Source organism: Pontibacter indicus (assembly GCF_900156345.1).
In the GTDB taxonomy this organism is placed as follows: domain Bacteria; phylum Bacteroidota; class Bacteroidia; order Cytophagales; family Hymenobacteraceae; genus Pontibacter; species Pontibacter indicus.
Genome location: NZ_FTPP01000001.1, coordinates 1,787,684 through 1,903,026, shown reverse-complemented (window position 1 = coordinate 1,903,026; position 115,343 = coordinate 1,787,684). Strand labels below are relative to the sequence as shown.

The window sequence follows — 115,343 nt, the reverse complement described above, 5'->3', positions numbered from 1 at the left end:
CGGTATAGTCTGAACGAAGGCGAGGGCCATGTGCAACAGGTTGAGATACAGGGATACAGCTTCTGTTTTGACGTGGAAACACCCTTCGGTAACATAGCCCGTCTGAAGCTGGCTTTGCCCGGATATCACAATGTGGAGAACGCACTGGCTGCGCTGATAGCGGGGCAGATCATGGGTGTGTCGGAAGACAAACTGCGTGAGGCATTGGCAAGTTACCGCGGTGTGAAACGACGCTTCGAAATGGTGTACGAAGGGCAGGGCAAGGTATACATCGACGACTACGCACACCACCCGAAAGAGATCGACGCATTGATGAACTCGTTGCGTGCCATTTACCCGGATAAAAAACTGACAGTGGTATTTCAACCGCATTTGTTCAGCCGTACGCGTGACTTCGCAACCGAATTTGCACAAAGCCTGAGCGCTGCCGACGAACTGATGCTGCTGGATATCTATCCAGCACGGGAAAAGCCAATTGAAGGCGTAACGTCAGAAATGATTTTGGGGCTGGTAAACGGTCCAAAAAAACGTCTCCTGCATAAAGAAGATGTGGTGACGTATTTGGCAGAAAACGTTGATTTTGAGGTGCTGGCAACTGTTGGTGCCGGGGATATCGATACGTTAGTGAAGCCTATAAAAAATATTTTAGAAAATAACTGAAATGGGCTTGAATAGTAAAATAAAATCTTTAATTTTTGCATGTTGTAGCGTGGTTACCATCGCCGCACTTGCAGGATTTGCATCTTCTCGCCAAAATGAAAAAAAGTGTGAGAAAGTGTCAATAAATATTGATAATGAGTACAACAATTACTTTATTGGGGAAGAGGAAGTAAGAGACCTTCTAACCCGCGAAGGTGAACGAAAATTGGAGGGTTTACCGAATCAGCAAATTGACCTGAAAAACCTGGAGAAGCGCATCGAAGCGCATAGCTTTGTGAAGGAAGCCGAGGTGTTTAAGGGACTGGATGGAAACATACAAGTAAGCATAAAACAAAACAGGCCTATAGCTAGAATTATACGACCAGATCAGGATGTCTACATCGACGCAGAGGGGAATATGCTGCCCCTTTCCGACCGATACACCGCTCGTGTCATACCTATTACGAAGACCCAGTCCGGCAGACCGTTCAGCCGGGATTTCTTCCAGGACTCTACAGGTCAGGCTTACCTTTCGCTGCTGCGTTTCATCGAAAACGACCAGTTTTGGAAAGCCCAATTAGCCCAGATGCATATCGATGAAAAGGGCAAAGTAACTTTCCTGCCGCAGGTAGGGGAGCACACCATTGAGTTCGGGAAACCGGGCGAAGCGGAACAGAAATTTAAGAAGTTGATGGTCTTTTATAAAGAAGTACTGCCCGTGATGGGCTGGGATAAATATAAGAGAGTCAACGTGGAGTACGAAGATCAGATTATTTGTGAATAACATATACAGCATATGCAGAACGACAAAATTGTAGTAGGCTTGGACATCGGCACAACCAAAGTTTGCGCACTTGTTGGTCGGAAGAATGAGTATGGAAAGCTGGAAATTCTAGGGATGGGCAAAGCCATCTCGGAAGGAGTGGTACGCGGTATTGTCAGCAATATCGACAAAACCGTTGAGGCGATCAGGAAAGCAGTTCAGCAGGCCGAAGATCAGGCGAGCATCAACATCAAGGTAGTGAACGTAGGCATTGCCGGGCAGCACATCAAGAGCCTGCAGCACAACGGCAGCATCACGCGCCAGATGACAGACGACGAAATCACAGTGGACGATGTGAATCGTCTGACAAACGATATGTACCGCCTGGTGACGCCTCCTGGAAGTGAGATCATCCATGTGATGCCGCAGGAGTACAAAGTAGATTACGAAGAAGGCATCATTGATCCGGTAGGTATGTCGGGTGTGCGTCTGGAGGGCAACTTCCACATCATCACCGCGCAGTCAAACGCGATCAGCAATATCAATAAATGCATTGCCCGTGCCGGACTGGAGATCGACAACCTGATCCTGGAGCCGCTTGCATCCAGCATGTCGGTGCTCAGCGATGAGGAGAAGGAAGCAGGGGTGGCGCTGGTTGACATTGGCGGCGGCACAACCGATCTTGCCATTTTCAAAGACAATATTATCCGTCATACGGCAGTTCTTCCTTTTGGCGGCAATATCATCACGTCCGACATCAAGCAGGGCTGCATGGTGATGCAGAACCAGGCCGAGCAGCTTAAAGTGAAGTTTGGAAAGGCGATTGCTGACGAAGCCTCTGAAAATGAGATCGTTTCGATCCCAGGTCTCCGCGACCGTACGCCGAAAGAGATCTCACTGAAGAACCTGGCCTATATTATTGAGGCAAGAATGGAGGAGATTGTGGAACTGATCTACTCTGAGATTGTTCGTTCAGGGTATAGCAACAGCCTGGCGGCCGGTATTGTGATCACGGGCGGAGGCGCTCAGTTGCAGAATCTGGTGCAGTTGGTGGAGTACATCACCGGCATGGATACCCGCATTGGTTATCCGAACGAGCACCTGGGCAAGTCGAAGATCGACGCGGTGAAGAGCCCGATGCACGCAACGGGTGTTGGCCTGGTGCTGGCCGGCTATCAGTCGCTTGACCAGCGCGAGGAGAAGCATGTGGAAGTGCAGCAGCAGGAGGTATACAACAAAGTAGTAACCAAGCCAGCCAGCAAAGAAAACAGCGGTGGCGGCAAAGGATTTCTGGACAGAATCAAAGGACTTCTGTCGGATGATATCGATTAGTAAGAAGCTTAATTATTAGAAACCCATAATAGCAGGAGATTTTAGCATGACATCAATGTACAGTTTTGACCTGCCGGCAAGCGGCAAGTCCATCATTAAGGTGATTGGCGTCGGAGGTGGAGGCAGCAACGCGGTAAACTTCATGTATGGCCAGGGCATCAAGGACGTAGAGTTCGTGATTTGCAACACGGACATGCAGGCCTTGAAAAGCAGCAGCGTACCCAACAAACTTCAGATTGGCCTGAACCTGACCGAAGGTCTGGGAGCCGGTGCCAACCCGGAGAAAGGAAAGCACGCCGCCCTCGAAAGCAAAGAAGAGATACGCGAGCTACTGAGCAACGACACCAAAATGGTTTTCATCACCGCTGGTATGGGAGGTGGTACCGGTACAGGTGCTGCACCTGTCATTGCTAAAGTCGCCAAAGAATTGGGCATACTGACGGTGGGTATCGTAACAGCGCCTTTCGCATTCGAAGGACGTAAGAAAAAGCTTGCCGCCGAAAATGGTATCAAAGAGCTGAGCGAGAACTGCGACACGATCCTGGTGATCCTCAATGACAAGCTGCGCGAGATGTTTGGGAACCTGGCCATCCGTGAGGCTTTCGCGAAGGCGGATAACGTGCTGACCACAGCCGCTAAATCTATTGCTGAAATCATTACCGTTACAGCCGAAATCAACGTTGACTTTGAAGACGTGAAGACGGTTATGAAAGATTCTGGCGCTGCAGTGATGGGTTCTGCAACGACAGAAGGCGAGGGCCGTGCGCTCCGTGCCGCTGAAGAAGCGCTTTCTTCTCCATTGCTGAACAACACTGACATCCACGGTGCTCAGAAAATCCTTCTTTCGATCATGTCTGGTGACCAGGCAGAGCTGGAGATGGACGAACTGACTGAGATCACAGAATACATCCAGGACAAAGCCGGCCAGGAGGCAGAGGTTATCTTCGGCCATGGTATCGACTCGTCACTGGGTCAGAGCATCCGTGTAACTGTTATCGCCACTGGTTTCGCGAGCACAGCTGAGGCGATCATCGAGCCAAAAAAAACAGTATTTGACTTAGAGAGCCAAAAAAAAATTGAAGTAGCAGAGCCGGCCAAGCCGGAGCAGCCTAAGATGGTGAACTTCGTGCCTGAGCCAGTGGTAGCGCCTGTGGCTACACCTCAGCCGCCGCAGCCAGTGCAGCAACAGTTCGAGATCCGTCGTCCGATGGTAGAGCAGCCGCAACAACAGCCAGTTCAGCCGCAGCAACAGCAGTACCAGCAGCCACAGGCACCACAGCCTCAGCAGCCTGTACAGCAACAGCCGCAGCGCCGTGTGTTTAACCTCGAAGGCTCTACTACACAAGAGTTCGGCAACGGTTTCGGTGCACCACAGCAGGAAGACTATGCCACTCGTGAAGCAAAACGCCTGGAAGCAGAGCGAGAGCTGATGCGCCAGAAAGCGATCGAGCGTCGCGAACGCCTGAAAATGCTGAGCACCGACATGACGACGAGCGAGGCGATGAAAGAGAAGATGGATGTGCCTGCATACCTGCGCCGCAACGTGGCCCTTGATTCAGTAGCACATTCTTCTGAGCGCAACATATCTCGTTTCAACCTGAACGACGACAACGAGATACTCGGCGACAACCGCTTTCTGCACGACAATGTAGACTAATCAACTTATCCTGTTTTCTAATAATGCAAAGAGCCCGCCTTCACCGCGGGCTCTTTTGTTTTAGGCCTTTTTGCTTATTATACCTGTTCCGCTTACACCTTTCCATTCTATTCCTTCTACCTACAACCTATACTTGGGCTATACCTATACCTGAGGTGGCGACGTTTACAATGCAGGAGATTCTCCCCTTCAGGCAGGGTCGTTTCATTCTATTCTTTTGTCATCCTAAAAGGATCTTGTGAGCAAGTTGCGAAGGCTTAAACTCTCGTGGGGAGGGACCCTCTATTTCCACCTATATACCATCCTGTTGCAAGGTATAGCTCGTGCGGCAAGTACTTATAGGATAACCTGCTGGTTTACCATCGGAAAATGTTGGTATAGCCTGATGACTAAAAGTGAATAAACTGATCGATCTGCTGATTCAGCAACTCCAGGTATAGCTCGTTTGTGATAGCGGTGCCATCAAAGTTTTTCTCTATTTGAGCGAGCCGAGGCTTCAGGGCGAGCACATGCATGCCCAGGTAGTTAAAGATGTCCGTCAGGTGACTCATGGCCAAGCCGCTGCCTTGTACGCCGGAGGAAAGACCTACCAAAGCGGCCTTCTTGTGGCGGAAAGTGTTGGGGTAGGAAAGACCATCAATAAAAGCCTTGAGCACGCCAGGGAAGGAGCCGTTGTACTCTGGCACAATGAACACGAACTTCTCGGATGTGCCTATACCTGCGCTCAGCTCATTGAAGACCTCGTTTGTGCCGATGTTATCGTACAGTGCGGTGGCGGTAAAGTCGGCTGGCAGGTCGGCCAGGTCCAGTATCTGGTTCTCGATGTGCCGCTCGTCCAGCAGCCGGGCGTATAGGTTGGCTACAGCGCGAGAGTTAGAGGAAGGTCGGTTGGTGCCTGTTATGATGGTGATCATAGAATTTGTATTGTCATTCTGTAAACAGCGAGTAAGCTCTACGGTTTGCAGAAAGGTATGGCTAGCAAAATAATTTGTGCGAATATAAAAGCAAAAGGCGAGAACAGTTGCCTGTCTCGCCTTTTAAGCTTATTTAAGTCAGGAAGACTATACGTTCTCGGAGCTTGCTTTCGCTCCCAGATACTCACGGTTCATCATCGCAATGTTGTCCAGTGATATACCTACCGGGCACTCAGCCGCGCAGGCACCTGTGTTAGAGCAGGCACCAAAGCCTTCCACGTCCATCTGAGCCACCATGTTCTCCACGCGTGTCTTAGCTTCTACCTTACCTTGTGGCAACATAGCCAGCTGCGAAACCTTCGCGCTCACGAACAGCATGGCAGAGGCATTCTTACAGGCCGCTACGCAGGCGCCGCAACCGATACAGGTAGCCGCATCAAACGCTTTGTCCGCGATGGTCTTCGGAATCGGAATTTCGTTTGCATCGGGCACACCACCTGTGTTCACCGATACATAACCACCCGCCTGCTGGATGCGATCGAAGGCAGAACGGTCTACAATCAGGTCTTTGTGCACAGGGAAAGCAGCTGCTCTCCAAGGCTCAATCGTGATCGTATCTCCGTGGTTGAAGTGACGCATGTGCAGCTGGCAAGTGGTTGTGCCGCGCTCTGGACCGTGTGCACGGCCGTTGATGAACAAGCTACACATACCGCAGATACCTTCGCGGCAATCGTGGTCGAAGGCAACAGGCTCTTCGCCTTTTACCAGTAATTCTTCGTTGAGCACGTCGAGCATTTCCAGGAAAGACATATCCGGAGATATACCGTTCAAGGGGTAGGTTACCAGCTGACCTGCAGAGTTTTTATCTTTTTGGCGCCAAATCTTCAATGTGAGATCCATTGGTTTAGCATTTGGATTACTTCCAGCCATTTCTCTTTTTAATTACGAATTAAAAATTATGAATTACGAATGAGTTGATAATCATTAATCATTCATAATTATTCATTATCAATTATTTGTAGCTACGCTGCGTTAGCTTCACGTTCTCGAACTTCAGCTCCTCTTTGTGCAGGATCGGCTGGTTGCCAGGACCTGTATACTCCCAAGCTGCCACGTAGGCATAGTTCTCGTCGTCACGCAGGGCCTCGTTTTCCGGAGTCTGGTATTCCTCACGGAAGTGACCACCACACGATTCGTTTCTGTTCAAGGCGTCGTCAACCATCAGCTCACCCAGTTCCAGGAAGTCAGCTACGCGGTGCGCTTTCTCTAGTGTCTGGTTCAGCTCCTCGTTCACACCAGTTACTTTCACGTTCTGCCAGAACTCGTCGCGCAACTTGCGGATTTCCTGCTTGGCAAACTGAAGACCTTCGGCGTTACGGGCCATACCGCAGTAATCCCACATGATCTGGCCAAGGGCCTTGTGGAAATCGTCTACAGTGCGGTTACCTTTGATAGAAAGCAGACGGTCTGTAATTGATTTCACGTTTTGCTCGGCTTCCTTAAATGCAGGGTGATCTGTGCTCACTTTCGCGTAAGGCGTTTGTGCCAGGTAGTCACCGATGGTGTAAGGGATCACGAAATAACCGTCGGCCAGACCCTGCATCAGGGCTGAAGCACCGAGGCGGTTCGCGCCGTGGTCAGAGAAGTTACACTCGCCAGTAGCATACAGACCCGGGATGTTAGTCATCAGGTTGTAGTCAACCCAAAGGCCACCCATGGTGTAGTGCACCGCAGGGTAAATGCGCATCGGGCTTTCGTACGGGTTCTCGTCCGTGATCTTGGCATACATCTCGAAGAGGTTACCATACTTGGCAGCGATCGCCGGCTGACCTTCGCGCTTGATCGCGTCGGCAAAGTCAAGGAACACGGCCAGGCCAGAGGCACCAACGCCGCGACCTTCGTCGCATACCAGTTTGGCGTTGCGGGAAGCAACGTCGCGTGGCACGAGGTTACCGAAGGCAGGGTATTTGCGCTCCAGGTAGTAATCGCGGTCTTCTTCTTTGATATCGTTTATTCTGATCTCACCCTTGCGCAGGCGCTGGGCAAGTTCTACTGTCTTCGGTACCCAAACACGACCGTCGTTACGCAGCGATTCCGACATCAGCGTCAGCTTCGACTGGTAGTCGCCGGATACCGGGATACAGGTTGGGTGAATCTGAGTAAAGCAAGGGTTGGCGAACAAAGCACCTTTCTTGTGCGCTCTCCAGGCTGCCGTTGCGTTGGAGCCCATCGCGTTGGTAGAAAGGAAGAACACGTTGCCGTAGCCACCTGTTGCCAATACCACCGCATGCGCGCTGTGCGATTCGATCTTACCTGTGATGAGGTTACGCACCACTATACCGCGGGCTTTGCCGTCTACCATTACCAGGTCCAGCATCTCGGTGCGTGGGTACATCTTCACTTTGCCGTAAGCCACTTGGCGGTTCAGGGCAGAGTAGGCACCCAGTAACAGCTGCTGTCCGGTCTGGCCGCGGGCGTAGAACGTACGCGATACCTGCGCTCCACCGAATGAACGGTTAGCCAGCAGACCGCCGTACTCACGCGCGAAAGGCACACCCTGTGCCACGCACTGGTCAATGATGTCAACCGATACCTGGGCCAGGCGGTATACGTTGGCCTCGCGGGCACGGTAGTCACCCCCTTTGATGGTGTCGTAGAACAGACGGAAAATAGAGTCACCGTCGTTCTGGTAGTTTTTGGCGGCGTTGATACCACCCTGTGCGGCAATGGAGTGCGCACGGCGTGGGGAGTCCTGGAAGCAGAACGCTTTCACGTTATAGCCCAGTTCGCCAAGTGTGGCAGCGGCAGAAGCACCGGCAAGACCGGTACCCACTACAATGATGTCGTATTTACGTTTGTTGGCCGGGTTTACCAGCTTCACATTGAATTTATGCTTATCCCACTTTTCAGCTAACGCGCCTTCCGGGATTTTAGAATCTAATATCATAGCAAGTATATTAGCTTAATTACAAGTTAACGAAGAAAAAGAAGTAAAGCGGAATAAGCGCAAAACCCAGGCTGATCAACACAGAGAACGCCACACCGAATGTCTTGATAAACGGCGTGTACTTCTTGTGCGTGAGGCCAAGTGACTGGAAGGCGCTCTGGAAACCGTGGATCAGGTGATAAGCCAGGGCGATCATCGAGATCACATAAAGGCCCACGTAGATTGGGTTTTTGAAAGCTTTTACTACTTCAGCGTACAGGTTTGTGTACTCTGCGTTCGGAACTCCCTCCAGCTCTCCGAAGCGGGCCGGAACGAAGAAGTTCCACAGGTGCACCAGCAGGAACACCAGAATGATCGTGCCCAGCAGTCCCATGTTACGCGAAGACCAGGTAGAGTTTTCCTGCGGATGATTTTCGGCATAGCCAACCGGGCGGGCAGCTTTATTGCGGCGCGTCAACACAAGCGCATCGTAAATGTGGAACAGGAATCCGAGTACCAGCACGATCTCCATCGTACGGATAACAGGGTTGTTAGCCATAAAATGGGAGTAGATGTTGAATGCCTCGCCGCCATCTTGGTAGAACAGCGTAAGGTTACCTACCAGGTGCACCACCAGGAAGGAGCACAGGAAAAGACCTGTTACCGACATGATGATCTTACGTCCGATTGTACTGGAAAACGTTTTAGTAAACCAATTCATCTGTATTTGTTAGAAGGTTAAGTAATGAATGCTTTTTAATGCCCAAAGGTACATGCGGAGGCTGTATAAAACAATAAAATAGCATATTTTGAATCAATCTAAATTGCAATGCGTAGGACTGAAAACCATATATTATAAACCCACTTTTCTCGCTTTTGTTGATAATAAAAAGGTAAAAATTCAGTTTTCATTTTACCTTTGTTCAGCGCCAAATCTAACTCTACGCTTATGCCAAATAGTTTACGCTTGAGCTGTTGCTTGCCTGGCCGCATAGTGCTGTTGGTATTGATGTTGTTGTTGGGGTATGCAAACGTGGCGCAAGCGACACACATCCGTGCCGGAGACATCACCGCTGTCCGGGATACCGGACCAAACCCAAACCCCCGGAAGTTCTTTTTCACCATGGTGATGTACACCAAAACCTCCTCCACGGCCGATGATCCCCGCGTGTTCATTTCTATGGGTGGTGAAATTGTGACGGTAGAACGCCTGTCTGTTACGAATATCAAACCGGATGTGGACCGCGAAGAATTTAAGTGGGAGTACATCTTTCCTGCCAACGGTACCTATACCGTAACGTGGGTAGGAGAGAACCGAAACAACGGTATCCTGAACATGGCCGCTCCAACTGACCAGCTGACCTTTTCTATTTCAACTACGGTATCAATAAACCCGCTGCGTGGCCTGAACAGTACGCCCTTGCTGCAGGTAGCGCCAATCGATGAAGCGACTGCCGGTGAGCGCTGGGTGCACAACCCGGGCGCGATCGATGCTGATGGCGACAGCCTGGCCTTTCGCCTGATTCAGCCACAGTACCGCAATCCGCAGACTGGCCTGATCACCAATGTGCCCGGCTACCGCGACCCGCATACGGTTGACAATTGCCGCAACTCCACTAACACCGGACCTTCGACCTTTAATCTCGACCCCATCACCGGTCAGCTCACCTGGGATGCCCCCTGCCGTCTGGGCGAATACAACGTCGCCTTTGTGGTAGAGGAGTGGCGCACAACAGGAGGTGCTCCCGTGCTCATTAGTACCGTTGTGCGCGACATGCAGATCCTGGTGGTGGATGCTCGTAACAAGCCGCCGGTGCTTGTGCCGCGCGACACCTGTATCGTAGCTGGCGAAACGCTGCGCACCACCATCACCGCCACCGATCCGGATGGCCACCTGATTAGCCTGACCGTGCCGGGTACAGGCGGTATACTGCCTCCGGCTACTTTTAGAGGCACCGTCAACCAGCCGGGTCGCGCTGCCGGGCAATTGGTTTGGAATACCTCCTGCAGCGACGTGCGCGCCAATCCGTACCAGCTTATTTTCAGAGCAGAGGACAACCCACCGTCACCTGCCCGACAACTGGCCGACCTGCAGCCTTACCGCATTACCGTTATTGGTCCGCCGCCGCAAAACCTGCTGGCTACTGGCGAGGATCGCACCGTGCGCCTGACCTGGGACAAATACATTTGCCAGAATGCCTCCACCATCCGCATTTACAGACGCGAAGGGCCTTCGGGCTGGCGACCAGGACCGTGTGAAACCGGTGTGCCGGCCAGCGCTGGTTATACCTTGATTGGCGAAGTGGGCAAGGACGCGACTGAATTTTTAGACAACAACAACGGACAAGGTTTGGCCGCCGGGGCAGAGTACTGCTACGTAATTTACGCGGAGTTCCCTAGACCGGGTGGCGGACAGAGTATTGCCTCACTGGAAGCCTGCGTAGTACTTGAGCGCGACATTCCTTACATCACAAATGTAACAGTAGACCGCACCGAGGCCACCAATGGACAGATCACCGTTCGCTGGACACAGCCTGGCCCAGGTATAGAGCGCCTGAACGCTCCTTTCGAATACAGGCTGTACCGCAAGGTAGGGCAGGCGCCAGGTGGCGCTTATCAGCAGGTGTTCAGCTCTCGCAGACTGAACGACACGGTGTTTGTGAACAGTGGACTGAACACGGAGGCAAACGCCTATCGCTATAAGCTGGAATTCTATAGCACCCGTACAGCAGGCGGCCCGACCCCGAACGTGCTGCGCGACTCCACCTCAGCCTCCAGCGTGCGACTGGCAGCTGAAGTGCAGGGCACTCCTGAGCAAATTGCGGTGGCTCTGAACTGGACTTACAATGTGCCCTGGAAAAACGAGGTGCTCGAGCACCAGATCTTTAGGGTGGTAAATGGTGAGTTGGTGCAGATCGGAAGCGTGACGGCTTCGGCCACCGGTGGCACCTTTGTGGACAATGGCACTGCTGCCGCGCCGCTGGAGCGTGGCCAGACTTACTGTTACGTTGTACGCACGCAGGGTACCTACCAGATCGATGGCCTGCCGGAGCCGCTGCAGAACCTGAGCCAAGAAGTGTGCGTGGAAACCCCGCTCCTGATCTGTCCGCCTGAGCTGACGCTGGATGTGCTGGACTGCGAGGCGTTCTTTGCCAATCCAACCCGACCTCCTTACCAGAATGTGCTCAACTGGGTGCCGAAGATCGGAAACGGATGCACCGATGAGATCGACTTCTATACCGTATATTTCAGAGGGCCTGGCGAAACGGAATATCGTGCGATTGCTACGACTAAAGAGACCACCTATACCCATACCGGGTTGGAGTCTTTTGCTGCCTGCTACTATGTGACAGCCACCAGTTTGGCGGGAGAGGAGAGCGAGCCAAGCAACGAGGAGTGTAAGGATAATTGCTTCTTCTTCCAACTGCCGAACATCATCACACCGAACGACGACGGTAAAAACGATGTGTTCAGGCCGGACCCGAGAGCGGCGTTCATACGCTCCACCACCTTTAAGGTGTTCAACCGCTGGGGCGTGAAGGTATACGAAAGTGCCGAAGATCCGTATATCAACTGGCCAGGCACCGACAACGATGGTAAGCGCCTCACAGACGGGGTTTACTACTACGAGGCCGAGGTTGAATTTATATCCATTGACCCTGAACGCAGCCGCAGTAAATACAAAGGCTGGGTAGAAATAGTACGCTAATGACAAGAGAGGAACTGGACCGGCTGCAGGATTTGCCCATCGTGTTTTACGATGGCACCTGCGGCTTTTGCCAGGCCAGCATCCAAATTGCCTTGAAATATAACAAGCGGCAGAACCTGCATTTTGCCGCCTTGCAGTCCGGATTGGCAGAGCAGCTCGTGCCGCAGCAGCTTATACCTGATCCACTGCCCGATTCCATTCTTTTTTTTGAAAACGGCCAGCTCTATACCGAGTCGGAAGCTGCTCTCCGCATTGCCAGACATCTCAATTTTCCGTGGTCGGTCCTTTACTATTTTAGGTTTATTCCCTTATCTTTCCGCAATTTTGTGTACCGCTTCATCGCAAAACACCGCTACCGCATAGCAGGACGCAACGAAGCCTGCATGCTGCCCAGTCCCGAAGAACGGGCTCGGTTTGTGGCATACTAAACTGGATTAATTGTTAAATTGTTGATGGTTAACTGGTTGTTGGGTCTTTGTTTGGCCGAACAGCTGTTGGCATTATTCCCCCTTTTTGTACCTTGATTAGAGGTATAAGCGCTTTCAGGTATAGACGATAAAAATGTGCCTATACCTGTAGGACCAAACATACAGGGAGGTATAATGCAGGTATAGCCAGATCTCAGGAATAGGTCTGACGTTTATGTAAGAACACTTAATTTCTTAACCGTTTAACAGTTCAACCATTCAACAATTTAACCATCAACAACTGACAATAAACAATCAACAATAAGGATTAACATGAAAAAGGCATACGTTTTCCCGGGACAGGGTTCGCAGTTTGTGGGTATGGGCAAGGACCTGTATGAGCAGCACGAGACTGCTCGTCAGTTATTTGACAGAGCAAACGAGATCCTGGGTTTCAACATCACAGAAATCATGTTCAACGGCACGGAAGAAGAGCTGAAGCAGACCCGAGTAACACAGCCCGCTATCTTTCTGCACTCAGTAGCGCAAGCCGCCGTTGCCACGGATTTTAACCCCGACATGGTAACTGGTCATTCGTTGGGTGAGTTCTCGGCGCTGGTTGCCAGCAAAGTGCTGAGCTTTGAGGACGGCCTGAGACTGGTGTACAAAAGAGCGATGGCGATGCAGGCGGCTTGCGAGGCAAACCCATCGACGATGGCAGCTATCCTGGGGCTGGACGATGCAAAAGTAGAAGAGGTATGTGCTTCTGTGGAAGGCGAAGTGGTCGTGGCGGCTAATTACAACTGCCCGGGTCAGCTGGTAATCTCCGGCTCAAACACAGGCATAGAGATTGCCTGTGAGAAAATGAAAGAAGCCGGTGCCAAGCGTGCGTTGCCACTGCCGGTAGGGGGCGCTTTCCACTCACCACTGATGAAGCCAGCTGAAGTAGAACTGGCCAAAGCCATTAACGAAACCACGTTTAGCCAAGGCATCTGCCCGATCTACCAGAACGTAGATGCCATGCCGCACACCGATCCGGAAGAGATCAAGCAAAACCTGATCAGCCAATTGACTGCGCCCGTTCGCTGGACGCAGTCGGTGCAGCAGATGGTAGCGGACGGCGCCACACACTTTGTAGAGTGCGGACCTGGCAAAGTATTGCAGGGACTTGTAAAAAAGATTGAGCGCACAGCCGAGGTAAGTTCGGTAGTCTAGTGCTCAAAACACATAAAAAAAGACCATTGCGGCATCTGTCGCGATGGTCTTTTTTTATGTAGTGAAATTAACAGCTGGTAGCCAGGTATAGCTTAGTTACCTTCCACGGTCATGGGCACTACACCCAGCCTGCTTAGCTCCTCCGATAGCCTAAGAAGTTCATTTTTAATGACGTCACTTTGCTGCAGTTCATCTTCCGACAGGATGATTATGCGGGATAAGTATAGGTTCTCTTTCAACTGCAGTTCGTGCAGCAGCCTGTCCAGCAAATCCTGGTTCTGACCTACATGGATGAGCGGCGAGAGTTCAATCTGGACATTGTCGTGCTTCGGGTTTACGATGTTCACTCTAAAAAAATAATCACCCACTTTGCCAAACAGGTAAGTGGAGATCTCTTTTACGATGGCATTGTACCCTTCAACAGCTCCGTTGAATCGGAGAGAAGTAAAAGCAGGGGAATCATACAGACGCTTTTTCCGCAGGAGCTTTTCGTAGTTGTTGAGCAAGAGTAGGACGATGATGCCGACTGCAATGAATGCCGCAACCAGGACTTTTTCTGGGATCAACTGACTGAACGATTCGGATGGCGCTTGCTGCCTGAAAAGGGCAGGTAGAAATGTAAAGGGGAACACCAGGACGAACACAACGAGGAAGCCCCGCAAAAGGCTCTTTTTTTCGTTGGTGATGATGGTGAGCAGGTCGTTCATATGCTATTCAGAAAGACATGCAAATGGCACATCAGATCACTTTTACTTTGCAGGTATAGTTACCCCACAATATATAGAAAAATTTGTTTCATTAGTTGCGTCAAACTATAAAGTAAGACATTCACGGTATAAATAACAGCCTGCTGACAGGCTATTAGTCAGTGGCCGGAACAAAGGGGTGAACGGGAAGTTCATCTGGGCAAGCCTGTAGAAGCTGTGTTACCTGCTGGTGCAGCACAGGGTGTTGCAGTTGTGGTGCGATTTCGCTCAGCGGCAGAAGCGTGAACCGACGCAGGTGCAATTGCGGGTGTGGAATGGTCAGGCGTTGCGTCTGCAGCACCAGCTGGTCGTAGAAGAGGATGTCGATGTCGATGACGCGGGCTCCCCAATGCTCGTGCCGGATGCGGCCCAGTTCCTGCTCGATCCCGTTTATACCTTGCAGCACCAGTTCGGGGCTAAGTTCGGTTTGCACTTCCAGCACCTGGTTGAGGAAAGCGGGCTGGTCAGTTTTGCCCCAGGCGGCGGTTTCGTAGAGGGAGGAGCTTTGCACGATGGGCCCAACTTGTGCCGCAATGCGTTCGTGGGCTTGCGCCAGGTATAGCGGACGGTCACCGAGGTTGCCGCCCAGCAGCAGGTATAGCTTAGGCATGTTGGTTGAAAAAGGAGATGCTCAGGTCAGCGGCGGCTTTGGCGGCTGTAGGTAACTCTTCTTGCTCGTATGGGTGCTGGCCCCCAAAAGAATGGTCGGCGCCCGGCAACAGGTGCAGCTCGGCGTCTGGCTTCCAGGTATGCAGGTCGTGGGCCATCTGCACGGGCAGGGTCTCGTCTTCCTCGCCATGCAATATGAGCAAGGGCTGCTGCATTTTCTGGATCACTTTCGGAATTTCCAGTCGCTCCACGTTGGCCAGGTAATCCTCCACAATCTGGTAGTATAGCGGCATGCGTATACCTGTGCGGGCATTGGTCACCCACTGCACACCTTCTTTTTTCCAGGATTCTTTTTCTAATTCGTCCCAGCGCTGGTCAAAATTATTGACGGCAGCCCAGGTGGCGACTGCGCGCACACGGGTGTCCTCGGCGGCTTTGAGTATAACCGATCCGCCACCGCGGCTATGGCCAATCAGGTAAATGCGGTTCAGGTCCAGTTCGTTCTGCGGCAGCGGTCCCTCTTCGTCGTGCACCAGGTCTATGAGCGATTTCAAGTCCTCGAGCTCAATGCTGAAGTTGTTGCGCCCGAAGGCTTCCATGTCGTGCAGGTCCGAATCGTTGTCGATGCTGGTGCCGTTGTGCGAGAAGTTGAACTTGATGAACACAAAGCCTTGGCTGGCAAAATAATCGGCCAACAGGTTGAAGTGTCCCCAGTCTTTGAAGCCTTTGAAACCATGGGTATAGAGCACAACCGGTTTGTGGTTGCCGTTTTGGGTATAGATGGCGTCGGCGGTAAACGGACGCTCGTGCTCCGGGTATACTACAAAGTCTACTTTGAGTGTGTCTGCCATGGTAAGATACGCTGTGTTAAGAGAAGGCAATATAGTTAATTTAAGCAAGCGGCAAATCTGCACCGGGCTGTGCTGTTGGTAAAGTATACCAGTGCGCTAAACTTAGATGATTTAAACGCTGATATTGCTATACTTGTTTGGAAACGACCCCCGCACCTAGTAATATTGCGGAATATCACATGAGCATTAGCCTAAAGGAAATACAAGCGCCCATTGCCCAGGAGATGGAGCTGTTCGAGAAGAAGTTCAGGACTTCGATGAAGTCTAAGGTACTGCTGCTCGACAAGATCATGAGCTACATCGTCAAGCGCAAAGGCAAGCAGATGCGGCCGATGTTTGTGTTCTTCATGGCCAAGCTCTTCCGCGGCGATGCTATTGGTGATGCCACCTACCGTGGGGCCGCCCTCATTGAGCTCTTGCACACGGCCACCCTCGTGCACGACGATGTGGTGGACGAGGCCAATTACCGCCGCGGTTTCTTCTCAGTGAACGCCCTCTGGAAAAACAAGATTGCCGTGCTGGTGGGCGACTACCTACTCTCCAAAGGCCTGCTGCTCTCGCTGCAAAACGATGATTACGAACTGCTTAAGATCGTATCGAACGCCGTGCGCGAGATGAGCGAAGGGGAGTTGCTGCAAATTGAAAAAGCCCGCCGCCTGGACATCGACGAAGCCGTTTATTTCGATATCATCCGCCAGAAAACGGCTTCGCTCATCGCGTCCTGCTGTGCTGTAGGCGCTGCCTCGGCCGGTGCTTCGAAAGAAGAGATCGAGAAAGCCCGTTTGTTTGGCGAGAAGGTCGGCATCGCCTTCCAGATCAAAGACGACCTCTTCGACTACGGCACGGCCGAGATAGGCAAACCGGTAGGCATCGACATCAAGGAAAAGAAGATGACCCTGCCGCTGATTCATGCCCTGCGCGAAGCCGACTGGATGACGCGCCGCCGCGTGATCTACAACGTGAAAAATAACAACGGCGACAACAAGCGCGTGCAGCAGGTGATCGACTACGTGAAGAACTCGGGCGGCATACAGTATACCATCGAGGTCATGAACCAGTACCACGCCGAGGCGCTGGCCATCCTCCATACCTTCCCGGCCTCCCCATCCCGCAACTCACTCGAGCAACTCATCGCTTACACGATAGAGCGGGAGAAATAAATTGTTAAATTGTTGATGGCTAAATTGTTTTTTGACCTCACGGTGTTGACAAGACCTCATGGCGTGCTCAGCTCCCGCCAGCGTTTAACACAAACGCCGTAGCTATACCTACGCGTATCCCTAAGCTATACCTATTCCTGTCTGGCAAAGGCCAATCTGCTCCTCATATCCGTGTCATTTCGAACCGGTGTAGGTGCCCTCTATTAGGGAGAAATCCGAAATAGTAACTAGACGCTACAATAATTCAGATCTCTCCATACTGTCGAGATAACAAGATAGAAGCAGGCGTTTCTACTCGCTATGCTTATACCTGAAACAGAAATATCTGTAAAATCCTCTGTAAAATTTGTAAGCTTAAATGGAAGCCGCGTAGGTAATTTTGAGCCGTACGAAATAACCTATGAAAAATGAGTCTCAACACCAATACCTGGAACCGGCTGCGCTATACCTTCTACCTACCCGTTTACGATCTCATCGCTGATCGGGCTTTCCGCAAATACCGCCAACGTTCCATCAAACTATTACAAGCCCAACCAGACGACAACATCCTGATCGTCGGAGCCGGTACCGGGCTGGACCTGCCATACCTGCGGGGCTATACCCGCATCACCGCCAACGACATCACGCCCGGCATGATCACCAAGCTGAAAGCCCGCGCCGAACAACTGGCTATACCTGTGGAGGCACACGTCATGGACGGCCAGCAACTTGCCTACCCCGACAATAGTTTTGATGCCGTGCTGCTGCACCTGATCATTGCGGTTATACCTGACCCGATAGCCTGCATCAGAGAAGTGGAGCAGGTGCTCAAGCCGGGCGGCGCGGTCATGGTCTTCGACAAGTTTCTGCCCGACGGACAGAAGCCCTCTCTGCTGCGTCGCCTTTTCAATCAGGTTGCCAGCACATTGTTTTCTGATGTGAACCGCAGCATCGGTAGCATCGTCAGCCATACCTCTTTGCAGATGGAACTGAACGAGCCGGCTGCTTTCGGGGGAACGTTCAGGGTTGTGCGCTTACGCAAACCCTTTTAAAACACACAGGCCGCTACTTCACGAGTAGCGGCCTGTGCTATACCTGCTGATTATCAAACAATCAGCCATTAACAATCAACAATTAAATCTTTTCCGCCAGCAGTTCGTCCATGGTTTTGTTAAAGTCCGCCACCCACTCTTCGTAGTACTTGCCGGTACCGGGACCGGAGAATCCGGTGTGGATCTTGCGCACTTTGCCCTGGCGGTCGATGTAGATGGTGGTCGGGAAGGAGAGGACGTGGTTGAGGGCCGGAAGTGCCTGTGCGGCAGCCTCTTTATCGGCCGAGCCAGCGTATAGTAGGTCATACTCGATGTCGAAGCGCTCCTTCATTTTATTTAGCCTTGGCACGGCTTGTTCATAACCTTTGGTCCGCTCAAAACCCAGGCCGATGATCTCCAGTCCGCGGTCTTTGTTCTTGGCATAGTAAGGGGCCAGGAACTGGGTCTCGTCCATACAGTTCGGGCACCACGAGCCCAGCAACTGCACCAGCACCACTTTGCCCTTATACTTCTCATCCGAAAGCGATACCTGCTTGCCTTCCAGGTCCTGGAACGTGAACTCCAGCGACTCGTAGCCCGGCTTCAGGAAAGTCAGTTCGTTCGCGTTGGCCAATTCCGCGTTCTCGTTGCGTTTGGCCACCCATGTTTCATGGTGCGAAGGGCCGGAGTAGAAATGGCCGCTCAGGTTGTCGCCTTCCGTTGGCTTTGCCGTGAATAGGTAGGCATGGTTGCCGTCAAACGTCGATACCTTCAGTTCGTCGCCTTCCACCTGTCCTTCAAGGTAGCGGTAGTCGCCCGTCTCGGTCAGGAACGTGCCGGTCACGCGATTGTCTTTCTGCTCGAACACACCGATGGCAGGGTACTGCTTTCCGTCCGGATCGGTAAAGGTTACCTCCCATTTGCCGGTGTAGGTATAGCTGGCCGGTTCGGGCTTGGCTTCAAAGCGGGCGGCATTGCCATGCTCAGCCGTAAACGGAACAGAGTAGCGGTAGTCGAGGTCGTTGCGGGTGAAGCGGCCAGCCATTTTATCGCCGTCAACTTTGGCAATCAGGTCCGCGTCGAAAATGTGCAGCCTGATCCGGAGCGAGTCACCTTCCTGGTGAAACTCATCCACCAGAATGCGTTCGTCGGCATTGATCAGGTATAGCACGGTTTTGCCGTTTTGCTCTTCGGCTTCCATGATAAAGGGAATCTCCTGTCCCTGCGCCTGCAACGCAACGCGCCATGGACCGGGCTTGATGGTGTTATCAGTAGATGTCATAGAGCCACAGGAGGTTAAAAGCTGCGTGGTGGCCAGTGCCAACAACAAAATCAGCCTCATTGGGGTATTAAAACAAGTAAGTTTCATACCGCGAAATTACTAGATGAATTCGTGAAAAGCGAAACATACGGCAATTAGCTTGCCCGGATGCGGAAATGTTATATTCATCGCGGCTAATGTTGTGCTAAAACAGGCATATTTCGTACATTTGTAAACTTCACAACGAAGCATTAAAACATATAACAATAGCAAAACTATGGCATTTGATTTAGGAATGATCAAGGCAGTATATGCCGGGATGGCCGAGCGTGTGAATGCTGCCCGTAACGCAGTAGGCAGACCGCTTACCCTGACAGAGAAAATCTTGTACGCGCACCTCTACGACGGTAACGCGACACAGTCTTTTGAGCGTGGCAAGACCTACGTGGACTTTGCCCCGGACAGGGTGGCCATGCAGGACGCGACGGCACAAATGGCCTTGCTTCAGTTCATGCAGGCTGGTAAGCCATCGGTTGCCGTGCCTTCTACCGTGCATTGCGATCACCTGATCCAGGCCCGTGTAGGTGCTGACCAGGACTTGCAGGACGCTTACAGCGAGAACAAAGAGGTATACGATTTCCTGGCCTCAGTTTCAAATAAATACGGTATCGGTTTCTGGAAACCAGGTGCCGGCATCATTCACCAGGTGGTGTTGGAGAACTACGCCTTCCCAGGCGGTATGATGATCGGTACGGACTCTCACACGCCAAATGCCGGCGGTCTGGGTATGATCGCAATTGGTGTAGGCGGTGCTGATGCCGTGGACGTAATGGCCGGTATGGCCTGGGAGCTGAAATTCCCGAAAGTGATCGGTGTGAAACTGACCGGCAAAATGAATGGTTGGACTTCACCAAAAGACGTGATCCTGAAAGTGGCTGGTATCCTGACTGTAAAAGGCGGAACGGGCGCTATCGTGGAATACTTCGGCGAAGGTGCTGAGTCCATGTCTTGTACTGGTAAGGGCACGATCTGTAACATGGGTGCTGAGATCGGTGCGACTACTTCAGTATTCTCTTACGACGACAGCATGCGTGCGTACCTGCGCGCTACGGACCGTGACGAAGTAGTACAAATGGCCGACGAGGTAGCAGCCTACCTGCGTGCTGATGACGAGGTATACGCAGATCCGGCTTCGTTCTACGACCAGCTGATCGAGATCGACCTTTCTACTCTGGAGCCGCACGTAAACGGCCCGTTCACGCCGGATGCGGCCTGGCCAATTTCTCAGTTCGCCGCTGTGGTGAAAGAGCACGGCTGGCCAGCTAAACTGGAAGTAGGTCTGATCGGTTCCTGCACCAACTCTTCTTACGAAGACCTGACCCGCGCTGCTTCCATAGCAGAGCAGGCAATCACCAAAAAACTTGCCGCTCAGGCGGAGTTCACCATCACACCAGGTTCTGAAATGGTGCGCTATACCACAGCCCGCGATGGTCTTCTTGACACGTTCGCGCAGATGGGCGGTGTGGTGCTGGCCAACGCCTGCGGACCGTGCATCGGCCAGTGGGCCCGTCATACCGACGACCCAACCCGTAAGAACTCGATCATTACTTCGTTCAACCGTAACTTCGCCAAGCGTAACGACGGTAACCCAAACACGCACGCGTTTGTGGCTTCGCCTGAGATCGTAACAGCTTTGGCCATTGCCGGTGACCTGACGTTCAACCCACTTACTGACAAGCTGGTAAACGCCGATGGCCAGGAAGTAATGCTGGACGAGCCACGCGGCATCGAACTGCCAACACAAGGCTTTGCCGTGGAAGATGCTGGCTATGTAGCTCCGGCGGAAGACGGCAGCAGCGTAGAAGTGGTAGTAGATCCAAAGTCTGACCGTTTGCAACTGCTCGAAGGCTTTAAGCCATGGGAAGGCACTGACCTGAAAGGTATGAAGCTGCTCATCAAAGCGCAAGGCAAGTGTACGACTGACCACATCTCCATGGCTGGTCCTTGGTTGAAGTACCGTGGTCACCTCGACAACATCTCCAACAACATGTTGATCGGTGCCATTAACGCATTCAACGGCGATGCCAACAGCGTATACAATGATATGACCCGCGGCTACGACACTGTACCTGCTACAGCCCGTACCTACAAGGCGGCCGGCATCGGCACAGTAGTAGTGGGTGACGAGAACTACGGCGAAGGTTCATCCCGTGAGCACGCTGCCATGGAGCCACGCTTCCTGGGTGTTCGTGCCGTGATCGTGAAGTCATTCGCGCGTATCCACGAAACCAACCTGAAAAAGCAGGGTATGCTGGCGCTTACGTTTGCTAACAAAGCTGACTACGACCTGATCGAGGAGCGCGACACGATCGACATCCTGGGTCTGGAGAACTTCACGCCAGGTCAGCCGCTTAAAGTGTTGCTGACGCACAAAGACGGTTCGCAGGATTCGTTCATGGTAAACCATACCTACAACGAAGGTCAGATTGAGTGGTTCAAGGCTGGTTCAGCGCTTAACCTGATCCGTCTGCAGAGCCAGCGATCGGCTAACGCCTAGTGAACGGTTTTTGCCAATAACAGAAACGCCCCGCTCGAAAGAGCGGGGCGTTTTGCTTTTAACAGGTATAGCTCCCGTTAAGGTATTTGTCTCTTTTCTTATGGCCTGATGATGAGCAGGCGTTTGGTGATGGTGTTATCCTCGTAAGTAAGCTGTACGATGTAGAGACCTCCTGCCAGTTCACTCAGGTCAAAGATGGCATCGTGCGGCAACCGGCTGCGTAGTTTCGGGCTGACCCGACGGCCCATGGCATCTGTCATCAAGAGGGTGAGCCCTGCGTCGGCTTTCGGCAGGGACACATGCAGGTCGTGCACAGCCGGATTGGGGTATACCTGAAACTGGGATGGGGCGATCACAATGTTTTGTTGCCTGATCTCAACGCGCCGCGTGAGGGTGTCTTCGTTACAGTTAAAGGCATTTGCGACGATCAGGGTCACGTTGTAGCTACCGGGCAGTTCGTAGGTATAACTGGGGTGCTGTTCCGTGGAAGTGCTGCCGTTCCCGAAATCCCATCGCCAGCTGTCGCCATACTCACTCTCGTTACGGAAGTCTATGTTCTTGCCCGGTTCCAGCGTCTCCGCTTGCTGCACAATGCTGAAATTGGCTAAAGGGGAATTGGCGACAAAAAGCTCAAAAGGCACCAGCGGACTATCAAACAGGGAGTCGGCATTGCAGACGTACAGCACCGTGCTGGTGTCAAGAGCGGCGATTTTGAAGTCTTTGCCCGTGCCCAATAGTTTTGTTTTGGCTTCATCAGCATAGAACTTGAACTGTTTGCCACCCACCGGCGCCAGGCTGATGGAAGAACCGACGCACACCGTATCGCGGATAGCCAGTGGGGCTGGTCCGGCTTTCATTACCTGGTATTTGGTGAGCGCTGCTTTGGCATTCAGTCGTAGTTGTTCCAGGTCATCGCCGGCTACAATGGCAAAGGAGACCAGTTGGCTCTGTCCCGGTGCCAGGTTACTGGCTGTGGTGCCCACCACGTGAGCCACATCATTGCCATAACCGCTGCCCCAGGCTTTTTTCCGGGCCACACCACCCGACAAGGATCTGTATTTCTCCTGCGTGCTAAAGCCATCGGCAATCGCGAAAGTAGAGGAGCCCCCGGACAAGTTATCAATGGCGTAGTACGAAGGCGGCGTTACGGAGAGCAGGCTGATACCGGCATAAGGCGATGCCTGTCCCATGTTATACACGTAGCCCATCTGCAGCGTTTCGTCCCAGTCGGCCACGTTCATGTAGGCGTCTGTGATGTTCCAATCAGCGAACAGGCCGGCATGCAGGGTCTTGATCGTGTCGGGGGTGGTGTTGCGGATGCGGTACTCGAGTATAATATAGTCTGCGTCCGGCGAATCGCTCCAGGCCATGCCTTTGTAGCTTACCTGCACGCCCGCCTGGGCCGGAGCCGGAAACTTGTCGCGCATCACGCCGCGTATCTCCTGGTCGGCCTCACCAGTGTTGTGGCGCAGCCTGGCCGCATTAACCGATACGAAGTCATTGTCCGTTTGCCAACTGGCATTGCGCACATTGTCCGATATACGGTCCGGGGCAGCGGCAACGAGTAACCCGCCTTCAAAAATCATGGACGTGCTGCCCTTGTACGTAATACCAATGCCCTGCCCGAAATTATACCCGTTATACCCGAGGTTGCCTTTGCTGTTCAAAGTCACATGCAGGTTGTTGGCGGTCAGGGTCAGATAGTCGGGGTTGACGGGTAGCTGGAAGTACTGAAAGTCCTGGTAAGTGCCGTCTGAAAAGCCGAGCCTGAAGGTGGCCTGGGCATTATGAGGCGCATCGGGGAGCACCACAAACCGAAAGGGCTTGCTGTGATTGTTGCTTGTCGCCAGCGTGCCCATAGCCCCGATGCTGAGTTCGCTATCCTCCACTACCTTGATGAAAGGGGAGGTGGAGGTAAGTTTTAGCGTTAGGGCAGTTGTTGGGTCGAGGTAGTTCATCACGCTGAGGTGAATCTCCAGCGTGTCGCCAACCTGTGCTACTTTGTTACCGACAACGCTGAAAGAGGTGCAGCGCACCGCCTTTGCCCGTGTATCCCGCAGGGCTCTTTTCACATTCAGACGCCCTTTGCCAAGCAGTTCGTGGTAGGCGGCGTTGCCCGGCTGCTGGTAAATGTCGTCGGAGGTAGCGCGCAGCCGCTGAATGACCTGCAGGGCATTGAGGTACGGCATATGGGAACGCAGCAGCGCAGCGGCCCCGGCCACCATCGGCGAGGCAAGCGAAGTGCCGGTATCGGAGCCATAGGAATTGTCGCGGCTGTAAGTGGTGGAGTAGACGCTCTGGCTTGGGGCCGTCAGACCTATCCTGTAGTTCCAGGTATGGCCGTTCGTTTTCACATCGTTATGGGTACCGCCCACTGACAGTACATTGTCGTAGGCCGCCGGGTAGATGTTGACAAAAGCATTGGTGTTTCCGGCCGCTGCTACGATCACCACATCCTTCTCCAGCACCGCATAGTTGATGATGTCCTGCTCGAACTTAGAAGATCCCATGCCGCCCCAGGACAGGTTGATGATGCTGCAGCCTTTATCAGCCGCGTACACAATGGCCTCGTAGCCGCCGAAGCTGCCGTAGGATGTGGACGGGAAAACCTTGATCGGCATGAACTTGGCGTTGAAACCCACGCCGGCTATACCTACGCCGTTGTTGGCTTCGCCGATGGCAGCGCCGGCCACCTTCGTACCGTGCCCTCTGTAAGGGGAGTCATCTGTTAAAATGTTGTCCCCATCACCAAAATCCCAGCCGTAGAAATTATCGATCAGTCCGTCGCCGTCATTGTCGATCCCATCGATGGGATCATCGTAATTATACTTGATCTTGTTTTTGATGTCTTCGTGGCTGAAGCGGAAGCCCGAGTCCAGCACACCGATGATGATGTTGGTGTCACCTTTCTGCACTGCCCAGGCACCATAGGCCTGTATGTTTTTCAGGTAGGCCTGCGTTGTTTTAGTGGAGTCGGAGGCGGGGTCGTTGGGTTGAAAGAGCGGGACACGTTCGTAGAGGGGTTCTACATACTCTACCATGCCGGTTGCCAACAAGGCCTGCTGCACAGCTTCGAGATTATGGGAAGGGTCGTATTTTAATTCGTAAATAAGCGAGAGGTCTACACGAGCTTTGCGGGCGAGGGGAGAGGGCGCCTTACCAGGGAACTTTTGCTCCACCGTTTTGGCTCCTACCTTTTGCAAGGCTTTTTGCATGGGGTTTCCACTTGCCATGCGCAGCTGGCTGCCGGACTGTGGCTTCAGCTTGTAGACAACGGTATGCGGTTTAGTCGTGGTGCCTATACCTGCTGGAGCGGGCAGCTGTTGCGCAGCCAGCGAAGAAAGGCTCAGGACTATAAACAGGAAAGGTAGTATGCAGCGGTAAACCACTGACCCTGGGGTAAACATTTAAATCATATTAAACTATTAGGTGAATAAGCCCCCTGCTGAGCAGGCAGAGGTATAGATCAAAGCGCATAGAGCACGGCGAAATTTAAAGATGCATCCCCGGCTTAATAAAAAAATACGTAACTTTCCAACAATTGATTCTAATATATGTGTTTAATTATATAAAATAAATACTATGACCTCGGATTTGAAAAATAAAAATCTTTCCATTCTTGAAAACGCCGTGAAAGCCCTGCACGAGCGTCGTTTTTTTGCTCAATACCCTGAAAACCCGATGCCTGACATCTATGGCGAAAACGCTGATAAAGAAGGCCGGGAGCGCTATAAGCAGCATCTTAACAACAAGTTTATGGAATTGGTGCACGATGGCGCTGAAAATTGGGCAGGTCAGGAAGAATCGCCTTACGAGCAGCGATCGTTGGGTATCAAGTACCCTTATTTTAGTGCAGAAACACTGGTGGCGCGTGCCGACGAGGCTTTCCATCAGTGGCGCAAGGTAAAGCCAGTGGACCGCGCCGCCATTCTGGTGGAATCGCTGGAGCGCCTGAAGACCAGGTTCTTCGAAATCGCCTACGCCACAATGCACACCACAGGCCAGGCCTACATGATGTCGTTTCAGGCGTCGGGACCGCATGCGGCGGACCGTGCGCTGGAGGCGATAGCGGCAGGCTACGAAGAGCAGACCCGTTTTCCAGAGCACATGGAGTGGGAGAAGCCGATGGGCAAGTATAACCTCAAGCTGAACAAGAGCTGGCGCGCCGTGCCGAAAGGTATAGGCCTGGTGATCGGCTGCTCTACCTTCCCAACCTGGAACACAGTACCGGGCATGTATGCTAGCCTCGTGACAGGCAACCCAGTTATCGTGAAACCGCACCCAAAAGCCGTATTGCCTATCGCTATTGTGGTGGCGGAGGTGCAGAAGGTGCTGGCGGAAAACGGCCTGAGCCCCTACATTTGCCAACTGGGCGTGGATGCGGATGACCGCCTGATCACAAAAGAGCTGGCCGAGAACCCGAAAGTGAAACTGATCGACTACACAGGCGGTACGGAGTTCGGCAACTACGTGGAAAGCCTGCCGGGCAAAGTGACTTTCACGGAGAAAACGGGTGTGAACTCGATCATTCTGGACTCGGTGCAGGACATCGACAAAGTGGCCCAGAACCTGGCGTTCTCGCTTAGCCTGTACTCCGGGCAGATGTGTACCGCTCCGCAGAACTTCTTCGTGCCGGAAACCGGCGTGAAAGTGGGCGGAGAACTGATGCCGTACGAAGAAGTAGTGCAGAAACTGGCTGATGCCGTAACTGGGCTGGTGAACAACCCGAAAGCCGGTCCGCACATTTTGGGCGCCATCCAGAACCCGGCTACAGCCGAACGTGTGAAGGAGGCAGCCAGCGTGAAAGGCAGAGAAGTGCTGAGCACCTGCGACATCAGCAACCCGATGTTCGAAAACGCCCGTACCTGCTCTCCAGTGATCTACGAAGTCGATGCGACAGAGAAAGAGAGTTTCAGCCGCGAACTGTTTGGCCCGATCGCGCTCGTTATCAAAACCAAAAACACCGACCAGTCGATCGAACTGGCGAAAGAGATGGCCATGAACTACGGCGCGATCTCCTGCGGTGCCTATACCACGGATGAAGTGACGAAAGAGAAGATCATGGATGAGATGAGTCTGGCGGGCACGCCGGTGAGCTTTAACCTGACGGGCGGTATCTATGTGAACCAGAATGCAGCTTTCTCTGACTTCCACGTAACAGGCGGCAACCCGGCCGGAAACGCCTCTTTCACGAACCCCGAGTTTGTAATCAAGCGCTTTACCTGGGTAGGCTTCCGCGAGCCAGTGGCTGGCTAATCTGCAGGAAGAGTAAATAAACAGAAAGCCCCGATGCTATACCTAGCGCCGGGGCTTTCTGTTTTTATTTGAACAGGTTGTCCATGTCCTTTTTCAGGTTGTCGAGACCGTCTTTCAGTCCCTGCCACTTGCTCTGGCTGTCTTCCTGGTCGCCCAACTTGTTGGCAATCAGCTCGCGTTTGGCTTCCAGCGCGGCAATGTGTTCGTGGTAGGTATGGTTGGAGTCTGCAGCAGTGGCGTTGGCACGGGCCTTCAGCGTTTTGATTTTGCTGTCAAGCTCCTCCAGGCTTTTCTCAATCTCGTCGCGCGACAGGTTCTTGGGCGCACGCATGTGCTCGGGTTTCAGGTTGTATGTATCCATATCTCTTGGTTGTGGTTCAAAATAAGTGATACTGCCTTGTACCTGCAGTTACCACTCTAGATACTCATAAAGGCCTGAAAAGGATGTACTGAAGCAGGTGCTGGCTCAGTATAGCTGGTGTTTTATATTTATTTAGAAATAATCTAAATAACTCTTTCCTCTTATCGGTTCGATCTTTACATTTGTGCCACTTTTTAGAATTAATCTAATTAAAGCTACATGCAGCGCACACTCACCTTATTTTTTATTCTTGTACTTCTGACGCAACAGGCGTTTGCACAATCTACAGGCCGCATCGAGGGCCGCATCCAATCCGAAAGAGGTGAAGGCATAGCCGGGATCAGCGTAGGGCTGGAGGGCACCTCTTACGGCTCTACCACCGACGACGAAGGCAAATTCCTGATCAGAAACATTCCGGCCGGCAGCTATACCTTAGTTGCTTCCGGTATAGGCTATACCTTGCAAAAGCAGTCGCTGGAAGTTACCGGAGGCAAAGCCGCCTTCGTGAATGTGGACCTGGCCACGTCGGCGCATTCGCTGGGCGAGATACAGGTAACCGCCCACCGCAGCGGCGATTACCTGCAGCGTACCGCTACCACTGCCACCAAAATGGAAGCGCCTATCAAATCGGTGCCACAGTCGGTGCAGGTGGTGTCGCGCCGCGCCCTGGACCAGTTGCAGGTGCTACGCCTCGAAGATGCGATGCGCAATGTGAGCGGGGTAAGCATGGAGACGGGCTTTGGCGGTCGCTCCGACATTTTCCAGATCCGTGGCTTCCGCACCGACATGCAGAGCGTGTTCAAAAACGGCTTCCGTAACACCGTGCGCACCTACCGTGAGAGTGCCAACATCCAGCAGATCGAGGTGATGAAAGGCCCTGCCTCGGTACTGTACGGCGTAAGCGACCCCGGCGGCATGGTGAACATCTCCACCAAAAAGCCGACAGCCCATACCTTCCAGGACATTCAGTTCACGACCAACAACTTCGGTCTGGTACGTCCTGCCATTGACCTGGGCGGTGCTTTTAACGAGAGAAAAACACTCAAATACAGACTGAACGCCGCCTACGAGCGTGCCGACAGCTACCGCGATTTTGTGAAGACCAAGCGCTTTTTCGTGGCCCCAGCCCTCACATATGATTTCTCTGACAGAACTTCCTTAACGGTGGAGACCGAGTTCCTGAACCACGAACAGCCATCTGATCGTGGCATCTTCTCGGTAAATGGCCAGATCGCGCCCGTATCAAGGAGCCGTGTGGTGATTGAGCCGAGCAATACAGGTGAGTTTAAAAACCGACTGGCGCAGTACAACCTGCAGCACAAGTTCTCAGAGGCTTTGAGCTTCCGTCATGCGTTCAACTACAACTACGCCACCGAAACCCGTGATGTGGTGGAGCAGACCACCGTTCTGAAAGACGGCTCATTCCGCATCAACCGCCAGCACCAGGACCAGGACACCTACGACCGCAACATCGCCACCCAGAACGAGCTGTACGCCAATTTCAACACCGGTGCATTGGTTGAGCACAAGGCTGTGGGAGGTATAGAAGTTTCCCGCTCTGTGTTTGACATTTGGGTGAAGCGCGCTCCTTACGATGTGTTCGACATCCTGAACCCGCAGTACAACACGAAGCCAAAGGACTATTCGCTGCTCAAATACGCACAGGACTACCAAGACCGTGTGGACGTGCTGGGCTTCTACCTGCAGGACTTCATTACGATCAACCAGCGCCTGAAAGTGCTGCTGGGTGGCCGCTACGACTTCTGGAAACAGGAGAAGGAGGACCGACTGAAAAACGAAACCACTGAGCAGAATAACAAAGCCTTCAACCCAAGGCTGGGCGTGCTTTACGAGGTATACGGTCCGGTTTCGGTATACGCCAACTTCTCCAAGGGCTTCCAGCCAGGTATAGGACAGACGCTGGAAGGGGAAGCCTTCAAACCAATCACTTCCGTGCAATATGAGGGTGGTACGAAAATCGGCCTGCTGAACGACCGCGTGAACCTGACGGCCGCTTACTTCGACATCACCCGCCAGAATGTGGTGGTGCCTCACCCCACACAGAGCGGCGCCAGCGTGCAGTTGGGCGAAGTGCAGAGCAAAGGTATAGAAACGGACATCACAGGCGAGGTGCTGCCTGGCCTGAACGTGATCGCCACCTATACCTATACCGATGCCCGCGTAACGAAGGACGCGCTGAGCGGAGACGACCCGAAACGCACAGTAGGCCGTCGCTTCCGGGGAGTAGGGTATAATAACAGCAGCCTTTGGACAACCTACGAGCTGCAGAATGGCTTTTTGAAGGGCCTGGGCATTGGCGGTGGTTTTACCTATGTGGAAGATCGTCCGGTGGATGATGCCAACAGCTTTATGCTGCCGGGATACACTCGCTACGACGCCACCATGTTCTATAATAACAAGCGCTTCCATGCGGCCCTGAACGTGAAGAACCTCACCAACGTGAAATACTACGAAGGCTCACAGTCGGTGACCGTAATCATGCCGGGTGCGCCTACTACGGTGCAGGGTACTGTAGGAGTTAGATTTTAAGAACTCAAACCAGAGGATAAATAGCATCGGCGGCATCGACCTGATATGGGCGGTGCCGCCGGTTTTAAGTTTAGGTATATGCGCAAACTACTCCTTCAGTTGCATCTTTGGGTTGGCCTGACAGCGGGCGCCGTGCTAGCCGTGATGGGCTTAACGGGCTCGCTTTACGTGTTTCAGCCCGAGCTGACGGTGGCGCTATACCCGGAGCACTACAAAAGCTCCAATCCGGAGGCTACCCCGGTGGACGTTCGCCTGGTGGTTCGGAATGCCGAGGAGCAATTTGGCAGCCAGGTGACCAGCATCTTTTTCCCGGTGCGCGAGCTGGAGAACTACATCGTGAAGGTAAAGGGCAACAAGCAGTTTCTGTTTTTTGACGCCGCTACGGGTAACTATGTGGGGCAGCTTGAGAAGCGCCGCGGTGTGATGGATGAAGTGCTCGACCTGCACCGCCACCTGACCGTGGGGGACACCGGCGCCCTGATCACAGGGACGAGCGCACTCCTGCTGGCCTTCGTACTGCTCACGACAGGGCTATACCTGTGGATGCCCCGCCGGATGCGAAACCTGAAAGACGGTTTGCGACTCAAAGCCAACGCCTCGTTCAAGCGCCGGAATTTCGATCTGCACAAGGTGTTCGGATTCTACCTGAGCCTACCGTTGTTTCTGGCTGCCATTACCGGATCATATTTTGGCTTTCAGGAGCAGATTCAAAACGCGGTGGATAAGCTGACACTTGCCAAGGAACCGACCCCATACGTCAAAGCACTGCGATCCTCCTACCAGGAAGAAACGGCTCCGCTCACCGTATACCAGGCGCTCGACCGGATGGACGCCCTATACCCCGGCTACGTCCGGCGAACGCTTGTCATGGCGCCAGATAGTGCGGCAACGCTCAACCTGACCTACCTGGCCTCAGCCGAGCTGGAGGCTGGCCCCCAGTATCGCCCGATGGTATACCTGGACCAGTACACCGGCGCTGTTGTGTATGACTACAATCCGCACACGGCTCCGATTGGCAGAAAGCTTACCCGCAACTGGTTTGTGCCGATACATTTCGGGGAAATAGGAGGCTGGCTGACACGCGTGCTCTGGTTCTTTCTGGGCCTGACGCCGGCCATGCTGTGGGTGACGGGCATTGTGATGTGGCAGGGCAGATCCAAAAAGAAAGAAAAAAGCTCCGTGAAGGTTAGGAGAGGTATAGTTGCCCGAAAAATATAAATGTGGTAACAGCGGGATTAGCTTTAATTTTTGCGATCTAAAATGTATTTTTGCGGAACTGAGGCAAAGCATATGCGGTGTCGCTTTTATAAGATTACAATATAGTACATAATGAGCCGTCATATTGAACATTACTTGTTCTCGATACGTTAGGGACTCAACCGGGAAAAGGGGATTTGGAGTGTGCCTTGTGCCGTACTGTTGATTTAAGCGAGAAAATAACTGACTATGAAGGAAGCATCTGAAATGCTTGACCTGGTGCTGTTGGTAGACGACGACGATACTACCAATTATCTAAATAAGCGCCTGCTCACCGATATGAAGGTGGCAAAAGAGATTAAGGTGTTGAAAAACGGAAAGGAGGCACTCGATTACCTGAGCGAAGCTTGTGGTGATAAGCCTGATAGCACGCTAAAATGCCCTGATCTGATTTTCCTGGACATCAAGATGCCCATGATGGACGGCTTTGAGTTTCTGGAAGAATACCAGCGCAAGGGCCTCGATGCCGGCGACCATGTGATCATCCTGATGCTCACTTCTTCGGCGAGCTTCTATGACCTGGAGCGTATCAAAAACTTCAAGAAAGTGAAGAAGCACTACTCCAAGGCGCTGACCAACCACGATGTGAAAGAGATACTGGCTGAGTTTTTCCAGAACCGCAAAAACTAAGGGAAGCCACGCTATAACACGACAAAGCCTGTATGCCGCAAGGTATACAGGCTTTGTCCTTTATTCTACCTCTTCCGTGTCAGCAACCACCTCACTGGCCGGCCACGAAAACACAAAGCGGGTGCCGCGCCCGTTCGACTCTACCCACACATCACTCTGCTTTTCCTCGAGTATGCGTTTCACAATGGCCAGGCCCAGGCCCGAACTGTCGGGGCGCGTCAGGTTGTGGCCCAGCGCTTCGTATTTGCTGAAAATCTGCTCCTGGTCTTCAGGGGCTATACCGGGGCCATTGTCCTGCACGACGAAGAAGATAAAATCACGCTGCAGGCTGTACTCTACTTCAATCACAGCCTCTTCGGGCCTATCGTGGTATTTTACCGCATTGCCGAGCAGGTTACTGAAAATCTGGTAAAAGTAAATCTCCTGGGTATAGAGCGTGGGCATGTCGTCCGGGAGGATGATTTTGAACGGTGCCGGTATGTAGAGCGACTCCAGCACTTTTTGCAGCACAGCCCGAACAGGTACGATCTGGCGGTGCAGGCTGTGGTGACCGGCGAGCGAGTAGGCCAGTATACCTGTTATCAGCTTGTCCATTTTGCTGGCCTGTTCCCGCAGCATCGGCAGGAGGGAAGCAGCGTCTTCGGCGTTCCCGTTCTGCAGGCTGTTTTCCAGAAAATTGAGGATGCCCCCAATGTTTTGCAGCGGAGAGCGCAGATCGTGCGAAACGGTATGAGCAAAGGCATCCAAGTCGGCATTCGCTTTCTGGAGCTCCAGGTTCCGGCGCTCCCGCTCTTCCGACAGGGTCTGTATCTCAAAGTTAGACTGCTGCAACTGCAGGTTCAGCCTCCTGATTTCCTGGAGCTGCTGCTCAGCCTCCAGGTTGCGCAACCGCAGTTTCTCGAGCAGTTCGAGCTGCTGCATGTTCTGCTTTTTGATCTCGGCATAGGGCGAAATGCCTTCCTCGTCGTTAAACTCCTGCAGCCATACCTCTTTCAGGCTTTTGGTGACGATGGGAGACTGCGAAGGTATGCGCTTGCGCAGTGTAACAGTAGTTCCCTGCTCATACTCGGATTTGACCTCAAAAAAATCGACGAGCTTGCGGGAGTTGGCTATGCCCATGCCGCGCGCAGTGGGATTACTGGCAAACGTGGCCCGTTCGTATATCTGATCGAGGTTTCCTATACCTCGTCCGCGGTCCGAAACCTTGGCCTCCAGGTAGTTGTGACCACCTGCTTCCATAATACTGAACTGGATAGTGCCGTTGCCCACATGCTCCACCACGTTGCGGCAGATCTCCGACACAGCCGTGGCGAACTTGGTCTGGCCGGCCTGCGCCATACCTGTTTTTTCAGACAGCTGCATGGCCCTCCGGTAGGCCAGCACCACATCCAGTTCGTTGGTGATATTTATTTTAAGCAGGTTATTTGCCATGGGCCACTATTTAGCTTTACATACCAATACGAGCGTATCGTCCGTCTGGCGGCTGTGGTCTTTGTAGAGCACAGCCGCGATCGTGGTGGGCAGGTGGCGGTGCAGGTTCGGGTAACGGCTCAGGTCCCAGCGCGATTTCAGGCCGTCGCTGTGCACCACGAGTATCTTGTTGCGGTTCCAGTCCAGGCTCTGCGTGTTGAAAGTACCCGGAACATTGTGCCCGAGGATGCCATTGTAAGAGATCACATTCTTATACGTCAACTTGCTCAGCGGGCTGTCCATGGAGAAGAGCTTGCCGGCAATGTTGCCAATGCCACAGTAGCTGAGTTTGTTCTGGGTGATGTCGATGTTGGCTGCCAGGCCAACTGCGCCACGGGTGCGGCGGATGCCGGTGTGGATGGCTCGCAGCGCCGAGGCCGGGTCAGGTATAGGGTCCTCGCAATAGATTTTTACGGCTGTTGTCGCGGCCTCCTGGGCGTGTGTGCCGTGGCCGAGCCCGTCAAGTGCCAGCAGGTATACGCCCCGCTCGTGGTGAATGACGGCATACCCATCGCCACAGTCCACCTCTTTCGGTTTGGGCACCATCACGTTGCCGATCTCATAGCGCCGCGCCACAGGCATAGACTTGGTTGATTTGTATACCTGGGCCACGATCACCGTGCCTACCTGCGCTTGTGAGTATAGATCGAACACATCCGACTGCCGCTTGATCGCGCCCAGGCCCTCGCCCGCGGAACCGTAAGTGGAGACACCATCCTGCAGCATCAGGTTGGGGTCGGCCATACCGGGGCCGTTGTCCAGGCAGATGATCTCGATTCCTTTGATGGGTTTGCCGATGGCCTTCACAAGCAGCTCGCCGCCCTGTGTCGTGTGCTTTTCCAGGTTGGTGAGCATCTCCGACACAATAATGTTGACCCTCCCTACTGCTCCTTCCGAGAGGGCAAAGCTTTCGGCAAGACGCGTGATGTCCTTTTTGGTGAGACTGGCGTAGCTCCGGTCCGGAACTGTGAAGCGGTAATGTTGGTTAACGTCCATGTTTCCAGTGGATGACGGTGACGGTTGTGCCTTCTCCCGGGGTGCTCTTGAGGTCGAATTCGTTGACAAGCCGTTTGGCGCCGGGCAGGCCGAGGCCGAGGCTTCTGCCGGTAGAAAAGCCGTCGCGCATGGCCTGAGCGATGTCCGGTATACCTGGCCCCTGGTCGCTGAAGGTCAGTCTGATACCGGTTTTGGCATTGTGGCTGATAACTTCAAGTATCACCTTGCCTCCGTTGGCATACTTGAGCATGTTACGCACCAATTCGCTGGCCGCCGTGATCAGCTTGGTCTGGTTTACCAGGCTCATGCCGATGCGGGTGCCAAATTCGCGAACACGGTTGCGGAAAGGCACTACGTCCTGTTCGCGCACGATGTCCATCGTGTCTTTAGTCATTACGATCATCCTGGTCTTCCTCCTCTTCGTCGTCTGGTTCCAGGTTATCGCCTAGCTTATTGTTTAATAATTCCATGCCCTTTTCCACGTTCAGGGCGGTGTGTACCCCCTGCAGTGTCAGGCCGAGTTCTACAAGCGTAATGGCCACAGCGGGCTGCATGCCTACTACCACGGTTTCGGCATCCATAATACGCGACATAGAGGCGATGTTGCCCAAAATGCGGCCCATAAAAGAGTCCACGATGCTTACTGCCGATATGTCTATCAAAACGCCCCGCGCCCCGGTTTGGCTCACCATGTTGATCAGGTCGTTCTCCAGTGTCAGGGCCAGCCTGTCGTAGAGGTCGATCTGAATGGTTACCAGCAGGAAAGGGCCCATTTTTAAAATCGGAATCCTTTCCATGTTATTAGCGCAGTAGTTTGTTGGTTTTGTTTCGGTCTATGCGGCGCACTTCCAGGTTCGTCATACTGAAGGCAAGCTGCAGCGCGCTGGCCAGGGTGGCCTTGGTTTTGATGTTGGACAGGTCGATGCCCAGGTGCACGATGGTTTGCGCAATTTCGGCCCGGATGCCGCTGATGATACACTCGGCACCCATCAGGCGGGTGGCGCTAACGGTTTTGATCAGGTGTTGCGCTACCAGCGAGTCCACGGCAGGCACGCCGGAGATGTCGAGGATGGCGATGTTGCTACCGGTGTTCACGATCTCCTGCAGCAGGTTTTCCATCACGATCTGGGTGCGGGCGCTGTCCAGCGTTCCGATAATCGGCAGGGCCAGGATGCCGTCCCAAACCCGGATCACGGGCGTAGATATTTCGCTGATCTCGTCAGTCTGACGCAGGATCACCTCTTCGCGGCCTTTGATGAAGGTCTCGAACGTGACGATGCTCAGGTTGTCGAGCATGGTGTTGAGCAGCATAATCTCTTGGTAGAGTGTGCTCGTGTCATTCTGTCTTTGTTCAACCAGCACCTCAATCAGCGCCTGCTTCAAGCTGAGCACGAATGAGCCGGTTTCGCGTGGGCTAAATCCCTGTCTTGCTCTGGTAATGGAAATGTCGCGGAGCGTGTCGGTCACCTGCTCAAACTCCGTTTCATAAATATTGTCGTAGTTTCCTTTTGAGATGGCGCGTAACAGACCATCCAGCATTTCTTTTGATTGATGCTGTAACTCATCGTTCGTCATCAGGTCTTCACGCAGCGAGGGATCGGCCATCTGATTCTGCATCCATTTCTCGAGGATACGATCTTTGTTTTTCTCTAGTACTTGTGCTGTTGTGTTCATGGTAGGGCAAAACGTAGCTTATGGATGTATGGTTTAAGCAATGTTACCGTTTTACATCGCGGAACGTTGTAGTAGGGCAGGTGCTAAGTTAGGTATAATAATTGCAATCAAAGCACATAACCCGAATTACCGCTTACGTATATCCAATTTATTTTATGTAAAGACCTGAAGACATTCGGAATATGAGAAACCTGTTGTCGAGAACTGCTTGGCTATTGCTTTTGCTCCTGTGGGGCTGCAGCCCCGCCACCAGCATCCAGTCTGAGCCTGCCCCCTGTTTTACGCTGGCAACCTATCGTCAGTTCGCCTTTGTTGAGGTGGATACTGAGGTAGAGGAGGCAGGCCCTGCATATGAGGGCTATGTGCATTTTCTGAAACAGGAGCTTGCCCTCCAATTGGAGCAGCGCGGCCTGAAGCAGGCCCCTTCTGCCGACCAGGCTGATCTGCTGATCAACCTGGGCATTGTGGTGGACAGGCAGGTGCAAACGAGGGAGACCAATATCATAACGGACCCGCCCCGCTACATCGGGCAGCGCCGCTATACCTGGCAAAGCAAAGAAGTGGAGGTGGGTAGGTATAGCGTGGGCACGGTGTCGGTGCACCTGGTGGATCCGGTGCAGAACGAAATGGTATGGCAGGGCACAGCAGAACGTATTATTTCCGACAAGCCTGAAAAGCTGCGCGAGCAAATTGAGAAAGGTATAGCGCAGCTGGTGGCCAGCATACCAAGCTAAGGTATGGCTGACTGAAGCCAGCTCGCTATACCTATACCTTTGGCCGGGGGCTATACCTCATCTTTAGGTCATATTTGTTTTCATCGGGGTGAACTGCCTGGTGCACAAGCTACAGGGCAGCTGGCTATACCTGGTGGCCAAACTCTCCGGCGTCTAATCCAGAACGATTGCCCGCTCAATGTTTATCTCCTGCAAAAAATACTGATCGTGGGAGATAACGAGAAGCGTTCCCTGGTATTCGTTTATGGCAGCGGTCAGAATTTCGATGTTTTGGATATCGAGGTTGTTGGTGGGCTCGTCTAAAATGATGACGTCAGGGGCCTGACTGCTGATGGTGAGGCAGCAGAGCATGAGCCGCATTTTCTCGCCCCCGCTAAGGGCACCGCACGCCTTGTCCCAATCGTCTTTTGTGAACAGAAACCGGTTGAGGCGGATCTTTATCTCGTGCTCCTGCAGAGCCGATGCATTAAACTGCTGTGCCTGCTCGTATACCTTCAGTTCGTTGTTGATGAGGGAATATTCCTGATCAATGTAGACTGCTTTGACTTCTGCCCGCTGCACCATGCCCTGAGAAGGGGAGAGCTCGCCCAGTAGCATGCGAACCAGGGTTGTCTTGCCCGCACCGTTGGGGCCTTGCAAAGCCACCCTTTCGCCGCTTACTATTTGAAAGTGCAAAGGCTCTTTCCAAAGAAATGGCTGGCTGTTGTACTGTTGGTTTAGGTTCTGGCCTGCAAACATGACCTTTCCTTTGTGAAGCCGCGAATGGTCAAAACCAAACTTCATTTTGTCTATGTCGGGTAATTCTTTGCGCAGCTCGTTAAGCTCCTGTGAAATAGAGCCCACTTTCTCGGCATGCACGCCTTTCATGCGCGAGGTGCTTTTTTCAGCATTGTTGCGTAGCGTGTTCATCATAATGGTGGGCACGCCTGCTTTCTCCTGTTTCTTTTTGCCGCGCGCATCCAGTTTTTGCTGTCTCTCCAGCGCATCCCTCTCCGTTTCCCTGGCCTTCCGCAGCGCTTTTTCTTTGCTCTTCACATCTTCGCTTAAAGCGTGGCTTTCCAGTTGCTTTTGTTCCTGGTAAAAGTCGTAGTTGCCGCCATAGGTTACTATACCCCGTTTGCTCAGTTCATGCACCGTATCCAGCAGGTTGAGCAGCGTCCGGTCGTGGCTCACGACAAGCAGAGTGGCTGAACTGGACTTGATAAATTCATACAATAAGGTGCGGCTTGCCAGGTCAAGGTGGTTGCTCGGCTCATCGAGTAAGATTGCCTCAGGCTTGTGGATGGAGATTCCGGCCAAAAATACTTTTGTCTTTTGCCCGCCGCTCAGGGTTGCAATCGGTTGGTTGAGGTCCAGGTTGTCCAGCTTCCAGTAGGCCAGGGCGCTGTGGCAGCGCTCTTCAATTGTCCAGTCATCCTGGAGCAGGGCGAGGTTTTCTTCCGTCACATTGCCTTCCAGAATTTCCTGTAACGACTTCAGTTTTTCGTCAATCCGGAGTGCCTGTGCCACGGTCAGGTGGTTGAACTGTCCAAAGATTTGAGGAACATAGTAAGGCACGCTGTCACGTTTGAGCAGACCGCCTGAAGGCTGCAGAACACCTGCCATGATTTGGAGCAGCGTAGACTTGCCTGCGCCGTTGTTGCCCACCAAAGCAGCTTTTTGGAAACGGTTCAGGCTCAGATGCAGGTTGCTGAACAATGCATCCTTGTTCGGATGTGTATAGGAAATGTTTTGTAGGGTAAGCATACTTTCTTTCTTAAAACATGGAAAATAGCAGACAACCCTCTTGGGGTGCGCCGACTGTTTCTGCCAAAAGAAAGTATGTATTACATGGAAATGCGTTTTGTATAGGTCTGCTAATTTACGGATTTTCCTTGGAAAGGTATAGCCCGCTGCATAATCGTAGCTACCTTCCTATTGTGAGTGTGGTCAGTCTTTAATGTCAAACTATAATTTACTAACGGAGATTTAAGGCCTTTTTTACAGCTTCATATTGCGCGTCACGCATATATCTGTCATTGGCATCTTTCTCATTGTCGTATTCGCTCTTCGGCTTACACCAGAAGACAAGGGCAGGTATACCAATGTTGGCTGTTAGCTATTATTTTTTTCGCTTATAATGCAGTTGTGTTAATCCTGTTTCAAATGTTTTTGCTGTGATAAATTCAAGCGTTTGCTCAGGTCTACCGTCTTTAAAAAGTCTTGTTCCGTTTCCTAACAGGATTGGAATAATCGAAATAATAAACTCATCTATTAAATCGTGCTTCAATAGTTCATTTATCACTTCTGCGCCACCATCACAATAGATGTTTTTTCCTTGTTCGGACTTTAACCGTTCAACTAATTTGGTCAGGTCCCCTGTATAGAAAGTCGTTCTGCCTACTGACACTCTTTCATTTCTGGTTATGACATAAACATCTCGACTTCCGTTGTCATAATGATATGGCCCGATTTCTTTTAATACATAATCATAGGTTTTTCTACCAATAATTACTGTGTCGATTGTGTCTGTAAATTTCGCGTAACCATAATCCTCGCCTTCCTTTTCGACGATTTTTAAGAAGCTAAGGTCATCATTGGGTTTTGCAATGTAACCGTCTAAACTTGCAGCAATGAAGAGTGAAATTTTTCGCATTTGTTTTGAGCTTTAGTGTTTATGCAAAGCTACTATCGTACAACCGCATGCACTTTGTAAAAATGCGACATACTAAAGCTGTGACGGTGAAAGTCCCGTGTTTCGCTTGAGATCGTTGGTGAGATGAGAATGGTCGTAATAGCCACATTCAAAAGCAATATCCAAGAGACTACGATCTCCGCCAGAATTTTTGATGAGGGTCAGAGCGTTTTGAAAGCGAATAATGTTCGAATATGCTTTCGGTGATAAACCAACGTGCTTCCTGAAGTTCCGCTCCAAATGCCTTACGCTTGTGCAGTTACGTTTAGCTAGCTCGTGGATGCTGATTTGCCCTTTTGTTACATGTATGTCACGGATAGCAGATTGTAACGGGTGACGTTGGTCTTTTCTTCTGTCGATAAAATATCGGTTGAGATAATCGAAGGGGTTATTGAGAATCTTATCAATACTAAACGAGTCGTGCTTCTCAAATTCAACTGTAGTATTAATCAATTCATTTTGGGGAGCATAGTTGTAGAAAGTAGCAAACGCTGCAGGTTTGAGGCAAACGCCTAATAGATGTGTTTCGCTGTCAATATAGCTGTCCTTAAACGAGGTCATTGCACCAACTACATAGGTCTTCCCAAATCCCATGTAAACTGAGCCATTGTCTGTCAGGCAAGTTGTACCCAAATTCATTACTAATCCTGCACAACCATCAGGAAAAATCCGCTCCCATTGTCCATCAAATTTATCTCCTTTCATCTCCCAATAAGAGTGAATAAAGGGGGCTACTTCTTGGCAGGGTTTGATTTCTCTATACTCCATTTATTTTGGGTGTCGTTTTACAATCACCGTCAACTTGAGAATGGTAGGTGAATCTACTGCTTCTATCTGCATTGTATACGGAGTGTGAATGTCTCTTACTTTAAGAGATTGAATATAGTAAGAAACAGTTGAAAAAGGAGAGGCTTACTGAGGGATTCTACTGGAGTGGGTGGTTAAAAGCATCACTTTTGCATCAACAAAAAAGGGTCTCTACCTAAAGTAGAGACCTTTTCGTCGGAGTGGCGGGATTCGAACGTAAATACCACCAATTCATGCTATGTAAAAATGCCTCAGAAGAGCTGGTTAAATGTTGGTTTCTGTTGAAATTTCAATGTTTTTGGCTCCTGCTGACGCAAAAGTGACGCCAACTGACGCAGGAAGTGACGCAAGGTGATTTTTAACGTAAGGGTATTCACGAGCAAAAGGTGTAAGTTTAACAACAAAATTAACCACGACTTAAATTGAAATAGCGATTTCTAGTAAAGTAAGTTAATGAACCGCTACAAATTTAAAACCTGAAGTTTTTTGTTCTAAAGGGGCAGTTCCTTCAGTAGTTCCTCTGATTCCTGCAATACTTTGTGATAGTAATTTCTTACCCATTTTGAATAGAATAACAGGAAGATATAGCCCAGAGGGATTGATAAAATCCAATAATACTTGTTGCTAAATATGTCTTTGTCACTAAACAGTCCAGAGACTAGCACAATCATAATAATCAATAACAGATAGCTCAACGTGACATTTATCTTCTGTAACCTAATGAACTTGATCTTTTCATTGGCAAAGACTTTTAATGTGTCAGCATAAGGCTTTTCAAAGTCGCCTACCTTACTCAACTGCCGGGTACTGAATAAGCTGATTAGTGGTAGCGCCAGCAAGAGCAAAATGGATAAAACACCTGCTCCCAGCAATAAAGGGGTATCCAGTTTGTCAAAGTTGGCTGCTATAAACATAGCAGACGCCAGGCAAACCACACTTCCCACTATTTCAGATAAGGTAATCTTTCTGAGTTTTAGACGGTACTTGTCTTTCATTTTTTCCATCATTTCAATGTTTATGCTTGAGTTGCTTTGTACTTGGCTTTTTGATTCCTGCCAGGTACGCTTAAGGTCATCTAGTTCCATTATGATACTTGTTTAGAGATTTGTTGTCGCAGTTTTTCTTTGATGCGGGATAGTTTTGTTCCAACGTTACTGGAGGAGATGCCAATGATTTCGGCAATCTCTTCATAGCTTCTGTCTTCCAGGTACAGAATTACGATACCCTTGTCCAATAAATTCAACTGATCAATGGAGTGTCTCAGTAGGTGCCACCGTGCCTCTTGGTCGGCGTGTTCCACCTCGTTGAGGTTCAACACCTGGTCATCAATGGTAACCGTTTGGACCTTTCTTTTTGCTGTTTTAAGATGATAAATGGCGACATTCATAGCCACCCTGTATATCCAGGTGGTGATGCTGGATTTATGGCTGAAGGTGTCAAAGGATTTCCAAAGCTGATAGATGATTTCCTGAACCAAATCATTTCTGTCCTCTGCATCACTGGTATAAACTGACGCGATCTTATAGATCGAAGCTTCATTCGCTTTGAGCGCGGTTATAAATTTCTCTTTCTTGTCCACAAAGAAGGGTGAAGTCTTATTGTACTCATATTAGTGTCGCGCACTTAACTAAAATCACAGTCGCTAAAAAATATATTTGGAGGTTTGTTGTTTTATCAACTAATGCTGGGTGCTTCACTTCCTGCAGCAATACCTACTCCTGTTGGCAACGAAGTATAGGAAGGCCCTCTGTTTTAGTCTGAGAAATGAATATATGCAGAAATATAATAGCAGAAGGAGGTAGCGCTTAGTGATACCACAGGAGTGGTGGGGTAATGAGCTCCACTTTTAGTGCAAAGGGAGATGTAAAAAGCGGCTTGCAGTTCCCGTAAAGGCTGATTTTGCCTAACATCCTGCGTCAGTTGACGTCACTTTTGCGTCAGTAAAAAGGGCCTCTACATGCTGTAAAGGCCCTTTTTTCGTCGGAGTGACGGGATTCGAACGCAAATACCACCAATTAATGCTTTGTAAAATTGCCTCAGAAGCGCTGGTTAAATGTTGGTTTCTGTTGAAATTTCAATGTTTTTGGCTCCTGCTGACGCAATAGTGACGCCAACTGAAGCAGGAAGTGACGCAAGTTCATTTTGACTGACTTGGCAATAAGCTGGCAAAGTAGCTTTACTGTCGTGATCGTAGAAGTTTTCTACAGTTGACTTATAATTTATTAACGGAGATTTAAGGCCTTTTTTACCGCCTTATACTGTGCGTCAATTACTGCTTGGTTATGCCCGTGTGCAGCACCCGGCACAAGCACGAACTCTTTCTTAGGAGCTTTCAATTTATCAAAATACGCTTTGGTAAGCTCTGGTGCGGTTAAGATATCTTCCTCACCCTGAATAAAGTGTACCGGGATTTTATAGCGCAGCCCATCTTTACTGAAATTCACCGCTACCTCCATGGATTTAATTCCCATTCCCTCATGGCCAGCAAAGTATAAAAAGGAATAATCATCCCCGTTATACCTGTCATTGGTGTCTTTCTCATTGTCGTATTCGCTCGTCACCTTCCACCAGGATGGTGGGGCAGGTGTTGAGTTCTCCCGCTCATACTTTTTGATAATGCGCATGAGCTGGCCTGATTTTCTGGCATCGCCATAGGGAGGAGGGCCTAAGGCCTCCAACTTATCTAAAGAATCCTGATCATTGGCGGTCTGAGCTAGTTTAGACACTTTATTGAAGGCATGACGGAATCCTTCTTCCCCATTGACTATTTGTGAATGGCCTATGTAGGCAGTAAAAAGATCCGGGCGCTTCAAGGCCATGCTGGCTCCCAGCACCGATCCCCAGGAAGTTCCCACAAGCGTTATTTTTCGCTTACCGAGGTGTTTGATCAGGTACTCTGACAGCTCAATGCCGTCAGCAGTCATGCGCTCTACGGTAAGTGGGTTTTCGATCCAGTAATCCTCCGTTATGGTCTCAGGTGCATTACGGCCAAAGGTTCTTCCTGCTCCACGCTGGTCCCAATACACCAGCACAAAGTCCTTTTTCCAGTATCCGTAGATGGCATCATCGTACTGACTCATGGTGCTGCCCGGCCCACCATGCAGAAACAGAATGACAGGTTTGTCCCTGTCATCCCCGCTGATTGTTACCCACTGCTCTATACCGCCGATTGATATAAAACTTGCCTCGTGGATGGGCTTCGTTTGAGCAGCTAGTCCGCCTGTTATAAAACAAAGAAATAAAATCAGTAGCAATGTATGCTTCATATTTTGTTAAGCTTCAAACACCCTATAAATGATTATGGACTTGGGTAATGCTTTATATAAGTTGGCAGCAACCATTGTAGAAGTTGAATGACTGTTCCTGCTAGCTGCACAATATATAGATCAACCTTGTAATATAGAAAGAAAGATCAATAATTGGAGAATCTTGCTAGGAAATTCTATAGGAGTGGTGGGGCAAAAAGTGCTACTATAAATGTCTAGAGATGGGAAAAATTATCTTTTAATGCTCGCAGGAGCTGTTTTGTATAAAATCCTGAGTCAATTTGCATCACTTTTGCATCAACAAAAAGGGCCTCCACTTGCTGTGAAGGCCCTTTCTCGTCGGAGTGGCGGGATTCGAACCCACGACCTCCAGCACCCCATGCTGGCGCGATACCAGGCTACGCTACACCCCGAAAATTTTACGCAACATAGCAAAATCACTGCATTGCTGCAAGACTAACGCAGGTACTATACCTGAAATTATTTACGAATATAAAACCCTATCCGGTTAAGTAACTCATCGAAAATCAATTGCTGTATACCTTCTGAAACAGGAACCGCAGCGCAAAACCAATTACCAGCAGGCCAAGCCCTGATAGGATTACCTGAAGCGGCAACGATACAGACATGGCCAGGCAGCCGACAAGGCCCAGCACAGGTATAGCCTTGCCATAGAGTTGCTCCGAATTCGATTGCTTTAAAGCTGCTATGTTGGTGATGCTGTAATAAAGCAGAATAGTAAAGGAAGCGGATCGGAGGATGAACTCGAAGGAACCGGCTAGCGTCAGAAGCAGAATGATCGAACCCGTGAGGAGGATGCCCACGTGCGGCACCCGGAACCAGGGATGCACGCGCTCAAACACCGGAGGCAGATCGTGGCGGCGTCCCATGGCCAGCATCATGCGGCTGATCCCCAGAATCTGACTCAGAAGCACTCCAAGCATGGCAGTAGACGCGCCAATCGTGATCACAGTCTGTATAGCGGGCGTATGCAACGCGTCTGCTACTACCTGCAACGGCGATTTGCTTATGGCCATACGTTCCGTGCCAATCACACCAACCGCCACCAACGAGACGGCCGCATAGAGTACAATGGCCGAAACGATGGTGATGATGACCGCTCGTGGAATTGTTTTGTGAGGTTCGCGAACTTCTTCGGCCAGGGTGGCAATGCGGGCATACCCGGTGAAAGCAAAAAACAGCAAAGCCGCTGCCTCCGCTATACCTGCCATACCGAAAGGCGCGAATGGCTGAAAATTCTCTTGTCGGACAGCAGGTATACCACTGAATACCAGGTATAGCAGCGAAATAAGCGTTACCGAAACGATAAAAAGATTGAGCATGCCGGCTTTTTTAATGCCGAAGTAGTTGGCTAACGTCAGCACCAGAACGGCTAGCACAGAAAGAGTCAATGGAGGAAAAACAGGTATGAGTTGGTAAAAGTAACTGCCAAAACCGATCGCGACAACACCTGCAGCCGAAAGCTTACTGATCAAAAACATCCAGCCTGCGGAGAAACCGAGCGTAGGGCTTAGGAGCCGGTAACCATACTCGTAAGTACCTCCGGAGTTCGGGTATACAGCAGCCAGTTGAGCAGACGACAGTGCGTTGAAGCCCGCGATTATACCTGCAAAGAGCAAGCCGACCAGAAAAGCCGGTCCGGCCAAACCAGCCGCTACGCCCGTCACAACAAATATACCTGCCCCAATGATGGCGCCCAGACCCACACCCACCGCATCTTTTAAAGTAAGGACACGGAGCAGGTCATGATGTTTACTTACAGGATTCTCTTGCATAAACCGATAATGCTGGCATTTTGCCAAACTGTAACAACACAAACAGGCGCCCGGAAAGGTAGGGATTAGTTGACCTTTTTATAACTTTGTCTCAAGACCAAGCCCTGATCGTTTTGGCCGCGATGGAATAAAATTACACTTAAAATTGTTAAAAGCACTCCTCTACATACTGATCATTACAAGCCTTGTATATTTTCTGTTTTATCCATTTTTCAAGCGAATCATCAACAGGAAATCGCTTTTTAAGTGGCTGGTTCTGATCTATGTGATCGCACTCGCTATCTCTTCAATCAATAGTTTTTTTCTGTAGGCAGTCTTAGATTACCGTCAAATAAAAAAGCGCCAGCCACTTGTACAGTAGCTGGCGCTTGAAATTGTAATGTGCACCCGAGAGGATTCGAACCCCTAACCCTCGGAGCCGAAATCCGATATTCTATCCAATTGAACTACGGGTGCTTACCGTGTTGCAAAAATAGGAACATTGCGCTAAAAAGGAAATTTTAGCGGCAATAATTATAATCCGGAAGAGCCTAACGGACAGGTATAGCCAAGTAGCGCCATCTTAATCGCTTCACTCCTAAAACAATAAGGAGATTCTGGGAGTTAATAAATAATATTTCAAATCAAGCAAACGAAATAAGGAAACTATGGAAACAGTGTACACGGCAGAGGTAACTGCCACAGGAGGCCGAAGAGGTCATATTGTATCGTCGGATGGCGTGCTGGATATGAAACTATCATTACCAGAAGGACTGGGAGGGGAGAAGGGGAAAACAAACCCCGAGCAGCTGTTTGCGGCTGGGTACGCCGCCTGCTTCCAGAGTGCGCTACTGCTGGTGGCCGGTAAGCAGCACATCCGCATCAACCCGGAGTCTACCGTAAAGGCGCACGTGGACCTGCTCAAGGCAGATGACGGAAAGTACGGACTCGGAGTAAAGCTGGAGGTGCACCTGCAGGGAATCGAAAAGGAAAAAGCCGAACAGCTGGTGAACGAAGCGCATGAGGTCTGTCCTTACTCCATCGGCACGCGTGGTAACATCAACGTGGAATTAGAAGTGGTGTAAGTTTAGGAGTTAGGGAGTTGAAGAGTTTGGAAGTTAAGAAAAGCTTTTCAACAGTCCGAAACTCTTAAAATCCTAAGCTATATAAAACAGAAAGGGGCTGCCAGTACTGGCAGCCCCTTTCTGTTTTATTCATTTAAAGCTGATTAAGCTCCTACTTCAGCCAGAACCTGCTTCACTTTCTCAGCAGCTTCTTTCAGCGCTACGGCAGAGTAAACTTTCAGGCCAGACTCGTCGATGATGCGGGCACCTTCTTCGGCGTTTGTTCCCTGCAGACGAACGATGATCGGCACGTTGATGTCACCGATGTTTTTGTAAGCCTCTACCACACCATTGGCAACACGGTCGCAACGAACGATACCGCCGAAGATGTTGATCAGGATAGCCTTCACGTTCGGGTCTTTCAGGATGATGCGGAAACCAGCCTCAACCGTCTGTGCGTTTGCTCCACCCCCTACGTCGAGGAAGTTGGCAGGCTCACCGCCGGAAAGCTTGATGATGTCCATGGTGGCCATGGCAAGACCGGCGCCGTTTACCATACAGCCTACGTTGCCGTCCAGCTTCACGTAGTTCAGGTTCGATGCACTTGCCTCTACTTCCAACGGATCTTCTTCTGTGATATCGCGCAGGGCAGCCAGGTCTTTGTGACGGAACAGGGCGTTGTCGTCCAGATCCACTTTGGCGTCTACGGCCAGAATTTTATTGTCAGATGTCTTCAACACAGGGTTGATCTCGAACATAGAAGAGTCAGTCTCTACATACGCTCTATACAGGCTGGTGATGAATTTCACCATCTCCTTGAACGCCTCGCCTTGCAGACCGAAAGCGAAAGCAATTTTGTTCGCCTGGAACGGACGCAGCCCTACAGCCGGGTCGATCCACTCTTTGATGATTTTTTCAGGAGTTTTCTCCGCTACTTCCTCAATGTCCATACCACCTTCGGTAGATGCCATGATCACGTTGCGACCTTTGGCGCGGTCCAGCAGGATGCTCAGGTAGAACTCCTTCGGATCAGATTCGCCCGGGTAGTATACGTCCTGCGCTACGAGTACTTTCTGTACCAGTTTGCCTTCAGGGCCAGTCTGGTGCGTTACCAGGGTCATGCCCAGGATGTCGTTTGCGATCTGCTTCACCTGATCCAGGTTTTTAGCCAGCTTCACACCACCGCCTTTACCACGGCCACCCGCATGAATTTGCGCTTTGATCACGTGCCAGCCTGTGCCGGTTTCTTCGGTCAGTTTCATAGCCGCTTTCACAGCCTGCTCTGGCGTTTCCGCCACGATGCCTTCCTGTATGCGAACGCCGTAGCTCTTTAGAATCTCTTTAGCCTGATATTCGTGTATGTTCATGCTTTCAGTTTTATTGGACGCACGAAAGTAAGCCTTTATCGGCTTAAATTCAAGAAATAGGTTTTTAAAATATTGAGGATTCCCTGCCTGTTGTGCTCCACGGCCGGTGTTTCTTCCCACATCAGGTATACGCTCAGCCGGGTGCAGGAAAAGTAACTGTATTACAGCGATTGCAGTAAGCCTACAAAATGCGTGCGCGCAAACTGAACTCTGAAAAAAACGGACTATGTCTCCAACACATTCATTTGCCAAGCGGGTGGCGCTGGCCGCTTTCATCGTGCTGCTGATTGCCTCGGGCTTTTTCCTGCTGGCGCAGGCGGCCTATTTCTTCCTGTTGGTTTTTGCCGGCATCCTCTTGGCTGTGCTTTTTTGCGGTCTCACCGACTGGGTGGTGGGGCATCTGAAAATGAAGCGCTGGCTGGCTTTACTGCTCGTTACGCTGCTGGTCTTTGGGTTGTTGATCGGTTCATTTATGCTGGTGGCGCCCACTATTTATGAGCAGGCCGACCAGATGCGCGAGAAGATTCCGCAGGCTTTCAACAGCCTGAAGGAATGGCTGAGTCAGTACAGCTGGGGCAGTCGGTTGGTAGAGCAGCTGCCCGAGGACTACAAGCGGATGATGCCGGAGCAGAAGGAGATGCTGCAGCGCATCACGGGTGCCTTCTCATCTACGCTCAGCATCCTGGCCGATTTTTTCATTGTGATCATCACGGCCCTCTTTTTTGCGGCCAACCCGACGCTTTATACCCACGGTTTTGTAAAACTTTTCCCTGTGCACCGGCGCACCCGCATGCTGGAAGTGCTGAACAGTTGCTACTATACCCTGAAAATGTGGCTGCTGGGTATGTTGTCGGCCATGGCGATCATTGGTGTCAGCACGGCCATTGCCTATACAATTATTGGGTTGCCGCTGGCGCTCGCTTTGGGTCTGATCTCTTTCTTCCTGGCTTTTATTCCAAACATCGGGCCCTGGCTGGCCGGTGTGCCTGCCGTCCTGATCGGACTCACGGTGAGCCCCGATATGGCGCTGCTGGTGATCATCGTGTACGGGGGCATACAAATGGTGGAGTCTTACGTCATCACGCCCATCATCTTCCAAAAAACGGTGGACCTGCCGCCTGCTTTGCTGCTCTTTTTTCAGGTGCTGCTGGGTATACTGCAGGGCGGCCTTGGCCTGCTGATGTCGGCTCCGATTCTGGCTGTGCTGCTTGTCATTATTGATGAACTGTATGTGAAAGACGTGCTGGAAAGCGAAAAGCGCGACGAATTTGAAAAGGCACAGGAAAGCGGAAAGGCAGAGAATTGATCTTCCGGGCTTGGATATAGGATTCGGCGGCTCTGCCTGTGATTAAAGTAGCTTAACCAAATAAATGAATCCTGGATTCTCTTACTACACAAGACGTCGTATATTTTGAAGTGTACCTGTATGGGGTTTAAAAGTCTGTAAACCAATATCTTGTGTTTTGTGATGGATGATGTGTGATAAGCATTCGTTTTAAATGAAGGGACATGGAAAAGTACGTTTACTCGTCCAGAATCGCCGTTTTGACGCTCCTCCTGTTTTGCATCGGCTGTAACGAAGATGATGATTTTGTAGCTCCAATTGACACAAGAACCCAAGGCATTGCTCCGATTGCGCGCGCTGGAGACGATACCACCATGTATCAGCCGTATAAGGATTATGTTTTAAATGGCAGTGCCAGCACAGATCTGGACAAGAACATTGTCTCCTATCAGTGGAGGTTAGTACGAGGGCCGGCTGCTGTCAAGATCAACCAATCCCAGCCAACGGATGTCGAGGCCTATGCGAGTGGACTGACTGAAGAGGGTGCATATGATTTTGAGCTGACCGTGACCGATGCAGACAAGCTGGCCTCAAAAGATACAGTGAGGGTTACCATCGTTGATCCAAAGGTTGTGCCGGCCTGTGCTGATCCTAAGGAATTCATTTTCAAAGACCTTACCTGGGACTACTCCTGGATCATGGAGATCGACATTTTCAATTTCTATTCCAACCTTCCGCCCAACAGCCAGATTCAGAAGATTTACATTAAAAGAGACGGTTCGGAGGAGTGGGAGCCGGTCGTACACATGGGCATAGCTTCAGGGTATACTCTCCATACATGGGATTACGGCAATGGCGTTCTCGTCATTTACCCGAATCTCAACATGGCAAATGATACCCCTGACCTAAAGATCGAGTATTGTGAATAACGACGCTTTTCAGCAGCAGGCCGTCAAGTTCGAGGAGATTCTCCCCATAAGGACTACCGAGAACGCGAGTTCGAAGGTAGCGAGCGTAGCTCTCAGAGGGGTGTTTACGATGGCATCAGAACAGTATTTGGCCAGCTATCAGCATTTTAGTGCTGAAGCAACACCCCTATAATCCCCTCAAGGGGATAGTTTCACGCAGAACTTAACAACCCTGCCTCTAAGCAGGGGTTTTCACTGTAACAGAAGCTGTTTCTGCGCGCGGCAATCTGGCCCGTAGCGGAGGTAACTGCTAAATTTCGGACGGCAGTTACCTCACTTATACCTTTTGTTTTGTAGCTTTGACAGGTAATCCATCGTCAAACACATTATTGCCAGATCGTGCTGCAAGTCGTTAACGTTCACAAGAAATACAGTTCATTGGAAGTGCTCAAAGGGATAGACCTCACCATCCATGCCGGCGAAGTTGTTTCCATTGTAGGCGCTTCGGGCGCTGGCAAAAGCACGCTGCTGCACATTCTGGGCACGCTCGACTCGGCCGACAGCGGCGATGTACTGTTTGACGACAAGAATATTTCGCGCCTCAACGCCTCGGAACTGGCGCGTTTCCGTAACCGCCACATCGGCTTCATTTTCCAGTTCCACAACCTACTTCCTGAGTTCACCGCACTCGAAAATGCCTGTCTGCCCGGTTTTTTGGCTGGTCGCCCGGAGCTGGAGGTGACTGAGCGTGCCGCCGAGTTGCTCGGTATGCTCAACCTGGGCCACCGCATGCACCACAAGCCGTCCGAAATGTCGGGTGGAGAGCAGCAGCGCACGGCCGTGGCGCGCGCCCTCATCAACTCGCCCCGCATCATTTTTGCCGATGAGCCCAGCGGTAACCTCGACTCCAGAAACGCCCAGGAGCTACACGAGATCTTCTTCAAGCTGCGCGACGAGTTCAACCAGACCTTCGTGATCGTGACGCACAACGAGCAGCTCGCCACCATGGCTGACCGCAAGCTGGTGATGAAAGACGGCCTGATTGTGCAGGAGGTAAAGGCTTAGCCTATACCTATACCCGTTCACCTTTTTTCCAGCTATACCTGGCCAATTTTGGCTAGACTTTGCCCGGTGACTTCTGTCCAGGTTTCCGCATTTGTTTCATGCCCCTACCTCTATTGTAATTTTCACGTACAATATATCCCCCCTTTGCTTATTTGTGCTAAATCAGAGGCAAAAAACGGGGTAAACATATTTTCCTGAAAATAATTTATAATCATCTGATAATCAGGTGTTTATAATGTATAATTTTTGTGATTTTTTGCACCATTTCAGGAGCAGGTATGTTTGATATATGTACTAAAACATGAAAACTAACTAGATATGAGTCAAGTGGATAAAGAGACAAAAGTTGAGAAGAAGCCGAAGGTGGAGAGCTATGATATAGCTAAATCTGACGAGACGCTTCACTTAGCTGTTGACCTGGCTAAGTTTATAAAAGAGAATAGGTTATATCAAAATATTCAGGGCAAGGAGTACGTGAACGTGGAAGGCTGGCAGTATGCCGGTTCCCGTCTGGGTATCTTGCCGGTGGTGGAGCATGTCGTGAACATCAGCACCGACGACGAGATCAAGTACCAGGCGAAGGTGAACTTGCTTGACCTGCGCAGTCAGCAGGTGGTGGGTGCCGGCTTTGCGATCTGCTCCAACAAAGAGCAGGGCAAGAAGTACTACCAGGAATTTGCGATTGCCTCTATGGCGCAGACCCGTGCTATCGGTAAAGCTTATCGTAACATTCTGGCTTGGATAATTCGGGCGGCTGGTTACGAGCCAACTCCGGTAGAGGAGATGGACTATGCGGGCAACGAGACTTCGAAGCCTGCCGTGCCAACGGAGAAGAAGGCAACCATGAAGGCTGCTTCTGCTGCTCCAGTGGCAGAGAAAGCGCCCGTAGATGAGCAGGTAGCTGGTGTGCGTTACGCCTCGGCCAAGCAGAAAGAGGAAATCATTCGTCTGCTCAACAACCCGGTGATCACGCGTCAGGAAAAGACCAAGATGCTGCTCAACATCAACCGATTTGACGAAGAGCGTGCCGCGCAGGCCATCGAGAAACTGAAAAAGGTGATCGAAGACCGTGAAGATGGTCAGTCTGCAGCCGCTTAATTCTTAATCAGAATCTTAAAAAAACCTGCCTCGAAAGAGGCAGGTTTTTTTGTATACCTTCGGCTATACCTTCGGCTATACCTTCGGCTATACCTTCGGCTATACCTTCGGCTATACCTTCGGCTATACCTTCGGCTAGCTTTTTCTCAATTTTGATTGGCTGCTAGTTTAGCCGATATACCGTATCTTCGCCTTTGTAAAACAGGCACCCTTGCACGACATCCACCACATATTGCGCACCTACTGGGGCTACGACCAGTTCCGGCCTTTGCAGGAGGACATCATCCGTTCTGTGCTGGCCGGCGAGGACACGCTGGCGCTCTTGCCGACGGGTGGGGGCAAGTCGATCTGTTTTCAGGTGCCGGCCTTGGCCCAGGAAGGAATCTGCCTGGTGATCACCCCACTCATCGCCCTTATGAAGGACCAGGTGGAGCAACTCAAAAGGCGCGGTATACCTGCCGTAGCTATCTTTTCGGGGATGAACCGTCGCGAGATGGACATTGCGTTGGACAACTGCGTGTATGGCAACGTGAAGTTCCTATACCTGTCGCCGGAGCGACTGCAGACCGAGCTGTTCCAGGAGCGGGTGAAGCGCATGAAGGTGAGCCTGCTGGCCGTGGATGAGGCGCACTGTATCTCGCAATGGGGCTACGATTTCCGGCCCTCCTACCTCGAACTGGCCGCCCTGCGCGAAACACTTCCTGCTATACCTGTGCTGGCCCTCACGGCCACGGCTACGGAGCAGGTGCGCACCGATATTCAGGAGAAGCTGGCCTTCAAAAAGCAGCATGTGTTCGTCAAGAGCTTTGCCCGGGCCAACCTGTCGTACTCCTGCCTCTATACCGAAGACAAAGTGGGCCGCCTGCTCGAGATTCTGAACCGCATGCCGGGTCAGGCCATTGTGTATGTGCGTAGCCGCCGGCAGACTGTCGAGATTGCCCGCTTTCTGCAGAGCCGGCGTATACCGGCTGCAGCTTACCACGCCGGGCTCAAGTTTGAAGAGCGCAACAAGACACAGCAGGCCTGGATTGAAGACAAAGTGCGCGTGATCGTGGCAACCAACGCTTTCGGCATGGGCATCGATAAACCGGATGTGCGGCTGGTGGTGCACCTCGACCTGCCGGAGAGTCTGGAGGCCTACTACCAGGAGGCAGGACGCGCCGGTCGTGACGAAAAGTACGCCTATGCCACCCTGCTTTATGGCCCGAGCGACACGAAAGACTTGCTGCAGAAAGTGCAGGAGGCGCACCCGCCGCTGGAGCTGATCCGGCGGGTATACCAGTGCCTGGCCAATTACTATCAGATTGCGGTGGGCAGTGGCTTGCTGAGCAGCTTCGATTTTGATCTGGCCGCCTTTTCCAAGAATTACAAGCTATCGGCACTCGAGACCCATCATGCCATTAAACGACTGGAAGGGGAGGGTTACGTGCAGCTAAACGAGGCTTACTACAGTCCATCGCGGCTATACCTGCTGCTCGACAACATGGCGCTTTACGAGTTTCAGGTGGCCAATGCCGAGCACGATGCCCTGCTGCGCCTGGTTCTGCGCATGTACGGAGGCGAGGCTTTTACAGGCTTTGTGAAGATATCGGAGCGCAAACTGGCAGAGTATCTGAAGAAGCCGGAACAGGAAGTGCGCCGCAAACTCGAGTACCTGCACAAGCTGCAGGTGCTGGTCTACGAGCCGCAGCACGATGCCCCACAGTTGGTCTTCACAGCACCCCGCCTGGATGCGGCCAATCTGCCGCTTAACCACAAAAAGCTGGAGCAACTGCGCGAGCGTGCCCTGCAGCAGGCAAAAGAAATGGCGCATTATGTTGAGTCCACTAACCGGTGCCGTACCCAGTTGCTGCTGGAGTACTTTGCAGAAGTCAGTGACAAGAGCTGCCGTATTTGCGATTTCTGCCTGGCGCAACGCAAAAAAGAGCGGGAAGGGCAGGAGCAACTGGCTCTGCGACAGAAATTGCTGGAGGCGGTGCAGCAGAAAAACCTGCTGCCCAAAGAGCTGGTGCAGCAGTTCGAAGCGAAACACACCGAGACCGTGACAGAGTTGCTGCGCGAACTGGTGGACACCGGCATCGTGAAGTACGCTGAAAGCGGCAAGCTATACCTGGCCACGGAACAGGTATAGCCCATGCTGTAAGCGACGGGTTGGCAGACCGCCCAAGTCATCACTGGTTATTTTCTGATACAATTATTTTCTCTCCCTACCTGCTGCAGGCTTTGTTAGCTTACGGTACCAGCCCCTAGAGCGGCACCAGACGAAAGTTCACCCAAAAACAGCTGCTCTCTTGAATTAAATGCTTTAAAATTGATACTTTTTCGAGTGATATAATGTTCTGATTAAGAGAAGATCCTTACAAGTTTTGGGGAATGTCAGCCCAATTGAGTAGAGCTAATTTCTTGTAAGAAAGGTAACTGTCGCAATACGGGCGAGCTGGAGACGAGCGGTATGTAGGGAAATTTAACAGGTTATTTGTGCCCAGGAACGAAATATTGACCTTTGATACAATTGCTGCCTTTGAAAGAAAAATAAACCACGATACAAAGCTTTATGATCCGGGCCTTCAGATTCTGCCCGGACGCATGGAGGAAAGGCACCAACATGTTGACCCAAAGCTGGGAATTCCGGCCTTGCGAAGAAACTTTAACCTGGTCTACCTCCTGCTCGACGGCCTGCACGACATCCGACTAGACGACAAACTCCGCTGGCTCATGCCACACGACCTGGTGATTGTGCCGGCCAACGTGCTCTACGCTTCCACTAACATAAAAGACTGCAAGGGCTTTTGCCTGGAATTTAAGACAGAATTTCTGGAGCCGCTTCTGCAGGGAGCCTTAGCCGAGCAGTTTCCTTTCTTTGAGCTCGATGCCGAACATGTGATCAGCCTCAACGCCAACGAGAGCAGCCTGGTGCAGCGCTCCTTCGAGAACATCCTGGAGGTATACAACGGCCATTCCAGAGAGAAAACACAGCTCCTCCGCGACTACGTCCACATCCTGCTGCTCCTCATCCGCGATTGCTACCGGGCCAGGTATACCGTGTACATCAAGGAGAAGGCGACACGCGCCGTGCAATTGACAAGCGCCTACCAGCACCTGGTCGATGAGCACTTCCGCGAAATGCACGAAGTACAGCAGTATGCCAGCCTGCTCAACATTACGCCCAAGCACCTGGCCGATGTCGTGAAAAGCACCACCGGCAAGCCGCCGCACGAAATGATTCACCATCGGCTGCTGCAGGAGGCTCGCACACTGCTCAGCAACACCGAAATGAGCATGGCCGAGATCGCCTATACCCTCCATTTCGAGGATCAGTCCCACTTCAGTCACTTCATGAAGCGCAAGACTGGGCACACGCCTCTGGAAATCCGGAAGGGTCTCTAGTTTGCACAAATTATTCCGAAATTTATACAATACTTCTTTCAATAAGCGTCTTATTTTTAGGTTGTTATCTTCACACTAAACACTAGCGCCATGAAAGAGAATACAATTCAACGGAAAAGAGGCCGTCCAGAGAAGGTAGCAGATTTTGCACACCATGTGCTGGACGACCTAAGCGCTGCCGAACGGGTAAGAATGTCTTTCCTGGGCAGCCAACTGGGGCTTTACAAAGCCATGGCCAATGGCAGCCCGATGACAGTGGGGCAAATTGCCCGGGGTTCCGGAGCCAGCATCAGGCTGGTGAAGCACTGGGTAGACAGCCTGGCTGCTGACGGCTACCTGCAACACGAGCCCGAAACCGACACCTTCAGTCTTCCTGAAGCACACGCCATTGCCCTCACAGACCCCACCAGCCCCTATTATGTAGGCGACCGCTTTATGAAAGCAAACGGACACCAGCCAGGTACACCGCATAGCCTGTCGCTGCCGATGGGAGGCAATCACACCAAAGGAAGCGCCGTGCTGCCTGCCGATGCATCCGGAAGATTTTTCAGCGAAGAGTACCTGAGCAGTTTGCTGCATACCTGGATACCAGGTATAGAAGGCCTGACCGAGAAAATGGAGGCGGGCATACTGGTGGCAGACCTGAGCAGTGGCCGGCACGGCGCCTCGACGCTGGTGATGGCCAGGGTATTCCCCAAATCGACCTTTCTAGGTTTTGACAGATATGTTTCTTCCGTGGAGCGGGCCAACCTGCTGGCCAGGCAAAAGCACATCCCCAACGCACACTTCGAGTGGGCCACGGTGGAGCAGGTATACAACTACCAGTACGACCTGATCACCCTGATTGAGAGTGCGCAGCAGATGGGAGAAAACCTGCAGGACCTGCTGGCCGAGTGCCGCAAAGTGCTGAAACCGGATGGCTTGCTGGTAGTGGCAGAACCTAAAGACAGCCGCATCGTCAGCGAAGAGCTTTACCAGCGCATGCGCTCCACCCGGGTGATACCGATGGTGGCAGAGCACGTGTACCGGGTGGAGCGGGGCATCGACGGGCATGAACACGAGCTGCAGAAAGCTGCCTCAGATGCCGGCTTCTCGGTCTTCCGCAAAGTGGCCGAAACCTGGTACGACAAGGTATACGAGATGCGGCCTTAACCTCGGGGCAGGCTAGAGTTTCACTTCCACCGTCTCCTGGCGTTTCTCGTGGTCGAGCGCCTGTTGGTAGCGGAACACTGTTTCGTAGCCGTTGATAGAGACCACTTTGGTCACATCCAGCACCAGTTGATCCTGTTCCTTATGCACCCCTTGCAGTTGCTTGTCCAGCTGCAGGGGGGCACCCTTCAGCGGCAGTTTCTGAAACGGCATCCAGCCAAAGGTGGTGTCCACCACGATCGCGTCTTTGGGCAGGTTGGTGCTGACGCGCCGCAATTTCAGGGTCAGGTTCATCTTGGAGTCCTGCCAGCGCGCCTCGCTATAATCCGTTTCCGTAAAAATCCTGAGCGCAATTTCTTTGTTATAAACAGGCGAGTCGGGGAGAGGTAATACGTCGTCGTTTTCTTTGTCGCAGCCACTGGTGAGCAGCAACAAAAGCGCCAGCAGGGGCGCAAGGGTGCGTAAGGGTAAAGCCATGCTATTCGTAAATTAGAAGCTAATTGGGGAGGGCAACATGCGGCGTTGCCTATATAGGGTTACGCAGCCCCGCGGCTTCTGTTTACGCTTTTTACTTAGTTTTTTTCGAACTCCCCGACCCCTGCAGCGGCAGCACCATGTGCTGTGTGGAAGGGGTAAAACCAAGTGATTCCCAGAAGTGAATGCCCCTTGGGTTATGCACCGATACCTGCAACTCCAGGTGGTCGGCGCCCTGGTCGCTGAGCCATTTTTTGGCGGATTCGAACAGCTCCTTGCCAATGCCTTTGCCACGAAATTCATCGCGCACCACGGTCTCGCCGATGTAGCCTTTGTTAGCGAGCTTGAAACCAGCCGAGCCAGGCCGCAGACTGGCCAACAGCATACCTGCCCAAACTTCTCCCTCCTGATACACGAACACACGCGTGCTTTTATCCTTGAGGCGGCTGAGCAATTCTGCTTTCAAGGCCTGGTCGCTGCCCGGCTTATACCTGAACACGACGTGGTAGGCCTGCTGCATGTCGAGCAGCAGGCGCCAGAGCTCGTATAGTTCATCGATGTCGTCTGGCTGTGCTTCAAAGATCATGGTAGCGGAATTAAAAAAGTGTGGTCAGGTCGCTGATGCGCTCCAGTCGGTGCTCGTATTCGTCCACATCGCGGTAACCGTAGCCGGCGTGTATGAACGGAACGCCTGCTTTTTGGCTGGCTTCCAGGTCGCCGGGGGTGTCGCCCACGTACACGGGAGCCTGCAGGTTGTTGCGTTCCACAATGGCTTTTAGATTGAGGTCCTTGGAGTCGCCGGTGCGACCGGAGCACTCAAAGTCGCCGAAGTAGTTGCCCAACTCGTGCTTCTCCAGAAAGGCCTCGATGTAGCCGTCCTGGCAATTGCTCACGATAAAGAGCTTGTACTTGTCGTGCAGGTACGCTAGGGTTTCTTCCAGGCCCTCGTAGAGGTTGCCGCCGTGCTGCCGGATGTGGGCCATTTCTTCTTTGCCGCTCACTTCCATCAGTTCCTGGCGCTGCGCCTGGTTCAGCTGCGGGAACAGCTTGTCGAAGATCAGGTTATGCTGGGTGCCCGCAATGGAGCGAACCTTCTCGGGGGTGATCTCCTGTATGTCGAAATTAACTTTCTTACGGGCGGCTCCCCAGGCCTTTGCCACGGTTTCGGCGGCATCCCAAAGGGTACCGTCCAGGTCGAATATGATGCTGTCTATTTTGTTGGTCATGTCAAGGTATAGGCTATAAGCTATAGCAGGTGTAGGTTACTGGTTATGAGGCGGAATGAAGGTCACCTCTATGATCAATCCGTCCTTTATGCGGTACACGGCGATCGCGTCGGTGCGCGGCTCGCCCTTTTTGCGCTGCACCTTCTCCTGATCAATCACCACGTCGCCCGCCACAATGCGGTTCACGATCTCGCAATGCAGGTCCGGCGTGCTGGCGAACATGGCGCCGTAGCGCTTGTGCAGTTCGTCGCGACCCTGGTAAGTGAGCACGCCGGGCTGGCGGTATACCTTCACGGTGTCGCTGAAGGCGCTGGCAAACAGGTCAATGTCGCGGCTGTTGTAGCCTTTCAGCTGCAGTTCTACGGGTTTTACAACGGCGGGCATTTCAGGTTTGCTTTGGCTCATAGCGGTTGTGCTGCTCAGTAAAAGAAGGGTAAGGGGTAACAGAAATTTGATCATACACAAAATTAGGCAATTTTGCGGGTATATACCTTGCGCATTTCTGTTGCGTATAAGCTCAGCTATGATAGAAGAACTCATCATTCGCGCCCTGTGCGATACTATACCTGACAAGCCGGTGGACGGCCTATTCCTGTTCGGCCAGACTGAAGACAACCAGCAGGCTGCTTTCGAAACGGCCCGGACTTTCCTGCAGAGCGGCCGCACAGACAAAGTGCTCTGCCTCGGCACCAAGGCCATGAGCGGCTACCCCGGATTTGAGGTATGGCAGAAGGAAATGAAAAAGCTAGGGATAGGGGAGGAACAAATTATACCTGTCCCGCCCGTGCCAGCTGACACCGAACTGCTCCACACCTTGATCGAGGCGACCTCTGCGGTGCAGTACGCCAAAAAGCAGGGGTTTAAAAGTATGGCCGTGACTGCAGCGCCTTTCCAGCAGCCCCGCGCTTTGATGACGGCCATTACCGCCGCCCTCCGGGAGTACCCCGAGCTATACCTGTACAGCCTGCCCGGCAAGGCCATGCCCTGGCAGGAGGAAGTGGTGCACTCGCAAGGCAAAGTAGAAGATACCCGCGCCGGACTCATCGCCGTCGAAATGAAACGCATCCGCTGCTACCACGAACAAGGGGATCTTATCTCCGTCAAGGAAGCTCTAGACTACCTGAACAGAAGAGGGTGATTTGTTGATTGAGTGAATTAGTGAAGGAGTGATTGAGCGAATGTTAAGTTGTTAATCGTTGAATTGTTGTCCTTGAACAATTAACCCACCCCTGTCCCTCCGAGGAGGGGCAGGGGTGGGTTATTCATGCATGCACCAATCGTGCACCCAACAATTAACAATCAGCAATCAACAATTTAACATCCCTCCACTGCAATCATTTGGGTTCTGGAAGCGCTTTGGCGCATGGCTTTGGCCGGGGCGTACTCGTCAGAAGAGTGCCAGGCTTTGGCTTGCTCCATGGTCGGGAATTCGAGCACCACAATACGGGTTGGGCTCCAGTCGCCTTCCATGTTTTGAGGATTGCCGCCCCGCACGATGAACTTCCCGTCGAAAGGCTGTAGTGAGCCGGGCGTCAGTTTTTTATACTCTTCGTAGGTAGCGTCGTCTGTTACGTCTATGTCTAAAATAATGTAAGCTGGCATAAAACTTAGGTATAGGTTATACAATAGGATGGCTGCATATTAGGTATAATCTGTGGACGGTGCAAACCGAAATTTGGAGAGGTGGGTCGTTGGTTCAAAACCCGAAATATCTGGAAAGATAGACTGTTATTTTCCGATTCCGTACATCGCTCATATACAAGCCCTTCATCTTATGACACAAACCAAAAACCTCGAAGTTTGGCTGCGCGGACCGCTGCCGGATGTACCCGCTTTGCTGCAGCCCGTAGCCCATGCGCTGCTGCAAGCCCGCGAAGAAGTCGGCAACTTTATGCTGGATTTTCCGGACGAACTGCTCTGGGAACGCCCCGCCGGCGTGGCCTCGGTCGGCTACCACCTGCAGCACCTCACCGGTATACTGGAGCGCCTTTTTGCCTATGCCCGCGGTGAGCAATTGAGCGAACAGCAACTGGCCTATCTGTATGCCGAGGGCAAACCGGTGGGGGATGACAGGCAGTCCGAAACGTTGGTGCAGCATTTTAACGAGCAGGTAGACAAAGCACTGGAACAGTTGCGACAGACAGACGAAAGCTCCCTGACCGAAACCAGAAGGGTAGGTCGCGCGCAGGTAGAATCGACCGTGATGGGCCTGCTCTTCCATGCAGCTGAGCACAGCATGCGCCACGTGGGGCAACTGCTTGTAACGGCGCGCGTGCTGCGGGAGATGGGGAATGGGAATATGGTGGACTAATGAGGTATAGTGCCTGGGGCAACAGCGTTAGATCAGTGTAATATCTTCAGCATGAACCGTTAGGTATACCCAATCGCCCTTTTCGGCAGGTATAGCCTGTGTTCTGACCGTGACGCTGAAGCCTACCAACTGTACCTGCACTTCGTAATAGCTGCCGTAGAAAGTTACTTTCTGGACAGTGCCGGCCAATAATCCAGCTTCTTTACCCACGAACCTGAAATGCTCCGGCCGCACTAACAAGTCACGGTTAGTAGCCGCTATACCTAGCTTAGCCATTAATTCAGAAGCAACGGCAGCAGGTATCAGGTTGAAATTTCCAAACAAACCTGCGGTATAAGAATCGACAGGGTGGCGGTATACCTGCTCGGGCGTGCCCTGCTGCACCAGACGACCTCCTTCTAGCACCAAGATGCGGTCAGCCCAGGAAAGGGTGTCGTGCGGGTCGTGCGAGATGAGGATGCAGGTGATGGCGAGCCGCTCGGTGATGTCGTGGATGACTTCCTGCAGCAACAGCTTGTGGCCTTTGTCCAGGTTGGAGTAGGGCTCGTCGAGCAGCAGCAGGTCAGGCCAGGTGCTGAGCAGGCGTGCCAGGGCGATGCGCTGGCGTTCCCCACCGGAAAGCTGGTTAGTCCTGCGCTCCTTCAGATGACTGATGCGGCAAACCTCGTACAGGGTTTCGGCCTCGTCGCCCTGCAGCGTGTTGGCGTAGCGGAGCACCTGCTCCACCCGCAAAAACTGGGGCAGCTCGTAGTGCTGCGACAGGTAGGCGATGTCTTTGTGTCCGGGCACCAGCTTGTCGTGCGGACCGATGACGCGGTTGCCCTCAAAGGTGATTTGTCCGGCGCTGGGCTGCACCAGTCCGGCAATGGACTGCAGCAGGGTGCTTTTGCCGGAGCCCGTCTCACCCGCAATGGCAAGCTTTTCGTACTCTCCCTGCTCAAAGCTGATGTCGTGCAGCACGGTGTGGCCGTCTTCCTGCACCTGTAGGCCGGATACTTCTAGAAAATTCAAAACCTAGTATTCGTCTTCGTAAAACTCGATCAAAGCGCCGAAGTAAGCCTCGTTCCAGCCTTCTACAATGTCGTCGTAGGCCTCGTCGGGTATGTTAAGGTGGCGCAGCTCGGCGGAGGTGCCGTGCTTGTGGGGATGCAGCTTGATCGTGACGATGGATCTGGCCTCTTGCTCGCCGAAGTACCACTCCTGCACCAGCATCTTGTCTTCCTCAAACTCCAGGTTTTTGCCCACGATGCTGCCCTCAAAAAGCGAGAACTCCGAACCCGGCTCCGTCGACATTTCCGCCGGGTCGCCCGTCCAGAGCTGGATGGTGTTGGGATTGGTGAGGGCCGCGTATACCTCCTCTGGGGGAGCCGGCACAATGTAGTATTTCTTGTAGTCTTTCATGTTCGGTCTGTTAAGAGGCACTTATTTGTTGGCAAAGGTCCGGATGTAGAGTTCCTCTACCTTCTGACGGGCCCAGGGCGTTTTGCGCAAAAACTTCAGGCTTGAGTTGATGCTCGGGTTGTTGTTAAAGCTGTTGATATTGATTTTGTACCCCAGCTCATCCCAGCCATAATAATCTACGAGCTGCACCAAAATGCGCTCGAGCGTTTTGCCGTGCAGGGGGTTGTTCTTCTGTTCTTCCATACGCAGGTGTTTGGGCTCGCAAGTTCCGTACATTATCCCGGATACGCAATTTTATCGGCAAAGGCCTGCTATACCTGAGGGAAGGCTATATGCCGAGCTCGATCTGCACACCGGCCGTCCAGTGGTAGTCGTCGTTGACGGACAGAAAAGGGTTTTGCGAATGATAACCTACATTGCCCTGCAACTTGAGTCGGTGCGCACGCAGGTATTTCGTAACGCCAACCAGATAGGCTTCTTCCTTATCCTCAAAAGCACGTACTTCGGAGTTTGGTTTAATGCGGGAATAGCGACCGGCCAGCTCCACGTTGCTCGGGAAAATGTAGCTCAGCTGGTAGTTCTGCCCACGACCCGTCAGGATATGGCGGCGCTCGCCTGTAGCATTGATCGTAATCGGGTTGTCGGCTTCGCGGGCCATGTACTCAGCATACAGGGCCATACCTCTATACTTCAGCAGACCATCAAAAATATAAGTCTGGATGTCGGTTTGCTCGTACAGATCGCGGCCAATCTGAGCACCGGTGCGACGGGCGTCTTCGTTGTGGCTCATACCACCGGCCAGCGACAGCTTCGGAGTAGGCTCGCGCTCCAGATCGCCCTCAAAGTAATCGCCCCCGTTCCTGAATTTGCCTAGCGGGAGAATCTCCACGCGTCCGGTATAGGCCAAGCCTTTGTCTGTTGAGAACACATTGCGTCCTTCGCCAGACGTAAGCGCACCTTTTAACAAATAATGCAGGTTGCCGAAACTGTTGTTGTATACCGCCTGGAAGCCAAAGTCACGGTCAACATTGAAGCCTACATTGACGATGGAGCGGTCGATGAACTGCTGCTCGCCGGAGGATACCACACGCTGCCGGTTGCCGGGCAGCTTGGTCTGCCCGAAAGCAAACTGCCATCTGTCGTTCGGCTTGTAGTAGATCACTGCATCGCGCACCACATTGGGGCTATTGTTGATGCTGGACTGGTCGCGCATGTTCCAGTCCATGTCGCCGCGCGAGAATGAAAGTTGGATGTTGTAAGTAAGCTTGGGCGAGTACATAAAGCCCTCGAAGCGCAGTCGCAGGCGACGCATCCGCATCTCGTACTCCGACACGCCGAAGTCGTCTTTCGAGATAGAGTTATACATGGCCCGGCTCTGTACCCGGAAGCGCATGTTGATGGAGAAGGAGCTATCCGGCGTCACCAGCCCGACACCCCGCTTAAAATTAAACAGCGGCGGCTCACCATCCGGTGACTGTGCCATGGAAGCTATAGGACTAGCCAGCAGCAAAGCCAATAACAGGGTATAAATTTTCATACGTAGTCTCTTGCCCTTAAGAAATAAAGCCGGGACTCAGAGCTTGGAAGCCACCGGCGTTCTGGTATAATTTACAGCAAACGGAAGTAGGGGAGAGCTAATTTGGCCGCTGCTTAGTAAAATCCCCCGCTACTGGAGAGCAGCGGGGGATTTGGTATTGTCATGACATAGCATGGGCGTCATCGCTCGTGCTATACCTTAATCGTGCATTAATAGTCGTCACGCTCGATGGCGGCCACACCCGGCAGCGTCTTGCCTTCCATGTACTCCAGCAGCGCACCACCTCCGGTCGATACGTAGGACACGCGGTCGGCATAGCCCAGCTGATTCACAGCCGCAGCAGAGTCCCCACCGCCGATCAGGGAGTAGGCACCACGACGGGTCGCATCAACCACCGCTTCGGCAACAGCTTCAGTTCCTACCGAGAAGTTCGACATTTCGAACACGCCCATCGGACCGTTCCACAGGATAGTTTTGGAATTGCGGATGACATCGGCATACTGCTCGCGGGCGTTAGGTCCAATGTCGAGGCCCATCCAAAGCGGCTTGATGTGGTGGCTCAGGGAAGTGTCCACGTTGGCTTCGTTGCTGAACTCATCGGCGATGATCGAGTCAACCGGAATCATCAGGTTCACGCCTTTTTCTTTGGCCATGGCAATGAGGCGGCTTGCCAACTCCACTTTATCTTCCTCCACCAGCGATGAACCGATCTGGCCACCATCCGCCTTCACGAAGGTATAGCTCATGCCACCACCAATCAGCAGGTTGTCCACTTTATCCATCAGCTTCTCGATGATCAGGATTTTGTCGGAGATTTTGGCGCCCCCCATGATGGCGGTGTATGGACGCTCGGCATTGTCCATCACACGGCGGGCATTGTCGAGCTCAGCGTGCATCACATAGCCCATCACCTTGTCGTTGGGGAAGTAGCGGGCGATCACAGCTGTAGAGGCATGCTCGCGGTGGGCTGTACCGAAGGCATCGTTCACGTATACATCGCCCAGTTTGGAAAGCTCACGCGCAAATTCAGGATCGCCTTTCTCTTCGGCCTTGTGGAAGCGCAGGTTTTCGAGCAGCAGGATCTCGCCCGGCTTCAGGTCCTGGGCCAGCTGTGCTGCTTCAGGTCCTATGCAATCAGTGGCAAACTTCACGGTGGTGTTAAACTCCTGTGAAAGACGGTCCACGAGGTGACGCAGCGAGTATTTCTCTTCCGGTCCGGTTTTTGGACGACCGAGGTGCGACATCAGGATGACAGCGCCGCCGTCGTTGAGTATTTTCTGGATAGTCGGCACGGCCGCGCGGATGCGGGTGTCGTCGGTGATGCGGTAGTCAGCATCGAGTGGTACGTTGAAGTCCACCCGGACCAAAGCTTTCTTGCCGGCAAAGTTATACGCGTCTACAGTTCTCATGTACTTGTCTTTTTCGTTAGTCTTACTCGTTTTTCGTTTTTGCGGAGTTTTTGTTTCCGGTATGCGTAAATGGTTGGACAAATATAGGGAAAAGGGTATTTGTATACTTTGTCAGAATCAGGATTTTCAGGATTTGGGGATTGACAGGATTCTTGTGCACGATTAACCCCATCCTAACCTTCCCCTTTTGTCGAGGGAGAATCTGGGAACGATTGTCATCCCCCTACCCCCTTCGAAGGGGGACTTTCTGCTGCTGCCATTTCTCAAGGTATAAGCCCAGTAGCAAATGAACTCTGTACTACCCACACAAACTACTGGCACGCATTGAAAGGCATCCTTGCCCCTCTAGCTATGAAACAATTAGCGCTGCCCGGTGCACTTTTCGACGCTCCACTGTTTGAGCGTTCAGCGAGTTTGGAGCGTCTTGATTTTTTTGCTTACTTTTTTCATCAAGGAAAAAAGTGAGTGCCCGCCGCACAGGCGAGACAGCAGCCTGCCTGGCAAGGCAAGCTATGAAACAAGACTGGTTGCTATACTGAAACTACATCAGGTATAGGTATACCGACACCACGCCCCAGCGGCCGGAGTCCGCCCGATACCTCACACTCGCGAGACGCGAGCGAGGGCATAGAGGTATGTCAAGAGCCGGCTGTACCTATGCCTGGGCCTGAGGCCCCATGGTAGTATACACGAGCGTGGACGCTCGCGCCATACTACAAACCCCCGCCGCCAGCATGGCAAACTACCTTTCCCTTGGTTAAACACTGAATTTCTACACCCCCAGCACCGTTATACCTATACCCGGTATCATAAATCCCGATTTTACTATGTAAATCCAAAAGCATCCTGTATCTTTTGCCCCTTAAAATACTGAGCGTATTTGTTACCTTTGCATACCATGAGAGTAGGAATAATATTTGGCGGACCGTCGCGTGAGCGTGAGATCTCCTTTGCGGGCGGACGCACCGTGTACGACAACTTAGATAAAGCCCTTTTTGAGGCTGTTCCGGTGTTTGCCGATAGCCTTGGCAATTTCATTTTGCTGGACTGGCAATACATTTACAAAGGCACCATCCGCGATTTCTATCCGCCGGTGGAGGCCCTGCCGGAAAGTGAGCACGGACTGCAGATTTACCTGGAGTCGCTGGGCGAGCTGAGCATCGAGGAGCAGGACCGCATCATTGCCAAAGCAGGCAAGCGTCTTTTGCCGCACGAGTTCCGCAATCACTTCGACTTCGCCTTCCTGGCCCTGCACGGACCTTACGGCGAAGACGGCAGCATTCAGGGGCTGCTCGAGTGGTACCACATTCCTTACTCTGGCTCCGGTATCCTGCCTTCATCCATCGGTATAGACAAGGCCGCGCAGAAGGAGATGCTCAAGCAGCACGGTTTCCCGACGCCGGACTACCGCAAGGTGCAGTACGCCGAGTGGAAAGACGTTAGCAACCGCCAGCAACTGTTCGAGTCGCTCGTGGCTGACCTGGGTCTGCCGCTGGTATTGAAGGCGCCACATCAGGGTTCTTCGATTGGTGTTTCCATTGTGAAGGAGCACAACTACGAGCTCTTTGAGCAGGGCATGGACCGCAGTTTCTTTACTAAGAATATTTACAAAGCACAATGGCAGGCGCTGGGTGAGGAGAAGCAGGTGGCCAGCATGAAGCAGCTCGTGGATATCCGCGAAGGCATCGGTATGCCGGTGGTGCTGGAAGACGGCACGATCCTGTATCATCCGGAAGAGCTGTTGAACCACATCAACCATACCTTTGCTTCGACTGACACCGAAACGATCGTGCTCACTAGTGTGGAGCATGAGCAGCAGGTGCTGGTAGAGGCCTTCATCAAAGGACGCGAATTCTCCTGCATCGTGGTGCAGGACGAGGCGGGTCAGCCGATTGCCTTGCCGCCGACCGAAATCGTGAAGGGCAGCGAGGTGTTTGACTACCGCTCCAAATACTTGCCGGGTCTGGCGCGCAAGATCACGCCGATCAACCTGCCAAGCGAGCAGATCCAGGAAATCCGTAAGGCCTGCAGTAAGCTGTTTGTAGACCTGGGCTTCAACGTATACGCCCGTCTCGATGGCTTCCTGTCTGAGGATGGCACCATCTTCCTGAACGACCCGAACACGACTTCGGGCATGCTGCCTTCGTCGTTCTTCTTCCACCAGGCGGCTGAGATCGGACTGAATCCATCGCAGTTCCTGACCTACATCATCCGCACCTCGGTGTTCGAGCGCCTGAAGTCGGGGAAAGACACCGTGTCGCTGACCAGGCTGCTGAACCAACTCGACAACGCGATTCGTGAAGAGAACGCACACCGCCACGACAAGATCCGTGTGGGCGTGATCATGGGCGGTTATTCCTCTGAAAGACACATTTCGGTAGAAAGCGGTCGTAACATTTACGAAAAGCTTTCTTCCTCTACTAAATACGAGCCGCTGCCGATCTTCCTGACAGGCAGCAACGAGGAGCATCGTCTCTACAGCATTCCGATCAACATCATGCTGAAGGACAATGCCGACGACATCAAAGAAAAAGTACTGTACTTTGAGCAGGGCGGAAAGCCGCACCCGGTACTACAGGAAATCATTCGCGAGGCCGAGGGCATCACGCGCAAGTATACCGGTAAGAGCCTCGAGGAGCCGAGTCGCCTGACGTATAGCCAGCTGCAGAACATGGTGGATGCGGTGTTCATTGCCCTGCACGGTCGTCCGGGTGAGGACGGTGCCCTGCAGCAGGAACTTGAGAAGCTGTCTATACCTTACAACGGCTCCGGCATCAGCTCTTCACAGATCACGATCAATAAGTACGACACCAACGAGATCCTGGCCAAGCATGGCGTGCCGGTAGCGCATCACCGCATGGCCTGGAAAGAGGATTGGCTGAAAGACAAAGAGGCTTTCTTCCAAGGTATAGAAGCGGAGTTCCGCTATCCGTTCATTGCCAAGCCGGCTGACGATGGTTGTAGCTCTGCGGTGAAGAAAATCAAGAACCGCGCGGAGCTGGACGCTTTTACCACGCTTATCTTCCGCGAGATGGAAGAGCTTGATACGGAATGCGCCAGAACGCTTTCGCTGGGCTTCAAGGAAGAATTCCCGAACAAGCAGGGCTATCTCATCGAGACGCTCATCAGCAAAAACGGCGCGAAGCACTTCCTAGAAATCACCGGCGGTTTGCTGACCAGGTATGCACCGGACGGCACCGTGGAGTATGAGGTGTTCGAAGCATCAGAGGCGCTGGCCGAAGGTGAAGTATTGTCGCTGGAAGAGAAATTCCTGGCAGGGGAGGGGCAGAACATCACCCCGGCCCGTTATGCTGCCGATCCGGAGCGTCGCCAGAGAATATCTGACCAGGTGAAGGAAGATCTGAAGCGTGTGGCCCAGATCCTGAACATTGAAGGATACGCCCGCATCGACGCCTTTGTGCGTGTGCTGGAGAACGACGAGGTGGAGACCATCATCATCGAGGTGAACTCGCTGCCAGGTATGACCCCGGCGACCTGCATCTTCCACCAGACTGCGATCAACGGCTACAAACCTTACGAGTTCATCGACCGCATCCTGACCTACGGTGTGGAGCGGAATGAGCGAGCCAAGGAGTTGGAAGGGTATAAGGCGAGAAACTAAATTGTTAAACTGTTGATGGTTAAATTGTTGGGTGCATGATTGTCTGTCTGGATCAGGATTTACAGGATTAAAGGATTAATAGGATTCTCAAAAGTGATTATTTCGTTTAATTCAATCCTGAAAATTATAAAATCCTGTAAATCCTGATTCAGACAAGGACAACAATTTAACCATCAACAATTTAACAATTCACTCAATCACTCAATCAAAAATTAAAAAGCCCCGCGAGGGCAAACAATCAATTAAATGTTAAAGACGAATTCATTTGTGGGGGTGCTGGTGCATCTGGCTTTGATGGGCGTGATCGTGGCCGGGTTGATCTTCGGATTCTTCTACCTATACCTACCCTCGGCTACCAACCACGGCGAGACGATTTCGGTGCCGAAGATTACAGGGATGCAGCTGCCGGATGCCGAAGGTTTTCTGGAGGAACAGAACCTGCGCTATTTCGTAAACGACTCCAGCTATCACCCGGAGTACAAGCCTTTTGAGATTCTGACGCAAGACCCTTCGCCGGGCTCCAAAGTGAAGGAGAACCGCAAGATCTACATCAGCATCAACATGAAAAACCCGCCGATGATCAAGATGCCCAAGCTGATCGACGGTTCGGTGAAGAACGCGGAGCTTATCCTGAAAAGCTACAGCCTGCGTCGCGGCAAGATTACGAATGTGCCGGACCTGCAGCATGGCGCCGTACTCAAGCAGTTTGTGAATGGCAAGGAAGTGCAGCCAGGCGATCTGGTGCCGAAAGGCGCTGTAGTGGACCTGCACGTAGGCGATGGCCTGGGCAATACAGAGTTTGAAGTGCCGAACGTGGTAGATATGCCGCTCGATGAGGCCTCGGTGCTGCTTGTGGGGCAGAAACTACAGATCGGGAACATTATTTACGTGGCTGGCAGCGGCAAGCCAGACGGCACCATCATCCGTCAGCGTCCGATTGCGGATGTGAAAGCCAAGATACGTACAGGCGAACTGGTTGACCTTTGGGTGGCCGGCGAAGAGCCTGTGCAAGGTATAGACTAACCGAATGCGCCTGCCTATACCTGGCAGGCGCATTTCATTTTTATAAGGAATGGGTATAAAACGGCTTCTGTTTACAATGGCATTGCTCTGCTGTGGCTCTTTTGCCTCGGCACAGGGTGTGCTTGCGCCCCTGCAGCAGGACCCGCACCGTATACCTGCCAGTACGCCTTTTCAACTCAGAACAGAGAACGACCCACTCTCACTTCCTTTTTTCGACGACTTTTCCGGCGCTTCCATCACCCCCGATCCGGCTTATTGGATCAATGGCGGTACCTACATTAACAACCGTTTTGCCCTCCGGCCCCCGACCCGCAACGTGGCCACCTTCGACGGACTCAATGCCCAGGGTAACCCCTATGGTAGCAGCCTGGCCGGACCAACCGATACGCTCACCTCGCAACCCATCCGCTTAGGTGGATTATCGCCAGCCGACTCGGTGTACCTGAGTTTTTACTGGCAGTCGGGTGGACAGGGGAGCCCGCCGGAACGAAATAATAACAACCCCCGTCTGCTGCGGCTCGAATTCAGAGACGCCGACAGCAGTTGGGTGCAGGTATGGCAGCAGAATGCGCCGGGACTCGTAACAGAATTTGCCCAGGTATGGGTGGCCGTACGGGAGCAGCGCTTTCTGCACGACGGTTTTCAGTTTCGTTTCCGCAGCGAAGGCACCCGCAACGCCCTGCGCGATGTCTGGAACGTGGACTATGTAGAGCTGGACCGCAACCGTCGCCGTGGGCAGAACACGACCCGCGACATTGGCATCAGCCAAAGTGTATCGCTCCTGATGGATTACAGTGCGGTGCCGGCCCGTCAGTTTGTGGCCAACCCTACGCTATACCTGCGCGACGAGATTTCCGCCAGCCTCAATAACCTGGGCGACCTGCCGGGTGCCATTGCCTGGCGTGCCTTTATCCGTCAGATCGGCAGCGCGCCGGTCGATACGTTTCTGCGCGAAGAAGGCCTTATACCGGGGCAGGCACGGCAGCGTCTAATTACCGCAACACCTCGCATCAGCAACCTCAGCCTCAATCCAGAAAGCTTTGTGCTGGAACACGGTTTCTGGCTCGATACCAAAGAGCAGAACGCCCGACAACGCGCCAACGACAGTACCCTGCAGCGCACCACCTTCAGCGATTACTTTGCCCTAGACGACGGCACAGCCGAGGCCGGTTACAGCAGCCTCTATACCTACGGCAACACCCAGGTAGCCCAGCGCTTTGAGGTGGCCACAGCAGACCAGGTTCGGGCATTCCGGGTGCATTTTCCGCAGGTGGGCGTGCGGCATAACAACCTGTCCATTGTCTTCAGAATTTGGGCGGATGACAACGGTCGTCCGGGTCGCACGCTACATGAGCAGTCCTTCCCGGTGCAGCAGGATGGTGGACTCAATGCTTTCTATGAAGTGGAGCTCAACCAGCCGGTTCCGGTTGAGGGCACCTTCTACGTAGGCTTCAGTCAGCCTGCTACGCTATTCCTGAACATCGGCTTCGACCGGAACGCCGGAACCACGGGACGCTTGTTCTACAACACGGTCGTGAGCGGCTGGCAGCAGGATTCGGTCAATGCAGGTGCTGTGATGCTGCGCCCTGTGATGGCGGGGCAGGCGCTAGGCCTGGAAGAAGAAGCGTTCGAAGCTGACTTTAAGGTATACCCGAACCCCAATAACGGTATACTATTTTTTTCAGGCCCTTACCGTTCTTTTTCGCTCTACGACGTAACCGGGCGGGAGATTTTGCGTCATACAGCAACAGTCTGGCAGGAACCGGTGCGCCTTCCAGGGCTTTCGCCGGGCTTATACAACATCCGAATTGAAACCGACCATCATACATTTATTACCAAACGCATCCTACTAAAATTATGATTACAACTGACATCACGGCCGAGGAACTCAAGGAAAGACTGGCCAAGGGCGAAACACCCATCATCATCGACGTTCGCGAAGACTGGGAGCACCAGGAAAGCAGAATTGAAGGCGCCCAGAATATTCCACTCGGAGCCCTGCCGCAGCGCCTCGACGACATCGAAGATCTTAAAGACCAGGAGGTGATCGTGCACTGCAAGTCAGGTATGCGGTCTGCCTCTGCCAAAGCTTTTCTGCAGCAGCAGGGGTTCAAGCAGGTTCGCAACCTACTTGGCGGCATTACTGGTTACCAAGGGTAATTTTATTTTGTGTATGGCGCAAGCGTCCACGTTCGTGTCTACTATAGAGGGGCCTCTGGCCCCTTTTTCTATTAGGTTAACTTGTGAGGAAGGTATAGCAATGTATGCTTTAGGTATAGCTATTGTCTTATTTCATAGCTTGCCTTAGCCAGGCGGGCTTTTCGCCTGTGCGGCGGGCACTCACTTTTTGTCTTGACACAAATCGAGGGGCCCTACCCCCAGTAGGCAAAAAAGTCAAGACTATCCAAATCGAGGGCCCCTACCCCCACTCGCTGACCGCTCTTGACAGGGGGACCCCTTCACCCCCAACAGTGGATAGTCAAAAGGCGCACCTGGCTCTGCTGCTTGCTTAGTAGCCTGCTGATAATATGTCTTGCTATACCTGCCAGTGGTCTGTGACAGAAACAACGGAGCTATACCTAGAAACTAGCAACGGCAGAAAATCCCCCTTGGGGGTAGGGACCCTCGACAAAGAAGGGGGCAGGGGGATGTTAATCGTGCACGAGAATCCTGTAAATCCGTGGGGGTAGGGGCCCTCTTTAATCCTGTAAATCCTTGGGGTAGGGCCTTATATAAAAATTCAGACAACCCTACCCAATCACAAACGGCGTCGGGCTAAAGCAGAGCAGGAATATCACGAAAGCCAGTATCCCCAACACCTTGCGCCCTGTCGTAAGCGGTGCCTCGTTCGGGCAGGAAGGGTGGAAGATGCCCATCAGCCTGGAGAGTAGCAGTCCGAAGACCAGCCAGCCGCTGTAACCGTCGGCATTAGGGTATAGCCAGGCGATCGCGACTTGCGCCGTCAGCACAATCAGCGTCAGGTATAAGGTATAGCGTAGCTTAGGGGTGACAGGCTCCAGCACGAAGAACAGGTATAGCACGTACACCGGCCAGGCCCATATGTAGCCTGCCAGATCCGGGAATGTCTCGGATAGGCTGTATTGCGCCAGCAGCATGCCTAGCGCTGCCATCAGCCCGCGGCGGTTATCGTGCAGGATGCCTCGGAAGGCAAAGAATACGAAAGGCGCCAAAACTACTAACAAGCTGTCGTCCCAGAGAGGCTCGTGGTGTGGCGAGATCATGCCCATACCGGCATACAGGATAAAGAGCGCAAATAAAATCGGCGAGAGCTGGTTGAAGCGCTTGTACCCGATCAGGCCGTAAAGCACGTGTCCGCCGTCCAGCTGACCGATGGGCAGCAGGTTGAGGGCTGTGAAGAACAGGGCAAGGTAACCGGCAAAAAGCAGCGGGTAATGGATCACTTCGTAGGCATTGGGTACCAGCGCAGGGTCGGCTACATACCTTTCAAAGAACAGGAAAAGCAGGTTTTTGCCGAGCGAGAAGTTGCCCGCTCCCTGGTATACATACCGGGCGTAGTCTTGCCCGTACTCAAGATATTGCGGGTGAATGGTGAAGATATAGTCCGGGTCGGGCAGGTGCGTGAAGCCATACCAGAGCAGTGGGATCGCCACCACAAAACCCGCCAGCGGACCGGCAATGCCGATGTCGAAGAACTGCTGCCTTGAGAAGATACGGCTCCTGATCCGGATAAAAGCGCCCATGGTGCCGATGGTAGACGTGATGCCGAACCACAGCGGGATGTAATAGGGGAGCGAAACATTGGTACGGTAATGTTTCGCTGTGAAGTAGTGCCCGAACTCGTGCACCGTGAGCACGCCCAGAAAAGGGATAGAAAAGTAGAGCCCGGCTGCCAGTTCGGCCCAGGTAAAGGTACCCGTCCACGAAAAGCCCTCCGGCCCCCAGAAAAACAGCTTGCCGAAGCGCCACTCGGCTCCGGCAATGGTCGTCGTGACCAGGGTGAGCACAAAGAGCAGCAGGTGCAGGCTATACCTGTCTTGCTGCTTAGGAAACAGCATCCCGGAATACCTGGTTGATGGTGAGCGGCGGCTCCAGGAAGAGCGTCTGCAAGCCCACTTTTCGGGCGCTCTCGATGTGCTGAATACTGTCGTCGATGAAGAGCGTCTCTTCGCGTTTCAGGCCGTTCTGCTCCAGTATCTGCTCAAACACGATGGCGTCTGGCTTGCGCTGCCCGATCAGGTGCGAGTAGTAAGCCTGCTCAAACAGCGAGTCGAGACTCGGCATGGTAAAGTTGTGTTCCACCATCTCGTTGAAGCGCTTCATGTGGATGGCGTTGGTATTGCTGAGCAGGAAGATGCGGTATTTATTGCCCAGCTCACGCAACAGCTCAATGCGTTCGGCCGGTATGTCGAGTAGCATCGCATTCCAGGCCTCGTCTATCTGCTCGTCGGTGGCCTCGAGGTGGTAGGCTTCACGCAGGTGCTGGCGAAACTCTTCTGGGCTGCTGTTGCCGGTCTCGAAAAGGTCAAACAAGTGAGACTGTGCGCGTTGGCTATACTCGATGGTATGGCCCGCCGTGCAATACTGCTCCAGTTCGCGAATGCTCTTAAAATAATCTATGTTGATAATGACCCCGCCGAGGTCGAAAATGATGTTTTTAACAGTAGTCAGGTCCACGAAAATATTTTGGTCTGTATTTGAATTTGTCCCTACAAATATGTAGAATTGCACTCCCAAATCAAAAGAAACGCCTTCTTTTAAGGGAAAGGGCCTATAGCTCATTCGGTTAGAGCAACTGACTCATAATCAGTAGGTGGCTGGTTCGATTCCAGCTGGGCCCACTTGAAAATCAAGCACTTATCTCGGAGAGAGGTAGGTGCTTTTTTTGTTTTGGGCTAAGGCTAACTCTTCAAGGTATAGGCTTGTGGTATACCTTTTTAGCATATTGAGTCTGTTATTAAAAACAGACATCTTCAGCTCGCATATTCGCTGTTATTCCACCGAGGTTCCCTGCCAAACCTGGTTCTATTTAGGTTATTGCACGAAAATGACATCGGCTATACCTGCATCTTTACCCATTCCCAGATCCTGATTGCTTTCAGCTTCCGAGTACTTTTTATATACCTACTACTTCCATGCAAGCATGCAGTTTAACCTCAGCAGTAGTCTTCTGTTAAAAATAGTACAAAAAGTGTGGCGTATATTGCCTTCGATAACTACTTTTGCGAAACAGTATTCAATTTTCTTAGGTAATTTTAAGTCAAAGACTTAAGCCGGATTCTTGTATACCTAGTATTTACATGATTTACCCTATGCTACTGCAGCAAGGTGCAATTCCGATAATGCATACAATTACCCAGCCCGATAACATACAGCAGGCTTGTCTTTTCTCGACTGATTTTGTGGAGATCATGCATGATGCCCAACACACCATGCTGCTCGTGCGTTGGCTGCGGCCGGTAAATAGCCACGAGTACCGTCTGGGAATTGAGGAAACAGGTCGTGTGCTGTTAGAAATGGGGCTGCAGAAATTGCTCATCAACAACCAGCGCATGGGCGTGCTAACTATGGATGACCAGGGCTGGCTGGCGGCCATCTCTATACGGACGATTTCCCAAAGCAACCTGAAGCAACTAGCCATTATTTCTTCTACCAACTTCTTTCAGCAGCATACCAACGAGAAACTCGACAGGCGGGTAAAAGAACAGACCCCTTTCTTCGAGACTCAGTACTTTCTGATAGAACGGGATGGACTGGAATGGCTGAAAGGATACTAAACAAAAAGGCCGCTCCCAAACCCGGGAGCGGCCTTCTCTTAACACACTCAACTAAACAAACTCTTACTTATCCCACCATACGCGGCCGTACAGGTTGTCCTGTCCGCCGAACTGGCGTTGTACTGCCTCGTTATAGTTGGCGGCGTTGTTGAAGGATTCAGTGGCTGGGTAGCTGTTGCGGCGTGGTACCGCTTTGCCGTCCGGCTCCACCAGGTTGGCAGGGTAACCGGTGCGGCGCCATTCAGCCCAGGCTTCGTAGCCGTGCATAAACAGGTGCACCCAACGCTGCGTCGCAATCTGCTCGACGGCATTAGCCGGGTCGTAGGCAACACCTTCCTGGCTCAGCAGGGCCGAAGCACCGGCTGCGCTGCCCGTCCACTGCAGCAGCGACTGCTCAATGGCTTTGTTATAATTGATCTCTGCTTCCGCATCGCCGCCGCCTATCCAGCCGAGCTTGGCTGCCTCAGCTTTGGCAAACAGGGCTTGCGCGTAGGTTACCAGCTGGATGTGTGCGTCCTGCTTCCAGATGGCTGGGCCCATCAGTGAGTAGTTGGTTACGTTTGGCAGACCTTGCACAGTGCCGTAAGGCAGGCCTCTGTACTCGCCGGAGGTACGGGCGGGAGCGCCGTATACCTGCAGGCGTGGATCATTTACCGGCTTCAGTTCGCTCACAAGCGTTTCAGTCAGCGCCCACCACTCACGGTTCTGGTTCGATACCTGCCCATACCAGTAGCTCTGGTTGTTAGCGTCGGCCAGGTGACGGAACACCAGGTTGTCGGCATTGGAGGTCATGATGCCGGCCTGCAGCGCCTTGTTGAACTCTGCAGCACCCTTGGCTGGGTCTACTTCCGATAGGCGCAAGGCCATCAGCATCCGGATCGTGTTGCCCAGGCGCTTCCACTTGTTGATGTCACCGTTGTAGACGATGTCGTTGGAGATGTTGCCAGCTACGATCTCGTTATTGGCCTGCTCCAGTAAAGTGAAGAGGCTGTTGTAGATCGACTCCTGGCTGTCGTACTTCGGTGTAAAGTTCTGTACACCCTGCAGGGCCTCGCTGAAAGGCACATCACCCCAGCGGTCGGTCACATGCCAGAAGTAGTAGGCCTTGAGAATCTTAGCCACAGCCAGCTGATTGCTGATCGGGCCTTCGGTTGTGCTCAGGTTGGCCGTCGTCAGCACGGTTTCCAGGTTCATGAGCGGACCCTGGTAGATCCAGTAAAAGCTGGTACCACCATCGGGGTAAAGGGAGGCACCCGGGTACTGGGTCTCGGACAGGTACTGGGCATGAAACTGGGCCGCAGGCGTGGCGCTCAGGCTCGACAGCGACAACTGCGCATTGGCGATCAGCTGCGTAGCGGAGGCGTTGCTCGGGTCGTTGGGGTTAATGTTGATGTCCTCTTCAAACTTATCGCAGCTCGCCAGCAGAAAGCAGGACAGGATAACTGCATATATTTTCTTCATTCTCATCGTCCTTATAAAGTAATGTTTAGGTTAATGCCGTACGAACGCACCGAGTTGGCCACGCCAGACTCGAACCAGCTGATGGACTGCGAACCGGTCGAAATCTCAGAAGGGTCGATGCCCTCCGGTGCTTTCTGCCACAGTTGCGCCACGTTACGGGAGATCAAAGCCACGCCCACGCTCTGGAACGGTAGACGGCCCAGCATCGACTTGTCCAGGGTATAGCCCAGGCGAATTTCGCGCAGCTTGATGTAAGAGGCGTCGTAGAGCCACTCTTCGTACACACGGCGACCTACCACGGTATTGTAGTATGACTGCGCGTTTACGTAGTTAGAGGCCGGCTGACCGCTTACATCCACGCCATTCACCTTTGTGCCCGGTGCGTAGATGCCTTCCACTTTCACACCGCCGCCTGCTTCGAGTGCATCGCGCACGTTAGCGCCGCGGTCGTTGGTTGCCACTGTGAGCGGGTCCTGACCGGTACGCACGGCCAGCATTTTAGAACGGCTGAAGAACTGGCCGCCAAACTGGTAGTCGATCATGGCGGAGAGGTCAAACTTGCCAAGACGGAAAATGTTCTGCCAACCGCCCGTCGCGTCGGGCTGTACAGTGCCGAAGTTGTGGGTTGCGTCTGTGTAGAGCGGCATGCCGTTAGCGCCGATCAATTTCTGACCAGTGGCCGGGTCACGCTGGTAAGCCGTGCCTACCAGGCTGCCGTAAGGCTGGCCCGCGTAGTGGTTGAGGTATGAGGTAACCGAAGAGTACGTGGTAGAATACTGTGTCAGTACATCGATGTCCGGATGAAGCTCTACGATCATGTTGCGGTTGCGGCTTGCGTTGAATACCGTATTCCAGGTGAAGAGGTCCGTCTGTACCGGTGTGCCGCTCAGCACTATTTCAACACCTTTGTTCTGGATCAGACCAGCGTTGATCGTGGTGGTGGCATAGCCACTTGTGCCAGAAACTGGCAATTGCAGAATCTGATCTTTGTTCTTCATCTGGTACAGCGTCAGGTCGAGTCCCAAGCGACCGTTGAGGAAGCGCAAGTCTATACCTGCCTCGTACGAGTGTGCGAAAGAAGGCCTCACATGCGGGTTTTGCAGGTTGTCCGGCACAAACAGTGTGTTCACTGTCGAAGGACCTGCGTAGATCGTGCCTGTTCCAAAGTAAGGTGTGGTCAGATAAGCACTCAGGTCAGAACCTGCCTGTGCGTAGCTGGCGCGGATCTTACCGAAAGAAAGCGGGTTCCAGCCGATCAGCTCACTGAACACCATGCTACCCGATACCGATGGATACCAGTAGGAGTTATTATCAGGCGGCAGGGTAGAGGAGATGTCGTTACGGATGGAGGCGTCGATGAAGTAGGTGTCTTTATAGCCTACAGAAGCCATGCTATATAAGCTGCGCACCTGCTTGCGGCGCAGTGTCTGGCTGGTAGTCGGGCGGTCGATGGAACCTTTGATGTTGTAGAAGCCCGGGTTGGCTAGACCGCCTTCCGAAGCCATGTAAAGCGCCGTGTAGCGGGTGTCATACACGTTGCCACCAGCGTTTATGTTGAGGGAGAAGTCACCGAATTGTTTCGTGTACTGCGCCAGCAACTCGTAGTTGGTTTCACGGCCCTGGTACTTGCCAGTTGTGAAAGACGGCACTCTTCTGCCACCAAAAGCCTGGCGCGTTTCGATGTTCTGGGTATAGCTGTCGTTTCGCACGTGGCCGCTCACTTTCAGCGAAGGCAGAACCTGGTAGGTCAGGCTTACATCGCCAAAAATACGCTCGCGGTTGTCGTTGCTGATGTTCTCGTAGGCCTCAAAGAAAGGGTTATTCCAATACAGCGGGTTGAAGTTGGTGACCTCGCCGGTAGTGGTGCTTGGGCGACGCAGGTTCCAGTTCAGGAAAGTGCCGTCGTCGTACTTGTAGTTCTTCATGCGCTTCATGTCCACGTTGCGCTGGAACCATTGCACCATGTAGCGAGAGCCATACTCCGAACCTTGTGAGGGACGCTGTGCATTGTTGCGGGCGTAGTTGATGTTGGTAGACGCTGTCAGTTTCTTGGACAGGTCCAGGCTGCCGCTCAGGCCTACGTTGTTGCGATTCAGCCAGGTATTGGGCTCCACACCCTCCACGCGGGTATCGTTCACACTGAGGCGGAAGGTGCTGTTCTCGTTGCCTCCCGTAATGGTCACGCCATTGTTCAGGTTATAGCCTGTCTCGTAGTAGTCTTTGATGTTATCAGGATGCGGTACGAAAGGAGTGAGCTGCCCGTACTCCGGGTCCTGCGGGTAGAAGCTGAATACCTGGCGAACAGGGGTGCCGTCCATTTTGGGTCCCCAGCTTTCGTCCACTGATACGTCCACGTACTTGTCACCATTTGGCAGGGTGCGCCAGGTCTGGCTTGAACCACCACCATACATGTTCTGCAGCGGCATGAAGTTCACTGCTTTCTCTACTGAGAAAGCGGAGTTGATCTGTATACCTACTTTTTTAGGTCCTTTCTGACCTTTCTTAGTCGTGATCATGATTACGCCGTACTGCCCGCGTATACCGTAGAGGGCAGAGGCAGCCGGGCCTTTCAGCACGTTGATTGACTCAATGTCTTCCGGGTTAATGTCTTGCGCCAGGTTACCGTAGTCGGCCTGGTCGGCGCCGGCGAAGTTGGCGTTGGAGATCGGGGTGCCATCCACCACAATCAGGGGCTGGTCGCCACCATTGAGGGAGTTCACGCCACGGATCTTGATCTTCTGAGTACCGCCCATGCTGGCACCGGAAGAGCCCGTTACCTGCACACCGGCTACTTTACCAGCCAGAGAGCCGAGCACGTTCTGCTCTTTGGTGAGGGTCAGGTTCTCGCCCTGCACCTGCTGCGTGGCGTAGCCCAGTGAGCGTTCGCTTCGCTCGATGCCGAGCGCGGTCACCACCACTTCATCAAGCTGGCGGGCATCGGTCTCCAAGCTCACGTTAATCGTGCTTTGGTTGCCAACCGATACCTCCTTAGTGGTATAGCCCAAAAAGCGGAAAACCAGCGTGGCGTTGGACTCTGGTACGCGAAGCTGGTAATTGCCCTGTGCATCGGTTGCGATGCCAGTCGTTGTGCCTTTAACAGCAACACTTACCCCGGGCAGGCCATTGCCCGTCGAGGCTTCTGTCACTCTACCGCTAACTGCCCTGTCCTGGGCAAAGGCGCTGGAAGTCCAGAGCACCAATAGCGGCAAAATGATGGAAAGTAGATTTTTGCCCATAATTCAATCAGTGAGTTTTAAGGTATTGAGATTAGTTTCGTTGAATATAGGAAATGTTTAATTAATATAAAAGCAATATTGTTATAACATACTGCGTATTTGTGCAGTTATAAAAAAACACCCCGCAGCAGGACGTAACCTGTGCGGGGTGTTTTTTGCTGTTAATTACTTGTTTCAGCCTATAGCGAGTCGATCCATCGTTTCAGATCTCCTTTGGCTTTTCCGGTTTTTTGCTGGAGTTTGCCAAGCCATTCATCCTGCTGTCCTTCCTGGTACGTCAAATCGTCCTCGGTCAGGTCAGCGTAAGATTTTTTGATCTTACCTTTCAATTCATTCCAGTTTCCTCTGGCTCTATATTCTGCTTCGTTCATCGTATTCTTCGTTTAAAATTAAACAAGTCTTATACCTGTATATACGTCTGAAACAGAAACGGCGTTATCGGTGGACTAGATCCACTTCTTAAGTAGCCCCACCAGGTCGCTTTGTTCGAATGGCTTGCAGAGGTAGTCGTTCATGCCCGATGCCAAGCTGTTTTCGATGTCGCTGCTGTAGGCGCTGGCCGAAAAGGCGATGATCGGGAGGTCGTAACTTTCTTGGCGCAGGGTACGGGCTGCCTCCAGTCCGCTGATGCCGGGCATCTGCACATCCATAAAGATCAGGTCAAACTTATCTTTGCGCACCAGGTCAATGGCTTCCTGTCCGCTGAATGCGGTGGATACCTTTGCACCAAAATTTTCGAGCACCGTCTCGAGCAGCATCACATTAATCTCGTTGTCATCTACCACAAGCAAGTGCTTGCCTGCGGGTACTTGATAGGTGCTGTCGTCTTCTGCTTCGGGCTGCGGCTGCTGCTTGGCCTGCATGCGCTTGAGCCGGATCGTAAACCAGAAAAGAGAACCTTTCTGCTGGCCCGGCAGTGGACTGATCACCTGCAGGTCGCCCTGTAGCAGCTTGGCCAGTTTCTTACTGATCGCCAGCCCTAGCCCCGAGCCTCCATACTTACGGGAGGTAGACTGGTCGGACTGGGTAAAGGACTCGAATACCATGGCTTGTTTGTCGGCAGGTATACCAATGCCGGTGTCGCTCACGGAGCAGTAAAGCAGCAGCTCTTCCTCTGACAGCGGTTCGGCTTTGAAGAGCACGTCAATGCTTCCTTCTTCGGTAAACTTAATGGCATTGCTCACCAGATTCACTACCACCTGGTTGATGCGGGTCGGATCTCCAATGGCCCACTGCGGCACAGACGCATCAAATGAACAGGCAAAGCGAAGACCTTTGCCGATGGCCAGATGCTGGTAAGGGCTCAGGCTGGCCTCCAGCTCATGACGAAGCTCAAAAGGTATGGCCTCCAGGTAAATCTTGTTCTGCTCTACCCGGTGCAGGTCCAGAATGTCGTTCAGCAGTTTGGTAAGTGTGGCGCCCGAAGTCTTGATCAGGTTGATGTATTGCTTTTGGGTGTCGTTCAGCTCGGTGCCCAGCAGCAGGTCCGTGAAGCCCATAATGCCGTTGAGCGGCGTCCGGATCTCGTGGCTCATGCTGGAGAGGAAGTTGCTCTTGGCCTCGTTTGCCTCCTCGGCTTTGCGTTTTGCCTTGCGCAGCGCTTTCTCGTTTTGTTTCAGTTCGGTAATGTCCTTAGCGACAATCAGCACGCCGTCTACTTCCTTGTGGCTGTTGCGAATGTGCGAAAAAGAGCATGCAACAGGTACTTCGTGTTTTTGCTTTGTCTGGAAGAGCAGTTCCTTGTTCAGGCATTTGTCCTGGGAGCGGCACTGCTCCATCAGCGAAACCAACGTCGGTATGTGTGCCTTAGTGAGCAGGACAGACAAGTGCTTGCCTCTGAGCTCTTCTTCTGTATAACCCAGCGCTTCCTCCACCGATTCGTTGGCGGACCGGATGGTGAAGTCGGTGTTCAGAATCAGCATCATGTCTACCACGCCCTGGTAAATGCTCTGCATGAAATCCCTGGACACAGTGGAGGTCTTCAGCTCCTGGCCCAGCATGTTGATCCCGGCAATCACAGCATCCATTTCGTCACCCGTTTCGGATGTTTCGATCTGGTAGTCGAAGTTTCCGCTGGCCACCTCCGTGATGAGGGACATGATCTCCTCTATTCGCTCTTTCAGTACTTTCACTCGCTTTGTTTTTTCACCGCTTTCGGTGGTCTTGTTTTATTCTTTTTCAACGGCAAAGGTGGCGCCCATCATTTCCAGCGCAAAATTGTCTTTACTCTGATAATAACCCGCTTTTGGATAAGGGGTTGCACCAACTTTCTTTTTTTCGATGGTAGCCGATATACCCATGTTTACCTGCGTGCACTGCAGGGCATTGGCGCGCTTGATCACCTGGTAAAGCGTTTGCCTGTATATTCCATAGGTCATCAGGTATTCGTAGTCCATCCCGATCAGCATAAAACTGTAGACATTGGCCGCGTTTCTGTGGCAGAAGGCAACGGCTACCGGCTTGCGGTTGATCGAGTATTCCTCTTTAATATAAAGTACGATAAACTCCCAAGCCTTGCTCTCGTTGAGCTGCTGAAACATTTTCTCCGGAAACAAAAAGTTGTTGATGGCGAAATTGTTGTTTTTCACGTTGCGGAACAGGGCCATGGCGTGCTGCAGTTCTTCGGGTTCAAGCCGGTCCTTTACTACCACGTCATAGAAGTGCTCGTTGCGTTTGATCTTCTGCACGAAATTCTCACGCCCTTTCTTGCTGAGTGTCTTTCTGTAGCCTTCCTCGTCGGTCCAGTTCAAATTCTCCACCACGCAAGATTCCGGCAGGTGCATTTTCACGAAGTCCTGCTCTACCATAAACTCGTCCAGTTCCGGGTCCATATCGTCGAGGTCGCGGAGTAGGATGCTACTGGCCTGGCTTTTTTCCTGCTCTTTGCCTAGTTCCGACAGCAGGGCCTTCAGCGCGTCTTTCCAGTAAGGATTGCTGCGGTCCAGGTATAGGTGGTTGCCCTCGGTAAACAAGCTGCCCAGCACGATACCAGTAGTGGTGAGGTAATAGGGGTTAGCCTCTCGTTCGCGTTCCAGTGCTTTAGAAATGGAGGCCTGTGAGAACATGTCTTCTTTGAGCAAGGCAATGGCGGCAAAGGTCATCAGCACCACTTTTCCTTCCGGGTCCTGCACGGTATAGTAGCGAAAATCCCAGTTGTTTTCCTTTTCCGGGTTGTTGCTGAATGATTCTTCCAGAAAACGCATGCCCTCCCAATCGAACATCCCCCGATGACCCAGGTACTCGTTCCAGAGTTCAGGCTCGACTTGGGAGATGGAGGTATAGCGCTGCAATTGGATGCCGCTGGCAACAGCTTTCTGAGTAACTGCAGGAGCAAGGGACTGAACGAGCGGCGCCATCTTAAAGGCCTTCCGGATATTTTCCTGTGTCTGGTTGGTGGCGGCCAGGGCAAGGTGAAAATGGAGTTGGAGTTTGCGCACCAGTTCCGCGATGTCTTCGTCGGAGTTGGTGAGGGAGATGGTTATGCGCACCCCGATGTTTTTGGCTGGCACAGCCGGGAAGGTCGCCAGGTTCACGTACACACCATCCTGCAACAAGTCTTGCACCAGGTGGTTGCCCATTTCCATGGTGCCCGTGCCGATGTAGAAGATCGGGCTCTCGCTTTCGTGTACCAGCGGCAGGTCAGTTTGCTTCAGTAGTTGGTTGAAATAGGCAATTTTGCGTTGCAGTTCCCGCTGGTAGGTATAGATCTCGTCGCTCAGGTGAATTTTAGCCGACGCAATGGCAGCTCCCAGTGTGGCCGGCTCTATCTGCACCGAAAAAGTAAGTGGACCGCCAAAGTTGTTGACTCTGTTATACCATTCTTCATTCGGGAAAAGCGACAAGCCGCCGCAGGCTCCGAAGGCCTTGCCCAAGTTGGCAGTCAGGATCATTTTGCGGTAGAGGCCGTCCGGCATTTGGCTCATGGCATAGCCCGTTCCGTTTTTGCCAGCCCAACTCATGCCGTGCGCATCATCCACGTACAGGTATAGCTGCTCGTACTTTTCGGCGAGGGCGATCAGGTCCTGGATAGGGGCGAAGTCGCCGTACATGGAGTATACACTGTCGGCCATGTACCAGATGCGCTCAAACTTGCCGCGCTGCTTTTTGATGCGGTCTTCGAGCATCTCCAGGTTGTTGTGGCGCACCATCTCCACGGTCACGCCCTGGCTGAGCAACTTCTTTACGGCTTCCTGCACGCTGGCATGTACCTGGTGGTCAAGTATAACGAGGTCCGACTGGCGGATGATGCTAGGTATAACAGTGAGGTGCGAAAGTGTACAATTTTTAGAGATAACGACCGGTGCGTTGTACATCTGCTTGATCAAAACCTCAAGTTCGCGGTACAAGGGATTGGAGATATAGGTGCGCGACATCGGGAACTGTGTGCCATAGCGCTCAATGGCATCGATAGCGCCGCGCTTGACCTGCGGGTGGTGCTCCAGTCCCAAATAACCACAAGTGCCAAAGTGCAGCACCTGCTGACCATGTAGCGTTAAGTGCTGACCACTAAGGCTTTGGTCTTCCGCATGCAGGTGAATGATTCCCTTTTTTTTGGAAACAGAAAGTACGGAATCTACCGTATCAATGATGTTATTATGTCGTATCTTTGCCATGTAATTTATTATGCTTGCATACTTGCTCTAGCCGAACACACAAACATCAGATCCAATTCAAAATTGAATGGCAAATTTCGAAAAAGAATACGAAAAGAGTCCAATTAAAACGGATTGCCTCGAACTTTATTTGAGGGAGGGAATCTTGTACTGTATTTATAACGAGGTGAAGGAGCTCGACCTGGACAAAGCCCGTATCTGCGTGCAGGACCGCTTAGGCTACATCGACGGGCAGGTATACCCGAGCCTGTTCGACATTACACAGGTAAAGCACTCCACCAAAGAAGCACGTGACTATCTGGCCGATGAAGGTAATGCAGGCGTAGTGGCCAGTGCAATTCTGGTGACTTCGCCGATGGTGAAGATGGCGGCCAACATTTACATCCATGTGAATAAGCCCAAGAACCCCACCCGCATGTTTACAAGCAAAGAAGAAGCCGTGCAATGGCTCTCTCAGTTTAAAGCATAAACAAAAAGCCCTCCTATCAGGAGGGCTTTTTGCTGGTAAAGGGTTATGGGTTAGAATTTTAGTTCATGCCGTTGCCGTCGCCTTGCTTCGCGTCGTCGTTGCGGATGCTCTTCTTGCGCTTAGGCGCACGCTGCTGGTCCATCTTGCCGAAGCGGTAATCGAAGCTCACACGGAATCCGCGGTTGAAGTTGTTGATGCGGATCTGCTGGGTATAGGCTCTTGGGTTGGTCGGTGATTCTTCCACCCGCACGTCGTTGTTCATGCGCATGCTCTCTCTGAACGGATTGTCCAGTCCCACGCTGATGCCACCTTTCTTGTCGAACAGTTCCTTCTTGATCGCAATGGTATGGTATGAGAAGGCAGCGAATTCACCCAATAGTTGGATGCGGCGTGAGTTGAAACCACCATTGAACTGTGCCGTGATACCTCTACCGAAGGTATAAGATGAGTTCATGTTGATGTTATACATCCAGCCGCTGTTGCTGGCGTACTTTCCGTTCAGGTCTACATAGTAAACGTTAGAGCTACCGCCGATTGTCCAGTTGTTGGTCGGTTTGGTATTTCCGAACAAGCTCACGCCATACGTTTTGTTTTTGGCGATGTTATCGAACGTTAGGGTCGTCACATCTACAGGCAAGCCGTTCGAGTCCGTCTCCCGGTCGATGGTCGCTACCGTTTCAATGGCATTGTCGGTGTGGCGCATGTAGCCGGTCACGTTGATCGAAGTGGTTTTGAAGAAAGTGCTGTAGCCCAGTTCAAACAGGTCAGTCAATTCAGCATCCAGGTTCGGGTTACCCTGCACACGGGTGTTGGAGGTCTGCTCCTGCACGTATGGGTTGAGGTAGAACAGCGACGGACGCTGGATACGCTGCGTGAAGTTGGCACGGAAGGTATGCTTTTGCTTCAGGCTGTAAGATAGGGCCACGCTTGGAATGAAGTTGTCATAGTTATCCGCGAAGGGTGGGTAGCCCTGCAGGTCGGCGTTGATGTCGGTGTACTCGTAACGGCCACCCATTTTCACGTTCAGTTGCTTCTTCAGCATGAAGCCGTAGGTCATATAGGTAGAGTATACATCCTGCTCGTAGAAGAAAGCGTCTGTGCGGCGGGTCTCGTTTCCGGATTCGAAAATATCACGGTAAAGGGCGTCACTCTCCACATCGCGGAAAATAGATTTGGCACCCAACTCCAGTAGGGATTTATTCGCAAACGGATGGGTATAGTCCGCCTGAAAGGTAAGCTCCTTGTTGGCACCTTCGTTCAGGTTGCGCTTCAGCAAATAAGGATCAGCACCCTCATTGAGGTAATCCTGGCGGATGTCGTTGTCGGTGTTCGTTACCGAGTAAAGCGACAGGAGGGCGAGTTCCTGACCTGGTTTGTTGAATGTGCGCGTGTAGTCAAGGTTATAGTCCGTGCCGATGCGCTGGTTGCGGTTGCGGATCTCGTTGCGGAAGTCTTGAATCAGGGTGTTGTCTTCGCGGCTGGTCACTTCCTGGTCGTTCTCCATCCGGAAGGTACCGCCGTTGCTGCGGATGCTGCCCGATATGTTGTTCTTCGGCGTGAGGTCGTAGTCAAAACCGATCAGCGCGTTCATGAACTTGCCGTTGATGCGGGTTTTGCCAGACTGAAAACTGGTTGTGTTGCCGGCAAAGATGGTGTTACTCATGTTGCCATGATTGTAAAACATGTTGCCACCAAAGGTGCCGTTGATGCCCAGTTTGCCACGACGGATGTTGAGGCTGGCGTTAGCGTTGCTGGCACGCGTGCCGGCTGTTGCCGCCACCGAACCGGTCACGCCCTGCAGACCACCGTCTTTCTTGGTGATGATGTTGATGATACCGGCCGTGCCTTCCGCGTCGTACTTGGCAGATGGGCTGGTGATCACTTCCACCGATTTGATCTGGTCGGCCGGGATCTGCTTGAGGGCATCGGCCACGCTGCCCGCCATGATCGCGGATGGCTTGTTGTTGATGAGTACGCGCACGTTGGAGCTGCCACGCAACTGCACGTTGCCGTCGTTGTCGAGCGCCAGCGAAGGTACTTTCTGTAATACATCGGCTGCGTTGCCACCCGTGTTGGTAATATCCTTCTCAGCGTTGTACACCGTGCGGTCGATCTTCTCTTCCACCAGCGGCTTTTCGCCTGTGATCACAACTTCGTTCAGCTTCTTGGCATCGGAGGCGATGGCTACCACGCCTACGTTTACGCTGGCGTTGTCAGACGTTACGGTTACATCCTCCACCAGCTTTTGCTGATAGCCCAGGAAGCTCACCTGCAGTCTGTATTTGCCTACGCCTACCTTGCTGATCGTAAATCGGCCCTTGTCGTCGGCCATCGCGCCATCGATCGGCTTGCCGGTGGCCATGCTGATCAGGGCAACGGTCGCGAACTCCACCGGTTTTTTGGTGTCCGTGTCCTGCACGATACCCACGATGGTGGCGTTGCCACGCGGCGCGGCCATACCGGCAGCGGCTTGCTGCGGAGCGGCCTGCGGGGCCTGTGCGAGAGCCGGCACGGTGCTCAGCCCCAGCAGGGCGAGCAGCAGGCTCTTTTTCATAGTTTTTTCGAGTTGGTGTAAAGGTGTTCTATTCATATCTCCTGTCTTCTGTCATATTAACTTCAGTAAAGAAAAACCTAGTTTTTGAGTCCTGAAAACAGAATATACCAAGGCACTGCATTTCTATATGAATAGCCGAATATAGCCTATAAGGCCTTCGTCGGGAAATAGAGGAGGTTGGTGGAAAGATTGGGGCCTTCGTTGGGCATTCTCAGATATCCGTTTTAATTTTGCGGCATAATAATTCCTGCCCAGGCAAATTTTTATAAAGAAGAGGTGAGAGAACAGGCTCTGTGATCCTCTGGCAACCATCCGCACGGAAAGGTGCCAAGTCCTGCCCGCAAAAAGGGAAATATAAAACGATTACATACATGTCAGTTAACAACGAAACCAGCGCGATCCGGCTGCAAGCCGGGCGGTCGCACCACCGGGAGCACTCTGTGCCACTTTATCTCACCTCCAGCTTTGTGTTTGAAAGCGCCGAACAGGCCCGCGCCGTCTTTGCCGAAGAAGAGGAGGGAAACGTGTACTCCCGCTATTCCAATCCCAATGTAGATGAGCTGCTGGCCAAAATGTGCCGACTCGAGAAGGCTGAGGCCGGATTTGCCTTTGCCTCCGGCATGGGCGCGATCTTTGCCAGTCTGGCCGGCTTGCTGCAGGCCGGCGACCATGTGCTGGCAGGCAGGGCCGTGTTCGGCTCCACTCACCAACTGCTCTCCAAGGTGCTGCCCAAGTGGGGTATCACGCATTCCTACGCCGACGTGGCCGATCCCGATGGCTGGGAAAAACTGATTACGCCTGCTACGAAGGTGATTTTGATCGAAACGCCTTCCAACCCGGGGCTTGAGCTGATCGACCTGGAGTGGCTCGGCGAACTGAAGCGAAAGTACAACCTGGTGCTGATCGTAGACAATTGCTTTGCCACCCCGGTCCTGCAAAACCCTGTGGACTACGGTGCCGACATTGTGGTGCATTCTGCCACCAAGTACATCGACGGGCAGGGAAGGGTATTAGGAGGTATAGCCGTGGGGCGCCAGGACCTGATGGCGGAGATCCGCTTCTTCTCGCGCCACACCGGGCCTGCCATGTCGGCTTTCAATGCCTGGGTGCTCTCCAAGAGCCTGGAAACGCTGCAGTTGCGCGTAGAGAAACACTGCGACAATGCCCTGCAGCTGGCGGAGGCGCTGGAGGGAAATCCGGCGCTGGAGCAGGTGCGCTACCCTTTCCTGAAATCGTTCCCGCAGTACGAACTAGCCAAAAAGCAGATGCGGCGTGGCGGTGGCATTGTGAGCATTGCCGTGAAGGGCGGATACGAAGCAGCCAAACGCTTCCTGGACAACCTGCAACTGGTGAGCATCAGCGCTAACCTGGGCGATACCCGCACCATCGTCACGCATCCGGCCTCCACAACCCACTCTAAATTAACCGAAGCAGAGCGGCAGGCGACCGGCATCACGCCTGGATTGGTACGCATCTCCGTAGGGTTGGAGAATGTCACAGACGTGATCGCTGATATACAGCAGGCACTGGCCAAGGTATAGCAGGTGGCAAGGTATACCTGCAGGTATATCGCATGAATAGAAAAGACCTGGCCTTTCCGAGTAAATTGGAAAGGCCAGGTCTTTTGATAAAACAGGAACTACACTATCTCAAAAGAATGCTTAATCGTGGCTGTCTTATAAAGAATAGCCGCAACAGAGCAGTACTTCTCCAGCGAAAGCTCAATGGCGCGACGCACCTTGTCCTCGTCCAGCTGACCGCCTAGCTTGAAGTGGATGTGGATGGTGCTGAAGAGGTTGAACTCCTGCACTTTTTGGCGCTCGGCCTTTATGTTGATGTCGAAACTGTCGATGGGTTGGCGCTGCTTTTTGAGGATGCTGATGATGTCGATGGCACTGCAGCCGCCCAGGCCCATCAGCATGAGCTCCATCGGACGGGCGCCCTCGTTATGGCCTCCAATCTCGGGGTTGGCATCGATGTTAATGGCTACGTTGGCAGCGCCTCTGGCTTCGAAATGATAGTCCTGGTCTACGCGGGTGAGGTTGATCTCCATGTTGGTTTTCTCTTTTTCTGAGGGTCGAAGGTATACAATTATACCCTAGGCACCAAGTCAGGCGGCCAGGCTTGTCACGTACTTCACCAGCGAGCGCTTGGCAATGGGCAGCAGCGCACTGTCGAGCGGGCAGGGTACCTTGGCCACTACCACAAAGGTGGCGGGGTTGGGCAGCTCCTGGTTCTCCCTCACCAACTGTACCTTCAGGTTTTCGTGTGTCTGGGCCAGGCCGCGGCGCACGGTGCGGAGCAATTGGGTGTTGATGCCGCGGTACTTCTCGTAGGTGTTCTCAAATACGGTGATGCGGTATACGTATACCTGCGTTTCCTTGCCCGGAAAGGCATCGAGGAAAAGGTAGCCCTCATTAAAATACATTGGCGTTATACCTACCGGATTGATCTCGAGGTGGCGTTCGATGAAGTCGTACAATTCTTTGCCCTCGTTCAGGGCCTGATTGAAAAGCGGTGCGGCATACTGGATCACCTCCTCGATCTGGGCCATAGTTTCGTCGTCCTCCACGATCTTTTCATAAACCAGTTCCAGTTTCTCGAAATCGGCGCGTGTGATCTGCTGCGGAAAGGACTCATACACCAGTTTCTTGTGCTCCTGCACTTGTTTCAGGTGGCGGTAATGCATGATCAGGTCAGAAAAAACAGGGTATAGGCGCTGCTGCCCAAACTCGGAGCGAACGGCCTGTAGGTAAGCCAGTAAGCGATATTTCTTATATTCGAAGTCAAGCAATCCTTCTGTCAGCCAGTTGATCGGTAAGTTTTGCATAACGGTAAGCGTTGGGTGAATATGCCTTAAAAACGAACCGAAGGGATGGGATGTTGCTTTCGGCCGCCTGTTCGCACGCGTAAACCTTAATGCTTTGCCGCCGTTTAATTTCAGCACTGGGATTTAGCCCGAAAGGCCCCCCGCATTCAGAAAATACATACAGAATAGAACATGAATTATACAGAGAACTTCGAAGGCATCAAGATTGATGTGCAGGCAGTAGACATTACCATCTCGGACGACGTGCAGCAGTTCATCCGCAACACCATCACCAAACTAAAGCGCCACGCCAAAAAGATCGACTCCATTGACGTGTACTTTAAGGAGGAGGCCAGCCAGGCCACAGACTCCAAGAAGCTGAGCATGCGCGTAGGTATACCAGGCAACGACGCTTTTGCTGAAGACAGCGGCGACAACTGGTACGAGTTGCTCAAAAATGTGGAGGATAAACTCAAGCGCCAACTCGAGAAAAGATAAGCCAACAGGCACCATTTAGCAGACCCGCTGTCAGGTCAGGTATAGCACCGGCCGGCGGCGGGTTTGCTGTTGAGTGCTGGCAGGTATAGACCTATCAAAATAACATGGCCACAGCGGATTACAAAGACAAAGTCGTGCTGATTACGGGCGGCGCGCAAGGTATAGGGTTGGGCATGGCCCAGGCCTTCGGGCAGGCAGGCGCGCAAATTGTGCTGGCAGACGCCGACGAGGAGGCAGGGGGCGAAGCCCTGGCGCGCTTGCAGAACCTGCAGCTGCAGGCTACCTTTATACCTTGCGATGTGAGCGCTGAGACCGACGTTGTCGCCCTGATAGAGAAAGTGAAGGATGCGTACGGTCGACTGGATGTGCTCGTGAACAACGCAGGTATAGCCGACCCTTTTGCGGGCAAGCTGGACGAAATGCCGTTGTCGGAGTTTGACCGGACGCTGGCTGTGAATTTGCGCGGGCCGATGCTCTGCGCCAAATACGCGTTGCCACTCCTACGCAAAGCGCCGCATCCGGCCATGCTCAACATCACGAGCACACGGGCTTTTATGTCGGAGCCGGACACTTTCGCCTACTCAGCCTCCAAAGGCGGACTCGAGGCCCTCACGCATGCACTGGCCGTCAGCCTGGCACCGGATCGTATCCGGGTCAATGCCATTGCGCCGGGTTGGATCGAGACAGGCCCCTGGCAAAAGGAATCGGAGCGCTATGAACCCCAGCATACCCGCGAGGACAAAGCCCAGCACCCGGTCGGTCGGGTAGGGGAGCCGCAGGACATAGCCGAGGCAGCACTCTTCCTGTGCTCCGAGAAGGCTGGCTTCATTACGGGGCAGCACCTGGTTGTGGATGGCGGCATGACCGTAAAGATGATCTATACCTGAACCTAACCGCCTGCATTGGGGTACAACCATGGAGGAAACGCATATGATGCCTATGGTCAACAGTCCTTATAACCCGGTATTGCTGTACGTCACAGACCCGATGTGTGCCTGGTGCTACGGCTTCACGCACGTTGTCCGCCGCTTGCGCGCTTTGTGGCACGGACGCCTAACGGTAGAGGTGGTAGCCGCTGGGCTGAACCCCTACGCCCGCGACCCCCTATCGCGGGAGCAGAAGGAGCAACTGGCATTGAGCTGGCACCGGGTGCAGGAGCGAACCAGCCTGCCATTCAACTATAGCCTCTTCGTGCAGGAGGATTTTGTCTATGATACGGAGCCTGCCTGTCGCGCCCTGCACGTGGTGCGAAGGTTAAGGCCTGCCCTTACGCTCGAAATTCTTCGTGCCCTGCATTCCGCCTTCTACGCTGATGGCCTCAACCTGGCAGACCCGCAGGTGCTGGCCCATGTGGTGCGTCCCTTTGGCATTCAGGAAAACCTTTTCTATACCTTGTTCGAAGCCGACGAAATCATCGACGCAACTGAGAAAGAGTTTGAGTTTGTGGAAATGCTGGGCGTGAAAAACCTGCCGAGCGTATACCTGGAAGGCGGCATGGGACCAGAGCTGCTTGCCAGCGGCTTCTGCCAGCTCGACGAGCTCGAAGGCAGGCTGCTGCAGCACCTCGAAATGGTATAGTCCTCAGGTTTAAGGTATAAGGGCTATGAACACGCTGTCAGACAGTTTTTCTAAGCCCTGAAGCAGGTGTTGGCGAGTTGATGTTTATACAACTGTTACAACAGATTTTTTGCTCCAATATTAAAAGATATGTATATTTAGCTGTAAATTAACGGCTCTGGTCACTAAGGCCAATACATACCCTGTATGAGAAGCAAGATATCTACCAACCAGGTCGATGAGTACATCGACAAATTATCGCCTGAGAAACAGCTGTTAGCGCAAGCAGTACGCCAGATCATCAATCAGACGGCTGCTCATTTGGAGGAATGTGTGCGCTGGGAGAACCCCTGCTATTTCTTTTACGGACCTGTATGCTACTTTGCCTCTTCCCGCAGCGGGCTGCACTTTGGTTTCTTCCGCGGAAAAGAACTTTCGGACCCACACAAGCGCCTGGTGAGCCGCAACGGCCAACTGCCGCATATCAAACTGCGCACACTCGAGGACATCGACGAAGAGTATTTCGGCGACCTGGTGCGCCAGGCGGTACACCTCAACCAGAATTAAGTAGTTCCGGCATGTAGTATACCTGGCTGCATGCCTGCCCCGGCGTTTCCAACTTTACCCTTCCGTGGTCGATTTGCGCGTCCCGTTTGGCATGGCGTATGCGCTTTTTTACAAGATGCGCCCCCTTCGGTTTCAGGTTATCATCCAACAGGTATGCAAGGTCAGCACATGGCAGATGCCGTTTAGTGTCCAAAGCCCAGGCGATTAGCCATGCTATTAATCTGGAGCCTACCGAACACTCCAATCACACCGAAGCCCATGTGGAGGAAGAAAGCAACTTTCATGTTGCCACCTACGTGGTGATAACTGCGGCCTCCATGCTAGTGAGCCATAACCTGCCTGGAGTCATCTGAAGCAAGCAGTTATTAACGCAAAGCAAAAGCCAGAGGGCTCAATTCCTGAGAAATCGTATCTTGTGCGGACAAAAACGTAAATAGTGACAGGAATATGAGAATACTGCTGGTAGAAGACGAACCCAAAGTAGCCTCCTTTATCAAGAAAGGGCTGGAAGAGCAGTCGTACGAAGTGGATCAGGCGTATGACGGCAACTTCGGTCTGAAGATGGCCCTGCAAAACGAGTACGACCTGATCATCCTCGACATCATACTGCCCCACATGAACGGTCTGGAGGTATGCCAGGCCGTCCGGAAGAAAAAAACACAGATTCCGATCCTGATGCTGACCGCGCTCGGCGATACCGACGACAAGATCACCGGGCTGGACTCCGGAGCGGACGATTACCTCACCAAACCATTCGAGTTCAAGGAGCTGCTGGCACGCCTTCGCGCCCTTACCCGACGCTCCGGCGACAACGGGGGAGGGGAGAAGCTCTCCATTGCAGACCTCGAGATGGACCTGGGCAGCAAGACCGTGACCCGCGGCGGCAAGCCCATTAACCTGACAGCCCGCGAGTTTGCCCTGCTCCACTACCTGCTGCGCAACCGGGGACGTGTGGTTTCCCGCATCGATATAACAGAGAACGTGTGGGAGACCTCATTCGACACGGGCAGCAATGTGATCGATGTGTATATCAATTTTCTGCGCAAAAAAATAGACAAAGGCTTTCCTGGTAAGCTGATCCATACCTTGGTCGGTATGGGCTATGTGCTGAAGGAGGACGACGCATGACTATCCGCAACAAGCTGACGCTGCAGTTTGCAGGTATATTTGCCCTGATCCTGTTTCTGTTTTCGCTGGTGATCTACTATTTCACTTCGCTCTACCGGCAGGACGATTTTTACAAGCGCATCCAGGGCCGCGCATACGACACGGCCGCCCACATACTGGAGGCAGACGAAGTGAGCGAGCGAGCCCGGCGCAGCAACCAGATCCGTTACTACCAGGTGCTTCCTTTTGAGAAGGTGACCATTTACCGGCAAGACGGCAGCCTGTACTTTGCAGATGGAGATGGACAACTGTCCGTTGCCCCTGACATACTGGACCGCGTGAAGCGGGAGGGGATGGTGCAGTACGAGCAGGATGAGCGCCAGGTAGTCGGTATGCTCTACGAGGACAACGAAGGCGATTTTATTGTGTTTTCCTCTTCTGTGGATGCCTACAGCCTGCGCAAACTCCAGCATCTCAAGGTTATTCTGATCGTCGGCTTCCTGGGCTCGATGGTGGTAGTGGTGGCAGCCGGTTGGATATTTGCCCGCGAAGCCTTGCGACCCATCACCAAAGTAGTAGGCGAGGTGGAGAAGATCAGCGCCTCGGACCTGCACCTGCGCCTGAGCAACGCGGATGGCAAAGACGAACTCTCGCACCTGTCCCAGACCTTCAATAAAATGCTGGACCGCCTGGAGATGGCTTTTGAGATGCAGAGTACCTTTGTCTCGAACGCGTCCCATGAGCTTCGCACCCCGCTCACGGCCATGATCGGCGAGTTGGAGGTAGCCCTGATGAAGCCCCGTGAGCAGGAAGAGTACCAGCGGGTGCTGGCCTCCATCCTCGAAGATGCCCGCCTGCTGGCCGAGCTGTCGAACGGTTTGCTGCAGATCGCCCAGGCCAGTGTGGACACCTCCAAGATCAAACTCGCGCACCTGCGCTTCGACGAATTGCTGTGGATGGCACATGAACAAGCGCTGAAACGACAGCCAGGCGCGCTGTTCGATATTGATTTCGACAACTTGCCAGACGATGAAGACCGCCTGATCGTGAAGGGGAACGATGCCCTGCTGCTGATCGCCATTGTGAATGTGCTGGAAAATGCGGCCAAGTTTTCTCCAAAGGGAGAGTACAGCACCGTGCGGCTCTCTGCTAACCGGCGGGAGGTGGTGCTGCAGGTAACGGACAAGGGGGTGGGCATTGCGCCCCATGATCTGCGTCACGTGTTTGTACCATTCTTCAGGGCGAACAACGTGCGTAATATCACCGGACACGGCATTGGTCTGCCTCTGACCGAGACCATCATAAAACTGCATAAAGGCTCCATTTCCATCGACTCCCGCGTGAGCGAGGGAACCACCGTAACACTGCGTTTACCACAGGCTATTGGCCTTATTTCGGCAAAAAACTCATTTTAATTTGTTTTTAATGCGGTTTTAATTCGAGCTTAATACCTCGCACGTATGTTTGTAAGCATAAGGTGAGTATTCTGACTTATGTCTCTGTTGCCGGCCGCTTGGCTGGCGCAGAGATGTGAGTTAGAGCCCCTTCTCTTACATTTTCTACTATATGAAAAATACTACCTTAAAGTCAGATTACCTGGCTAGCCTCGGAAAGGACTTTCCAGCTGGCCTTGTTGTATTCCTCGTTGCCCTCCCACTCTGTTTAGGTATTTCGCTTGCTTCTGGAGCACCCCTTTTTGCTGGTATCGTAACTGGCGTGGTGGGTGGTTTGGTTGTTTCCTGGCTCAGTGGTTCGCACCTGAGCGTGAGCGGTCCTGCAGCCGGCCTTACGGTGATCGTACTGAACGGCATCGAAACGCTGCAGTCCTATGAAGCCTTTTTGCTGGCGGTAGTGCTGGCAGGCGTACTGCAGCTAGTGCTGGGCTTTCTCAAAGCTGGTGTTATTGGCCTATACTTTCCCTCCTCTGTTATCAAAGGGATGCTGGCCGCCATCGGTCTGATCCTGATCCTGAAACAGATACCGCACTTTATGGGCGCTGATGATGATTTCTTCGGTGAAATGAATTTCCTGCAGCCGGATGGCCGCAACACCTTTTCAGGTCTGATTCATGCATTCAGTGCCATTGAGCTAGGTGCCTTGATCATCGGTATTATTTCGATGGCCGTGCTGATCCTTTGGGAGCAGCCGTTTATGAAGCGCATCAAGATTTTCAAACTGGTGCCGGGTGCGCTGATTGTGGTAATTGGCTCTGTAGGTATCAACTATCTGTTCATCAATTATTTTCCTGAGCTGGCTATTGCGGGCACGCACTTGGTGAACCTGCCGGAGATCAGCAGTGCAGCCGCGCTTGGTAACGAGTTACGCCTGCCGGATTTCACGCAGTTTGCCAATCCATCTCTTTATGTGGTAGCCTTTACCATCGCCATCATTGCCAGTCTGGAGACGCTGCTGAGCGTGGAGGCTGTGGACAAACTGGACCCGCACAAGCGTCGCACACCAAATAACCGCGAACTGAAAGCGCAGGGCGTGGGTAACATCATTGCCGGTATGCTGGGCGGTCTGCCGATGACGGCCGTAATCGTACGAAGCTCTGCCAACATTGCGGCTGGTGGTAAAACCAAGATGTCTGCCTTCATTCATGGTGTGTTCCTCTTGCTTTCCGTGCTGTTCCTGGCTGGTTTCCTTAATCAAATACCACTGTCTGCGCTGGCAGCGGTGCTTCTGATGGTGGGTTACAAGCTCACGAAGCCAACCCTTTTCAAAGGGCAGCTCAAACTGGGGCACGAGCAGTTCATCCCGTTTGTTGTGACGATCGTGGCCATCCTGTTTACCGACCTGCTGGTGGGCATCCTGATTGGTCTGGCCGTTGGTATCTTCTTTATCCTGAAAGCGAACTACAAGTCGCCCTACTTCTTCCACAAAGAAGATCACCGAGATAAAGAAACCATTCGCATTAAGCTTAGTGAGCACGTGTCGTTCCTGAACAAAGCCAGCATTGTGCTCACACTCGAGAAACTACCCGATAACAGTCATGTGATCATCGACGGTGAAAATTCAGAGTACATAGACTACGATGTGCTGGAAGCTATACAGGAATTCAAAAAAACAGCACACGAGCGTGGTATATTCGTGGAAGTGTTAAATGTAAAAGAAGTACAAGTGCTAGATATGCACTAACGAGATAAATTAGAACCTAACAGAACAATCGAAATCCCGATAACATGGAAAAGATATTTGAAAATAACAAAAAGTGGGTTGCACAGAAGCTCAGCGAAGACAAAGACTACTTCAACAAACTGGCCATGGGGCAGAAGCCCCGTTACCTGTACATAGGATGTTCAGACAGTCGCATTCCGATCAATGAAGTAACAGGTACCGGCCCAGGTGAGATTTTCGTGCACCGCAACATTGCCAACATGGTGGTGCATACCGACATGAACCTGCTTTCGGTACTGCAGTATGCTGTGGAGGTACTTAAGGTAAAAGACATCATCGTGTGCGGTCACTATGGTTGCGGCGGTGTAGCGGCGGCTGCCAGCAACAAACAGTTTGGCATGATTGACAACTGGCTGCGCAACATCAAGGATGTGATTCGCTTGCACGAAGATGAGCTGATGAGCATCGAGGATGAAGACCAGCGTCATCGTCGCCTGGTGGAGCTGAACATTACAGAACAAGTACTGAATCTGTCCAAGACCTCCATCATACAGAATGCCATGAAGACAGACAATGCGCCTAGATTGTTCGGTCTGGTATACGACCTGAAAGAGGGCCTTCTGCGCGACCTAAACGTAATGGAGCAGGAAAACTGTATGACGCGCTACGAGCACATCTACAGCCTGCAGCAAGAATAAGTGAAACAAGAACTGCACTACTACCTATGTTTTACATCTGACAAAACCCCGCATTAGCGGGGTTTTGTTTTTTTTTAGCCCATCCCTTTATAACTAGCGCTGTATGAAGAAAAACCAGCTGGCTATAGGTATAGGATTTCGAGTATACTATACCTATACCTATACCTATACCTATACCTATACCTATACCTATACCTATACCTAACCTGGGCGCTATTAGCCATAAAAAAAGCCCTCTGGGTGGGAGGGCTTTCAGGTATAGCTTACAGTAAAAATTAGCGTCCGCCAAGCAGGTAGCTCAGCATTAGGCTGAAACCGGAGTTGCGGCGCTCGCGGTTCACAAACGCTCCTTCATCATCTATCTTTTTCATACCGCCGGTATAGCGTACCTCAAGGCCAAGTCCGTTGGTGGCGCGATAGCCCACCGAGCCCACATAGGCAAAGTCGATGGTGTACGGGTTGTCTGAAATGTCATACTTGGTGGTCACAACTTTGTCACCGTTGCTGGAGTGCGCTTCGTGAATGTGATTGGCGCTGTAAATAAAGGACACCTGCGGACCCAGGTCGAAGAATACACCGCTGGCCGATACATGGAACAGCACCGGAATGTCGATGTAGTTGAGTTTGAAAACCTCAGCCGTCTGCAGATTGCTGCCGGAGTAAATCTCGCGACGGGCACCCTTGGAGGTATAGAGGGCCTCCAGCTGCACACCCATCATGTTGTTGAAGTGCTTTTGCAGGAACAGTCCGCCCGTATACCCCACCCGGTACTTATAGTTGTCGGTGTCAGCGCCGCTGAAGGTAGTATAGGTCGCACCGCCTTTGAAGCCCAGCTGCTGTGCAAAGCTGGCTCCAGATACAAGCGTCATAAAGCCAAGGACCATTAAGATTCTTTTCATAGGGAATACCTGTTTTTTTAAGGTTGGTTTAACGGAGGTGAAATTACTGAGAAGGGGAAAACAGGTCAATGGAGGATATATATAAATTGTACTATTTTTCTTATGCAAAAAGCCCGGCCAATAATGACCGGGCTTTTCTTTATCCTGAAAAGGTTTAATTCAGCTGATAGGCTCATAAGCCTTCAGTCTGCTTTTTACCATTCGTAGTCTCTGCGGGAAGATGAACCATAAGAGTACGGAGGTCCACTGTAGGTGTTGCCGTAGCTGGTATGCGTTCTGTGGCGGCTGCTGTAGTCGCTGTCATGCTCACGGTCGCGCATCTCGTCCATTCTTCTTCTGCGTTCCGCCTCTTCGTCGCCAAACCATGATTTTATTTCATCGCCTGCGCGGTCAAAGAAGCCTCTGTCGTTGTCTCTGTCTCTGTCACGATCCCAGTCGCTGGAGCTGCGGCTGCTTCCGTAGTTGGATGATCCGTAGCTGCTGCCGCTGCCATAGCCTGAGCCGTAGCTTGACGAACCAGAACCGTAGTTAGATGAGCCTGAGCCATAGTTAGAGGAGCCGTAGCTGCCATAACCTGATCCTGATCCATAGTTGGACGAAGATCCGTAGCCAGACGAACCGTAGCCAGAGCCATAATTGGATGAACCTGAGCCATAGTTAGACGAGCCTGAACCATAGTTAGAGCCGCCGTAGTTAGATGAACCACTGTAGCCGCGGCTTGAGCGGTAGCTGTCGCTGCCACGGTCGCGCATGTCGTCCATTCTTCTTCTTCGCTCTGCATCGTCATCACCGAACCAGGACTTCACTTCATCTGTGCCACGATCCCAGGCATCACGGTCGCCATAGCGGTTAGACGAATCCCAATCACTGCTTCCGTAGCGGCGGTTAGAGCCTGAGCCATAGCTGGATGAACCGGAGCCGTAGTTAGACGAGCCTGATCCATAACCAGAGCCGTAATTAGATGAACCCGATCCATAGTTGGAGCCAGTTGAGCGACCATAAGATGAGGTGCCACCATAGCCGGAAGAAGAGTAGGCATCACGGCCGCTACCGAAGTCTCCTGAGCGGTAAGAACCTGATGATCCGCTGCTGTGAGAGCCTCTTAAACGGTTGGTTGGGTCGTACTCTCCTGAATAATAATTTCTGCCAGAGCCTCTGCTCTCGGTTCTGAAGTTGTCATTGTATGGGTTAGAACCCGAATTTTCATAGCTTCTCATAGCTTTACTTAAATTTTGAGGTTTAAAAAAAGAACTAATTGATCGTGCGTCTTTTTAGGAACGCCGGTATTTTCTACGGTTGTAGGGCTTATAAGTTATTTATGAAACAGTTAAGGGATATGACTTTCTAACCCACCTTATATAACACAGCATATGAACAAAAGGGATAAAATTATAAATTGTATTTAAATGTTAATAAACAAATCTAGTGTATATAGATAAAATTGAATTATATAAAGCGATGTGTTTTGGAGGCAAGCGAGCGATATGTTTTATGTGGCTGTAATTGAAGCGTGTAAGGCCGGTTTAAGCTTGGAGTGGGGAGATTTTCAAGCTGTATTGTTTTGTATATTTTGCATTTTTTTATTTTTGTAAATTACACTGATTTAGTAACTTGCGGGCCCTTAACTTTTTTTCTCTAGTTATTATCTTATGAAATTTACAAAATTGCTGGCCTCAGCGGTGATGGTTGTTTCTTTGACAGCCTGTGAAGATGTGTTTGAGGATGGGAGCCTGCAGCCAGATGGTTCAAAACCAGCCCTGACAATCCGTAACCCAACAAGTAATCAGAAGCTAACCAAGGCTTCAGGACTGCGTGTCAAGTTAACGGCTTCCGATAAAGACAAAGTGAAGGAGTTACAGGTACGCGTGCGCGCAGTAGGTGGTGACGCGGATCACATCAACTTCACCACGTTGCCCGATAAAAAAATACTCGAATTCGATACGCTGCTCACTGCATACGAACTGCCGCAGGGCGATTATACCTTAACGATCAACGCCACAGACTTCCGCACGAATGTGGCGACAGGCGAAGTAACTTTCTCTGTAAAGTAAGGCTTCTATACCTGCTGGCTATACCTGTAGTCGGCGTGCTGGCTAGTTCAGCAGGTATACGACCTGCCAGTTGTCGTTGATGGTAAGGGCTGCATCAAAGGTGTTGCCGGTTTTGGCCGAGGTAAAGCCTTTGATCTTGCCGGTCTTGCCTTTGGTGAGCAAAGTGCCGATCTGTTTTTCGCTGAGCTGCTTGCCGCCCATCTCGAAGGGTACCACAAACTGACAACCCTCCCGGAAGCGGCTGCAGCCATAGGCACTTTTGCCTTTGAGCATGCTGCCCTGCCGGCACTTGGGGCAGGTGGCGAAGGGATCAATTTCTGGTGTTTTCTCCGATCTCTCGAACACTACCTGTTTGTTGCCGTCGAGTTTCAGGCTGGCGTCAAAGCTATTGCCCTGCTCGTCTTTAAAACCTTTGATCACAGGCGTTTTTCCTTTGCTGAGCAGGGCCGTGATCTGCTTATCGGTCATGGTCTTGCCCTGTAGCTCGATCGGGACCAGGAAACGACAGCCCTCTTTGAAGCGAATGCAGCCGTAGGCTTTAGAGCCTTTCAAGATGTGCCCTTCACCGCACGCAGGGCAGGCGCCCAGGCCTTTGCCAGGTATAGCAGCCTCAGCAGCTGCTTTTGGTCTTTTAGTCGTAGTCTTTTCTTTTCCAGCTTTGGCAGCACTTGCTTTTGCAGGGGCAGGCTCGGGTTGGGCCTCCATGGTCACGGTGGCTTTGTCATACTTCACCTCCTGCACCAGGCTCACCACAAACTCCTGCAGTTCCTGCAGAAAAGCCTCTGCCTTAAAAGAACCACCCTCTATCTGACGCAATTTGCGTTCCCACTGCCCAGTCATCTCCGCCGACTTGAGTGTCTGGTTACGGATTACGCCGATCAGGTCGATGCCCATCTGGGTAGGCACAATCTTCTTTTTGTCCTTGCGAATGTACTGTCGCTTGAAGAGCGTTTCGATGATGGCGGCGCGGGTAGAAGGCCGGCCAATGCCGTTTTCCTTCAGCGCTTCTTTGAGCTCCTCATCATCGATCTGGCGTCCGGCGGTTTCCATGGCGCGCAGCAGGGTGGCCTCGGTATACTCCTTGGGCGGACTAGTCCACTTTTGATCGAGCAATGGCGCATGTGGGCCGTGCTCTCCCTTCACGAAGTTAGGTAGAATGCCGGCCGTTTCTTCCTCCTCTTTATTCCCGTCTTTGCCTGCGTTGCTATCTGACTTTACATCCTCAGCGCCGTAGAGCACGCGCCAGCCCGGCTCCAGGATCTGCTTGCCGCGCACCCGGAAGGTATAGCCGGCCGATTCGGCCATGACCGTGGTATTGCTCACGATACAATCCGGGTAGAAAGCGGCCAGGAAACGGCGCGTGATGATATCATATACCTCCGCCTCGCGTCCGTACAGGCTGGCCTGTGCGCCGGTCGGTATAATGGCGTGGTGATCGGTTACTTTGTTGTTGTTGAAGACCTTTTTGCTTTTCCGGATCTTGCTTTGCAGCAGCGGTGCCACTTCCTGCTGGTAGCCATTCAGACCCTGCAGAATGCCCGGTATTTTCGGATAGATGTCGTCCGGGAGGAACACAGTATCCACACGTGGATAAGACACCACCTTTTTCTCATAGAGGCTTTGGATGGTCTTGAGCGTTTCGTCGGCTGACATACTCAGTTTGTTGTTACACTCAATCTGCAGCGAGGTCAGGTCAAAGAGCTTCGGCGGACTCTCAGTGCCCTTTTTGGTCTCGATGTCGGTGATCGTGAGCTCGTCCTTTTGGATTGCCTCCAGTATCTGCTGGCCCTCTTCCTCTTTATGGAAGCGGCCGTTGGTGCTCGAAAATGTCGTGTCGCGGTATACCGTTTTGAGTTCCCAGTAAGCCTGCGGCACAAAGTTGGCGATCTCGTGGTGGCGGTTCACGATCATGGCGAGGGTAGGGGTTTGCACCCGCCCGATAGAGAGCGTCTGCCGTCCCTGGGCATACTTGAGCGTGAAAAGCCGGGTAGCGTTCAGGCCCAGCAGCCAGTCGCCGATGGCGCGGCTTTTACCGGCTTGGTAGAGCGAGTCGAACTCGGAGCCTTCGCGCAGCCGGGCAAAACCCTGCCGGATGGCATCTTCGGTGAGCGAAGAGATCCAGAGGCGTTTGAACGGCTTGCGGTAATTGGCCTCGGTGAGCACCCAGCGCTGAATCACTTCCCCTTCCTGTCCGGCGTCACCGCAGTTGATCACCTCCTCGGCATTGTCGAGTAGCTTTTTAATGATGTTGAACTGCTGCACCACGCCCTTGTCCTGCATCAGTTTGATGCCATACCTTTCGGGCAGCATGGGCAGGTCGTAGAGGCTCCAGCGCTTCCACTCGGGGCGGTAGTCGTCGGGCTCGCGCAGGGTGCAGAAGTGGCCGAAAGTCCAGGTGACCTGATAGCCGTTGCCTTCGTAATAGCCGTCTTTTCGGGTTTTGGCTCCAATCACTTGGGCAATCTCACGCGCAACACTCGGTTTCTCAGCAATGCAGACTTTCAAGGTATAGGGTAATGTTTAAGGTGACTCTAACATTCAAATTTACGCTTTTAGCCTATAAATCCCTAAACTTGCTTTGTCGTAAATACAGGCACTGGCCCCTAAAATTCAGAAACCATGCAGCCACTCGGGAAATACATTGTGATCATAGGCATAGCCGTTGTCGTCATCGGTCTGATCGTCTGGCTGGCGGGCGACAAGCTCGGCTGGTTCGGCAACCTGCCTGGCGACATCCGGGTAGAGCGCGAGAATTTCAAGTTCTTCATGCCCATCACCAGCATGATTCTGCTGAGCATTGTACTCTCGCTGCTGCTCTGGCTGTTCCGGCGGTTCTTTTGATTTTGGCAAAGGACTGCTTGACAAGAGACCACTTGACAAAGGACTTTTTGGCAATGAATTGCTCGGCAGCCCCCCCTTCAGGCAGCGTACTACCCGACTGGAATCATAGAGATTGCTCTACCTATATGGCCCTCTATACCTGATGTGATGCAGCAGGATGATGCTGCGCCGGTTTTGTTCAAGCGAGCGGCTCTTTGTGCAGAGTCTGGTTGACCTTTATCCAATAGTCTGTTGTCCTTTGCCAAAGAATTCCTTTGTCAAAATCCCTTTTATACCTTTGCGGCATCTGCTATACCTGAAACCGCTATGTTCTTCATCCTCTCCAAGCTGCTGCAGTATTTCCTGATGCCCATCATTTGGATTGCAGTACTGCTTCTGCTGGCCATATTCCTGCGATCTGTAAAATGGCGGCGCTATACCTTGATTTCAGCCACTGTGCTGCTGCTGGTGTTTTCGAATCCATTCCTGGCGAACGTGACCATGCGCGCCTGGGAACTGGAAGCCGTGCCGCTGGAGCAGGTGGAAAAATACGACGTCGCCATTATCTTGACAGGTGTGACTCAAGCTATCGGCTTTGCGGAAGACCGGGTGCATACGAACAAGGGGGCCGACCGCTTTCTGCATCCGCTCAAGCTTTACCGCAAGGGCAAAGTGGACAAATTTCTGATCACGGGAGGTATAGGCACCGTGGCCCTGGACCGCCGACCGGAGGCCGAGATGCTGCAGGAAATTTTGCTGCTGGCAGGCGTGCCGCAGGAAGACATCATCATCGAGACCCGCAGCGACAACACCTACCAAAACGCTATTTTTACAGGCGATGTACTGCAAAAGCATCCCGAATTGGAGCGTCGCCTGCTCGTGACCTCTGCCTTCCATATGCGCCGCGCCAAAGCCTGCTTCGACAAGGCAGGTATAGCCACCGATATTTTCCCGACCGATTTCTATAGCACCGAGCTGCGCTATACCCCCGACGAGCTGCTCATCTCTAACCCCGACGCTTTCCGCCTCTGGCACCGGTTGATCCATGAGGTGACCGGTTTTGTGATTTATAAGCTGGTGGGGTATGCTTGAGGGTTAATTGAGTGAATGAGTGATGGAGTGGATGAGCGAGTGTTAAATTGTTGATGGTTGAATTGTTTGGCGAGATAGGGTAGTTTGATTCTAGCGCTTTTAAGTCTTTTAAATGAGGTAGTAGTGAGTCCAAAATGTCATCACGACTATAGGAGAGATCTGGGTGATTAAAGAACTCCAGCACTATTTCAGATTTCTCACTGCGTTCGAAATGACAATAGAAGATTTAATTAGAGGGACTATTGTCGCGAACTGTCCCTACAAAAACGCCACTTTTTTTAATTATTCCCAATCGTGCACCCAACAATTCAACCATCAACAATTTAACCATTTTAAAATCACTCAATCACTCAATCACTCAATCAAACCTCACCCCACCCAGATACTCTTCTGATTCGTGAACTCCCGAATACCGATATAAGAAAGCTCGCGGCCGTAGCCTGATTTTTTGATGCCGCCGAAAGGCATTTCGGGACTGGAGGCGACCATGGCGTTCACGAACATAGCACCAGTTTCGACTTGTCGGGCGATGCGCAGGCCGCGTTCTTTGTCGCTGGTGAAAACCGTGCCTGCCAGGCCATACTTGTGATCGTTGGCTATCCGGATTGCTTCCGCTTCGTCTTTCACCACAAACACAATGGCCACGGGGCCAAACAGCTCGTCCTCGTAGGCAGGCGAGCCGGGTTTGGGGTCCCGGATGATCATCGGCTTGAAATAGGCGGAGTCCTTGCCCTCGCGTCCGCCTTCCAACACTAATTTGGCTCCTTTTTCGATGGATTCCTGTACCTGCTGCTCCAGTTCCTCAGCCAGGTCCTTGCGGGCCATCGGACCATAGTCGCAGTCTTCGGTGAGCGGGTCGCCGGTTTTCAAAGCCTGCATCTTTTCCTTCATCTTCTCCAGAAAGGCACCGGCTATACCTTCCAGCACCAGAAATCGTTTGGCAGCAATGCAACTCTGGCCAGTGTTCACCATGCGCGATTTTACTGCCACAGTAGAGGCTTGTTCCAGGTCTGCATCGTTCAGAATAATGAACGGATCACTGCCGCCCAGCTCAAGCACCGTCTTTTTGATCTCGCTGCCCGCTTTTTCGGCTACTTTGGAGCCGGCGCCTTCACTGCCAGTCAGGGTAACGGCTTTTACAAGCGGGTTTTCAATGATGGCATCCACGGCTTTCGACTCTACCAGCAAGGTATGGAACACAGCCTTCGGGAAGCCGGCTCTATGGATGATCTCCTCGATGGCAAGGGCGCATTGTGGCACGTTGGAGGCATGTTTGAGCACGCCCACGTTGCCCGCCATCAGAGCAGGGGCCAGAAAGCGGAAAACCTGCCAGAAGGGGAAGTTCCAGGGCATCACGGCCAGCACCACACCCAGCGGCTCATAGGCGATCAAGCTTCGGCTCGCTCCGGACTCGACTTCTTCATCTTTGAGAAAATCGGCAGCATTTTCGGCATAGTAGCGGCATACCTTGGCACACTTCTGCACCTCGGCAATGGAGTCCTTCACAGGCTTGCCCATTTCCAGGGTGATGGTACGGCCGTACTTTTCCGCGTCCTGCTCCAGTATTTCGGCGCAGCGGTTCATCAGGCGCGCTCTTTCCTCAAAGCTGGTGTTTTTCCATTGCTTAAAGGCTTTGTTGGCTGCCTTCAGTTTTTGCTCTACCTGTTCAGCTGTATGTGCCTCAAAGGTCTTGATAATTTCGTTGGTGGCGGGGTTTATTGTCTGTATAGCCATTTTTTCAAGTCTGCAGTGTGGTGTAAATATACGGAGACCGGGCTATTTGCGCTGCCTATGATGGAAACTCAGTCAAAACAAGGTTAAATAAAGTGTTGATAAACTTCTATTTGCGGGAATATGCGGATATTGTTACTTCTTTCGCAAATATTCCCTTTTATATAGGCGCTTTCTTACTAAATTGCCCCCTGTTAGAGAGAAAACCGATTGGACATGCTCTAACTTAAATCTAACTTCTTGGACACAACACCGCAACACGATACTGTCATTTTGCTGTTTGCCCAGACACCTGAGCAACAGGTTCGCTATAAAACGTTCACAGAGGAGCAGGGCCCCGAACTGAACGAGCAAGCGGCTGACCTGCTGTTGCAGCATACCTTGTTTGTGGCCAAAGGAACCGGCATTCCGCTGGTGGTCTTTTACCCGGAACGGCAGGAGGGAAGCAACTTCGGTGAGCGCCTGGCCAATGCCTTTCAGGAGGTGTATTCCATGGGCTATCAGCGCGTTATCTGTATCGGGGCCGATTGCGTAGACCTGAATTGTGCTGACCTTTTGCTGGCGCAGGCGGCCCTCAGCACCGGTCGTATGGTGGTGGGGCCGGGTACAAAAGGCGGCGCCTACCTGGTAGGCCTGCACATCGACAGCTTCGACCCCGAGGCGCTGGCCATGCTCAACTGGCAAACCGACGAACTGCTGAACGAACTGGTGCTCTACGGCTACCGTATGCGGGCCAGCATGGGCAGCCTGACGGTGCTCGACGAGAAGACTGAGGCGGGAAACGAAACCGACCTCTCCCATCAACTCAACATCCTACCTGTTTACCACCATCTGCACAGACAGCTGAGCGCTATTCTGAGCTAAGGCAACATGAGTCCATAGTTTCTTGTTACCTTTAAGGGTAAACAAGACTTTATAATTCTATGGAAAATACGTATTACAATCCAGCAGACCTGAAGAAATTCGGAAATATAACGGAGTTGCAGCCTGAGATGGGCCGCAAGTTTTTCGATTACTACGGCGAGGTGTTCAAAGAAGGCGCCCTGACCGAGCGCGAAAAAGCCCTGATCGCCCTGGCCGTGTCGCATGCCGTGCAGTGCCCTTACTGCATCGATGCCTATACCTCCGACTGCCTGGAGAAAGGTGCTGACGAGAACCAGATGATGGAAGCCGTGCACGTGGCCGCCGCCATTAAAGGAGGAGCTGCCCTGGTGCACGGTGTGCAGATGATGAACAAGATCAAAGACCTGACCATGTAGCCCATGTCTATACCTGTTAAATCCCTGAAGGCGCAGCACCACCAGTTTGCCAACCCGGCTTTTCAGCTGGAGGTGCTGCAGCATGCGGGAACAGAGGAAGGCGATTTTCCATTTTTCGGAGCCAAACTGCATGAGCACAAGCTATACCCATTGCGGCCCACCGGCACTACCATTTTGCAGGTGAACGTGGGCAAGATGTGCAACCAGACCTGCCGCCACTGCCACGTAGACGCCGGCCCCGACCGCAAGGAGATCATGACCCGCGACACGATGCAGCTTTGCCTCGATGCCCTGGCCAAATCCCCGCAACTCACGACAGTGGACATCACGGGAGGTGCGCCGGAGATGAACCCGGATTTCCGTTGGTTTGTGGAGCAGCTATCAGCAATGGGGCGACAGGTGATCGTGCGCTGCAACCTCACCATCATCCTGGCCAACCCAAAATACCACGACCTGCCGGAGTTTTTCAGGAAACACAGTGTGCAGGTGACGTCATCCTTGCCTTATTTCTCTGCATCCCGCACCGATGCCCAGCGCGGCGACGGCGTATTCGAGAAATCCATCAAGGCGTTGCAGCTGCTAAATGCAGTGGGGTACGGTCGGGAGGGGAGTGGGCTGGAGCTGAACCTTGTCTACAATCCGTCGGGTGCTTTTCTGCCTGTTGGTCAGAAATCGCTGGAGGGTGAGTTTAAGCGGCGTCTGCTGAGCGGGTATGGCATCGTGTTCAACAACCTGTTCTGCATCACCAACCTTCCCATCAGCCGCTACCTCGACTACCTGGTGGAAAGCGGCAACTACAGCAGCTACATGGAAAAGCTGGTAACGGCCTTCAACCCTGTGGCGGCCGCCAACGTGATGTGCCGCAACACCGTTTCGGTAGGCTGGGACGGCTACCTGTACGATTGTGACTTTAACCAGATGCTCGAGCTGAAGGTGCAGTTCGGTACCCCGCAGCACATCCGCGACTTCAACCTGGCGCAGTTAGACCAAAGAGCGATCGTGCTGAACCAGCATTGCTATGGCTGCACAGCCGGGGCCGGCTCCAGCTGCGGCGGCTCTACCACCTGATTTGCCCATGCGCTATACCTGGCTATACCTAGCGCTGTTGCTCAGCCTGCTGCTATTAGCTTGCAAGCAACCTTCGGATACGGCATACAACCTGATGCTCCGGCAGCTCTACAACCATCGCGTGGATACCATTTCGGCGGCGCAAGTGCAGCAGAAGCTTGAACTAGGTATAGCCCCGCTGCTCCTTGATACTCGCAGTAAAAGCGAGTACCAGGTAAGCCACCTGCCCGGCGCCAGGTATGTAGGCTATGCAGACTTTGACCTTTCTGACCTGAAAGACGTACCTTCGGATACAGCCCTGGTGGTGTACTGCGCTGTCGGCTACCGCAGCGAAAAGATAGGGGAGCAGCTGCAGGCAGCGGGGTATACCAACGTGCAAAACCTGCACGGCGGCTTGTTTGAATGGATGAACGAGGGGCTGCCTGTGTATGACTCGCTTGGCCAAACAGAAAAAGTGCACGCCTATACCCGCATCTGGGGCATTTGGCTTAGTAAAGGAGACAAAGTATATGACTGAGAAAAACCTCTTGATGCTCTTTGTCCGCAACCCGGAGTTGGGCAAGGTGAAAACCCGCCTGGCGGCCAGTGTGGGCCCTGAAACAGCGCTCGACATTTACCTGCACCTCCTGCGCCATACCCGCGACATCACCCAGCACCTGCCCCTGGACAAAGTGGTGTACTACTCTGAAAAGGTGGAAGAAGATGACATCTGGCCCGCGACGCTATACCTGAAAAAACTCCAGCACCCCGATGGCGACCTGGGCGAGAAAATGAAGGCGGCCTTTGAGGCGGCTTTTGCCGAGGGCTATACCTCAGTGGTCATCATCGGCAGCGACTGCCCGCAACTCACCCCCGACATCATCAACCAAGCCTTTGAGGCACTGAAAACGAACGAAGTCGTGATCGGGCCGGCATTGGACGGTGGTTACTATCTGCTCGGCATGAGGAAGCTTTACCACGATCTTTTCCAGAACAAGCGCTGGAGCACCGAGCACGTTTTTCCGGACACCATCGCCGACATCGAGCGCCTGCACCTGCGTCATACCTTATTGCCCTACCTTTCGGATGTGGACGAACTGGAGGACCTGCAGGCAAACTGGCCGGAGCTTAGCTAAACTTACTGCTCCAGCTGCACCACTTCCGATTTGTCATACCCATAAATATCCTCCCGAAACTGGATCACAGAGGATTCATCAGCCCAGGCCGTCAGGTATACGATGATGAGAGGGACGGGCTTTTTGAGCCGGATGTAATGTTCGTCTTTGTCAGATGCCAGCACTTTTTCGATGCGCTTGTCGGACAGGCCACTTCGCTCCTGCAGCAGGTATAGCGCCAGCTCTTCAGGGTTTTGCAAGCGGATGCAGCCGTGACTGAGTGCGCGCCGCTCCAGCGCAAACAACTGCCTGTCTTTGGTGTCGTGCAGGTACTGGCTCACGCGGGTGTCGAACAGGAATTTCATCAACCCCAGTTCGTTGTGCGGCCCTGTTACCTGCACGATCCGGTAGGTGAAATCAGCAGGCGCTACACTTTTCCAATCCACGCTCCAGGGACTTATCTTCTGCCACCCACCCAAGGCCGTGGGCTTGAACAGCTCCATGTCGCGCTTGGCCAGGTAGCCGGGGCTGCGCTTGAGGATGGGCAGGATTTCTTTGGAGGCAATGGAGTGGGGGATGTGCCAGTACGGGTTGAACACGATGGTATGCAACTTAGTGTGGTTGACATGGGTCGGCACGTTGGGTTTGCCCACAATAGTACGCAGGTATAGTCGCACGCTATTCTGATCAACCAGCCGCAAGGTATAGTCGGGAATGTTGACGATAAGGTAGGGCTGGGGCAGGTCGCGGCTGAAGGCTTCCCAGCGTTGCAGGCTATGCTTCAGTTGCCGCAGCCGCTGCTGAGGCGATACGTTGAGAGCGGCCACCGTGCGCGGACCCACGATGCTGTCTGCTTTGAGGGCGTGCCTCGCCTGGAAGCGCACCACGGCCGAAGCCAACTGGCTGGTATAATGTGCTGCGTTCTCCGTGGTGTCAGCGCTTGCCAGGTCGCCGGTCAGCAGCAGGTTGGCGCGCAGACGCGGGGTATAGCGGCTGGTGTCGCCGGGTCGGAGGAGCAGGTTGTTGGGGAAGGTGTGCCAGGCACTGTCCTGCAGCCCCTCGTACTGCGCAATGGCCAACCGGAGTTGCTGTTTCTGGTTCGGCACAAGCAGCCATACCTCTGTCGAGTCACGGGCTATACCTGGCAGTGCGTACAGAAACAGCAGGATCGGTAAAAGCAGGCGTGCCATGGGCGTCAGGAAAGCGGTGGTAGTTGAACGTGCGCAGTCAGTTTAAGGATAGCGCACTCGTCTCATTCAAAACATCTTAGCCTGACAATTGGTTTGCTCAGGGCAAAGGTATAAATTGGCTCCGCTGGCATGCATGCAAACAAAGCTTATCGCCTGACAGTATATTAGCCCATTGCACCGCTAAAAGCACGACAAAAGCAGCCCATGGCAACAACGATAGATAAAAGCACATTGGCCTTTCTGGCCGATCTGACACAGAACAACAACCGCGAGTGGTTCCAGGAGAACAAAAAGCGCTACGATGCCGCCCGCAAAAACTATCTGGATTTTCTGGATGAGATGCTCGAGGAAATGGCGCTTTTTGAGCCTGTTGCCATCGGGCAGAAAGGCAAGGACCTGGTGTTCCGCATTTACCGCGACGTGCGCTTCTCCAACGACAAACGGCCCTACAAAGACCACTTCGGAGCCTACGTGGCCGAAGGGGGGCGTAAGTCTATTTTGCCGGGCTACTACCTGCACCTGGCTGCCAACAATAACTCCTTCCTGGCCGGCGGCCTGTGGATGCCGCCTGCGGACTACCTCAAAGCTGTACGCCAAGAAATCGACTACAACCTCGACGGCTTGGAGCGCATCATTCAGGCGCCTGACTTCAAAAACCGTTTCGGCGGCATTCAGGGCGAGCAGCTCAAAACCACACCCAAAGGCTACGACAAAGACAATCCAGCCATCGAGTACCTCCGCTTCAAAAGCTGGAACGCCACCATGCCGCTCCCTGACAAAGTGGTGCTCAGCAAGGATTTTATGAATACCCTGCTGGATGGTTTCAGAGCGGTGAAGCCATTCAATGATTTTCTGACGGAGCCATTAAAGGATATCGGGGAGGAGTAAGGGTAAGATGTGGCTATAGCTAAGTCAGAATTGGGTCTACTGCTTATCTTTTGATCGGTCCCGTGTTTGCCATCCTTTGTACTTTACCTCTCAGTTTGGTCCAGGAGAAGGTGATAGAGCTTTTTCCTTCTGAGGATAATTGTTTTAAGCTTTTGGCTTGTGCCATCGTGAAGCTGCAGCACAATCCCGTTCGGCACGATACCGAAGGTATTGGCTCTTTTCACCGCGGCTATTTGATCAAGAGGAATCTCGGTGATGCTTACATGCTGGCGAAGGAATGTCTTGATAGGTGTAAAAATGAGTTTAGACTCAATCGCGGTGATAATTCCACCCGGTGCTAGAAACTCACTTTTCTCTATAAAGGCTCCGTACCTTGACAGCAGAATGCTTTCTGTCTGGCTTTCCTTCTTCACTACCATAGCTGTCGGCTGACAAATAGCGGTGTTTGTTAGGAGCAAGGCAGTAGCCGAGATCAAGCTTTTTGTTTTCGTATGCATTCTTAAAAAAGGTAGAGCTAAGAACAAATGTGTTTCTCTCAATCTATACCTTGTTTTTGCTCAAAGAGATGAATAGTATAATCAAGTAGTTCTGGGCCGCCCACTTTGCCGTGCCCCGGAATAATATGCTTTACGCGAGGATAGGCTGCCTTAAGATTTGCCACTGTCTGTGGCCAGGCAATCGTGTCAGCATCGGCCAGATTACCTTTGCCAGCGCCGAGCTCCTTGATTAAGCAGCCGCCAAACAGGGCCTCAGCCTTCGGGAAGTATCCGACCACATTATCATGCGTGTGTCCTTTGCCCGGATATAACACCAGCACTTTTTCGTTTCCGACTTCAAAAGTCAATTCTTTATCAAAGCCATTTTCCGGTACGGCAGTCTGATTGGCTTTGGCTAGGGCAATGGTCTTGTGACTGGCATAGGTCGGGATGCCGCGCTGCTGGAAGGCTTGCAGTCCACCGAGACAGTCCTCGTGAAAGTGCGTGGCGACTACCGCTTTTACTTTGCATCCCAGGTTTTGCTCTACCCAATTGATCAGTTCCCGGGAGGTTTGGTCTGTCGTCGGTGTATCGAAGATGATGGCTTCATCCCCATCAATAATTACCATCCCGTTACACGGCACCTTACCAAAGCTTCGGGTTTCCAAAAAGGAAAGGTGCTGGTATACCTGTTCGGCTACTTTATGTACCTCCAATGTATTGGAAGTATAGCTCAGGTGTGGTTGCTCATCTAGAGCGGTTTTTGTTTTTGCCTGCTGATGGCCGGGGGAAGATTGGCAGGAGAGAAAGCCAAACGTAAGCAGTAGACAGGGCATAAAAACTAGTTTAGGCATGAGAATAGAAAGGTTACTAAAATTTTGGCTTCGCGTTTTTATGGTATAATTATATTGACAAACAGCGTCACTGTGTTTGCACGAGGCTCTGCCGGGGCAGGTTGGCGTGCTTTTTCTGCTGGCGGTATAGGTATAGCTCGGCTACCAGCCAAATCCCCACCAAGGTATACTCCAGCGCGACCAGCCACAGATTTTCGGTGTAGGCGCTGGTGCGATAGGCGTAGTAGCTGAAAATAGCCAGGCAGCTCCAGACAATAGCATAGCGGAATTGGCTGAGGGTGGTAAGGGCTACCAGCGTGGTGATATACCAGGGATGCACTGTGGTAGCCAGCAGCAGGTATACGGTCAGGGCCGCCGCCATATAACCGGCCAGCCGGCGCACCGAGCCCAGCCTTTTCACCGCCGCCATTGACAGAATAACAAACAGTGTCGCCAGCGAGAGCAGCGGGCCGATCACCGCAATCTGGTTGTAGCCGGTCAGTTGGAAGCCCAGCCAGCGCAGCAGGTAGTAGACACTGGCATTGAACTCGAAACGCTGAAAATACAGGTCGAGGCTCTGCCAGATATTGCGCAGCACCTCCACAGAAAGCAGCGGCCAGAAGAGCAGCAATACAACAACGGCTACCACCGCCCCAAAGCCAAGAAAGCGCTTCAAGCCCAGCTTACGCCACACAAAAGGCAGAAACATGAGCGGCAGCAGCTTACTGGCGATGGCCAAGGCAAAGGGCACCGCCGCAACAAGGTAGCGCTGGTAGTGGAGCTGGTAGAGGAAAAGTAATAGAAAGAAGATCAGCAGCGCCTCCATGTGCAGGTTGCCCGTCAGCTCGAGGATCACCAGGGGGTTGAGCGCGTAAATGTGCACGTAGCGGTCAGGCAGGGCCATGCGGCGCAGAAGACGCAGCAAAAGCAGGATAGAGCCGGTCTCGGCCGCCAGTATGATCACCCGCATTACCAGGATACTGCCGGTCAGACTTTCCGGGGAAAGCACGGCTGCCAGCCAGAACACGCCCTGCAGTACCGGCGGGTAAAGCGAGTAGTAATGCGGCGAATTGAGCTGTACAAACAGTTCGGCCGTGAGGCCAGGTATAGCCATCGCCTTTTCGCCCACAAACTGCGACGGTAGGTATAGGAAGGGGTTCTCGCCGACCAGTAGCAGACGCCCGTCCCACACAAACCGGAAATAATCGTCGGACAGCGCAGGTATAGCCAGCAGGAAAAGCAGCCTGAAAAACAGCCCGGCCCCGATGCCCAGCCACACATTCATCTTCAGATTCGTGACATAGGCGTAAATGCCGAAAGCCAGCATGGTGAGCAGGAGCAGCTGCGTGAAGTTCTCGCGGGGTGTGGCATAACCCAGCGCCAAGTATACGAGGGCCGAGATACCCAGCAAGGTATAGGTCGCTATGTGCTTTTGGGCAGGGATCATGCGCGGCGGCTATGGTTGAGCGAGTATACGAAAACGGCGCCAAAACCGAGCGTCAGCATCACATGAAATGGCAACAGACCGTAGTCCTCCAGCCGGATTCCCAGCAGGATGCCATACCCGAAATAGATGGTGAGCAGCCCCTCCAGCAGCGTGACCGGATGAAGACGCGTGATGGCGTAGGTGTGATCGCGCCAGGCGTCGCCCCGGTTTCTCAAATTGTGTTTGGGTGTCCGGATGAAGGGGGTCTTTCGGCCCAGATAGCCCTCCAGCACCGCCACTGTGTTGTGCAGCGACATCCCCATCGATAGCGACAGAAAAAGGAAAAACTCAGGTATAAAGCGCCTAGCGGTTTGTTTGACGGAGCCTGTTTGCTGGTATAGAGAGGTCCAGTAAAAACCTATCAAAGCCAGCAGACTGATGATGAGCAGCGAGCCCGCCGCAAAAAGCAGTTCCAGCCCCGGTACGCTGTGTTTCAGGTATAGCATGGGCAAGCTGAGCAGCGACGTGAGCATCACACAGAC

101 protein-coding genes, 3 tRNA genes and 1 riboswitch (2 of these 105 running past the window's edge) are annotated in these 115,343 nt (G+C 52.5%); of the genes, 50 read left to right on the top strand and 54 right to left on the bottom strand.

The genetic code is table 11. The features are described from left to right. The 4 genes in view from murC to ftsZ are tightly spaced (at most 46 nt apart) and all read left to right on the top strand, a layout consistent with a single transcriptional unit that may run on beyond the window. Positions 1 to 660, top strand: the 3' portion of a protein-coding gene (gene murC, locus B0B12_RS08150) for a UDP-N-acetylmuramate--L-alanine ligase (protein ID WP_076667304.1). 735 nt of this gene lie to the left of the window's left edge; the window shows 660 of its 1,395 coding nt (coding positions 736–1,395); its start codon lies off the left edge, out of view; the stop codon is at positions 658 to 660. Between the two features lies 1 nt (position 661). Further along, positions 662 to 1,423: a cell division protein FtsQ/DivIB gene (locus B0B12_RS08145; RefSeq protein ID WP_076667302.1), complete on the top strand. Its 762-nt coding sequence runs from the start codon at positions 662 to 664 to the stop codon at positions 1,421 to 1,423. A 12-nt stretch (positions 1,424 to 1,435) separates the two neighbouring features. Next, entirely contained in the window at positions 1,436 to 2,734 is a 1,299-nt protein-coding gene (gene ftsA, locus B0B12_RS08140) for a cell division protein FtsA (RefSeq protein ID WP_076667300.1), read from the top strand. Between the two features lie 46 nt (positions 2,735 to 2,780). Next, positions 2,781 to 4,391, top strand: coding sequence for a cell division protein FtsZ (ftsZ, locus tag B0B12_RS08135; RefSeq protein WP_076667298.1), 1,611 nt, complete (start codon positions 2,781 to 2,783; stop codon positions 4,389 to 4,391). A gap of 389 nt (positions 4,392 to 4,780) precedes the next feature. On the opposite strand, the gene B0B12_RS08130 is transcribed toward ftsZ, so the two are convergent. The 4 genes from B0B12_RS08130 to B0B12_RS08115 all read right to left on the bottom strand — a co-directional run bounded on the left by B0B12_RS08130 (position 4,781) and on the right by B0B12_RS08115 (position 8,952). Then, entirely contained in the window at positions 4,781 to 5,305 is a 525-nt protein-coding gene (locus B0B12_RS08130) for an NADPH-dependent FMN reductase (protein ID WP_076667296.1), read from the bottom strand. 147 nt (positions 5,306 to 5,452) lie between these two features. Next, positions 5,453 to 6,205, bottom strand: coding sequence for a succinate dehydrogenase/fumarate reductase iron-sulfur subunit (locus B0B12_RS08125; protein ID WP_076667294.1), 753 nt, complete (start codon positions 6,203 to 6,205; stop codon positions 5,453 to 5,455). Between the two features lie 112 nt (positions 6,206 to 6,317). Then, the gene (locus B0B12_RS08120; protein ID WP_076667292.1) at positions 6,318 to 8,252 is read right to left on the bottom strand and encodes a fumarate reductase/succinate dehydrogenase flavoprotein subunit; all 1,935 of its coding nucleotides are present in this window, start codon (positions 8,250 to 8,252) and stop codon (positions 6,318 to 6,320) included. A 19-nt stretch (positions 8,253 to 8,271) separates the two neighbouring features. Further along, positions 8,272 to 8,952, bottom strand: a complete 681-nt coding sequence (locus tag B0B12_RS08115; RefSeq protein ID WP_076667290.1) for a succinate dehydrogenase cytochrome b subunit — start codon at positions 8,950 to 8,952, stop codon at positions 8,272 to 8,274. A 312-nt stretch (positions 8,953 to 9,264) separates the two neighbouring features. Between B0B12_RS08115 and B0B12_RS08110 the strand changes: the two genes are divergently transcribed. The 3 genes from B0B12_RS08110 to fabD all read left to right on the top strand — a co-directional run bounded on the left by B0B12_RS08110 (position 9,265) and on the right by fabD (position 13,562). Next, complete coding sequence (locus B0B12_RS08110; protein WP_244554636.1) at positions 9,265 to 11,940, top strand: T9SS type B sorting domain-containing protein; 2,676 nt, start codon at positions 9,265 to 9,267, stop codon at positions 11,938 to 11,940. After that, entirely contained in the window at positions 11,940 to 12,368 is a 429-nt protein-coding gene (locus tag B0B12_RS08105; RefSeq protein ID WP_076667285.1) for a thiol-disulfide oxidoreductase DCC family protein, read from the top strand. Before B0B12_RS08110 ends, B0B12_RS08105 begins: the two co-directional genes overlap by 1 nt. A gap of 312 nt (positions 12,369 to 12,680) precedes the next feature. Continuing rightward, positions 12,681 to 13,562, top strand: a complete 882-nt coding sequence (gene fabD / locus B0B12_RS08100) for an ACP S-malonyltransferase (RefSeq protein ID WP_076667283.1) — start codon at positions 12,681 to 12,683, stop codon at positions 13,560 to 13,562. Positions 13,563 to 13,654: 92 nt separating this feature from the next. On the opposite strand, the gene B0B12_RS08095 is transcribed toward fabD, so the two are convergent. The 3 genes from B0B12_RS08095 to B0B12_RS08085 form a co-directional block, all read right to left on the bottom strand. Next, the gene (locus tag B0B12_RS08095; RefSeq protein ID WP_076667281.1) at positions 13,655 to 14,269 is read right to left on the bottom strand and encodes a hypothetical protein; all 615 of its coding nucleotides are present in this window, start codon (positions 14,267 to 14,269) and stop codon (positions 13,655 to 13,657) included. 154 nt (positions 14,270 to 14,423) lie between these two features. Continuing rightward, positions 14,424 to 14,918: a 2-amino-4-hydroxy-6-hydroxymethyldihydropteridine diphosphokinase gene (gene folK / locus B0B12_RS08090; protein ID WP_076667279.1), complete on the bottom strand. Its 495-nt coding sequence runs from the start codon at positions 14,916 to 14,918 to the stop codon at positions 14,424 to 14,426. Next, complete coding sequence (locus B0B12_RS08085; protein ID WP_076667277.1) at positions 14,911 to 15,768, bottom strand: alpha/beta hydrolase family protein; 858 nt, start codon at positions 15,766 to 15,768, stop codon at positions 14,911 to 14,913. Before B0B12_RS08085 ends, folK begins: the two co-directional genes overlap by 8 nt. A gap of 179 nt (positions 15,769 to 15,947) precedes the next feature. Here B0B12_RS08085 and B0B12_RS08080 point away from each other — a divergent pair, with 179 nt between their 5' ends. Further along, positions 15,948 to 16,928 (top strand): polyprenyl synthetase family protein, encoded by a 981-nt coding sequence (locus tag B0B12_RS08080; RefSeq protein WP_076667275.1) that lies wholly within the window; start codon positions 15,948 to 15,950, stop codon positions 16,926 to 16,928. Positions 16,929 to 17,335: 407 nt separating this feature from the next. After that, positions 17,336 to 17,959 (top strand): class I SAM-dependent methyltransferase, encoded by a 624-nt coding sequence (locus tag B0B12_RS08075; protein ID WP_076667273.1) that lies wholly within the window; start codon positions 17,336 to 17,338, stop codon positions 17,957 to 17,959. An 82-nt stretch (positions 17,960 to 18,041) separates the two neighbouring features. Here the strand turns inward: B0B12_RS08075 and B0B12_RS08070 are convergent, their stop codons facing one another. Further along, the gene (locus B0B12_RS08070) at positions 18,042 to 19,220 is read right to left on the bottom strand and encodes a peroxiredoxin family protein (RefSeq protein ID WP_244554635.1); all 1,179 of its coding nucleotides are present in this window, start codon (positions 19,218 to 19,220) and stop codon (positions 18,042 to 18,044) included. Positions 19,221 to 19,476: 256 nt separating this feature from the next. On the opposite strand from B0B12_RS08070, the gene B0B12_RS08065 reads away from it, so the two are divergent. Next, positions 19,477 to 21,756 carry an aconitate hydratase gene (locus tag B0B12_RS08065; RefSeq protein ID WP_076667269.1) on the top strand — a complete coding sequence of 760 codons (2,280 nt, stop codon included), beginning with the start codon at positions 19,477 to 19,479 and terminating at the stop codon, positions 21,754 to 21,756. A gap of 98 nt (positions 21,757 to 21,854) precedes the next feature. Here the strand turns inward: B0B12_RS08065 and B0B12_RS08060 are convergent, their stop codons facing one another. Further along, on the bottom strand, positions 21,855 to 25,145 hold the full coding sequence (locus tag B0B12_RS08060; protein WP_244554634.1) for a S8 family serine peptidase: 3,291 nt from the start codon (positions 25,143 to 25,145) through the stop codon (positions 21,855 to 21,857). Positions 25,146 to 25,338: 193 nt separating this feature from the next. Between B0B12_RS08060 and paaN the strand changes: the two genes are divergently transcribed. Next, positions 25,339 to 27,012: a phenylacetic acid degradation protein PaaN gene (gene paaN / locus B0B12_RS08055; RefSeq protein WP_076667267.1), complete on the top strand. Its 1,674-nt coding sequence runs from the start codon at positions 25,339 to 25,341 to the stop codon at positions 27,010 to 27,012. 64 nt (positions 27,013 to 27,076) lie between these two features. Here the strand turns inward: paaN and B0B12_RS08050 are convergent, their stop codons facing one another. Further along, complete coding sequence (locus B0B12_RS08050) at positions 27,077 to 27,373, bottom strand: sll1863 family stress response protein (RefSeq protein WP_076667265.1); 297 nt, start codon at positions 27,371 to 27,373, stop codon at positions 27,077 to 27,079. 219 nt (positions 27,374 to 27,592) lie between these two features. On the opposite strand from B0B12_RS08050, the gene B0B12_RS08045 reads away from it, so the two are divergent. The 3 genes from B0B12_RS08045 to B0B12_RS08035 all read left to right on the top strand — a co-directional run bounded on the left by B0B12_RS08045 (position 27,593) and on the right by B0B12_RS08035 (position 31,810). After that, positions 27,593 to 29,923, top strand: a complete 2,331-nt coding sequence (locus tag B0B12_RS08045) for a TonB-dependent receptor (RefSeq protein WP_076667263.1) — start codon at positions 27,593 to 27,595, stop codon at positions 29,921 to 29,923. Between the two features lie 78 nt (positions 29,924 to 30,001). After that, positions 30,002 to 31,141 (top strand): PepSY-associated TM helix domain-containing protein, encoded by a 1,140-nt coding sequence (locus B0B12_RS08040; protein WP_076667807.1) that lies wholly within the window; start codon positions 30,002 to 30,004, stop codon positions 31,139 to 31,141. Positions 31,142 to 31,369: 228 nt separating this feature from the next. Beyond that, complete coding sequence (locus B0B12_RS08035) at positions 31,370 to 31,810, top strand: response regulator (RefSeq protein WP_076667261.1); 441 nt, start codon at positions 31,370 to 31,372, stop codon at positions 31,808 to 31,810. Positions 31,811 to 31,870: 60 nt separating this feature from the next. Here B0B12_RS08035 and B0B12_RS08030 read toward each other — a convergent pair whose 3' ends face one another. The 5 genes from B0B12_RS08030 to B0B12_RS08010 are packed head-to-tail and all read right to left on the bottom strand — an operon-like array spanning position 31,871 to position 35,950. Next, positions 31,871 to 33,241 (bottom strand): sensor histidine kinase, encoded by a 1,371-nt coding sequence (locus B0B12_RS08030; protein WP_076667259.1) that lies wholly within the window; start codon positions 33,239 to 33,241, stop codon positions 31,871 to 31,873. Positions 33,242 to 33,247: 6 nt separating this feature from the next. Further along, a complete protein-coding gene (locus tag B0B12_RS08025) occupies positions 33,248 to 34,276 on the bottom strand; it encodes an ATP-binding protein (RefSeq protein WP_076667257.1) in 1,029 nt (342 codons plus the stop codon). Further along, positions 34,266 to 34,670 (bottom strand): anti-sigma regulatory factor, encoded by a 405-nt coding sequence (locus B0B12_RS08020; protein WP_076667804.1) that lies wholly within the window; start codon positions 34,668 to 34,670, stop codon positions 34,266 to 34,268. Before B0B12_RS08020 ends, B0B12_RS08025 begins: the two co-directional genes overlap by 11 nt. Beyond that, a complete protein-coding gene (locus B0B12_RS08015) occupies positions 34,663 to 35,073 on the bottom strand; it encodes an STAS domain-containing protein (RefSeq protein ID WP_076667255.1) in 411 nt (136 codons plus the stop codon). The genes B0B12_RS08020 and B0B12_RS08015 overlap by 8 nt, the downstream gene beginning before the upstream one ends. 4 nt (positions 35,074 to 35,077) lie before the next feature. After that, on the bottom strand, positions 35,078 to 35,950 hold the full coding sequence (locus B0B12_RS08010) for an STAS domain-containing protein (protein ID WP_076667253.1): 873 nt from the start codon (positions 35,948 to 35,950) through the stop codon (positions 35,078 to 35,080). 182 nt (positions 35,951 to 36,132) lie between these two features. On the opposite strand from B0B12_RS08010, the gene B0B12_RS08005 reads away from it, so the two are divergent. After that, the gene (locus B0B12_RS08005) at positions 36,133 to 36,684 is read left to right on the top strand and encodes a DUF4136 domain-containing protein (protein ID WP_076667251.1); all 552 of its coding nucleotides are present in this window, start codon (positions 36,133 to 36,135) and stop codon (positions 36,682 to 36,684) included. A gap of 153 nt (positions 36,685 to 36,837) precedes the next feature. Here B0B12_RS08005 and B0B12_RS08000 read toward each other — a convergent pair whose 3' ends face one another. The 9 genes from B0B12_RS08000 to B0B12_RS07960 form a co-directional block, all read right to left on the bottom strand. Then, entirely contained in the window at positions 36,838 to 38,430 is a 1,593-nt protein-coding gene (locus B0B12_RS08000) for an ABC-F family ATP-binding cassette domain-containing protein (protein WP_076667249.1), read from the bottom strand. Between the two features lie 355 nt (positions 38,431 to 38,785). Further along, positions 38,786 to 39,319 carry a dihydrofolate reductase family protein gene (locus B0B12_RS07995; protein WP_076667247.1) on the bottom strand — a complete coding sequence of 178 codons (534 nt, stop codon included), beginning with the start codon at positions 39,317 to 39,319 and terminating at the stop codon, positions 38,786 to 38,788. A gap of 72 nt (positions 39,320 to 39,391) precedes the next feature. Continuing rightward, positions 39,392 to 40,126, bottom strand: coding sequence for a helix-turn-helix transcriptional regulator (locus tag B0B12_RS07990; RefSeq protein ID WP_076667245.1), 735 nt, complete (start codon positions 40,124 to 40,126; stop codon positions 39,392 to 39,394). A gap of 530 nt (positions 40,127 to 40,656) precedes the next feature. Continuing rightward, positions 40,657 to 41,250 carry a hypothetical protein gene (locus B0B12_RS07985; RefSeq protein WP_076667243.1) on the bottom strand — a complete coding sequence of 198 codons (594 nt, stop codon included), beginning with the start codon at positions 41,248 to 41,250 and terminating at the stop codon, positions 40,657 to 40,659. After that, positions 41,250 to 41,744: an RNA polymerase sigma factor gene (locus B0B12_RS07980; protein ID WP_076667241.1), complete on the bottom strand. Its 495-nt coding sequence runs from the start codon at positions 41,742 to 41,744 to the stop codon at positions 41,250 to 41,252. Before B0B12_RS07980 ends, B0B12_RS07985 begins: the two co-directional genes overlap by 1 nt. 643 nt (positions 41,745 to 42,387) lie before the next feature. Further along, positions 42,388 to 43,431: an alpha/beta hydrolase gene (locus B0B12_RS07975; protein WP_083704106.1), complete on the bottom strand. Its 1,044-nt coding sequence runs from the start codon at positions 43,429 to 43,431 to the stop codon at positions 42,388 to 42,390. A 339-nt stretch (positions 43,432 to 43,770) separates the two neighbouring features. Further along, positions 43,771 to 43,844: transfer RNA gene (locus B0B12_RS07970), tRNA-Pro, on the bottom strand. 114 nt (positions 43,845 to 43,958) lie between these two features. Next, positions 43,959 to 45,227: an APC family permease gene (locus tag B0B12_RS07965; protein ID WP_076667239.1), complete on the bottom strand. Its 1,269-nt coding sequence runs from the start codon at positions 45,225 to 45,227 to the stop codon at positions 43,959 to 43,961. Positions 45,228 to 45,609: 382 nt separating this feature from the next. After that, a tRNA-Arg gene (locus B0B12_RS07960) sits at positions 45,610 to 45,683 on the bottom strand. Between the two features lie 191 nt (positions 45,684 to 45,874). Between B0B12_RS07960 and B0B12_RS07955 the strand changes: the two genes are divergently transcribed. Then, on the top strand, positions 45,875 to 46,291 hold the full coding sequence (locus B0B12_RS07955) for an organic hydroperoxide resistance protein (RefSeq protein ID WP_076667237.1): 417 nt from the start codon (positions 45,875 to 45,877) through the stop codon (positions 46,289 to 46,291). 143 nt (positions 46,292 to 46,434) lie between these two features. On the opposite strand, the gene sucC is transcribed toward B0B12_RS07955, so the two are convergent. Next, positions 46,435 to 47,637: an ADP-forming succinate--CoA ligase subunit beta gene (gene sucC, locus B0B12_RS07950; RefSeq protein WP_076667235.1), complete on the bottom strand. Its 1,203-nt coding sequence runs from the start codon at positions 47,635 to 47,637 to the stop codon at positions 46,435 to 46,437. A gap of 226 nt (positions 47,638 to 47,863) precedes the next feature. On the opposite strand from sucC, the gene B0B12_RS07945 reads away from it, so the two are divergent. The 7 genes from B0B12_RS07945 (at position 47,864) to B0B12_RS07910 (ending at position 56,532) form a co-directional block, all read left to right on the top strand. Further along, positions 47,864 to 48,943 carry an AI-2E family transporter gene (locus B0B12_RS07945; protein ID WP_076667233.1) on the top strand — a complete coding sequence of 360 codons (1,080 nt, stop codon included), beginning with the start codon at positions 47,864 to 47,866 and terminating at the stop codon, positions 48,941 to 48,943. Between the two features lie 203 nt (positions 48,944 to 49,146). After that, on the top strand, positions 49,147 to 49,851 hold the full coding sequence (locus B0B12_RS07940) for a PKD domain-containing protein (protein WP_076667231.1): 705 nt from the start codon (positions 49,147 to 49,149) through the stop codon (positions 49,849 to 49,851). Between the two features lie 378 nt (positions 49,852 to 50,229). Next, positions 50,230 to 50,895 carry an ABC transporter ATP-binding protein gene (locus B0B12_RS07930; protein ID WP_076667227.1) on the top strand — a complete coding sequence of 222 codons (666 nt, stop codon included), beginning with the start codon at positions 50,230 to 50,232 and terminating at the stop codon, positions 50,893 to 50,895. A gap of 318 nt (positions 50,896 to 51,213) precedes the next feature. Continuing rightward, positions 51,214 to 51,993, top strand: coding sequence for a hypothetical protein (locus B0B12_RS07925; RefSeq protein ID WP_076667225.1), 780 nt, complete (start codon positions 51,214 to 51,216; stop codon positions 51,991 to 51,993). Positions 51,994 to 52,204: 211 nt separating this feature from the next. Continuing rightward, the gene (locus B0B12_RS07920) at positions 52,205 to 54,124 is read left to right on the top strand and encodes a RecQ family ATP-dependent DNA helicase (protein ID WP_076667223.1); all 1,920 of its coding nucleotides are present in this window, start codon (positions 52,205 to 52,207) and stop codon (positions 54,122 to 54,124) included. A gap of 503 nt (positions 54,125 to 54,627) precedes the next feature. Continuing rightward, the gene (locus B0B12_RS07915; protein WP_244554633.1) at positions 54,628 to 55,380 is read left to right on the top strand and encodes a helix-turn-helix domain-containing protein; all 753 of its coding nucleotides are present in this window, start codon (positions 54,628 to 54,630) and stop codon (positions 55,378 to 55,380) included. 90 nt (positions 55,381 to 55,470) lie between these two features. After that, positions 55,471 to 56,532: a class I SAM-dependent methyltransferase gene (locus B0B12_RS07910; RefSeq protein ID WP_076667221.1), complete on the top strand. Its 1,062-nt coding sequence runs from the start codon at positions 55,471 to 55,473 to the stop codon at positions 56,530 to 56,532. Between the two features lie 12 nt (positions 56,533 to 56,544). Here the strand turns inward: B0B12_RS07910 and B0B12_RS07905 are convergent, their stop codons facing one another. The 4 genes from B0B12_RS07905 to B0B12_RS07890 all read right to left on the bottom strand — a co-directional run bounded on the left by B0B12_RS07905 (position 56,545) and on the right by B0B12_RS07890 (position 58,634). Beyond that, on the bottom strand, positions 56,545 to 57,006 hold the full coding sequence (locus B0B12_RS07905) for a hypothetical protein (protein WP_076667219.1): 462 nt from the start codon (positions 57,004 to 57,006) through the stop codon (positions 56,545 to 56,547). Between the two features lie 91 nt (positions 57,007 to 57,097). Continuing rightward, positions 57,098 to 57,589 carry a GNAT family N-acetyltransferase gene (locus B0B12_RS07900; RefSeq protein ID WP_076667217.1) on the bottom strand — a complete coding sequence of 164 codons (492 nt, stop codon included), beginning with the start codon at positions 57,587 to 57,589 and terminating at the stop codon, positions 57,098 to 57,100. 10 nt (positions 57,590 to 57,599) lie between these two features. Further along, a complete protein-coding gene (locus B0B12_RS07895; RefSeq protein WP_076667215.1) occupies positions 57,600 to 58,229 on the bottom strand; it encodes an HAD family hydrolase in 630 nt (209 codons plus the stop codon). 36 nt (positions 58,230 to 58,265) lie between these two features. Beyond that, positions 58,266 to 58,634, bottom strand: a complete 369-nt coding sequence (locus B0B12_RS07890) for a nuclear transport factor 2 family protein (RefSeq protein ID WP_244554632.1) — start codon at positions 58,632 to 58,634, stop codon at positions 58,266 to 58,268. 118 nt (positions 58,635 to 58,752) lie between these two features. Here B0B12_RS07890 and B0B12_RS07885 point away from each other — a divergent pair, with 118 nt between their 5' ends. Continuing rightward, on the top strand, positions 58,753 to 59,367 hold the full coding sequence (locus tag B0B12_RS07885) for a hypothetical protein (protein ID WP_076667211.1): 615 nt from the start codon (positions 58,753 to 58,755) through the stop codon (positions 59,365 to 59,367). 176 nt (positions 59,368 to 59,543) lie between these two features. Here B0B12_RS07885 and B0B12_RS07880 read toward each other — a convergent pair whose 3' ends face one another. After that, the gene (locus tag B0B12_RS07880; protein WP_076667209.1) at positions 59,544 to 59,831 is read right to left on the bottom strand and encodes a DUF1330 domain-containing protein; all 288 of its coding nucleotides are present in this window, start codon (positions 59,829 to 59,831) and stop codon (positions 59,544 to 59,546) included. 172 nt (positions 59,832 to 60,003) lie between these two features. Between B0B12_RS07880 and B0B12_RS07875 the strand changes: the two genes are divergently transcribed. Beyond that, entirely contained in the window at positions 60,004 to 60,540 is a 537-nt protein-coding gene (locus tag B0B12_RS07875; RefSeq protein ID WP_076667207.1) for a DinB family protein, read from the top strand. A 27-nt stretch (positions 60,541 to 60,567) separates the two neighbouring features. Here B0B12_RS07875 and B0B12_RS07870 read toward each other — a convergent pair whose 3' ends face one another. The 5 genes from B0B12_RS07870 to B0B12_RS07850 form a co-directional block, all read right to left on the bottom strand. After that, entirely contained in the window at positions 60,568 to 61,551 is a 984-nt protein-coding gene (locus B0B12_RS07870) for an ABC transporter ATP-binding protein (protein ID WP_076667205.1), read from the bottom strand. A gap of 3 nt (positions 61,552 to 61,554) precedes the next feature. Beyond that, positions 61,555 to 61,941 carry an SRPBCC domain-containing protein gene (locus B0B12_RS07865; RefSeq protein ID WP_076667203.1) on the bottom strand — a complete coding sequence of 129 codons (387 nt, stop codon included), beginning with the start codon at positions 61,939 to 61,941 and terminating at the stop codon, positions 61,555 to 61,557. A 21-nt stretch (positions 61,942 to 61,962) separates the two neighbouring features. Then, positions 61,963 to 62,184, bottom strand: coding sequence for a VF530 family protein (locus B0B12_RS07860; protein ID WP_076667796.1), 222 nt, complete (start codon positions 62,182 to 62,184; stop codon positions 61,963 to 61,965). An 85-nt stretch (positions 62,185 to 62,269) separates the two neighbouring features. Further along, positions 62,270 to 63,478 carry a porin gene (locus B0B12_RS07855; RefSeq protein WP_076667201.1) on the bottom strand — a complete coding sequence of 403 codons (1,209 nt, stop codon included), beginning with the start codon at positions 63,476 to 63,478 and terminating at the stop codon, positions 62,270 to 62,272. Between the two features lie 209 nt (positions 63,479 to 63,687). Then, positions 63,688 to 64,887, bottom strand: coding sequence for a phosphoglycerate kinase (locus tag B0B12_RS07850; protein WP_076667793.1), 1,200 nt, complete (start codon positions 64,885 to 64,887; stop codon positions 63,688 to 63,690). 898 nt (positions 64,888 to 65,785) lie between these two features. Between B0B12_RS07850 and B0B12_RS07845 the strand changes: the two genes are divergently transcribed. From B0B12_RS07845 to B0B12_RS07830, 4 genes are all read left to right on the top strand, one after another. Next, complete coding sequence (locus tag B0B12_RS07845; RefSeq protein WP_076667199.1) at positions 65,786 to 68,509, top strand: D-alanine--D-alanine ligase family protein; 2,724 nt, start codon at positions 65,786 to 65,788, stop codon at positions 68,507 to 68,509. A gap of 246 nt (positions 68,510 to 68,755) precedes the next feature. Continuing rightward, positions 68,756 to 69,532: a PASTA domain-containing protein gene (locus B0B12_RS07840; RefSeq protein WP_076667198.1), complete on the top strand. Its 777-nt coding sequence runs from the start codon at positions 68,756 to 68,758 to the stop codon at positions 69,530 to 69,532. Between the two features lie 76 nt (positions 69,533 to 69,608). Continuing rightward, a complete protein-coding gene (locus B0B12_RS07835) occupies positions 69,609 to 71,393 on the top strand; it encodes a T9SS type A sorting domain-containing protein (protein ID WP_170871832.1) in 1,785 nt (594 codons plus the stop codon). Further along, complete coding sequence (locus tag B0B12_RS07830) at positions 71,390 to 71,692, top strand: rhodanese-like domain-containing protein (RefSeq protein ID WP_076667194.1); 303 nt, start codon at positions 71,390 to 71,392, stop codon at positions 71,690 to 71,692. The genes B0B12_RS07835 and B0B12_RS07830 overlap by 4 nt, the downstream gene beginning before the upstream one ends. Positions 71,693 to 72,282: 590 nt before the next feature. Here B0B12_RS07830 and B0B12_RS07825 read toward each other — a convergent pair. Further along, positions 72,283 to 73,569, bottom strand: coding sequence for a site-2 protease family protein (locus tag B0B12_RS07825; RefSeq protein ID WP_244554631.1), 1,287 nt, complete (start codon positions 73,567 to 73,569; stop codon positions 72,283 to 72,285). Continuing rightward, positions 73,556 to 74,188, bottom strand: coding sequence for an HAD family hydrolase (locus B0B12_RS07820; RefSeq protein WP_076667788.1), 633 nt, complete (start codon positions 74,186 to 74,188; stop codon positions 73,556 to 73,558). The genes B0B12_RS07825 and B0B12_RS07820 overlap by 14 nt, the downstream gene beginning before the upstream one ends. 90 nt (positions 74,189 to 74,278) lie before the next feature. Between B0B12_RS07820 and B0B12_RS07815 the strand changes: the two genes are divergently transcribed. After that, a tRNA-Ile gene (locus tag B0B12_RS07815) sits at positions 74,279 to 74,352 on the top strand. 501 nt (positions 74,353 to 74,853) lie between these two features. Beyond that, the gene (locus tag B0B12_RS07810; RefSeq protein WP_139337777.1) at positions 74,854 to 75,288 is read left to right on the top strand and encodes a hypothetical protein; all 435 of its coding nucleotides are present in this window, start codon (positions 74,854 to 74,856) and stop codon (positions 75,286 to 75,288) included. A 63-nt stretch (positions 75,289 to 75,351) separates the two neighbouring features. Here B0B12_RS07810 and B0B12_RS07805 read toward each other — a convergent pair whose 3' ends face one another. From B0B12_RS07805 to B0B12_RS07785, 5 genes are all read right to left on the bottom strand, one after another. Beyond that, complete coding sequence (locus B0B12_RS07805) at positions 75,352 to 76,749, bottom strand: SusD/RagB family nutrient-binding outer membrane lipoprotein (RefSeq protein WP_076667190.1); 1,398 nt, start codon at positions 76,747 to 76,749, stop codon at positions 75,352 to 75,354. A gap of 11 nt (positions 76,750 to 76,760) precedes the next feature. Next, entirely contained in the window at positions 76,761 to 79,985 is a 3,225-nt protein-coding gene (locus B0B12_RS07800) for a SusC/RagA family TonB-linked outer membrane protein (protein ID WP_076667188.1), read from the bottom strand. Positions 79,986 to 80,164: 179 nt separating this feature from the next. Beyond that, entirely contained in the window at positions 80,165 to 80,356 is a 192-nt protein-coding gene (locus B0B12_RS07795; RefSeq protein ID WP_076667186.1) for a CsbD family protein, read from the bottom strand. A 75-nt stretch (positions 80,357 to 80,431) separates the two neighbouring features. After that, complete coding sequence (locus tag B0B12_RS07790) at positions 80,432 to 82,117, bottom strand: PAS domain-containing hybrid sensor histidine kinase/response regulator (RefSeq protein WP_076667184.1); 1,686 nt, start codon at positions 82,115 to 82,117, stop codon at positions 80,432 to 80,434. Between the two features lie 36 nt (positions 82,118 to 82,153). Then, positions 82,154 to 84,598, bottom strand: a complete 2,445-nt coding sequence (locus B0B12_RS07785) for a bifunctional aminotransferase class I/II-fold pyridoxal phosphate-dependent enzyme/GNAT family N-acetyltransferase (protein ID WP_076667182.1) — start codon at positions 84,596 to 84,598, stop codon at positions 82,154 to 82,156. Between the two features lie 67 nt (positions 84,599 to 84,665). Between B0B12_RS07785 and B0B12_RS07780 the strand changes: the two genes are divergently transcribed. After that, positions 84,666 to 85,067, top strand: coding sequence for a DUF7793 family protein (locus B0B12_RS07780; RefSeq protein ID WP_483247309.1), 402 nt, complete (start codon positions 84,666 to 84,668; stop codon positions 85,065 to 85,067). 58 nt (positions 85,068 to 85,125) lie between these two features. Here the strand turns inward: B0B12_RS07780 and B0B12_RS07775 are convergent, their stop codons facing one another. Further along, complete coding sequence (locus B0B12_RS07775; RefSeq protein WP_076667178.1) at positions 85,126 to 87,621, bottom strand: TonB-dependent receptor; 2,496 nt, start codon at positions 87,619 to 87,621, stop codon at positions 85,126 to 85,128. 260 nt (positions 87,622 to 87,881) lie between these two features. Beyond that, positions 87,882 to 87,982: riboswitch (SAM riboswitch) on the top strand. 10 nt (positions 87,983 to 87,992) lie between these two features. Here B0B12_RS07775 and B0B12_RS07770 point away from each other — a divergent pair. Continuing rightward, the gene (locus tag B0B12_RS07770) at positions 87,993 to 89,162 is read left to right on the top strand and encodes a trans-sulfuration enzyme family protein (protein WP_076667176.1); all 1,170 of its coding nucleotides are present in this window, start codon (positions 87,993 to 87,995) and stop codon (positions 89,160 to 89,162) included. A 98-nt stretch (positions 89,163 to 89,260) separates the two neighbouring features. On the opposite strand, the gene B0B12_RS07765 is transcribed toward B0B12_RS07770, so the two are convergent. Together B0B12_RS07765 and B0B12_RS07760 are read right to left on the bottom strand one after the other, a co-directional pair. Next, a complete protein-coding gene (locus tag B0B12_RS07765) occupies positions 89,261 to 89,674 on the bottom strand; it encodes an OsmC family protein (RefSeq protein WP_076667173.1) in 414 nt (137 codons plus the stop codon). 57 nt (positions 89,675 to 89,731) lie between these two features. Then, entirely contained in the window at positions 89,732 to 90,451 is a 720-nt protein-coding gene (locus B0B12_RS07760; RefSeq protein WP_076667171.1) for a hypothetical protein, read from the bottom strand. Positions 90,452 to 90,622: 171 nt separating this feature from the next. Between B0B12_RS07760 and hpf the strand changes: the two genes are divergently transcribed. The 8 genes from hpf (at position 90,623) to B0B12_RS07720 (ending at position 97,974) form a co-directional block, all read left to right on the top strand. Continuing rightward, complete coding sequence (gene hpf / locus B0B12_RS07755) at positions 90,623 to 90,928, top strand: ribosome hibernation-promoting factor, HPF/YfiA family (RefSeq protein ID WP_076667169.1); 306 nt, start codon at positions 90,623 to 90,625, stop codon at positions 90,926 to 90,928. Positions 90,929 to 91,032: 104 nt separating this feature from the next. After that, positions 91,033 to 91,815 carry an SDR family NAD(P)-dependent oxidoreductase gene (locus B0B12_RS07750; RefSeq protein ID WP_076667167.1) on the top strand — a complete coding sequence of 261 codons (783 nt, stop codon included), beginning with the start codon at positions 91,033 to 91,035 and terminating at the stop codon, positions 91,813 to 91,815. A gap of 28 nt (positions 91,816 to 91,843) precedes the next feature. After that, positions 91,844 to 92,506, top strand: coding sequence for a DsbA family protein (locus B0B12_RS07745; RefSeq protein ID WP_244554630.1), 663 nt, complete (start codon positions 91,844 to 91,846; stop codon positions 92,504 to 92,506). Between the two features lie 186 nt (positions 92,507 to 92,692). Further along, positions 92,693 to 93,052, top strand: a complete 360-nt coding sequence (locus B0B12_RS07740) for a DUF1801 domain-containing protein (protein WP_076667165.1) — start codon at positions 92,693 to 92,695, stop codon at positions 93,050 to 93,052. Positions 93,053 to 93,499: 447 nt separating this feature from the next. After that, the gene (locus B0B12_RS07735) at positions 93,500 to 94,180 is read left to right on the top strand and encodes a response regulator (RefSeq protein WP_076667163.1); all 681 of its coding nucleotides are present in this window, start codon (positions 93,500 to 93,502) and stop codon (positions 94,178 to 94,180) included. Further along, positions 94,177 to 95,574: a HAMP domain-containing sensor histidine kinase gene (locus B0B12_RS07730; protein WP_076667161.1), complete on the top strand. Its 1,398-nt coding sequence runs from the start codon at positions 94,177 to 94,179 to the stop codon at positions 95,572 to 95,574. Before B0B12_RS07735 ends, B0B12_RS07730 begins: the two co-directional genes overlap by 4 nt. 151 nt (positions 95,575 to 95,725) lie before the next feature. Continuing rightward, complete coding sequence (locus tag B0B12_RS07725; RefSeq protein WP_076667159.1) at positions 95,726 to 97,297, top strand: SulP family inorganic anion transporter; 1,572 nt, start codon at positions 95,726 to 95,728, stop codon at positions 97,295 to 97,297. 44 nt (positions 97,298 to 97,341) lie between these two features. Further along, a complete protein-coding gene (locus B0B12_RS07720; RefSeq protein ID WP_076667157.1) occupies positions 97,342 to 97,974 on the top strand; it encodes a carbonic anhydrase in 633 nt (210 codons plus the stop codon). 275 nt (positions 97,975 to 98,249) lie between these two features. Here the strand turns inward: B0B12_RS07720 and B0B12_RS07715 are convergent, their stop codons facing one another. Next, positions 98,250 to 98,873: a porin family protein gene (locus B0B12_RS07715; protein ID WP_076667155.1), complete on the bottom strand. Its 624-nt coding sequence runs from the start codon at positions 98,871 to 98,873 to the stop codon at positions 98,250 to 98,252. Between the two features lie 194 nt (positions 98,874 to 99,067). Then, positions 99,068 to 100,090: an SWFGD domain-containing protein gene (locus B0B12_RS07710; RefSeq protein WP_076667153.1), complete on the bottom strand. Its 1,023-nt coding sequence runs from the start codon at positions 100,088 to 100,090 to the stop codon at positions 99,068 to 99,070. Between the two features lie 432 nt (positions 100,091 to 100,522). Here B0B12_RS07710 and B0B12_RS07705 point away from each other — a divergent pair, with 432 nt between their 5' ends. Then, positions 100,523 to 100,924, top strand: a complete 402-nt coding sequence (locus tag B0B12_RS07705) for an Ig-like domain-containing protein (RefSeq protein ID WP_076667151.1) — start codon at positions 100,523 to 100,525, stop codon at positions 100,922 to 100,924. Positions 100,925 to 100,966: 42 nt separating this feature from the next. On the opposite strand, the gene B0B12_RS07700 is transcribed toward B0B12_RS07705, so the two are convergent. After that, a complete protein-coding gene (locus tag B0B12_RS07700) occupies positions 100,967 to 103,429 on the bottom strand; it encodes a type IA DNA topoisomerase (RefSeq protein WP_076667149.1) in 2,463 nt (820 codons plus the stop codon). A gap of 114 nt (positions 103,430 to 103,543) precedes the next feature. On the opposite strand from B0B12_RS07700, the gene B0B12_RS07695 reads away from it, so the two are divergent. Together B0B12_RS07695 and B0B12_RS07690 are read left to right on the top strand one after the other, a co-directional pair. Beyond that, positions 103,544 to 103,765, top strand: a complete 222-nt coding sequence (locus tag B0B12_RS07695) for a DUF2905 domain-containing protein (RefSeq protein WP_076667147.1) — start codon at positions 103,544 to 103,546, stop codon at positions 103,763 to 103,765. 231 nt (positions 103,766 to 103,996) lie between these two features. Next, a complete protein-coding gene (locus B0B12_RS07690; protein ID WP_244554629.1) occupies positions 103,997 to 104,836 on the top strand; it encodes a YdcF family protein in 840 nt (279 codons plus the stop codon). A gap of 369 nt (positions 104,837 to 105,205) precedes the next feature. Here the strand turns inward: B0B12_RS07690 and B0B12_RS07685 are convergent, their stop codons facing one another. Then, the gene (locus B0B12_RS07685; RefSeq protein WP_076667143.1) at positions 105,206 to 106,570 is read right to left on the bottom strand and encodes an NAD-dependent succinate-semialdehyde dehydrogenase; all 1,365 of its coding nucleotides are present in this window, start codon (positions 106,568 to 106,570) and stop codon (positions 105,206 to 105,208) included. Between the two features lie 237 nt (positions 106,571 to 106,807). Between B0B12_RS07685 and B0B12_RS07680 the strand changes: the two genes are divergently transcribed. Genes B0B12_RS07680 through B0B12_RS07660 form a run of 5 tightly spaced genes read left to right on the top strand, consistent with a single transcriptional unit; the run spans position 106,808 to position 110,009 of the window. Next, positions 106,808 to 107,431, top strand: a complete 624-nt coding sequence (locus B0B12_RS07680; RefSeq protein WP_076667141.1) for a DUF2064 domain-containing protein — start codon at positions 106,808 to 106,810, stop codon at positions 107,429 to 107,431. A 59-nt stretch (positions 107,432 to 107,490) separates the two neighbouring features. Continuing rightward, positions 107,491 to 107,826: an arsenosugar biosynthesis-associated peroxidase-like protein gene (locus B0B12_RS07675; RefSeq protein WP_076667139.1), complete on the top strand. Its 336-nt coding sequence runs from the start codon at positions 107,491 to 107,493 to the stop codon at positions 107,824 to 107,826. Between the two features lie 3 nt (positions 107,827 to 107,829). After that, a complete protein-coding gene (gene arsS / locus B0B12_RS07670) occupies positions 107,830 to 108,894 on the top strand; it encodes an arsenosugar biosynthesis radical SAM (seleno)protein ArsS (RefSeq protein ID WP_076667137.1) in 1,065 nt (354 codons plus the stop codon). Next, on the top strand, positions 108,845 to 109,411 hold the full coding sequence (locus B0B12_RS07665; RefSeq protein ID WP_244554628.1) for a rhodanese-like domain-containing protein: 567 nt from the start codon (positions 108,845 to 108,847) through the stop codon (positions 109,409 to 109,411). Before arsS ends, B0B12_RS07665 begins: the two co-directional genes overlap by 50 nt. After that, complete coding sequence (locus tag B0B12_RS07660; RefSeq protein WP_076667133.1) at positions 109,404 to 110,009, top strand: TIGR04282 family arsenosugar biosynthesis glycosyltransferase; 606 nt, start codon at positions 109,404 to 109,406, stop codon at positions 110,007 to 110,009. The genes B0B12_RS07665 and B0B12_RS07660 overlap by 8 nt, the downstream gene beginning before the upstream one ends. A 2-nt stretch (positions 110,010 to 110,011) precedes the next feature. On the opposite strand, the gene B0B12_RS07655 is transcribed toward B0B12_RS07660, so the two are convergent. Beyond that, a complete protein-coding gene (locus tag B0B12_RS07655) occupies positions 110,012 to 111,178 on the bottom strand; it encodes a L,D-transpeptidase family protein (RefSeq protein WP_076667131.1) in 1,167 nt (388 codons plus the stop codon). Between the two features lie 204 nt (positions 111,179 to 111,382). On the opposite strand from B0B12_RS07655, the gene B0B12_RS07650 reads away from it, so the two are divergent. Continuing rightward, positions 111,383 to 112,066, top strand: coding sequence for a DUF2461 domain-containing protein (locus B0B12_RS07650; RefSeq protein WP_076667129.1), 684 nt, complete (start codon positions 111,383 to 111,385; stop codon positions 112,064 to 112,066). A gap of 83 nt (positions 112,067 to 112,149) precedes the next feature. Here B0B12_RS07650 and B0B12_RS07645 read toward each other — a convergent pair whose 3' ends face one another. The 4 genes from B0B12_RS07645 to B0B12_RS07630 all read right to left on the bottom strand — a co-directional run. Beyond that, complete coding sequence (locus B0B12_RS07645; protein ID WP_076667128.1) at positions 112,150 to 112,563, bottom strand: hypothetical protein; 414 nt, start codon at positions 112,561 to 112,563, stop codon at positions 112,150 to 112,152. 38 nt (positions 112,564 to 112,601) lie between these two features. Continuing rightward, on the bottom strand, positions 112,602 to 113,378 hold the full coding sequence (gene bla, locus B0B12_RS07640) for a subclass B1 metallo-beta-lactamase (protein ID WP_083704105.1): 777 nt from the start codon (positions 113,376 to 113,378) through the stop codon (positions 112,602 to 112,604). Positions 113,379 to 113,463: 85 nt separating this feature from the next. Continuing rightward, entirely contained in the window at positions 113,464 to 114,822 is a 1,359-nt protein-coding gene (locus B0B12_RS07635; RefSeq protein ID WP_076667124.1) for an MptA/MptB family glycosyltransferase, read from the bottom strand. After that, positions 114,819 to 115,343, bottom strand: partial view of a cellulose synthase family protein gene (locus tag B0B12_RS07630; protein ID WP_076667122.1) — the 3' portion only. Its footprint extends 957 nt past the window's final position; 525 of the gene's 1,482 nt are visible here — the last part of the coding sequence; the start codon falls outside the window, past its right edge — the gene reads right to left on this strand; its stop codon occupies positions 114,819 to 114,821. Before B0B12_RS07630 ends, B0B12_RS07635 begins: the two co-directional genes overlap by 4 nt.

Coding starts and splice junctions, on each gene's coding strand:
- B0B12_RS08085 (WP_076667277.1), bottom strand. CDS start 15,768: ATGGCAGACACACTCAAAGTAGACTTTGTAGTATACCCGGAGCACGAG.
- B0B12_RS07940 (WP_076667231.1), top strand. CDS start 49,147: ATGGAAAAGTACGTTTACTCGTCCAGAATCGCCGTTTTGACGCTCCTC.
- B0B12_RS08115 (WP_076667290.1), bottom strand. CDS start 8,952: ATGAATTGGTTTACTAAAACGTTTTCCAGTACAATCGGACGTAAGATC.
- B0B12_RS07760 (WP_076667171.1), bottom strand. CDS start 90,451: ATGCAAAACTTACCGATCAACTGGCTGACAGAAGGATTGCTTGACTTC.
- B0B12_RS08130 (WP_076667296.1), bottom strand. CDS start 5,305: ATGATCACCATCATAACAGGCACCAACCGACCTTCCTCTAACTCTCGC.
- B0B12_RS07975 (WP_083704106.1), bottom strand. CDS start 43,431: ATGAAGCATACATTGCTACTGATTTTATTTCTTTGTTTTATAACAGGC.
- B0B12_RS07825 (WP_244554631.1), bottom strand. CDS start 73,569: ATGCTGTTTCCTAAGCAGCAAGACAGGTATAGCCTGCACCTGCTGCTC.
- B0B12_RS07885 (WP_076667211.1), top strand. CDS start 58,753: ATGATAGAAGAACTCATCATTCGCGCCCTGTGCGATACTATACCTGAC.
- B0B12_RS08080 (WP_076667275.1), top strand. CDS start 15,948: ATGAGCATTAGCCTAAAGGAAATACAAGCGCCCATTGCCCAGGAGATG.
- B0B12_RS07635 (WP_076667124.1), bottom strand. CDS start 114,822: ATGATCCCTGCCCAAAAGCACATAGCGACCTATACCTTGCTGGGTATC.
- B0B12_RS08030 (WP_076667259.1), bottom strand. CDS start 33,241: ATGGCAAATAACCTGCTTAAAATAAATATCACCAACGAACTGGATGTG.
- B0B12_RS08120 (WP_076667292.1), bottom strand. CDS start 8,252: ATGATATTAGATTCTAAAATCCCGGAAGGCGCGTTAGCTGAAAAGTGG.
- B0B12_RS07905 (WP_076667219.1), bottom strand. CDS start 57,006: ATGGCTTTACCCTTACGCACCCTTGCGCCCCTGCTGGCGCTTTTGTTG.
- B0B12_RS07810 (WP_139337777.1), top strand. CDS start 74,854: ATGCATACAATTACCCAGCCCGATAACATACAGCAGGCTTGTCTTTTC.
- B0B12_RS07955 (WP_076667237.1), top strand. CDS start 45,875: ATGGAAACAGTGTACACGGCAGAGGTAACTGCCACAGGAGGCCGAAGA.
- B0B12_RS08000 (WP_076667249.1), bottom strand. CDS start 38,430: ATGCTTACCCTACAAAACATTTCCTATACACATCCGAACAAGGATGCA.
- B0B12_RS07660 (WP_076667133.1), top strand. CDS start 109,404: ATGACTGAGAAAAACCTCTTGATGCTCTTTGTCCGCAACCCGGAGTTG.
- B0B12_RS07985 (WP_076667243.1), bottom strand. CDS start 41,250: ATGGAACTAGATGACCTTAAGCGTACCTGGCAGGAATCAAAAAGCCAA.
- B0B12_RS07720 (WP_076667157.1), top strand. CDS start 97,342: ATGGAAAAGATATTTGAAAATAACAAAAAGTGGGTTGCACAGAAGCTC.
- B0B12_RS07750 (WP_076667167.1), top strand. CDS start 91,033: ATGGCCACAGCGGATTACAAAGACAAAGTCGTGCTGATTACGGGCGGC.
- B0B12_RS08025 (WP_076667257.1), bottom strand. CDS start 34,276: ATGGACGTTAACCAACATTACCGCTTCACAGTTCCGGACCGGAGCTAC.
- B0B12_RS07880 (WP_076667209.1), bottom strand. CDS start 59,831: ATGCCAGCTTACATTATTTTAGACATAGACGTAACAGACGACGCTACC.
- B0B12_RS07770 (WP_076667176.1), top strand. CDS start 87,993: ATGTCAGTTAACAACGAAACCAGCGCGATCCGGCTGCAAGCCGGGCGG.
- B0B12_RS07775 (WP_076667178.1), bottom strand. CDS start 87,621: ATGAAAAAGAGCCTGCTGCTCGCCCTGCTGGGGCTGAGCACCGTGCCG.
- B0B12_RS07645 (WP_076667128.1), bottom strand. CDS start 112,563: ATGCATACGAAAACAAAAAGCTTGATCTCGGCTACTGCCTTGCTCCTA.
- B0B12_RS08105 (WP_076667285.1), top strand. CDS start 11,940: ATGACAAGAGAGGAACTGGACCGGCTGCAGGATTTGCCCATCGTGTTT.
- B0B12_RS07835 (WP_170871832.1), top strand. CDS start 69,609: ATGGCATTGCTCTGCTGTGGCTCTTTTGCCTCGGCACAGGGTGTGCTT.
- B0B12_RS07725 (WP_076667159.1), top strand. CDS start 95,726: ATGAAAAATACTACCTTAAAGTCAGATTACCTGGCTAGCCTCGGAAAG.
- B0B12_RS08125 (WP_076667294.1), bottom strand. CDS start 6,205: ATGGATCTCACATTGAAGATTTGGCGCCAAAAAGATAAAAACTCTGCA.
- B0B12_RS07840 (WP_076667198.1), top strand. CDS start 68,756: ATGTTAAAGACGAATTCATTTGTGGGGGTGCTGGTGCATCTGGCTTTG.
- B0B12_RS08045 (WP_076667263.1), top strand. CDS start 27,593: ATGCAGCGCACACTCACCTTATTTTTTATTCTTGTACTTCTGACGCAA.
- B0B12_RS08020 (WP_076667804.1), bottom strand. CDS start 34,670: ATGACTAAAGACACGATGGACATCGTGCGCGAACAGGACGTAGTGCCT.
- B0B12_RS07745 (WP_244554630.1), top strand. CDS start 91,844: ATGGAGGAAACGCATATGATGCCTATGGTCAACAGTCCTTATAACCCG.
- B0B12_RS07995 (WP_076667247.1), bottom strand. CDS start 39,319: ATGCGAAAAATTTCACTCTTCATTGCTGCAAGTTTAGACGGTTACATT.
- B0B12_RS08145 (WP_076667302.1), top strand. CDS start 662: ATGGGCTTGAATAGTAAAATAAAATCTTTAATTTTTGCATGTTGTAGC.
- B0B12_RS07765 (WP_076667173.1), bottom strand. CDS start 89,674: ATGGAGATCAACCTCACCCGCGTAGACCAGGACTATCATTTCGAAGCC.
- sucC (WP_076667235.1), bottom strand. CDS start 47,637: ATGAACATACACGAATATCAGGCTAAAGAGATTCTAAAGAGCTACGGC.
- B0B12_RS07795 (WP_076667186.1), bottom strand. CDS start 80,356: ATGAACGAAGCAGAATATAGAGCCAGAGGAAACTGGAATGAATTGAAA.
- B0B12_RS08075 (WP_076667273.1), top strand. CDS start 17,336: ATGAGTCTCAACACCAATACCTGGAACCGGCTGCGCTATACCTTCTAC.
- B0B12_RS07740 (WP_076667165.1), top strand. CDS start 92,693: ATGAGAAGCAAGATATCTACCAACCAGGTCGATGAGTACATCGACAAA.
- B0B12_RS07925 (WP_076667225.1), top strand. CDS start 51,214: ATGAGTCAAGTGGATAAAGAGACAAAAGTTGAGAAGAAGCCGAAGGTG.
- B0B12_RS07865 (WP_076667203.1), bottom strand. CDS start 61,941: ATGAAAGACTACAAGAAATACTACATTGTGCCGGCTCCCCCAGAGGAG.
- B0B12_RS07735 (WP_076667163.1), top strand. CDS start 93,500: ATGAGAATACTGCTGGTAGAAGACGAACCCAAAGTAGCCTCCTTTATC.
- B0B12_RS07860 (WP_076667796.1), bottom strand. CDS start 62,184: ATGGAAGAACAGAAGAACAACCCCCTGCACGGCAAAACGCTCGAGCGC.
- paaN (WP_076667267.1), top strand. CDS start 25,339: ATGACCTCGGATTTGAAAAATAAAAATCTTTCCATTCTTGAAAACGCC.
- B0B12_RS07785 (WP_076667182.1), bottom strand. CDS start 84,598: ATGGCAAAGATACGACATAATAACATCATTGATACGGTAGATTCCGTA.
- B0B12_RS07900 (WP_076667217.1), bottom strand. CDS start 57,589: ATGATCTTTGAAGCACAGCCAGACGACATCGATGAACTATACGAGCTC.
- B0B12_RS08035 (WP_076667261.1), top strand. CDS start 31,370: ATGAAGGAAGCATCTGAAATGCTTGACCTGGTGCTGTTGGTAGACGAC.
- B0B12_RS07850 (WP_076667793.1), bottom strand. CDS start 64,887: ATGAGAACTGTAGACGCGTATAACTTTGCCGGCAAGAAAGCTTTGGTC.
- B0B12_RS08010 (WP_076667253.1), bottom strand. CDS start 35,950: ATGAACACAACAGCACAAGTACTAGAGAAAAACAAAGATCGTATCCTC.
- B0B12_RS07715 (WP_076667155.1), bottom strand. CDS start 98,873: ATGAAAAGAATCTTAATGGTCCTTGGCTTTATGACGCTTGTATCTGGA.
- B0B12_RS07695 (WP_076667147.1), top strand. CDS start 103,544: ATGCAGCCACTCGGGAAATACATTGTGATCATAGGCATAGCCGTTGTC.
- B0B12_RS08065 (WP_076667269.1), top strand. CDS start 19,477: ATGGCATTTGATTTAGGAATGATCAAGGCAGTATATGCCGGGATGGCC.
- B0B12_RS07855 (WP_076667201.1), bottom strand. CDS start 63,478: ATGAAAATTTATACCCTGTTATTGGCTTTGCTGCTGGCTAGTCCTATA.
- fabD (WP_076667283.1), top strand. CDS start 12,681: ATGAAAAAGGCATACGTTTTCCCGGGACAGGGTTCGCAGTTTGTGGGT.
- B0B12_RS07830 (WP_076667194.1), top strand. CDS start 71,390: ATGATTACAACTGACATCACGGCCGAGGAACTCAAGGAAAGACTGGCC.
- B0B12_RS07675 (WP_076667139.1), top strand. CDS start 107,491: ATGGAAAATACGTATTACAATCCAGCAGACCTGAAGAAATTCGGAAAT.
- B0B12_RS08050 (WP_076667265.1), bottom strand. CDS start 27,373: ATGGATACATACAACCTGAAACCCGAGCACATGCGTGCGCCCAAGAAC.
- B0B12_RS07780 (WP_483247309.1), top strand. CDS start 84,666: ATGGCAAATTTCGAAAAAGAATACGAAAAGAGTCCAATTAAAACGGAT.
- B0B12_RS08005 (WP_076667251.1), top strand. CDS start 36,133: ATGAGAAACCTGTTGTCGAGAACTGCTTGGCTATTGCTTTTGCTCCTG.
- B0B12_RS07730 (WP_076667161.1), top strand. CDS start 94,177: ATGACTATCCGCAACAAGCTGACGCTGCAGTTTGCAGGTATATTTGCC.
- B0B12_RS07845 (WP_076667199.1), top strand. CDS start 65,786: ATGAGAGTAGGAATAATATTTGGCGGACCGTCGCGTGAGCGTGAGATC.
- B0B12_RS08070 (WP_244554635.1), bottom strand. CDS start 19,220: ATGACATCTACTGATAACACCATCAAGCCCGGTCCATGGCGCGTTGCG.
- B0B12_RS08095 (WP_076667281.1), bottom strand. CDS start 14,269: ATGAACGACCTGCTCACCATCATCACCAACGAAAAAAAGAGCCTTTTG.
- B0B12_RS07685 (WP_076667143.1), bottom strand. CDS start 106,570: ATGGCTATACAGACAATAAACCCCGCCACCAACGAAATTATCAAGACC.
- ftsA (WP_076667300.1), top strand. CDS start 1,436: ATGCAGAACGACAAAATTGTAGTAGGCTTGGACATCGGCACAACCAAA.
- B0B12_RS07890 (WP_244554632.1), bottom strand. CDS start 58,634: ATGAGCCAAAGCAAACCTGAAATGCCCGCCGTTGTAAAACCCGTAGAA.
- B0B12_RS07665 (WP_244554628.1), top strand. CDS start 108,845: ATGGCTGCACAGCCGGGGCCGGCTCCAGCTGCGGCGGCTCTACCACCT.
- B0B12_RS07650 (WP_076667129.1), top strand. CDS start 111,383: ATGGCAACAACGATAGATAAAAGCACATTGGCCTTTCTGGCCGATCTG.
- B0B12_RS08040 (WP_076667807.1), top strand. CDS start 30,002: ATGCGCAAACTACTCCTTCAGTTGCATCTTTGGGTTGGCCTGACAGCG.
- B0B12_RS08015 (WP_076667255.1), bottom strand. CDS start 35,073: ATGGAAAGGATTCCGATTTTAAAAATGGGCCCTTTCCTGCTGGTAACC.
- bla (WP_083704105.1), bottom strand. CDS start 113,378: ATGCCCTGTCTACTGCTTACGTTTGGCTTTCTCTCCTGCCAATCTTCC.
- B0B12_RS07875 (WP_076667207.1), top strand. CDS start 60,004: ATGACACAAACCAAAAACCTCGAAGTTTGGCTGCGCGGACCGCTGCCG.
- B0B12_RS07705 (WP_076667151.1), top strand. CDS start 100,523: ATGAAATTTACAAAATTGCTGGCCTCAGCGGTGATGGTTGTTTCTTTG.
- B0B12_RS07800 (WP_076667188.1), bottom strand. CDS start 79,985: ATGGGCAAAAATCTACTTTCCATCATTTTGCCGCTATTGGTGCTCTGG.
- B0B12_RS07945 (WP_076667233.1), top strand. CDS start 47,864: ATGTCTCCAACACATTCATTTGCCAAGCGGGTGGCGCTGGCCGCTTTC.
- B0B12_RS07710 (WP_076667153.1), bottom strand. CDS start 100,090: ATGAGAAGCTATGAAAATTCGGGTTCTAACCCATACAATGACAACTTC.
- B0B12_RS07655 (WP_076667131.1), bottom strand. CDS start 111,178: ATGGCACGCCTGCTTTTACCGATCCTGCTGTTTCTGTACGCACTGCCA.
- B0B12_RS07895 (WP_076667215.1), bottom strand. CDS start 58,229: ATGACCAACAAAATAGACAGCATCATATTCGACCTGGACGGTACCCTT.
- B0B12_RS07990 (WP_076667245.1), bottom strand. CDS start 40,126: ATGGAGTATAGAGAAATCAAACCCTGCCAAGAAGTAGCCCCCTTTATT.
- B0B12_RS07910 (WP_076667221.1), top strand. CDS start 55,471: ATGAAAGAGAATACAATTCAACGGAAAAGAGGCCGTCCAGAGAAGGTA.
- hpf (WP_076667169.1), top strand. CDS start 90,623: ATGAATTATACAGAGAACTTCGAAGGCATCAAGATTGATGTGCAGGCA.
- folK (WP_076667279.1), bottom strand. CDS start 14,918: ATGCCTAAGCTATACCTGCTGCTGGGCGGCAACCTCGGTGACCGTCCG.
- B0B12_RS07805 (WP_076667190.1), bottom strand. CDS start 76,749: ATGAAGAAAATATATGCAGTTATCCTGTCCTGCTTTCTGCTGGCGAGC.
- arsS (WP_076667137.1), top strand. CDS start 107,830: ATGTCTATACCTGTTAAATCCCTGAAGGCGCAGCACCACCAGTTTGCC.
- B0B12_RS07965 (WP_076667239.1), bottom strand. CDS start 45,227: ATGCAAGAGAATCCTGTAAGTAAACATCATGACCTGCTCCGTGTCCTT.
- ftsZ (WP_076667298.1), top strand. CDS start 2,781: ATGACATCAATGTACAGTTTTGACCTGCCGGCAAGCGGCAAGTCCATC.